Annotated in this window: 99 protein-coding genes, 1 pseudogene and 1 riboswitch (2 of these 101 running past the window's edge); of the genes and pseudogenes, 58 read left to right on the forward strand and 42 right to left on the reverse strand. The window is 61.2% G+C overall.

Translation table 11 applies throughout. The annotated features are described in order from the left end of the window. A protein-coding gene (locus tag RN346_RS12360) for a LysR family transcriptional regulator (protein ID WP_263586526.1) crosses the window boundary here: on the reverse strand, positions 1–279 show its 5' end (the start). It extends 567 nt beyond the left edge of the window; the window shows 279 of its 846 coding nt (coding positions 1–279); its start codon is at positions 277–279; its stop codon lies beyond the left edge, outside the window. 127 nt (positions 280–406) lie between these two features. On the opposite strand from RN346_RS12360, the gene RN346_RS12365 reads away from it, so the two are divergent. Continuing rightward, entirely contained in the window at positions 407–1,075 is a 669-nt protein-coding gene (locus RN346_RS12365; protein ID WP_263586525.1) for an FMN-dependent NADH-azoreductase, read from the forward strand. 171 nt (positions 1,076–1,246) lie between these two features. Here the strand turns inward: RN346_RS12365 and RN346_RS12370 are convergent, their stop codons facing one another. The 3 genes from RN346_RS12370 to RN346_RS12380 form a co-directional block, all read right to left on the reverse strand. After that, on the reverse strand, positions 1,247–1,930 hold the full coding sequence (locus RN346_RS12370) for a hypothetical protein (protein ID WP_311961267.1): 684 nt from the start codon (positions 1,928–1,930) through the stop codon (positions 1,247–1,249). Between the two features lie 254 nt (positions 1,931–2,184). Beyond that, positions 2,185–2,646 carry a DUF6985 domain-containing protein gene (locus RN346_RS12375; protein WP_311961268.1) on the reverse strand — a complete coding sequence of 154 codons (462 nt, stop codon included), beginning with the start codon at positions 2,644–2,646 and terminating at the stop codon, positions 2,185–2,187. Between the two features lie 20 nt (positions 2,647–2,666). Further along, positions 2,667–3,536 carry an acetyltransferase gene (locus RN346_RS12380; protein WP_311961269.1) on the reverse strand — a complete coding sequence of 290 codons (870 nt, stop codon included), beginning with the start codon at positions 3,534–3,536 and terminating at the stop codon, positions 2,667–2,669. Positions 3,537–3,905: 369 nt separating this feature from the next. Between RN346_RS12380 and RN346_RS12385 the strand changes: the two genes are divergently transcribed. Continuing rightward, positions 3,906–5,204, forward strand: a complete 1,299-nt coding sequence (locus RN346_RS12385) for an MFS transporter (protein WP_311958407.1) — start codon at positions 3,906–3,908, stop codon at positions 5,202–5,204. Positions 5,205–5,269: 65 nt separating this feature from the next. On the opposite strand, the gene RN346_RS12390 is transcribed toward RN346_RS12385, so the two are convergent. After that, positions 5,270–6,304, reverse strand: a complete 1,035-nt coding sequence (locus RN346_RS12390; protein ID WP_311961270.1) for an alpha/beta hydrolase — start codon at positions 6,302–6,304, stop codon at positions 5,270–5,272. 103 nt (positions 6,305–6,407) lie between these two features. Beyond that, the gene (locus tag RN346_RS12395; RefSeq protein WP_311961271.1) at positions 6,408–6,629 is read right to left on the reverse strand and encodes a VF530 family protein; all 222 of its coding nucleotides are present in this window, start codon (positions 6,627–6,629) and stop codon (positions 6,408–6,410) included. Positions 6,630–6,769: 140 nt separating this feature from the next. Here RN346_RS12395 and RN346_RS12400 point away from each other — a divergent pair, with 140 nt between their 5' ends. After that, complete coding sequence (locus tag RN346_RS12400; protein WP_311961272.1) at positions 6,770–7,258, forward strand: TspO/MBR family protein; 489 nt, start codon at positions 6,770–6,772, stop codon at positions 7,256–7,258. Positions 7,259–7,295: 37 nt separating this feature from the next. Here the strand turns inward: RN346_RS12400 and RN346_RS12405 are convergent, their stop codons facing one another. After that, positions 7,296–8,510: a GGDEF domain-containing protein gene (locus RN346_RS12405; protein ID WP_311961273.1), complete on the reverse strand. Its 1,215-nt coding sequence runs from the start codon at positions 8,508–8,510 to the stop codon at positions 7,296–7,298. Between the two features lie 441 nt (positions 8,511–8,951). On the opposite strand from RN346_RS12405, the gene RN346_RS12410 reads away from it, so the two are divergent. From RN346_RS12410 to RN346_RS12420, 3 genes are all read left to right on the forward strand, one after another. Next, entirely contained in the window at positions 8,952–10,487 is a 1,536-nt protein-coding gene (locus tag RN346_RS12410) for a Na+/H+ antiporter NhaC family protein (RefSeq protein WP_311961274.1), read from the forward strand. A 147-nt stretch (positions 10,488–10,634) separates the two neighbouring features. Further along, entirely contained in the window at positions 10,635–10,886 is a 252-nt protein-coding gene (locus RN346_RS12415) for a type II toxin-antitoxin system prevent-host-death family antitoxin (RefSeq protein WP_311958415.1), read from the forward strand. Further along, positions 10,883–11,137: a Txe/YoeB family addiction module toxin gene (locus tag RN346_RS12420; protein WP_311961275.1), complete on the forward strand. Its 255-nt coding sequence runs from the start codon at positions 10,883–10,885 to the stop codon at positions 11,135–11,137. Before RN346_RS12415 ends, RN346_RS12420 begins: the two co-directional genes overlap by 4 nt. Before the next feature lie 95 nt (positions 11,138–11,232). Here RN346_RS12420 and RN346_RS12425 read toward each other — a convergent pair whose 3' ends face one another. The 5 genes from RN346_RS12425 to RN346_RS12445 all read right to left on the reverse strand — a co-directional run bounded on the left by RN346_RS12425 (position 11,233) and on the right by RN346_RS12445 (position 17,517). Beyond that, a complete protein-coding gene (locus tag RN346_RS12425; protein WP_311961276.1) occupies positions 11,233–12,087 on the reverse strand; it encodes a hypothetical protein in 855 nt (284 codons plus the stop codon). A 169-nt stretch (positions 12,088–12,256) separates the two neighbouring features. After that, the gene (locus RN346_RS12430; protein ID WP_311961277.1) at positions 12,257–13,120 is read right to left on the reverse strand and encodes a restriction endonuclease; all 864 of its coding nucleotides are present in this window, start codon (positions 13,118–13,120) and stop codon (positions 12,257–12,259) included. A gap of 680 nt (positions 13,121–13,800) precedes the next feature. Further along, positions 13,801–14,259 (reverse strand): GNAT family N-acetyltransferase, encoded by a 459-nt coding sequence (locus RN346_RS12435; protein ID WP_311958419.1) that lies wholly within the window; start codon positions 14,257–14,259, stop codon positions 13,801–13,803. 347 nt (positions 14,260–14,606) lie between these two features. Next, positions 14,607–15,902 (reverse strand): FAD-dependent oxidoreductase, encoded by a 1,296-nt coding sequence (locus RN346_RS12440; RefSeq protein ID WP_311958420.1) that lies wholly within the window; start codon positions 15,900–15,902, stop codon positions 14,607–14,609. Positions 15,903–16,080: 178 nt separating this feature from the next. Continuing rightward, the gene (locus RN346_RS12445) at positions 16,081–17,517 is read right to left on the reverse strand and encodes a sodium:solute symporter family protein (protein WP_311958421.1); all 1,437 of its coding nucleotides are present in this window, start codon (positions 17,515–17,517) and stop codon (positions 16,081–16,083) included. A 111-nt stretch (positions 17,518–17,628) separates the two neighbouring features. On the opposite strand from RN346_RS12445, the gene RN346_RS12450 reads away from it, so the two are divergent. The 5 genes from RN346_RS12450 (at position 17,629) to RN346_RS12470 (ending at position 26,760) form a co-directional block, all read left to right on the forward strand. Then, positions 17,629–18,579: a LysR family transcriptional regulator gene (locus tag RN346_RS12450; protein ID WP_311958422.1), complete on the forward strand. Its 951-nt coding sequence runs from the start codon at positions 17,629–17,631 to the stop codon at positions 18,577–18,579. Between the two features lie 131 nt (positions 18,580–18,710). After that, positions 18,711–18,859, forward strand: a riboswitch (TPP riboswitch). Between the two features lie 86 nt (positions 18,860–18,945). Continuing rightward, positions 18,946–19,614 (forward strand): thiaminase II, encoded by a 669-nt coding sequence (gene tenA, locus RN346_RS12455; protein ID WP_311961278.1) that lies wholly within the window; start codon positions 18,946–18,948, stop codon positions 19,612–19,614. Between the two features lie 37 nt (positions 19,615–19,651). Next, positions 19,652–21,532 carry a phosphomethylpyrimidine synthase ThiC gene (gene thiC / locus RN346_RS12460; RefSeq protein ID WP_311961279.1) on the forward strand — a complete coding sequence of 627 codons (1,881 nt, stop codon included), beginning with the start codon at positions 19,652–19,654 and terminating at the stop codon, positions 21,530–21,532. Between the two features lie 259 nt (positions 21,533–21,791). Beyond that, complete coding sequence (locus tag RN346_RS12465) at positions 21,792–24,833, forward strand: glycoside hydrolase family 2 TIM barrel-domain containing protein (protein ID WP_311961280.1); 3,042 nt, start codon at positions 21,792–21,794, stop codon at positions 24,831–24,833. A 256-nt stretch (positions 24,834–25,089) separates the two neighbouring features. Further along, positions 25,090–26,760: a hypothetical protein gene (locus tag RN346_RS12470; RefSeq protein WP_311961281.1), complete on the forward strand. Its 1,671-nt coding sequence runs from the start codon at positions 25,090–25,092 to the stop codon at positions 26,758–26,760. Between the two features lie 90 nt (positions 26,761–26,850). On the opposite strand, the gene RN346_RS12475 is transcribed toward RN346_RS12470, so the two are convergent. The 11 genes from RN346_RS12475 to RN346_RS12525 form a co-directional block, all read right to left on the reverse strand. Further along, the gene (locus tag RN346_RS12475; protein ID WP_263586502.1) at positions 26,851–27,033 is read right to left on the reverse strand and encodes a CsbD family protein; all 183 of its coding nucleotides are present in this window, start codon (positions 27,031–27,033) and stop codon (positions 26,851–26,853) included. Positions 27,034–27,143: 110 nt separating this feature from the next. Then, positions 27,144–28,325 (reverse strand): DUF2955 domain-containing protein, encoded by a 1,182-nt coding sequence (locus tag RN346_RS12480; protein ID WP_263586501.1) that lies wholly within the window; start codon positions 28,323–28,325, stop codon positions 27,144–27,146. Then, positions 28,315–29,376, reverse strand: coding sequence for an HlyD family secretion protein (locus RN346_RS12485; protein ID WP_311961282.1), 1,062 nt, complete (start codon positions 29,374–29,376; stop codon positions 28,315–28,317). Before RN346_RS12485 ends, RN346_RS12480 begins: the two co-directional genes overlap by 11 nt. 168 nt (positions 29,377–29,544) lie before the next feature. Beyond that, the gene (locus RN346_RS12490) at positions 29,545–29,739 is read right to left on the reverse strand and encodes a hypothetical protein (RefSeq protein WP_311961283.1); all 195 of its coding nucleotides are present in this window, start codon (positions 29,737–29,739) and stop codon (positions 29,545–29,547) included. Beyond that, entirely contained in the window at positions 29,739–30,653 is a 915-nt protein-coding gene (locus RN346_RS12495; RefSeq protein ID WP_311961284.1) for a DMT family transporter, read from the reverse strand. The genes RN346_RS12490 and RN346_RS12495 overlap by 1 nt, the downstream gene beginning before the upstream one ends. A gap of 259 nt (positions 30,654–30,912) precedes the next feature. Then, complete coding sequence (gene cyoE / locus RN346_RS12500) at positions 30,913–31,833, reverse strand: heme o synthase (RefSeq protein WP_263586498.1); 921 nt, start codon at positions 31,831–31,833, stop codon at positions 30,913–30,915. Next, positions 31,791–32,120, reverse strand: a complete 330-nt coding sequence (cyoD, locus tag RN346_RS12505) for a cytochrome o ubiquinol oxidase subunit IV (protein ID WP_252106560.1) — start codon at positions 32,118–32,120, stop codon at positions 31,791–31,793. Before cyoD ends, cyoE begins: the two co-directional genes overlap by 43 nt. Before the next feature lies 1 nt (position 32,121). Next, complete coding sequence (gene cyoC / locus RN346_RS12510) at positions 32,122–32,742, reverse strand: cytochrome o ubiquinol oxidase subunit III (RefSeq protein ID WP_263586497.1); 621 nt, start codon at positions 32,740–32,742, stop codon at positions 32,122–32,124. Then, complete coding sequence (gene cyoB / locus RN346_RS12515) at positions 32,742–34,718, reverse strand: cytochrome o ubiquinol oxidase subunit I (RefSeq protein ID WP_263586496.1); 1,977 nt, start codon at positions 34,716–34,718, stop codon at positions 32,742–32,744. The genes cyoC and cyoB overlap by 1 nt, the downstream gene beginning before the upstream one ends. Positions 34,719–34,721: 3 nt before the next feature. Then, positions 34,722–35,711, reverse strand: coding sequence for a ubiquinol oxidase subunit II (cyoA, locus tag RN346_RS12520; RefSeq protein WP_263586495.1), 990 nt, complete (start codon positions 35,709–35,711; stop codon positions 34,722–34,724). Between the two features lie 280 nt (positions 35,712–35,991). Then, the gene (locus tag RN346_RS12525; protein ID WP_311961285.1) at positions 35,992–36,759 is read right to left on the reverse strand and encodes a DeoR/GlpR family DNA-binding transcription regulator; all 768 of its coding nucleotides are present in this window, start codon (positions 36,757–36,759) and stop codon (positions 35,992–35,994) included. Between the two features lie 279 nt (positions 36,760–37,038). Between RN346_RS12525 and RN346_RS12530 the strand changes: the two genes are divergently transcribed. The 8 genes from RN346_RS12530 to RN346_RS12565 all read left to right on the forward strand — a co-directional run bounded on the left by RN346_RS12530 (position 37,039) and on the right by RN346_RS12565 (position 45,125). After that, a complete protein-coding gene (locus RN346_RS12530; RefSeq protein ID WP_263586493.1) occupies positions 37,039–37,887 on the forward strand; it encodes an outer membrane protein OmpK in 849 nt (282 codons plus the stop codon). Between the two features lie 36 nt (positions 37,888–37,923). Beyond that, entirely contained in the window at positions 37,924–39,207 is a 1,284-nt protein-coding gene (locus RN346_RS12535) for a NupC/NupG family nucleoside CNT transporter (protein WP_252106554.1), read from the forward strand. A 155-nt stretch (positions 39,208–39,362) separates the two neighbouring features. After that, positions 39,363–40,151, forward strand: a complete 789-nt coding sequence (gene deoC, locus RN346_RS12540) for a deoxyribose-phosphate aldolase (RefSeq protein ID WP_311958432.1) — start codon at positions 39,363–39,365, stop codon at positions 40,149–40,151. 2 nt (positions 40,152–40,153) lie between these two features. After that, positions 40,154–41,488, forward strand: a complete 1,335-nt coding sequence (gene deoA, locus RN346_RS12545; protein WP_311961286.1) for a thymidine phosphorylase — start codon at positions 40,154–40,156, stop codon at positions 41,486–41,488. Beyond that, positions 41,488–42,726 (forward strand): phosphopentomutase, encoded by a 1,239-nt coding sequence (locus RN346_RS12550; protein WP_263586490.1) that lies wholly within the window; start codon positions 41,488–41,490, stop codon positions 42,724–42,726. Before deoA ends, RN346_RS12550 begins: the two co-directional genes overlap by 1 nt. Positions 42,727–42,754: 28 nt before the next feature. Continuing rightward, a complete protein-coding gene (gene deoD, locus RN346_RS12555; RefSeq protein WP_311961287.1) occupies positions 42,755–43,492 on the forward strand; it encodes a purine-nucleoside phosphorylase in 738 nt (245 codons plus the stop codon). Next, positions 43,489–43,893, forward strand: a complete 405-nt coding sequence (cdd, locus tag RN346_RS12560) for a cytidine deaminase (protein WP_311961288.1) — start codon at positions 43,489–43,491, stop codon at positions 43,891–43,893. Before deoD ends, cdd begins: the two co-directional genes overlap by 4 nt. A gap of 104 nt (positions 43,894–43,997) precedes the next feature. Beyond that, positions 43,998–45,125, forward strand: coding sequence for an aminotransferase class V-fold PLP-dependent enzyme (locus RN346_RS12565; protein ID WP_311961289.1), 1,128 nt, complete (start codon positions 43,998–44,000; stop codon positions 45,123–45,125). Positions 45,126–45,188: 63 nt separating this feature from the next. Here RN346_RS12565 and RN346_RS12570 read toward each other — a convergent pair whose 3' ends face one another. Continuing rightward, positions 45,189–46,619, reverse strand: a complete 1,431-nt coding sequence (locus tag RN346_RS12570) for a hypothetical protein (protein WP_263587289.1) — start codon at positions 46,617–46,619, stop codon at positions 45,189–45,191. A 157-nt stretch (positions 46,620–46,776) separates the two neighbouring features. On the opposite strand from RN346_RS12570, the gene RN346_RS12575 reads away from it, so the two are divergent. After that, positions 46,777–47,631 (forward strand): DnaJ domain-containing protein, encoded by an 855-nt coding sequence (locus RN346_RS12575; protein WP_263586486.1) that lies wholly within the window; start codon positions 46,777–46,779, stop codon positions 47,629–47,631. Between the two features lie 62 nt (positions 47,632–47,693). Next, complete coding sequence (locus RN346_RS12580; protein WP_311961290.1) at positions 47,694–48,125, forward strand: hypothetical protein; 432 nt, start codon at positions 47,694–47,696, stop codon at positions 48,123–48,125. Here the strand turns inward: RN346_RS12580 and RN346_RS12585 are convergent. After that, positions 48,042–50,483 carry a mechanosensitive ion channel family protein gene (locus RN346_RS12585; protein WP_311961291.1) on the reverse strand — a complete coding sequence of 814 codons (2,442 nt, stop codon included), beginning with the start codon at positions 50,481–50,483 and terminating at the stop codon, positions 48,042–48,044. The genes RN346_RS12580 and RN346_RS12585 overlap by 84 nt on opposite strands. A 147-nt stretch (positions 50,484–50,630) precedes the next feature. On the opposite strand from RN346_RS12585, the gene RN346_RS12590 reads away from it, so the two are divergent. Continuing rightward, entirely contained in the window at positions 50,631–51,638 is a 1,008-nt protein-coding gene (locus RN346_RS12590) for an amidoligase family protein (protein ID WP_311961292.1), read from the forward strand. Between the two features lie 25 nt (positions 51,639–51,663). Next, positions 51,664–52,353 (forward strand): gamma-glutamyl-gamma-aminobutyrate hydrolase family protein, encoded by a 690-nt coding sequence (locus tag RN346_RS12595; RefSeq protein ID WP_263586482.1) that lies wholly within the window; start codon positions 51,664–51,666, stop codon positions 52,351–52,353. A gap of 3 nt (positions 52,354–52,356) precedes the next feature. Here RN346_RS12595 and tpx read toward each other — a convergent pair whose 3' ends face one another. Then, positions 52,357–52,860 carry a thiol peroxidase gene (gene tpx / locus RN346_RS12600; protein ID WP_263586481.1) on the reverse strand — a complete coding sequence of 168 codons (504 nt, stop codon included), beginning with the start codon at positions 52,858–52,860 and terminating at the stop codon, positions 52,357–52,359. Positions 52,861–52,969: 109 nt separating this feature from the next. Here tpx and RN346_RS12605 point away from each other — a divergent pair, with 109 nt between their 5' ends. Then, positions 52,970–53,683 carry a glutamine amidotransferase gene (locus RN346_RS12605; RefSeq protein ID WP_311961293.1) on the forward strand — a complete coding sequence of 238 codons (714 nt, stop codon included), beginning with the start codon at positions 52,970–52,972 and terminating at the stop codon, positions 53,681–53,683. Positions 53,684–53,697: 14 nt separating this feature from the next. Here RN346_RS12605 and nfi read toward each other — a convergent pair whose 3' ends face one another. Further along, positions 53,698–54,393, reverse strand: coding sequence for a deoxyribonuclease V (gene nfi, locus RN346_RS12610; protein ID WP_311961294.1), 696 nt, complete (start codon positions 54,391–54,393; stop codon positions 53,698–53,700). A gap of 102 nt (positions 54,394–54,495) precedes the next feature. After that, positions 54,496–56,214 carry a DEAD/DEAH box helicase gene (locus RN346_RS12615; RefSeq protein WP_263586478.1) on the reverse strand — a complete coding sequence of 573 codons (1,719 nt, stop codon included), beginning with the start codon at positions 56,212–56,214 and terminating at the stop codon, positions 54,496–54,498. 475 nt (positions 56,215–56,689) lie between these two features. Here RN346_RS12615 and RN346_RS12620 point away from each other — a divergent pair, with 475 nt between their 5' ends. Together RN346_RS12620 and RN346_RS12625 are read left to right on the forward strand one after the other, a co-directional pair. Next, complete coding sequence (locus RN346_RS12620; RefSeq protein ID WP_252106537.1) at positions 56,690–56,887, forward strand: CsbD family protein; 198 nt, start codon at positions 56,690–56,692, stop codon at positions 56,885–56,887. Positions 56,888–57,057: 170 nt separating this feature from the next. Next, positions 57,058–57,558 (forward strand): PRC-barrel domain-containing protein, encoded by a 501-nt coding sequence (locus tag RN346_RS12625; protein WP_311958443.1) that lies wholly within the window; start codon positions 57,058–57,060, stop codon positions 57,556–57,558. A gap of 97 nt (positions 57,559–57,655) precedes the next feature. Here RN346_RS12625 and RN346_RS12630 read toward each other — a convergent pair whose 3' ends face one another. Both RN346_RS12630 and RN346_RS12635 read right to left on the reverse strand, forming a co-directional pair. Further along, positions 57,656–58,648 carry a glutathione S-transferase family protein gene (locus RN346_RS12630; protein WP_311961295.1) on the reverse strand — a complete coding sequence of 331 codons (993 nt, stop codon included), beginning with the start codon at positions 58,646–58,648 and terminating at the stop codon, positions 57,656–57,658. A gap of 73 nt (positions 58,649–58,721) precedes the next feature. Continuing rightward, complete coding sequence (locus RN346_RS12635; RefSeq protein ID WP_263586475.1) at positions 58,722–59,642, reverse strand: LysR family transcriptional regulator; 921 nt, start codon at positions 59,640–59,642, stop codon at positions 58,722–58,724. 738 nt (positions 59,643–60,380) lie between these two features. Between RN346_RS12635 and RN346_RS12640 the strand changes: the two genes are divergently transcribed. After that, positions 60,381–62,063: a peptidoglycan DD-metalloendopeptidase family protein gene (locus RN346_RS12640; RefSeq protein WP_311961296.1), complete on the forward strand. Its 1,683-nt coding sequence runs from the start codon at positions 60,381–60,383 to the stop codon at positions 62,061–62,063. 119 nt (positions 62,064–62,182) lie between these two features. Here the strand turns inward: RN346_RS12640 and RN346_RS12645 are convergent, their stop codons facing one another. After that, positions 62,183–63,820 (reverse strand): L,D-transpeptidase family protein, encoded by a 1,638-nt coding sequence (locus tag RN346_RS12645; RefSeq protein ID WP_311961297.1) that lies wholly within the window; start codon positions 63,818–63,820, stop codon positions 62,183–62,185. A 242-nt stretch (positions 63,821–64,062) separates the two neighbouring features. Between RN346_RS12645 and RN346_RS12650 the strand changes: the two genes are divergently transcribed. From RN346_RS12650 to RN346_RS12685, 8 genes are all read left to right on the forward strand, one after another. Then, positions 64,063–64,806, forward strand: coding sequence for a murein L,D-transpeptidase catalytic domain family protein (locus RN346_RS12650; protein ID WP_311958447.1), 744 nt, complete (start codon positions 64,063–64,065; stop codon positions 64,804–64,806). Between the two features lie 108 nt (positions 64,807–64,914). Next, on the forward strand, positions 64,915–65,934 hold the full coding sequence (locus RN346_RS12655; protein ID WP_311961298.1) for a patatin-like phospholipase family protein: 1,020 nt from the start codon (positions 64,915–64,917) through the stop codon (positions 65,932–65,934). Between the two features lie 267 nt (positions 65,935–66,201). Beyond that, positions 66,202–67,554, forward strand: a complete 1,353-nt coding sequence (locus RN346_RS12660; RefSeq protein ID WP_311961299.1) for an MFS transporter — start codon at positions 66,202–66,204, stop codon at positions 67,552–67,554. A 54-nt stretch (positions 67,555–67,608) separates the two neighbouring features. Next, positions 67,609–68,868, forward strand: coding sequence for a nitrate- and nitrite sensing domain-containing protein (locus RN346_RS12665; protein WP_311961300.1), 1,260 nt, complete (start codon positions 67,609–67,611; stop codon positions 68,866–68,868). Between the two features lie 95 nt (positions 68,869–68,963). Next, on the forward strand, positions 68,964–69,650 hold the full coding sequence (locus tag RN346_RS12670; protein WP_263586468.1) for an SDR family oxidoreductase: 687 nt from the start codon (positions 68,964–68,966) through the stop codon (positions 69,648–69,650). Between the two features lie 190 nt (positions 69,651–69,840). Continuing rightward, on the forward strand, positions 69,841–70,833 hold the full coding sequence (locus RN346_RS12675) for an LLM class flavin-dependent oxidoreductase (protein ID WP_311961301.1): 993 nt from the start codon (positions 69,841–69,843) through the stop codon (positions 70,831–70,833). Positions 70,834–70,905: 72 nt separating this feature from the next. Beyond that, entirely contained in the window at positions 70,906–71,400 is a 495-nt protein-coding gene (locus RN346_RS12680; RefSeq protein ID WP_263586466.1) for a GNAT family N-acetyltransferase, read from the forward strand. A 175-nt stretch (positions 71,401–71,575) separates the two neighbouring features. Continuing rightward, positions 71,576–73,240: a diguanylate cyclase domain-containing protein gene (locus tag RN346_RS12685; protein WP_263586465.1), complete on the forward strand. Its 1,665-nt coding sequence runs from the start codon at positions 71,576–71,578 to the stop codon at positions 73,238–73,240. On the opposite strand, the gene RN346_RS12690 is transcribed toward RN346_RS12685, so the two are convergent. Together RN346_RS12690 and RN346_RS12695 are read right to left on the reverse strand one after the other, a co-directional pair. Continuing rightward, a complete protein-coding gene (locus RN346_RS12690; RefSeq protein WP_263586464.1) occupies positions 73,218–73,787 on the reverse strand; it encodes a DUF1415 domain-containing protein in 570 nt (189 codons plus the stop codon). The two genes, RN346_RS12685 and RN346_RS12690, sit on opposite strands and share 23 nt — an antisense overlap. A gap of 54 nt (positions 73,788–73,841) precedes the next feature. After that, the gene (locus RN346_RS12695; protein ID WP_311961302.1) at positions 73,842–74,510 is read right to left on the reverse strand and encodes an FCD domain-containing protein; all 669 of its coding nucleotides are present in this window, start codon (positions 74,508–74,510) and stop codon (positions 73,842–73,844) included. A 177-nt stretch (positions 74,511–74,687) separates the two neighbouring features. Between RN346_RS12695 and RN346_RS12700 the strand changes: the two genes are divergently transcribed. The 9 genes from RN346_RS12700 to RN346_RS12740 all read left to right on the forward strand — a co-directional run bounded on the left by RN346_RS12700 (position 74,688) and on the right by RN346_RS12740 (position 85,670). Continuing rightward, a complete protein-coding gene (locus tag RN346_RS12700) occupies positions 74,688–75,263 on the forward strand; it encodes a chromate transporter (RefSeq protein ID WP_311961303.1) in 576 nt (191 codons plus the stop codon). Beyond that, the gene (locus RN346_RS12705) at positions 75,260–75,790 is read left to right on the forward strand and encodes a chromate transporter (RefSeq protein WP_311961304.1); all 531 of its coding nucleotides are present in this window, start codon (positions 75,260–75,262) and stop codon (positions 75,788–75,790) included. The genes RN346_RS12700 and RN346_RS12705 overlap by 4 nt, the downstream gene beginning before the upstream one ends. Positions 75,791–75,925: 135 nt before the next feature. Beyond that, the gene (locus RN346_RS12710) at positions 75,926–76,906 is read left to right on the forward strand and encodes a tripartite tricarboxylate transporter substrate binding protein (protein WP_311961305.1); all 981 of its coding nucleotides are present in this window, start codon (positions 75,926–75,928) and stop codon (positions 76,904–76,906) included. A gap of 62 nt (positions 76,907–76,968) precedes the next feature. Then, entirely contained in the window at positions 76,969–77,439 is a 471-nt protein-coding gene (locus RN346_RS12715; RefSeq protein ID WP_311961306.1) for a tripartite tricarboxylate transporter TctB family protein, read from the forward strand. Between the two features lie 16 nt (positions 77,440–77,455). Next, complete coding sequence (locus RN346_RS12720) at positions 77,456–78,970, forward strand: tripartite tricarboxylate transporter permease (RefSeq protein ID WP_311961307.1); 1,515 nt, start codon at positions 77,456–77,458, stop codon at positions 78,968–78,970. Between the two features lie 31 nt (positions 78,971–79,001). Beyond that, a complete protein-coding gene (locus tag RN346_RS12725) occupies positions 79,002–80,606 on the forward strand; it encodes a gamma-glutamyltransferase family protein (protein WP_311961308.1) in 1,605 nt (534 codons plus the stop codon). A gap of 85 nt (positions 80,607–80,691) precedes the next feature. Continuing rightward, complete coding sequence (locus RN346_RS12730) at positions 80,692–82,530, forward strand: ABC transporter ATP-binding protein (RefSeq protein ID WP_311961309.1); 1,839 nt, start codon at positions 80,692–80,694, stop codon at positions 82,528–82,530. A gap of 154 nt (positions 82,531–82,684) precedes the next feature. Beyond that, positions 82,685–84,352, forward strand: coding sequence for a methyl-accepting chemotaxis protein (locus tag RN346_RS12735; protein WP_311961310.1), 1,668 nt, complete (start codon positions 82,685–82,687; stop codon positions 84,350–84,352). Positions 84,353–84,476: 124 nt separating this feature from the next. Further along, positions 84,477–85,670: an EAL domain-containing response regulator gene (locus RN346_RS12740; RefSeq protein WP_311961311.1), complete on the forward strand. Its 1,194-nt coding sequence runs from the start codon at positions 84,477–84,479 to the stop codon at positions 85,668–85,670. On the opposite strand, the gene RN346_RS12745 is transcribed toward RN346_RS12740, so the two are convergent. Both RN346_RS12745 and RN346_RS12750 read right to left on the reverse strand, forming a co-directional pair. Next, positions 85,631–87,883: an ATP-binding protein gene (locus RN346_RS12745; RefSeq protein ID WP_311961312.1), complete on the reverse strand. Its 2,253-nt coding sequence runs from the start codon at positions 87,881–87,883 to the stop codon at positions 85,631–85,633. The genes RN346_RS12740 and RN346_RS12745 overlap by 40 nt on opposite strands. A gap of 23 nt (positions 87,884–87,906) precedes the next feature. Next, entirely contained in the window at positions 87,907–88,407 is a 501-nt protein-coding gene (locus tag RN346_RS12750; RefSeq protein WP_263586455.1) for a molybdopterin-dependent oxidoreductase, read from the reverse strand. A gap of 153 nt (positions 88,408–88,560) precedes the next feature. On the opposite strand from RN346_RS12750, the gene RN346_RS12755 reads away from it, so the two are divergent. Next, positions 88,561–89,256: a response regulator transcription factor gene (locus tag RN346_RS12755; RefSeq protein WP_311958458.1), complete on the forward strand. Its 696-nt coding sequence runs from the start codon at positions 88,561–88,563 to the stop codon at positions 89,254–89,256. A gap of 6 nt (positions 89,257–89,262) precedes the next feature. On the opposite strand, the gene dkgB is transcribed toward RN346_RS12755, so the two are convergent. Next, positions 89,263–90,075: a 2,5-didehydrogluconate reductase DkgB gene (gene dkgB / locus RN346_RS12760; RefSeq protein WP_311961313.1), complete on the reverse strand. Its 813-nt coding sequence runs from the start codon at positions 90,073–90,075 to the stop codon at positions 89,263–89,265. A 151-nt stretch (positions 90,076–90,226) separates the two neighbouring features. Here dkgB and RN346_RS12765 point away from each other — a divergent pair, with 151 nt between their 5' ends. Further along, complete coding sequence (locus tag RN346_RS12765) at positions 90,227–91,465, forward strand: MFS transporter (protein WP_311961314.1); 1,239 nt, start codon at positions 90,227–90,229, stop codon at positions 91,463–91,465. Here RN346_RS12765 and cobA read toward each other — a convergent pair. Together cobA and RN346_RS12775 are read right to left on the reverse strand one after the other, a co-directional pair. Beyond that, complete coding sequence (gene cobA / locus RN346_RS12770; protein WP_311958461.1) at positions 91,430–92,272, reverse strand: uroporphyrinogen-III C-methyltransferase; 843 nt, start codon at positions 92,270–92,272, stop codon at positions 91,430–91,432. The genes RN346_RS12765 and cobA overlap by 36 nt on opposite strands. A 13-nt stretch (positions 92,273–92,285) precedes the next feature. Next, entirely contained in the window at positions 92,286–95,018 is a 2,733-nt protein-coding gene (locus RN346_RS12775; RefSeq protein WP_311961315.1) for a molybdopterin-dependent oxidoreductase, read from the reverse strand. A 648-nt stretch (positions 95,019–95,666) separates the two neighbouring features. On the opposite strand from RN346_RS12775, the gene RN346_RS12780 reads away from it, so the two are divergent. Genes RN346_RS12780 through nirD form a run of 3 tightly spaced genes read left to right on the forward strand, consistent with a single transcriptional unit; the run spans position 95,667 to position 99,909 of the window. Further along, positions 95,667–96,989, forward strand: coding sequence for an FAD-dependent oxidoreductase (locus RN346_RS12780; protein ID WP_311961316.1), 1,323 nt, complete (start codon positions 95,667–95,669; stop codon positions 96,987–96,989). Positions 96,990–96,991: 2 nt separating this feature from the next. Continuing rightward, positions 96,992–99,496 carry a nitrite reductase large subunit NirB gene (gene nirB, locus RN346_RS12785; protein ID WP_311961317.1) on the forward strand — a complete coding sequence of 835 codons (2,505 nt, stop codon included), beginning with the start codon at positions 96,992–96,994 and terminating at the stop codon, positions 99,494–99,496. A 32-nt stretch (positions 99,497–99,528) separates the two neighbouring features. Then, positions 99,529–99,909 carry a nitrite reductase small subunit NirD gene (gene nirD / locus RN346_RS12790; protein WP_311961318.1) on the forward strand — a complete coding sequence of 127 codons (381 nt, stop codon included), beginning with the start codon at positions 99,529–99,531 and terminating at the stop codon, positions 99,907–99,909. A 60-nt stretch (positions 99,910–99,969) separates the two neighbouring features. On the opposite strand, the gene RN346_RS12795 is transcribed toward nirD, so the two are convergent. Beyond that, the gene (locus RN346_RS12795) at positions 99,970–101,745 is read right to left on the reverse strand and encodes a gamma-glutamyltransferase family protein (RefSeq protein ID WP_311961319.1); all 1,776 of its coding nucleotides are present in this window, start codon (positions 101,743–101,745) and stop codon (positions 99,970–99,972) included. A 155-nt stretch (positions 101,746–101,900) separates the two neighbouring features. On the opposite strand from RN346_RS12795, the gene RN346_RS12800 reads away from it, so the two are divergent. The 3 genes from RN346_RS12800 to RN346_RS12810 all read left to right on the forward strand — a co-directional run bounded on the left by RN346_RS12800 (position 101,901) and on the right by RN346_RS12810 (position 105,769). Then, positions 101,901–102,686, forward strand: coding sequence for a GntR family transcriptional regulator (locus RN346_RS12800; protein ID WP_311961320.1), 786 nt, complete (start codon positions 101,901–101,903; stop codon positions 102,684–102,686). A gap of 71 nt (positions 102,687–102,757) precedes the next feature. After that, on the forward strand, positions 102,758–103,786 hold the full coding sequence (locus RN346_RS12805; protein WP_311961321.1) for a TAXI family TRAP transporter solute-binding subunit: 1,029 nt from the start codon (positions 102,758–102,760) through the stop codon (positions 103,784–103,786). Positions 103,787–103,840: 54 nt separating this feature from the next. Beyond that, complete coding sequence (locus RN346_RS12810; protein ID WP_311961322.1) at positions 103,841–105,769, forward strand: TRAP transporter fused permease subunit; 1,929 nt, start codon at positions 103,841–103,843, stop codon at positions 105,767–105,769. A gap of 77 nt (positions 105,770–105,846) precedes the next feature. Here the strand turns inward: RN346_RS12810 and RN346_RS12815 are convergent, their stop codons facing one another. After that, on the reverse strand, positions 105,847–106,686 hold the full coding sequence (locus tag RN346_RS12815) for an alpha/beta hydrolase (RefSeq protein ID WP_311961323.1): 840 nt from the start codon (positions 106,684–106,686) through the stop codon (positions 105,847–105,849). Positions 106,687–106,866: 180 nt separating this feature from the next. On the opposite strand from RN346_RS12815, the gene RN346_RS12820 reads away from it, so the two are divergent. Then, positions 106,867–107,802, forward strand: a complete 936-nt coding sequence (locus tag RN346_RS12820) for a cation diffusion facilitator family transporter (RefSeq protein ID WP_311958467.1) — start codon at positions 106,867–106,869, stop codon at positions 107,800–107,802. A gap of 17 nt (positions 107,803–107,819) precedes the next feature. Here the strand turns inward: RN346_RS12820 and RN346_RS12825 are convergent, their stop codons facing one another. Continuing rightward, positions 107,820–108,890 (reverse strand): helix-turn-helix domain-containing protein, encoded by a 1,071-nt coding sequence (locus RN346_RS12825; protein WP_311961324.1) that lies wholly within the window; start codon positions 108,888–108,890, stop codon positions 107,820–107,822. A gap of 182 nt (positions 108,891–109,072) precedes the next feature. Between RN346_RS12825 and eat the strand changes: the two genes are divergently transcribed. The 3 genes from eat to RN346_RS12840 are packed head-to-tail and all read left to right on the forward strand — an operon-like array spanning position 109,073 to position 112,857. After that, positions 109,073–110,494 carry an ethanolamine permease gene (eat, locus tag RN346_RS12830; protein WP_311958469.1) on the forward strand — a complete coding sequence of 474 codons (1,422 nt, stop codon included), beginning with the start codon at positions 109,073–109,075 and terminating at the stop codon, positions 110,492–110,494. Positions 110,495–110,516: 22 nt separating this feature from the next. Next, positions 110,517–111,518, forward strand: coding sequence for a phosphotransferase (locus RN346_RS12835; protein ID WP_311961325.1), 1,002 nt, complete (start codon positions 110,517–110,519; stop codon positions 111,516–111,518). A 10-nt stretch (positions 111,519–111,528) separates the two neighbouring features. Then, positions 111,529–112,857 carry an aspartate aminotransferase family protein gene (locus tag RN346_RS12840; RefSeq protein WP_263586423.1) on the forward strand — a complete coding sequence of 443 codons (1,329 nt, stop codon included), beginning with the start codon at positions 111,529–111,531 and terminating at the stop codon, positions 112,855–112,857. A 9-nt stretch (positions 112,858–112,866) separates the two neighbouring features. Here the strand turns inward: RN346_RS12840 and RN346_RS12845 are convergent, their stop codons facing one another. Further along, positions 112,867–114,021 (reverse strand): MFS transporter, encoded by a 1,155-nt coding sequence (locus RN346_RS12845; protein WP_311961326.1) that lies wholly within the window; start codon positions 114,019–114,021, stop codon positions 112,867–112,869. A 132-nt stretch (positions 114,022–114,153) separates the two neighbouring features. On the opposite strand from RN346_RS12845, the pseudogene RN346_RS12850 reads away from it, so the two are divergent. Together RN346_RS12850 and RN346_RS12855 are read left to right on the forward strand one after the other, a co-directional pair. Beyond that, positions 114,154–114,321 (forward strand): annotated as a pseudogene (locus tag RN346_RS12850) (GntR family transcriptional regulator); the annotation flags it as partial. A gap of 173 nt (positions 114,322–114,494) precedes the next feature. Beyond that, a protein-coding gene (locus RN346_RS12855) for a PLP-dependent aminotransferase family protein (protein ID WP_311961327.1) crosses the window boundary here: on the forward strand, positions 114,495–115,343 show its 5' portion. It continues 174 nt past the right edge of the window; 849 of the gene's 1,023 nt are visible here — the first part of the coding sequence; its start codon is at positions 114,495–114,497; the stop codon falls past the right edge of the window.

A 115,343-nucleotide genomic window follows, 5' to 3' on the forward strand; every position in this document is an offset into this window, starting at 1 on the left:
TACGCGCAGGTGCGAGGCGCCTTGAGCGATATCTTCTAGCGCCGTCTCGATGGTACGAAACCCACTGGTCGTTGCCTCGGACAGCCGATGCCCCGAAGGAGTTAGGGTAATCTGACGATGATGGCGGTCGAAGAGCCGAACGCCGAGCCGCTTTTCCAAATTGGCCACGTGGTGGGACACGCCGGTAGGCGTGAGAGCCATCTCTTCCGCCGCCTTCTTGAAACTGCCCAAACGCGCTGCGGACTCGAACGCCTTGATGGCATGTAGTGACACTTTCACAGTGCTGGCATCCCGTTTTTAATTCTCGGGTGATTTTAACTCATCCATGCAACGTTGCTACTCGTTTGTCCCGTACCGCTTGAAAGCCCAGTATGGCGACTTCTTTTCAGCAACGGCAAACCTTATCATGCGCACCCTACTTCATCTGGACGCCAGCGTTCGCACAGTGTCCAACCCAGTACCCAGCCATGACTCAATTTCCAAAAAGATCGCCCGCGCGTTCATCGATGCGTGGCAAAGCGTAGCGCCCGGCGATGAGATCATTCACCGTGACGTCGGTGTCGCCCCGCCCGCCTTCATCGATCAAGCCTGGATAGGCGCCGTTTTCACGCCCGAGGCGAGTCGGAGCGAAGAGCAGCACCGGCACCTGGCACTTTCCGATCAAATGATCGACGAACTGACCCGATCAGACATCGTCGTGCTCTCGTCCCCCATGTACAACTACGGCATGCCCGCGCCGCTGAAAGCGTGGTTCGATCAGGTCATTCGTATCAACAAGACATTCAGTTTCGACCTGGCGCGCGGTGATGCGCCGCTGGCGCCGATTCTCTCGGGTAAGACGCTGGTACTACTGACCTCGAGCGGCGAGTTCGGCTTTGGCAAGGGTGGTGTGCGCGAGCACATGAACCATTTGGGCCCGCATATTAAAACGCTGAGTCACTACCTGGGCGTCGAGACCTTTCACGAGATCGGCGCGGAGTATCAGGAGTTCAACGACGAGCGCCACCGCCAATCGCTGGCTCGAGCGTTTGATGAAGCCAAAGCGTTGGCTACCAGGCTGAGCGTTGAGCGTTGAGCGTTGAGCGTTGAGCCAGAAGGATCGTCCATGGAGGAAGCGAGACCTGGTGCTGTCTAGCTAAGCCGCCGAGCAAAAGACCAAAACGATTACGGGGCGCCGAGGCGCCCCATAATCATGATCATCCGTTCGTGAGCTCAAACACAGAAGCCCGCGCTTGTTCGATAGGGATCAGAACGTGTACTCGATACCCACTACTGCCACCGGGTAGATGTTGTACTTGTCGAGTTCGTCTTTAAGGTCGTCTTCTTGCTCGCGCGCTTCGCGCTCGGCGATCGCTCGAACGAACGGAATATCGAGCGCATCGCCTCGCGGGGTAAGAGACACGCTGGGGTCGATCCAGAAGGCCCCCACTTCGGCATAGAAGCCCAGACCCTGTTTGGCGCTGTTGCGCCAGCCAATACCCAGGTAGGGCTCCACGCCGTCTGAAAGTTTGCCCACGCCATCCAAACGTGCGCTATTGGCATCGATGGGAATACCGCCAAATTCATCGAACGTTTCGCCGCCCGTGTAGCGACCCACCGCCTTGAGCTGAATATCGGGCCTGACGGCGCCGGCCGAAACGAAGAAGCCGTTTTCAGCCCATGGGTAGACGTCGAGTTTCAGGCTGTAAACGTTCATGTCGACTTCGCCGGTATAGGTAAAATCGCCGTTGGTATGATCCAGGTCGTCGTAGTTGAACCCGCTATAACCTGCGGTCAGCGCCATATGATCATGAAAGCGCCAGCTGGCGTTAGCGCCCAAACCGGTAGTGCCGGCGCTACCCGCGACCGACCAGCGACTATCGGCCATGGCGACAGTACTGGCCGCTAGCAAAAACGACCCGGTCAATAAAACGGTGGCAAATCGATACATGCAGCAGCCTCAACGTGAAAGTTTTAGAGCGGCGCCGATCGGCGCCAACTGTTTGGTTGAAGCGAGTTTACGTAAGAGCGCTTTAGTCTATTGAAAGAAAAGCGAAGTGTTAGGCCAGTATTTACCCAACGACACTTAACGTTACCAAACAGTCAGCGCTAACCACTAACAAGTAGTTCTCGTCGACTCATCACTTTTGGGTAATTCAAGTGGCTCAGGATTACCGGCTGTGTGTATGTCTGCGCGCTAAAATCCTAGGCAAAATTCCACACGGCTTTGGGGCTGAAGCTGCCCCAGGGGTCTTCGCCGTTGAAAGGCCCAACGTAGAGCACGTGCCGGTTGCGCACGACCCACTCCATGCCGTGTTCGGGCTCCCAGTCGCACTCGAGCTCCATATGCACCACGGGCGTCGCTTTTTCGAAATGGGGGACGATCAATAGGCTCGGGGTAATGTGTGTGAGCACCTCGCGAGGCGTTGCAAACTCTCTGGGCAGTTCCCCGCTCTCGCTTTGATAGGTCTGGCAGTAATGCTCGGTGGCTTGGCAAAGATGATCGATCACCGCGTCATCGAGCTCGTTGAGGTACGCCGCGCAGTGTTGCACGCCGTCGGGGTCGCGCTCCAGGCTCAGAAACGGAATGTAGCGCTCGAACAGGGCGCAGTACACCTCGCCTTCCAGACCATCCTCACCATCGGTGACTCCCCGAACCATTTTCATAGTGCCTCCTGCCAAGTTGTTTAGCGGGTGCGACCAACGAACGCCATGTGCAAAAGCGGATACGGCTTGCCAAGACCGTCCACCGGCGAACGGCTCTTCACCTCGAACCCCAGTCGCTGATAAAAGCCTAGCGCCTGAGTATTTTGTTCGTTCACATCGACGTTGCTCACGCCCTGGTTAAGCGCCTGATCGACAAGGGTTTTACCGATGCCCTGACCCCGCGCTTGCGGAGCGATGAAAAGCATTTCGAGCTTCCCATCCGCCACGCCGCTGAATCCGAGGACTTCGTCGCCATGCCCCTTGGCGATGCGCAGTTCCAGCACGTCGAAGAACTGCTCGAAGATCAGCGGCTTGAGCATCAATAGATCCTCTTCGGCCAGAAAATCGTGGGTGGCGCGCACCGAAGCTTCCCAAAGTGCGATCAATGCCGGGTAGTCGGACTGGGTGCTCGTGGTGATCTCGAAGTCCGCACGCGCAGACGGCGTCACGGCGATGAACCAGGCCGGATGCATGGCGTCGAAATCGGTACGCACGTTGGCGGGCAGATAGCTGGCGCTATCAAGCACCACCGATTTCCCCTTTTCGCGCTGAAACACCGCCCAGTGCCAGAAGTGCTTGCCGTCGCGCTGGTGGGGCTTGATCGCGATCAGCGCCAGATCCGGCAGCGCCTGCCAGCCCGTGAACGGAAGCTCTTTCGGTGAGGTTGCGACTTGTTTGTGCGCGAGCAGACGACGCACGTAATCCGTGCTCGACCAGAGCGACTCATCCTCGGCGTAGATGCCCATCGCGTTGGCGCGGGCTTTCATGTCCGCGTAAGTGAGGCCGAGAATCGTAGCGGCGGATGCGATGCCGCAGCCGGTGGGTTCGCGTTGTATGACAGGGGTAAGCAAGAGAGTGTCCCGTTGTGCGCGTAAGAGGCCAAAGCGGCGGCGACATTTATATTAGAAATGTATCACGCGAGCCGCCGAGATTTAACCGACGCGCTATTGGGTTGACCGCTCAATACCGGCCATCGTGAGAATCTCCTCGGTAGGAACGTGCACCAATGCCGCCGCCGTCCGTTGGAAGGCGCGAATGGCACGGTTAGCGATGTACATGCCGGTCCGCAAGGCTCGACTTCCGGGCGTTGATAAAGCCATTCGTCTAATCCCACTGCGTTTAACGCATGAATCATCTACATTCGCCATCATACGGCGATCTCTCACGCTGACTCGGTTCGCTCGTGTAACGCTTTTCGTCCTCTTATGAGAAGGAACATCATGCGCGCTATTTCGAGTACCTCCTTCGCGGTGTTTGGGGCCGGGTTGATCGCCATCGGCTATGGTATCGCGCGGTTCGCTTTCGGGCTTTTCGTGCCGCCCATTCGTGAAGAGCTTGCACTGAGCACATCAGTTATTGGGCTGATCGGCTCGCTGCCGCTGATCAGTTTCGTGCTGGCAACGCTGATAGCACCGGCCGCGGCCAACCGGCTAGGCGCGCGGCTGGCCGCCATTGTCTCGGGTCTATTCGGCATTCTGGGGCTGGCGCTCATCAGTCAGGCGTCCAACGCGCTCATGCTGGGAAGCGGCGTATTCGCCTGCGGTATCTGTACCGGGCTGATGATGCCAGCGCTCACCACCGGCATGCAGGCAATGGTCAAGCGTTCGCTGCACGCCCGGGTCAGCTCGGTCATGAACGCCGGTACCAGCGTGGGGATCATGGTGGCCGTGCCCACGGTGCTTTTCATGGCGGATGCCTGGCGGCTGGCCTACGTGTCGTTTACCGTGCTGGCCGCGCTTGGCGTGGTGGCAACCTGGTTCTTTTTACCCTCGATATCGCCGGTCACGCCCGCCAACGCCGCGCCGCCCCCGCCACTTAACGCGCTGCCCTGGTCGCGGCTTTTAAGGCTCACCCTCTTTGCGTCACTGATGGGGTTCGTCTCGTCTGCCTATTGGATATTCGCGCCGGACCTTGTGATTACGCTGGGCGGCCTTTCCGCCAGCACGACGGGGTGGCTCTGGTTCGCGGTGGGGCTTGCCGGGTTGGGCGGCGCCTTCGTGGCGGATCTGGCTGATCGCAACAACCCGCCCATTACCCAAGCGCTGATGCTGATGATGCTCTCGGCCAGCCTGTTGCTACTTGCCGCGAGCCCCTCTCAGCCTTTGCTTGCGATCTTTTCGGCGCTGATTTTCGGTTTGGCTTACATGAGTCTGACCGGGCTTTATCTGATGACCGGCATTCGCCTTCTACCCGGACGGCTCTCGGTGGGGCCGGTGCTGCCTTTTCTTGCCGTCTCGCTGGGTCAGGCAACGGGCTCGCCCGCTATCGGCGCGCTGATCAACGCCTTCGACTACGCTACTACGTTCTCGGTCATTGCGGTGCTGGGCATCGTCATCGCGCTGCTGTCGCCGCTGTTTCCTGGTCACATTTATCAGGAAAACGACGACGAACTGGACGAGCAGACCGGCCTGCAGGCCGCCTACGATCATCAGTTAAGAGACGAAGCCGGCGAGCCGTTGGAAGACCCGTTTCAGGATAGCGAAGAGGAAGGTGCGATCACGAAACCCAGCAGGCACTAAACGCTGCACGTTTGAGTCCCCCTGCCGCGCGCGCTCGGCAGGGGGACGCTTACTGCAAAGGTAGTTTACTGCACGGCTAGCCCCTCGAGCAGCGCTTCATGAAAACGGGCCGGCGCCTGAATCTGCGGCGAGTGGCCGAGTTCGGGAAATTCGACCAGCGTGGCCTCGGGAATGGCATCGCGGGCCTGCTCACCCAGCACGTCGTAATGGCCCAGGGTGGCCTGCACGTCTTGTGAGGCGCGACCCTTGCCAATCGCGGTGTTGTCCTGCTCGCCGATCAGCAGAAGCGTAGGCACTTCCAGCTCGCCAAATTCGTACACTACCGGCTGGGTGAAGACCATGTCCGAGGTCAGCGCCTGGTTCCAGGCCACGCGCTCGCCGTCCTCGCCTTCGTACATGCCTGCCAGCATTTCGACCCAGCGGTCGTACTCCGGCGCCCAGGTATCCGCGTAGTAGGTGCTTTGCTGATACTCGCGAATGCCTTGGGCGGTGGTTTCCAGCTCGCTCTGATAACCCTCATCGATGCTCTGGTACGGCACGCCGAGCGCCTTCCAGTCCTCGAGACCGATCGGGTTGACCATGACCAGCTGCTCGGTGTGCTCCGGGTACATCAGCGCGAAGCGCGTGGCGAGCATGCCGCCCATGGAGTGGCCCATGACGGTGGCGTTTTCAATGTCCAGCTCGTCGAGTAGTGCGTGGGTGTTGGCCGCCAGCTGGTGGAAGCTGAACTGGTAGTGCGCGGGCTTGGTGGATTTACAAAAGCCGATCTGATCCGGCGCGATAACGCGATAGCCCGTCTCGACCAGCGCCTCGATGGTGCCTTCCCAGGTACCCGCGCAGAAGTTCTTGCCGTGCATCAGCACCACGGTGCGACCGTTGGCACTGCCCTCGTCAGGCGCAACGTCCAGGTAGGCCATCTGCATGTCCTGCCCTTGAGAGCTGAACTCGAAGCGCTCGACCGGGTAGGCGTATTCGAAGCCGGAAAGCTCGCCGTCATAAGTGGGGGTATTGTCAGCAAAAGCGGTGCCGCTCGTGCCTACTGCGAGGGTGGCACCGATAGCGCTTGCCAGCAGCGCGCGGGAAAAGGTGGGGCTTGCCATTGGGAATATCCTCTCATCCATGAATGGGGTAGCACCGATGAGTATGGCAAGCCTGAAAGAAATGCGCTTAAAACGCCCCCATTTAGAAACCCGACACAATACATTACCCCCTGAACGTATCGATATACAGCGCTTCCACTTTATCGCGCGCCCACGGCGTTTTACGCAGGAACTTGAGCGATGATTTAACGGAGGGGTCGTTGTTGAAGCAGTTGACGCGAATTTCTTTATACAAGCCCTCCCAGCCGTAGTGCTCGACCAGGCGGGTGACTATCGTTTCAAGGGTCACGCCGTGAAGCGGGTTATTGGGCTGTGGCGGGTTCATCGAATTACTCTCCGTATCGGTTTCAAGCGCCCTGCCAGGCCGGGCAGCCGGTTTCATACTTTAACAGACCCGCCCGTGGCCGAGTTCGACAGGTTGCACTACGATTGAAACCGTTTTCCCTGATATCGGCAGATACACGAATGCGCACACTCTCCCGCAAGAAACAGATTCTGGGCCTTATCGGCTGGCTGGGGCTGGCCTATCTCGCCGCCGCCATCGGCGCCGTGGCGTCCATCAACGCGGCCGACTTTTACGCCTCGCTCGAACAGCCCAGCTGGGCGCCGCCGGCCTGGCTGTTCGGGCCGATGTGGACAACGCTTTATGGCCTGATGGGCATCGCCGCCTGGCTTGCCTGGCGCGAGCGCGGTGCGCGGCCTGCGTTAACCGTATTCGTGGGGCAACTGGCACTGAACGCGCTGTGGAGCTGGCTGTTCTTCGTCTGGAATCTGGGCGCTATTTCATTCATCGGCACAGTGGCACTGTGGGTATTGATACTGGTGACGCTGGTGATGTTCTGGCGGCTCAAGGCACTGGCCGGTGTGCTGCTGATACCCTACCTGGCTTGGGTAAGCCTGGCCTGCGCATTGACTTGGAGCGTGTGGCAGCTCAACCCGCAGGTGTTTGGATAACGCTGCACACAGCTAAAAAAGCCCTATCGACCTGGTATTACACCGCTTCATCAGCGTTTGGGCCGCCGCCATCGCGGCCCACCACGACCTGATTTCGGCCGGCGCGCTTGCCAATGTACAGCAGCTGATCGGCCTGCTTGATCAAGGCGTCGAGGTTCTCCCCTTCCGCGTTGGCGGCCGCGACGCCGATGGTCACGCTGGGGCTTTGCGTTCCCATTTCATCCGGCAGTGACAGGTTGGACACCTCCCTTTTCAGCCGCTCGGCCACTTTTTGCGCGTCATCGAGGTTGGTATTGGGCAGCGCCACGATAAACTCCTCGCCCCCAAAGCGCCCAATCACATCCGTTGGACGCAGGGACTCTTCGCAGACCTCGGCAATTTCCGCTAATACCTTATCGCCATGGCAATGTCCGCAGGTATCGTTAATGCGTTTGAAGTGATCCACGTCAATCATGAACAAACTGAAGGGTGCCTGGCCGGACTGGGAGCGTTGCAGCATTTTGCCGGCCAGCTTCATGAAATGACCGCGATTGTTGAGATTCGTCAGCGCATCGCGCTCGGCACTCGTGCGCAGCTGCTCTTCGAGCAACTTGCGGCTTATAATTTCCTCATTTAGCGCCTGGTTTCGACCGCGCTCGTTATTGAGCAGCGCAAACTGCACGCGCTGCAGACTCTCCATACGCAGCAGGGTGGAAAACCCGATAATGTTGGCAGTCAACAATAAAATTGCGGTGCGGGTAACATCGACCAGATTAGCGTCCGTGAACGCCACCAACGCCACCAAAAAGCCGCTAGTCAGGTACAGGCTGACCAGCGTGACCACGGTAAGCCGATTGGGAATAAAGAGATAGAACCCCAGGACCGCAACGACGGCCGCGATGATTTGAGTAGAAAAGCTTTCGGGACGCAGGGGCACGATCAAAATAATGCCCGTCGCAAGCAGCCATAGCGGTAGCGTGTACCATCCATCCACACCAATTTTACCGCGCCGAATCTTGAAAGCGATCAGTAAGCACGTGCTCACGACTGCAAGGCGCAAGGCCAACAGCAGAAAAAACTCGAGCGCTAACCCCAGCAGAAAATAATCCGACAGCACGTAGATGCCAAAGATAAACGCCCCAATGCCCAGCGCCAGGCTGTACTCGTTACTCAGGCGCTGCTGAATGGAGTGGCGATACGCCGTCTCCAGGTCAGAATCGCAAAGCTGCCCCGTCAGCCGATGGATGCGATATCGATCTTCTTCTATTACCAAACCCCCTCCCCGTAACGCTGCCATCTTTTATCGCCGTTCGCGGCGCATGGCGCTTTAAAAAAAGCGTCTGAACCCGGCGCGTGGCATGGCGTTACATTGTGCGATTTTTTAACCGCTCTACACGTAAAGCCAAATTGAGCTGAGCTCTAACGGCTCATTGAACCCTTGATTGATGACAGGTGCATGTCCTCACGATACCTGGCCTGCCACTATATTCAGTCAAATCTTATCCGGAAACACGGCGCTGGAATACGTTTCTCACGCTGTTATTTTCTACGCCCTTTCCCGAATCAAAAAAGCGTTTTAAAAGATGCCGTAAACGCCGTTATAACCTGTATCAAAACAATGCCTTTCGATTGTTTTTTTAATCCCTCTCTTTGCACCAGAAAGCTTTAGCATGCTAACAATACCAATACTTCAATAATGACAGGGAACCATCGCATGGAAGCTTTTATCTCCTTACTGCCGCCCATCGTGGCGGTCGTGCTGGCCCTTGCCACCCGGCGGGTCAACGTTTCGCTGTTCGTCAGTATCTGGATCGGCGGCTGGCTGGTGGCGGGCAATCCCATCGCCGCGGTGGGGCAAACCTTCGACTGGTTCGCCGAGGTGATGACCGACGAGTGGAACGCCCGTTTTCTGGTTTTAGTGGCGCTGCTGGGCGCGGGTGCGGCCTTCATGCACCGCACCGGCGGCTCCCAGGCACTGGCCCGGGCGCTGGCCAAGCGCATTCACTCGGGCCGGACCTCACTCCTGCTCACCTGGGCGCTGGGCATGGTGATCTTCTTCAATGATTACGTGAACTCGGTCATCGTGGGCAACGCCACCCGCGATTTGACCGCGCGCCAGCGCCAGTCCCGCGAGAAGTTGGCTTGGGTGATGGATGCGACCTCCGCGCCCATGGCTACCCTAGGGCCGGTGTCGGACTGGATCGGCTATCAGGTTTCGCTGATTGCCGGGGCACTCGTGGGGCTAAGCTTCGCCTCGGCGGAGCCCTACCGGCTCTTTCTGCTGTCGATTCCCTGGAACTTCTACGCCCTGCTCTGCCTGGCCTCAATACCCATGATTCTGCTGGCCGGGGACTTCGGCCCCATGGCAAAAGCCCAGCGCCGCGCCGAGGAGACCGGTGAGCTAGTCGCCCCCGGCGATACCCCGCTTTCCAACGTGGATGCGGACCTGGGCGAAGTGCCCGAAGGCCGCGGGCGGCTGTGGCACTTTCTGCTGCCGCTGGTGGTGCTGATTAGCGTGGCCTGCTGGGGGCTCTGGTACACCGGCGGCGGCGCCGAAGGGGCAAGCGTGATGGACGCCCTGGAGAATACCGACGTGAGCGTGGCGCTTTCCTGGGCGGCCTTCGCCATGGTAATGACCGGCATGATCATGGCACTTTTCCAACGCCAGACGCTCAAGGACTGCGAAGAGACGCTGCTGGCCGGGTTTCGCACCATGCTGCCGGCGCTCGTGATCATGGTGCTGGCCTGGAGCATCGGCACCGTCACCGGAGCGCTGGGGACCGGCGAGCACGTGATCGATGCGACCCGCGACTGGCTCTCGCCCGCCCTTCTGCCGCTGCTGATCTTTTTGATCGCCATGGTGATCTCGTTCGCCACCGGCAGTTCCTGGGGTGCGATGGCGATTCTCACGCCGATTGCCGTGCCGCTGGCGTTCGAGCTTTCCGGCGGCGACGTGGCGCTGGTCAGCATGGCCATCGGCGCGATCTTCTCCGGCTCGATCTTCGGCGACCACTGCTCGCCGATTTCCGACACCACGGTGATGGCCTCGATTTTCGCGGGCTCGGATCATATCGCCCACGTGCGCACGCAAATTCCCTACGCGCTGGTGCCTGCGAGCATCAGCGGGCTGCTGTATATCGCCTCGATGGTGGTGGAGTCGGTGTGGGTGCTTCTGGTGGCGGGGCTGATGGTGCAGTTTGGGGTGTTGATGGCGCTGGGGCGGTTGGGGCAGCGCCAGTACAGAGGATAACCCCTACTCCGGGCGTTTGTTGATCAAGCGCCCGGCGCAAAACTTCTGGCGGGCGTTGAAGCAGCTGCGTGAGTAAAAAGTCATTGCCTGTCGCTCATAAACGTACAATAATTCGTACAGTACAACATTATGTACAGGAAAATCACTATGGATGCTATTAGTTATACCGCCGCCCGAAGCCACTTGGCCAAAACCATGGAGCAGGTCTGCGAAGACCATTCGCCTGTCATCATCACCCGCAGTAAAGCGCCTTCAGTGGTCATGCTGTCGCTGGAAGATTTCGAAGCGTTACAGGAAACCGCCTATCTACTACGTTCACCTAATAACGCGCGACGCTTGATGGACGCAATGGACGAATTGGAAAAAGGCGGCGGCCAGGAAAAGGAGCTACTTGAGTGAAGCTCGTCTTTGCCGAGAATGCTTGGGAAGATTACTTGTACTGGCAAAAAACCGACAAGAAAATTCTTGGTCGGATCAACAAGCTGATCAAGGAGATTCAGCGGCAGCCGTTTGAGGGCGTTGGAAAACCCGAACCGCTCAAGCATGGCTTTGCGGGCTACTGGTCCCGGCGAATCAACGATGAGCATCGGATCGTTTATAAGGTAGCGGACGATGCACTGCTAATTGCGCAGCTTCGGTATCATTATTGATTAATAATTAGTAGTCGACCTTCTATTCATTTGGTTTCGGGCTGTGTATAACGGCTGCTTAAGGGGCGCCGTAGGCGTCCCATTTGAAGCACTTGTTAGAGGTTTTCTGGTACAACAGGGAATACGTTGATGGCTTCCCAGTCCCTTTTGGCCGATGAGATAGATATTCTATTCTCTGAATTAAGGGCTTCTTGAGGTATGAGCAACCTGACTCCATCTATCTCAATGGAGAAATCTGCACCTGCCCACTCTGGAAAGTCAATTTTATATTCTGAGAATGATATTGTTGAATCCTCAATTTCGAATAAAGGATTGATTATTATTTCTCTGCGCGCAGACCTGATTTTAAGTTTCCCATCCGGTAAAGGTAATAAACCTGGTAGGTCATCCGAGAAGCCTTGTAAGTTAGACACGATTCTCTCATATATCTCTCTTGCTAGAGCTAAAAAATACTCACCCTTGCCAAGGTCACCTTTCACATACATAACTATTAATGTGTAAAAGTCATCCAATACTCGTTTGGATAATGTCATGGAATACATTGTACTTTTGAATACATATTTAACACAAAGCTTATTATGATCAAAATCTATCCCATTAGGGTTGTGGACCATAGCATTTCGAATGACTTTGGCTATTCGATATAGACCAGAGAATATTATCTCGTAGTCATTCGTTTTTGGAAGACTCTGATATTTCTGCCTGAACGATTTTCCTTCGCTTTCTGGATTAACCGTATCTGCAAAAACATCGAGCATTGAAAATGTGATTATAAATTTTAAGTTTTCATTTTTATTTAAATGGTTGTTCTGAGAAAAGTTACAGGCAAAAGCCATATGTATCTCTCGGTCTTTTTCTTCCTTCAGAATGACGTGATTAATGTCCGGATAATTGATTTTAAAATCCGTTTTATCAAGAAAATTTAAGGTTTCTTGGATGTATGGAACCATTTTGATAAGAACTCCTAACGCCCGCAGCATGCGCGGCTTTGTAATGAAGGCGCAGCCGCAATGAAAAAGCCGTCGCTGTGCCTGCGATTGTTAGGGCGGTGTATGTATCTTAAGACCACGGATCAAGTTTTTCTGTTTTTCTGGTATCTGAAAACGGTGAATTCCGACTTCACGCCCCTTGGCTGGAAAAAATCATGGCTAACATACGCCCATCATCAACACCATAGTCAGCTACTGCCGCACCCGCGAAAATCGCCTGGTCACTGACACGTTCAAAGATATGGAACTGTGGTTCGATAACTCGTTTACGCCACTGCAAGTGACCTGAAATAGTTACGGAATCCAAGCGGAACGGGGCATGTCCTTCCAATCTCAGATAAACCTCGTCATTTGACAGGTCAAGCGTATGAGTATGCGGCCAAGCGGGCCCAGTCATATAACCCTCCGCTTCATTGTACATATTGTACGGAAAGGTCTTAAGCACATTACTGGCGGGACTTTGCGTACATAAGAGCCCTGTAGATCGCATCAATACTTCATTCAAGTAATCAAGCATCGTCGAATACTGCTGATGCTTCTTTCCCTCAGGCGAGAACAGCGGCGTTTCGTCTCCGAACGAGAAAGACTCTGGCCCGGTAGTAGAAATAAAATAGCTCTGCCACTCAGCCCAATATAACAAGCTACTTTGAAAGTGAGCCAAAAATTCGCCGGGTGTTCCAACTCCAGGAAAGTCTGGGAAATTTTCTGCTATTGGACGATCCCAAGGCAGCATGCTGTATAGATCTACTTCGTGTCTCTTTGCCTTGGCCTGAGCCCCATCGGTGTATCCAGAAGTTGAAAAAATAGCTTTGTGAGTAACTCTAGGCATGTCAGCCAACTTCAGAATGAGCTGCTCTACCGCAACTACGTCCAGGGGCTTACCCTCGTGTTTTACCTCAGAGGCTTTAAAAGCAGACACTTCACCGTTTGAGTCAGTGACGGTGACCGTCACATCGACATCACGCTCTTTGCCGGCAGCTTCATCCAAGACCATGTTCCCGATCGTGACATCGACAGCTTTTGGGTCGTGCCTTAAGCAGCAAAGGCCAACCAAGTACTGAACCATCATTGGTGTGAGCATGTGCATAAGCCCTAACAGTGATTACATAGTCGGCCGCATAACCCTAATGAACGTGCCGGCGCGTTCATTGAGGTTATCTAGCCTCTCTAATCAAATCTACCTTATTGATTCTATTACTAGCAAAGCAAATTTTGGCTAATTATCCAAAATTCGCGTGCTGGCAAGATTTGCCATTCTCAATAATACTGTATATAAATACAAATAAAATATTCATGCAAAAGGATGCCTCCATGAAGTTAATGGATAGGGTCCTGGCTACCTTGCGGATAAAACGTTATAGCGCTCGCACTGAGAACAAAGCTCGCCTTAACAGCGGTGAGGCGGCTCCCGTTTGATTGGCGCGATAGAAGGTTTCCCAGCACGTTGTGTTATCGCTGTTCAATGTCAATGCTCCCAAGTCGCAACATGCCTTGATAATGAGTATTGATGTCCCATTAGTTAAATTAACTCGTAGCAACGCTAACCACTCTTTTGTACTTCCCTCCACCGTCCTAAACTCGTCTAGTAAATTGCTTATCGAAGGGCCAATGGTATCCACCAGAGATGGCGCAGAGCGTGTCTTTTGGATGTTCGTTATTCCCACTGAACCTGATTCAGGCGATATGTTTGGTCATAAATACGCTATTCGGGTCTTCTACATAATCTTCGAGAGGTGGGCATGGTTTGAAGTCAAACGAGGCGTATAGCTTCCTTGCTGGCTCGAAATAATCCATCGAACCGGTTTCCAGACTCAGTTGAACATATCCGTTCTTTTTTGCCTCATCGACGATGTGTGAAAGCAACCGGGACGCAACGCCCTGCCCCAGGTAGCTTTTTGCCGTGCGCATGGATTTGATCTCTCCATGCTCTCGAGACAGGCGTTTTAGCGCGCCGATGCCTGCCAGCTGCGAGCCGTCCCATACCGCCCAGAAGGTAATGTTGGAGCCGCGCAACCCTTCAAGGTCGAGCGCATGGCGACTCTCGGCGGGTGCCGTGGGGGCCATTGATGCAAGGTGCTCGCTTATCAAGCTGATCACTTCGGGACTATTTAAATCATCAATGCGTATATCCAAAGCGACTCCTTGGTTTAATGGGGCCATATAATGATTGATACGACGAGCTTGTCGATTGGAGTGAACCGCCTGGCAAGTTCATTGACGTGATACTCTCCTCAAATAAATCTACCCCATCGATTATCAAAGAGACAAAGCAAATTTGACGGCAGTTTCATGGCATCTACAGCGTCGCTTCAATACATCAAGGCGTTCAAGGCTAAACGAGCCATTTTATAGATGCGTGCCAAATGAACGCGCCGTTGAACACTCAATGCTCAACGGCGCGTTTGATAATGGACAGACGCAACGTCCTCTCATTAATAATGGCATGCTTTAAGACGGGAGGCTGCGCAGCTGGATGCGTGTCAGCGTTTGCTGCCGGTAAAGCGATCAGGCGACAGATTCGCCGCGTATTGCGGAAGCTCATTGCCATCGACCATATCGGCAATCAGTTGCCCGGTATGAGCCGACAGCGTCAAGCCCAGGTGACCGTGTCCGTAGGCCAGGTAGAGGCCTTGATGCTCGGCTAATTCACCGATGGCGGGCAAACCATCCGGCGTCGAGTGACGCACTCCAAACCAGCTCTCCCCCAGGGTAACCGGCTGGCCGAAGAGCTCGCCTCCCCACTGGCGCAATTGCTCCCAGCGTCGCTCGTCGGGCAACGCGTTAGCGGTCTTGAACTCGGTGGTGCCGGCCATTCGCACGCCTCCCTCCATGGGCGTAGCGTAGAAGTGGTGCGCCAGCCAGCCCACCGGACGTGTCAGGGCGACCGGTGTTTCCAGACGAATGTGGTAACCACGCTCGCTGACCACGGGCAGTTTTATATTCAGCGCTTTTAACAGCCGATTATTGACCATCCCCGCGCACAGCACGACCTGATCGACTTGGACCTGCTCGACATGAGCCTTACCGCTGCCGGCATCAGCGCTGTCGATATCAGGGTAGTTGACCGATAGCTGCCACCCACCATCACGCTGGGCGCTTAGCTGAGTCACCTCTGCGCGATGAAAGTGAAGCCCTTGGCTCACCAAACACTGATAGAGAGTCCGGGTCACCGCCAATGGGTTTTTAAGGTGGCGGGTAGCGGGAAAATAAAGCGCGCCTTCCAGCCCCTTGGCGGCCAATTCAGGCTCCAGCTCGCGGACTTCCTCGGCGGTTAATGCCCGGCAGTCAAGACCATCGCGGCGCTTATTGGCAGCGGCTTGCTCGATCCCCTGCGCCGCACTGGCATCGTTGCGTACAATTTGTAGACACCCGCTGTCGGCAAACAGCGTCGGCGCATCCAGCGTATCGAGAAGTGCATGCTGGGCAGTCACGCTATTTTTGATCAGCGACAGCAAATCTGCCTTGTTGCGAGCAAAGCGTGTTGGGGTCGCCGCGCTTAAAAAGCGCCGCCCAAAGCCCATCAGTGGCAATGCATAGCGCGGGTCGATCGAGAGCGAAGCGTCCGCACGCGTCAGCTCACGAGGAAGGCTACGCAGGGTCGCCATGCTGGCCAATGGATCCGTGACGTAGTTGGCAATCATGCCGGCATTGCCAAAAGAGGCTCCTTCTCCGGGCGCTCTCGGGTCATACAGGTGCACCTGGTGGCCGCGCTCAATCAGAGAAGCGCATACAGATAGTCCCACGCTGCCCGCTCCAATTACAGCGATGTTTGTCATTTCAAAATTCCTTATACGCTCCTGAGCGTTGATCGTTCAGGGGCGTGAGTCAGCGTGACGCGCGATTAGTTATCGCGGTAAAAGCGCCAAGCGGAAATCCCGACACCGATGGCAGCGATTACGCAAATCAGGCTTGCGGCATACAAGGCGAAGGCATAAAAGGTCATGGCAATATTCCTTATTGGGTGGGTGTCGAGGCATCAGGCCGGATCTGGCTAGCCGCCGAGTCGATAGGCGGTTGGCGGAAAAAGCGATACACCAGTGTGAACACGACCACGTTGCTAATGACCCCAGCGATGAGCGCAGTCAAGCCCGTCATGCCCTGCATATCCAGCGGCCCCCACTTCCATAAGGTGGTGATCAAGGCGCCCCCCAACATGGCGGCAATTGCCGAGCGTGCGCAGCGCAAATTGAGCAGCACTGCGAAAACGAAAGGCAACAGGATCGTCGGCGCCCACAGGGAGTAACTCAGTAGCAGCGCATCGACGATGGACGTTGCGTAAAGCGCAAAGATCACCGCCCCGACACCGATCACCAGGTTCACGAGCCGCTCAATCCATAGGCGACGTTTTTCGCTTACCTCAGGCTCAATAAATGGCTTGTAGATGTCGCTGACGAAAATGACCGCCGCAGAGTTCAGGTAGGAGTCGGCCGTGGACATGACCACTGCAAGAAGCGACGCCAACACTAGGCCGGTCAGCCCCACAGGCAGAGCATCACGTATCAGTGCGGGCATAGCCTGATCCGGTGATATGTTCGGGTAAAGCACCAGTGCAACCAAGCCGATCGTGGCGCTCACAAAGTAGAACAAAAAGCCAAAGCCGCCCGCCAAGGAGTAACCAATTTTGGCATGACGCGAGTCCGGTGCTGACAGGGCGCGCTGGGTATATGGGGGGACCAGCGTTTCACCCAACAGGAAGGCGACAAAAATGCTGATGAACATGCCGATCGAATAGTCCCCCATGAGACTAAAGTGTGCCTCGGGGAGACGCTCTACCAATGCCGCCGGCCCCCCCAGGTCGTGAACTCCGATCAACATGGTGAGAGGTAAAAAAATCGCCAGCATCAAAAACTGCACCACATCGGTCTGGATGACGGCCCACATTCCTCCCAGGGTGGAGTATATAAGCACTACCGCCATGCCGATGAGAATACCCGTGGACACTTCGATGCCAAGGATCATGTGAAACACGGTCCCCACCGCCAGCGCTTGTGCGCCCAAAATGCCGACACAAAAGATCAGTGAAAAAATGCCGGTAAACAAGCGAGCGCTAGCACCAAAGTGATAGGCCATGATGTCCCCGACCGTTTGAGCGCCTATATAGCGCTTCAAACGTGGCGCGATGAAGAGCCCAGCGAGCACGGTTGCAATCGGGAAGGCTGAGGCCGCAAACATGAAGACATAGCCTTCTTCGAAGGTTTTGCCCGCTCGCCCCATGGAGGCGCCCCCGCCCAGAAAGGAAGCGGCAAGGGTAGCGAATAATATCGGCCAGATAATCTTGTTGCCCGCGACCGCGAAATCAGAACTGTTGGAGACTTTTTTCGCACTGCGGTAGCCAATCACGATAAGAATAGCGAAATACAGGAGTAGACCGAGCAGATCGACCAGGTTCATGAGATCACCTTCGTTGTTTCTTTTATGATGAGTCTTTCAGCATCCTTTCACTGTGATATAAATACAATTAAAAGATGACTATGAACTCATAAACAAAATCTTGAGCCAACGATGATGAAACTGCGCTATAGCTTTCGCCAGTTGCAGATCTTTCAGGAAGTAGCCCGCACCGCCAGTCTCTCCAAAGCCGCACGCCGCCTAGATTTGACTCAGCCTGCTGTGAGCACGGCTATCGCTAACCTTGAGCAGGAGGCAGGATTTTTACTTTTTCGACGCAACCACTACGGAACCGAGCTGACCCCTGAGGCCAAACATCTGGCCGAGGGCGTGGATAAGGTGCTGTCCTCGGTCAGGCATTTAGAAGAGCTTTCGGATCTCATTGGCCAAGGGCACTCCGGCAAACTCACCATCGGCTGCATGCCCGGCCTCTCGCCAACCGTGATACCCCGGACAACCTCGGCTTATCTGGCAGAACACGAAGCTAGCCGGCTGTCGCTGCAAACCTTCAGTACACCCAAAATTGCCGAGTGGGTATCCGAAGGACAGTTTGATCTTGGGGTCATTGAGGCAGAGAGTGATCTTCCGGAATTGAGCATGACCCGGTACCAACTCAGAATGCATTTAGCGGTGCCTACCTCGAGCGAACTCGCCTCTTTTGCCGAGCTTTCTCCCGAGCAACTTTACGGTCAAAACCTGATTACGCTCGATGAGAATCATCAAAGTACCGCCAAGCTTAAACACGTACTCCTTCAAGCCAACGTCCCCTTTCGCCGTGGCCTTGAGGTCCATCTCTTCTCTTCCGCGATTGCGTTAGTCAATGAAGAGCTGGGCGTCGCGCTGGTGGATCCCGTTACCGCTCACGGGTTTCTTAAACGCCGGGATTGCCAAGTCACCATGGTGCCATTTGCGCCCCATATCGACTTGGATATTGCGGTCGTAACGTCACGCTTTCACGCCTTGTCACGTCAGTGCCAAGGGTTTTTGCCTTACTTACACGCGAACCTCACCGCTTGGCAAACGCTTGCACAGTCAGCCTCTCCCTGGAACACAGTGACTCCCTGAACCGCTGAGGCACAGGACCGTAAGGTAAATGGTAGATGCGCTTCAACGTTAGCCAGCCCCCGGCTTATTGATTGTTTGCCTCGTTCACGCCCCTTGCATCCTCCCTGATCGCCCCCTAGACTCCCCCAGACAACTGCTTGACGGGGTGCCGGTGAATCCGGCTGAGATGGCGCAGGGCGAGCTTCAAGCTTCCAAGCGCTGGTCCCGCTGAACCTGATCCGGCTAATGCGCTTATTTGAAAAGCGCGGGTACCGGCGTAGGGATCAAGCGATGGCGCCGGCAATCTCTGTGCATTTCACGCCACACTTCCGCGCCATTTTCTCGATCTTCTCGCCTACCCTTCGGATCTCTACCACCGGAGGATGTATGGGCTACTGCTTCACCGACCTTACCACCGCGTGCCAAAACGACTGGCGCGCTTATATCGAGCACGATTTCGTCCGCCAATTGGGCAACGCCACGCTCCCTGAAGAATCCTTTCGCCACTACCTGAAGCAGGACTACCTGTTTCTGATTCACTTTGCCCGTGCCTACGCGCTGGCGGCCTACAAGAGTCCAACCCTTGCCGACCTGCGCCAGGCTCATGAGGGCATGAAAGCGATCGTGGAGGTGGAGCTTGGGCTGCATATCGGCTTTTGCCGCGAATGGGGCATCTCGGAGGAGGAACTGGCGAAGCTTCCCGAGGCGCGGGCAACGATGGCCTACACCCGCTACGTACTGGATACCGGCAGCCGCGGCGACCTTCTGGACCTTCACGTGGCGCTGGCCCCGTGCCTGGTGGGTTACGGCGAAATTGCCAACTGGCTGAACGCCCAGAGCACTACCGTGCGCGGCGGCGATAACGCGTATGACGCCTGGATCGCCATGTACGAAGGCGAGGAGTTTCAGGCGGCGATGCGCGCGGAGCTTGAGTGGCTGAATACGCGCTTGGCCGATGTCACCCCGGCGCGCTTTGAAGCGCTTACGAAGATATTTCGCGACGCCACGCGCCTGGAAATTGATTTCTGGCAGATGGGTCTGGATTTGGCCGATTGATACGCCTTTATAAAAACCATAACGAGAGAGTCTGATCATGAGCCGCACTCAACACTTCCTGGCTGAAACCGCCCAGGTCGACGCCGCCGCTATCGCCCCGCTGCCCGCTTCGAACAAGGTGTACATCGAAGGCTCGCGCCCGGATATCCGCGTGCCGTTTCGCGAAATCACCCTGTCGCCGACCACCACCAGCGGCGCGGATGAGCAAAACCCGCCGCTGCTGGTCTACGACACCTCCGGCCCCTACACCGACCCCGCTGCGCAGATCGATCTGCGCCAGGGGATTCCTGAGCTGCGCCGGGCGTGGATCGAGGAGCGCGGCGATACCGAATTTCTCGAGGGTTTAACCTCAGAGTACGGCAAGCGCCGCGCCAACGACCCCATGCTTGCCCAGCTGCGGTTTGATCTCAAGCGCACGCCACGCCGGGCGGAAGCAGGCAAGAACGTGACCCAGCTCCACTATGCCCGCCAAGGGATCGTCACCCCGGAGATGGAGTTTATCGCCATTCGTGAGAATCAGCGCCGCCAGGCGCTTGGAACGGCGGAAGTTGAGCGCATTCTAGGCCACCAGCACCGTGGCCAGAACTTTGGCGCCAGCATACCCGAGGAGATCACCCCCGAATTCGTGCGCGACGAAGTGGCCCGCGGCCGGGCGATCATCCCCAACAATATCAACCACCCGGAAAGCGAGCCGATGATCATCGGGCGCAACTTCCTGGTGAAGATCAACGGCAACCTGGGCAACTCGGCGGTAACCTCTTCTATTGAGGAGGAAGTCGACAAGATGACCTGGGGCATCCGCTGGGGCGCGGATACCATCATGGATCTCTCCACCGGGCAGAACATTCACGAAACCCGCGAGTGGATACTGCGCAACTCGCCGGTGCCCATCGGCACGGTGCCGATCTATCAGGCGCTGGAGAAGGTCAACGGCGTGGCGGAAAACCTCACCTGGGAGGTATTTCGCGACACGCTGATCGAGCAGGCGGAACAGGGCGTGGATTACTTCACCATTCACGCCGGTGTGCTTTTACGCTACGTGCCGCTGACTGCGAATCGGGTTACCGGCATCGTCAGCCGCGGCGGCTCCATCATGGCGAAGTGGTGCCTGTACCACCATCAGGAGAGCTTCCTGTATACCCACTTCGAGGAGATCTGCGAGATCTGCAAGCAGTACGATGTGGCGTTTTCCCTCGGCGACGGCCTGCGCCCGGGCTCGATTGCCGATGCCAACGACGAAGCCCAGATGGCCGAACTAAAAACCCTGGGGGAGCTAACCCATATCGCCTGGAAGCACGATGTGCAGGTGATGATCGAAGGTCCGGGCCACGTGCCCATGCACCTGGTGAAGGAGAACATGGACAAGCAGCTCGAGTACTGCGATGAGGCGCCCTTCTACACCCTCGGGCCGCTGGTCACGGACATCGCGCCGGGCTATGACCATATTACCTCCGGTATAGGCGCTGCCATGATCGGCTGGTTCGGCTGCGCGATGCTCTGCTACGTCACTCCCAAGGAGCACCTGGGCCTGCCCAACAAGGAGGATGTGAAGACGGGCATCATCACCTACAAGATTGCCGCCCACGCGGCGGATCTTGCCAAGGGGCACCCGGCGTCGCAGCGCCGCGACAACGCGCTCTCGAAAGCGCGCTTCGAGTTCCGCTGGGAAGACCAGTTCAACCTGGGATTGGACCCGGACACGGCGCGGGAGTACCACGACGAAACGCTGCCGAAGGATTCAGCGAAGGTGGCGCACTTCTGCTCCATGTGCGGGCCGAAGTTCTGCTCGATGAAGATCAGCCAGGAGGTGCGCGATACCTATAAGGATCGCGATTCGCTTCTTGATGCTCAGCAAGGCATGGAAGAGCAGGCGGAGAAGTTTCGCCAGACAGGCAGCGAGCTTTACCAAGAGGTATAGAGCGTGACGGCGATTTTGCTAATGGACGGGCTCACTCTCCTTTTATGAACAATGGAGTAGTTTCGTCCAAATTATTTGACCAATTTGTGACCGCATGCAACGTTACCAGCGGGTGACGTATCTTTTGCAGAATCAAATCGTTGTAACGATGTGCCCAGGCAAAGAATACGTCGCAGCACGCTAGCAGCCGAACTGCTGAAAAGCATGGCCTTATAACGCTAACAAGAGCTTTCAGCCTTACGTGAACAGGAAAAAAACAATGAGTACCCCACAAATCGGTCGTCTCACGACCTCGCCTCAGCAGGCGGCCTCACGGCCGGTGCTGAGGCAATTGCTTATGACGACCACCCTGGCGCTTGGCGTATCGAGCACCGGTGCGATGGCGCAGACGATCGGCAATCCGGACGCTGCCCGCCACCTGGAGCCGCTGCCGGACTGGCAGTTCACGACCGATGACGTCGATCCCGCCGACGATACAGCGACGGCGACAGGCGATGGCTGGACGCAGGTCAACCTACCCCATACGTGGAACGCGCAGGATGGCAGCGAGGGCGGCGATAATTATTATCGCGGCGACGGCTTCTACCAGACCACGTTCGAGGTCACCGATGATCTGGGCGACCGGCGCGTGTTCGTGCAGGTCGGCGCGGCGAATGAGATCGCCGAGGTCTTCGTCAACGGCACGAGTGTGGGAACCCATGCCGGCGGCTACAGCGCATTCCGGTTCGATGTGACCGATGATCTGGTGCCGGGCGAAAACCGTATCGTGATCCAGGTGAACAACGCCCCACACCGGCTCGCCCCGATCGATGCGGATTTCACGTTTTTCGGTGGGCTCTACCGCGACGTGGCCCTGGTCGAGGTCGCACCGGTCCATGTCGATCTAACCGATTCCGGCGGCCCGGGCGTCTATCTGACGACCCAGGACATCAGCCCGGAGGAGGCTACTGTCGAGGCTCGGATCAAACTGGCCAACGACGGTGCGGATGACGCCACCGTTACCCTGCGTACCCAGGCGCGCGACGATACGGGCACGGTTGTCGCAGAGAGTGAGACCTCCGTCACGCTGGCCGCGGCGCAAAAGCAGGAGCAGGTGCTTGATCTCAAGATCGATCAGCCGCGGCTGTGGCAGGGACGGGCGGATCCTTATCTCTACAGCGTCGTCACCACGGTGACCGACGCCGAAGGAAACGTACTGGACGAGGTGACGGAACCGCTCGGCATCCGAGAGATCAGGATTGACCCGCAGGAAGGCTTCCTGCTGAACGGTGAATCGGTGCCCTTGCGCGGCGTCAGCTATCATCAGGACGTCGAAGACGGCGGATTTGCCGCAACCGAGGAGCAGAAGCGCCGCGATTTCGACATCATGGACGAACTCGGTGCCAATGCCGTCCGCCTGGCGCATTACCAGCACAGCCGCAGCGTCTATGATTTGGCTGACGAATTCGGGATGGTGACCTGGGCGGAGGTTCCGGTGATCAGCGAGGTCGACCTGACCGACGCCTATGCCGAGAACGCCCGGCAGCAGATGCAGGAGCTTGTGCGCCAGAACTACAACCATCCCTCGATCGCGGTCTGGGGTATCTGGAACGAGGTCTCGCTGCAAAGCGACAGTGACGTCTCCTCCTTGCTGACCGAGCTAAACGCGCTGGCCAAGTCCGAAGACCCGTCGCGGCCGACGACCGCCGCCGTTCTGGGGCGTCTTGGCCCCGATGAGGCGGTAATGAACGTCACGGATACCGTCGGCCAAAATCTCTATTTCGGCTGGTATTACGGCAATCCGACCGGCGATCTGGGTGCCTGGCTGGATGAGCTGCATGCGGCTGCGCCCGATCTCCCCATCGGGGTCAGCGAGTACGGCGCGGGTGCCGGCCCTTCGATCCAGTCCGAGACGCCGTTCCAGCAGGACCACACCGAAACCTATCAGGCCAACTACCACGAAGAAGCCTACCTCCAGATGAAGGAGCGGCCCTGGCTCTGGTCCACGTTCGTCTGGGCGATGTTCGATTTCGCCTCCGACGGCCGCGACGAAGGCGAAGCTCCCGGCATCAACGATAAGGGCCTCGTGACGCGCGACCGCGAGACACGCAAGGATGCCTTCTACTGGTATCAGGCCAACTGGAGCGAGGATCCGGTCCTTCATCTCACCGGCAAGCGACTCATCGAACGTCAGCGCGGCAATACCACGGTCAAGGTCTATTCGAATCTGCCGCAGGCCGAGCTTTTCCTGAACGGTGAGTCGATGGGTGTCGTCGAAACCCCTGACAGCCGCCGTCTGACCTGGGACCTCGAGCTGGCCTCTGGCACCAACAGCGTCGAGGTGGTCGCCGAGGTCGATGGTGACACCATGACGGATACGGCAGAGTGGGAACTGGTCACCAACGACGACACGCTGCTGACATCGGGCGTCATCGCCGTCGATGGTATTCAGGACCGCGTACTGAACCTGCCTTACGACACTGTCGTCGACGACATGCAGACCCTGTTCGATCTACCTTTCGGGGCGCACTTCGATTTCGGCGATCGCGCGGGTGACGCGCCGCTGTCCGTCGACGATACCTTTGACGTGGTGGCACAGAATGGGGACCGGCGCACCTACACCATCGACGAAGGCGCGCTCTCCGTCGCGCGACGCGTTCAGGCCAACCGCGAAGGCGTTGGTCGCGGCCTGCCGGACGGCCCGGCGACCTTTGCCGTGGATGGTAAAGCGGACTTCGTGACTGACATGTCGGAAGGCGGTTACTGGCACACCCGCGACGTCCTGCCAATACCCGCCTGGATCAAGGTCGACCTTGGGTCCGAGTACTATGTGGATACCGTCGAGACGAGCTGGTTTGATCCGTCCTCCTCGGTTGAAGGCACGGGGTTGCTGACGTACAAAATCGATACTGCCCCGCAGGAAGAGCGCAGCTTCGCGGTCTTTAACGAAACCTACGAGCCGGTCATCGATACACGCGACACAACGGAAACCGGAAAGACGGAGGACGACATTGACCGGGTTGCGCGCTACGTCCGTGTCACTATCCAAAGCTCCGATTACTACATGATGCGCGGTGGAGAACCGTTCCAGAACAAGGGGCTGACAGAACTGTCCGTTCTTGGCGGGCTGATCCACTCCGACGAGGTGGAGATCGACTATCGCGCCAAAACGATTCAAGCGGGGTCCCGGTCCGTCGAGGAAGTCGCGGCGCAGCTTGAGACCGTGAGTGACGACGACCAGGTCACCGTCGAGGACGGTGCCATCGTGGTCACCGCGGCGGATGGCCTGCGGCGTGAAAGATACGACGTGATCTCGAACTAAGGCCTGAGGCGCCGGATAGGTGCGGCCCTTGCCCTGCCGGGCAAGGGCCGTTTTCGTCAGGTACGGTTTGCCTGTGCCATCAGGCGATGAAAAAGAGAGTCGCTGTGTAGCGCCAGGCGCTACACCAAACGCCCCCGATCGTTAGCGCGGTCGGGGGCGTTTTTTTAATGGCGCATGCCCCTCCCGTACGTTAGGCGGGTTATGCTTTTAAACCGCTACTCCCATGAGCCAATGTGTACACGCCAGTGGATTCGATATGATTAAAAAAACATCGCTGCTTGCCTCTCTCGCGCTGCTGGCTGGCGGCGCCAGCCTCGATGCTCAGGCCGCCGAGACCGATTTGCTCGGCTATATTCCGGCCAACGCCCCCTACTTCATGGCCACGCGGGAAACGCTGGACCAGCAGGAGGTGTTCGCGTTTTATCAGCGCACGATGCTGCTGGGCGACGGGCTCGAGCGGGATCTGGAGGCGCTTCGCGAGCAGAGGCGAAATGAACCCAACGAGCAGGCGCAGGCCTTTTTGTCGCTTGTGATCGCACTCGGCGAAGAGTTCGAGGACATTGACACGCTGGAGGACGTTCACGCCCGCGGTATCAACGTGTCGCCGAACGTCGCGCTTTACGGGCTGGGCATTCTGCCGGTGATGCGCTTCGAGCTGGAAGACGACGCGGCGTTTCGCGACACCTTCGAGCGAGTGGTCGAGCGGGCGGGGCTTACGCCGCGCATCGGCCGCGTCGAGGGCACCGACTACTGGCGGATCACACCGGAAGACGACGTCGAACTCATCCTCGCCATCGTCGACGGCCAGGCGCTGGTTTCCTTGATACCAGGTGATGCCAGCGACGAGCTGCTCGCTCAGATACTCGGCAAGCGCCTGCCGGATGAAAGCATGGAGGAGTCCGGCGAGATTGCCGAGATCGAACGCCGCTACGGCTTCACGCCGCTGGGTACGGGGCAAATCCGTACCGCGCGGGTGTTGAGTGAACTCGGCTCGCCCCGCCATCCCGCGACGCGCGCACTACTCGACGCCCTCGGTGAAGAGCCGCTGGACCTTACCGCCTGCCAGACCGATATCGACCGCTTGACCGGGCGCTTTCCCGGCCTGACGGTGGGCTCGCGCGCGTACGATTTACGAGGCCGCTCGGAGGTCAACCTGATCGTGCAAACCGATGAGGAGGTCGTGCGTGACCTTCGCCGGTTGGTGACGCCGGTGCCAGGGCTCGGCCAGCGGGATGGATTGGCAAGCTTTGGGCTGGGGCTCGACCTATCGGTGCTTTTGGAGCTCGTGGACACCTACGCGCGCCAAATTCGCGAGGCGCCGTTTAGCTGTGACGACCTCCAGCAGCTCAACACCCTGTGGGACGAGACCAGCGCGCTGACCAGTGACCCGATGGCGATGATGATTGCCCCGGCGCTTTCCGGGCTCAATGCGCGTATCGACCGGCTCTACCTTGCCAAGGGCGGCCCCATGGCCACGGGGCTTTTGACCCTGGCGTCATCGAATCCCATGACGCTATTGGAAAACGCCGCCGCCTTTTTGCCCGAACTCAGCGAGCTATCGCTCATGCCTGACGGCGAACCCCGGCGACTCAAGAGCCGCCAATTGCCTGCGCAGGTATCGACCCTTTACGCGGCGATGTCGGAATCGGCGCTGGCCCTGGGCGTTGGCCTCGATGACCCGTCAACGCTGACAAACGGACTACAGGCGCCGGTCGCCGATGACGACCTGCTGCTGAATATCTTCGCGACCGGTGATCTTTACACGGCTTTGGCGGATCTGCTGATCAAATCGCCGCAGGAGGACGTCTCGGAAGAGGACATCGCTCAGCTCAAACACTACGGGGAGATATACGACAGCCTGGAAGTGCGGGTATCGGTCGGTGATGAAGGGCTTGAAACGAGCTTTGCCATGGATATGGCCGATTGAGTGGGTTTGAAACGCCCGGTTCGTGAACGCTTGGTGTAGAAAGCAAAACAGGGGCCCGAGGGCCCCTGTTTAATATCCTGACGAATGTCGTTACTTCTTCTTGGCGGCGTCTTTCAGCTCACCTTTACCTTTTTGCGCTTCGCCCTTGGCCTGCTGAGCGTGACCCTTGGCTTCGGTCTTGTCGCTGCCGGTGACTTTACCCACGGCTTCCTTCACTTTGCCAGCGGCCTTGTTAGCGGCACCTTTCGCTTTGTCTTCGTTTGAATTTGACATGATGATTACCTCTAATCCGTTAGTAGGAAATACGCTGCATGCGAGGAAGACGTCGTTGTCTATCAGCAGTGCAGGTATTTCTTAGAGTAGACGGTGCGAAAAAAGTTGCCTCAATTTCTTTTTGGCAGCGCCGTGGCCGTCCATGCATTGAGCAATGAGTGAAGGCAGGCCATGACCATCAGCGTCACCGCGAGGGCTACGAACATGGAGGAGAACCGATAAAGGGCACTGTAAACAAGGTCCTGGCTTGGCCCGAGCGACTGACCGAACAAAATGCCCAGCGTCGTCATCCCGCCAAACCCGACGCCAGAGCCACCGGCCTCGCGCACGTGTTCGCGGGCGAACAGCATCAACCCCAACCAGTAGATCACGATCACCAGCAAAAAGTGGTGGCTCTGGGAGTAAAGCAAAAGCTGGATCAACAGCGCCATGTTGCAGCCCAAGAGCGTACCGATGATCCGTCTGATCGAGGAGACCTGGGCCCCGGCGTAGCCCATGGCAAACAGCACCAACACCGTCGCCATCTGCGCGGAGAGCGAATCGCGCAGATCGAAGGTTTGAAATACGACGAACGATAGCGTCGCGGTAATGCCGCCCAGCAGGGTTTCGTGGCGAATCTGCGCGGCGGTTTTCTCCACGCGTGGCGGCGGCTGGCGCGGCGAGACGTCGGGAAAGAGCGTGTGCATGAGCATGGCGATGATCACCGCCAGCACGCTCGCTAAAAGGTTCGCCCCCAAAAGCTCGCTCAAATCCACGCCTGGATAGCTTGCAAAGTGCAGCAGAACGCTGAGCGTGACCACGCCGTTGGCCCCGTACAGAAACAGCGGCCCCTTCGCCATCAGGTTGAAGCGAAACAAGAAGATACCCAGCACCACCAGCGTCATCACCACCGGCATGTGCTGCAAAAGGCCGATGATCAGGCTGACCTCGACCACGTTGAAAGCGGCGTTGCCTAGAAACTGGCGAATGATCCCGGCATTGAGCAGCGGCACCATGCCGAGTAGAAACATCGGAAACACGGTAAAGAAGACGCCATAGTTCCAGCCCATCAGCTTGCTGATCACAAAGCCAATCGTGGCCCCACCGGCGACGCGAAGGCACTGACGCAGGCCGTTTTCATCGAGGATCGCCGCTCGGGCGCCTTTCGCCGGCGGGCTTTCACCGCGTTTTCTACGCCAGGGCGTGATCGACCAGACGCGCCAGCGGCTCGTGCGGCTCTGGCCGGTCGATGCGCCTTCCGGAGAGGTCTCCAGATCGCTCGTGCCGGTGGGCTCGGTCGGCTCAGTAGACATAGTGCAGCCAGCTGATCAGGTGTACCTGCAGCCAGGCGAACGGGTGCGCCAGCGTATGCTCGCCGGGCAGAAGCTGAACGCTTGCACGAGCACCGCTCGGCGGCATCTCTTCCAGCGGCGCGTCGAGTGCCACGTGCAGGCGCAGGCGCTGGGCATCGCGCACCCAGCGATCAGATGTGGGAATATCCGCAAGCTGACCGTTGGCGCTGACCTGGCCCTCACGCACGCCGGCATCCAGCGCCGTGACGTGGCCTGCGAAAATATGGCCGGGCAGCGCGTCCAGTACGACCTTCGCTTCGTCACCCACGCGCACGTGGCGCAGGCTCTTTTCGCGAAAGTCCGCCACGATGTCCACGCCGCCTCCGACCAGTGCCAGCACCGGCTGGCCCGCCTGAACGTAGTCGCCGGCCTGAAGCTGCAGATTGGTAACTTGCCCCGCCTCCAGAGCGCGCACCTCGGTGCGCTCCAGGTTCAACTGAGCGTTGGCCAGCGCGTTGCGGGCCTGGCGCAGCCGCAGGTTGGCATCCCCCTCCTCGCCGAGCTGCGCTTCCAGGCTCGTAATCTTCGCCTGGGCGGCGCGCACGTCGGCATTGGCGGTGTTCGCCGCCGAGACCCGCTGCTCGTACTGCTGGCGCGAAATGCTCTGGCGCCCCACCAGCGACTGCGCACGCTCGCGTTCGCTGTTGAGCTCGCTGGCGTTTGCCTGGGCTGCGCTTAGCGAGGCCCGCGCCGCGGCCAGGTCGGCCTGCAGCCGGTCGTTCTCCTGGGCAGCCTGCTCGACGTTGAGCTGCGCTTTCTCCACCGCGATCTCGTAGGGCGCGGCGTCGAGGCGAAACAGTACGTCGCCCTTGTCGACGTGCTGATGATCGCGCACGACGACCTCGACCACCGGCGCGCTCAGCTCCGGGGCAATACGCGTGACCGGGCGCATGATGCGCGCCTGCGGGGTCAGCGGCATGAAGCTGTCGGCCACCAGAAAATAGACGAACAAAAGGGCAAAGGCAGCCAGGGCTACCCTTACCCATCGGGTAAAGCGCTGATCGGGAGACATCGGGATTCACTCGTCAAAAAACCCCGGCGTGGACGGGGTCTGTTCAAATAATACCTTAGCCTACACCATAATTAGCGTGCTAACAATGTGCTCGACTGTTCGTTCGCCCATTAAAAAGCCCCACGCGAAGGTGGGACTTGCCGCTTTGGCGCTTTTTCATCGCACCGATTAAAAACGGTAGCGAAGCCCCAGGCTCAGGGCGTCAAAATCGTACTCCGACGGGCTCAAGTACCGCATCAGGTCGGCGCTCAGCGCGAAGGTATCGTTGATGTCGACCTCGGCCCCGCCCCCAAACGAGATACCGTCTTCGCGGCCGCTGCCAAAGCCGTCCGCCATTGGCGGGGCCTGAGCATTGCCCCCCATCAACGAACTTTCGAAAGGCCGAGAATCACGATTCCGCCGACCACGACGGCGCCACCCAATAGCTGCACCGGCCCGAGCGTTTGCCCCAGTACGAAATAGCCAAATACCAGTGACGCCACGGGCTCGATGTTCATGACCGGGGCGTTGCGCGCCATATCCAAGCGAGGTACGCAGATCAAGAGCGTCGAGAACCCCGCGCCGTACAAAAGCGCCAGCAGCGAAAGCCCGACCCAGCCCTGGCTGTTTTCCGGCAAGCTCATGCCGCCGGGCACCACCCCAAGCGCCGCGCCAATGATCATTGCCACAAACACCGTCTGCATGGTCAGCAGGCTTCGAAGCGTACTGCCCACACCCGCCAAGCGATGCTCGGTGATCCAAAGCGCGCTCGAAAACACGAAGGCCGAAAGAAGCCCCAGGGCGATGCCCAGCGCCCACTCGCTGCCGAGCGTTTCGGCCTGGATCAGCCAGGCAGGGATATCCAGTACGACCAGAAGCCCGAGCAAAATGGTGCCCATGATCACGCACTGCCTGAGCGAGGGGCGCGCCCCGCCCAGCGCCCAGGTGAGCAGCGCCAGCTGAATGGGGAAGGTGTTGGCGAGCAGCAGCGCGATCACCACGGGAAGCCTGGCGACCGCGGAGTAGAGCGCGAGACTTTGAATGGTGATCAAGCACCCCACCGCAAGCTGCCAGGGCCAGGCGGCCCTGGGTAGCCACAGCCGTTTTCGCTTGACTGCCACCAGCGTCAGCAAAATGGTGCAGGCCACGCCCGAGCGCGTGAGGATTGCCAGTAACAGCCCGGTGCCGTTATCGAAGGCGAGCCGCGCAGAGACGTGATTGGCCGCGAACGCGCAGGCCACCGTAACCAGCAGCGCCAGGGCCAGCTTGCGCGGCAACGGGGAAGAGAGCGAAGACATAGCGAAGAGTCGCCTCAGGGTCAGTAATCGGGAGATGAAACTCGCCATGTTACAGGGTTAGCCGCGGCGCAACAGCGCAGAATCACAGCGAACCGGCATGATCGAGTAAGCGGGCCTGCAGATCGCGCTCGGGTGATGTCATCCAGTGGCGCAGGTGCGGCACTGGTCAGCGAGACTCGAGTAGGCCTGTGTACCCAAAGAAAAACGCCCAAAGGTGAAACCCCTGGGCGTTTTTTAGTGCAGGTGATGATCGCGTGACCTAGGCCAGCGGTACCACTGCCTCGAGTACCATTACCAGGCTCATGGCGGTGATCGTCAGAATCGAGACCCCGAAGACCTGCTTGGCCCAGCGAACGTCATCGGTCAGGCGATAGCCGCGAAGCGCGAGGTAGAGCCAGTAGCAGCCCATCACCAGCGCCACGCAGAGATAGCCAAGGCCCGCTTGACTTGCCAATCCCAGTGCCAACGAGGCGGGAATGAACGCCACGATGTAGCCCAGGATGTGGTGCTTGGCGGTTTTGATGCCGCGCACCACCGGCAATACCGGAATCGATGCCCGCTGATAGTCCGCGTAGCGAAAGATCGCGATGGCGTAGGAGTGCGGCATCTGCCACAGGCAGAAAATCACCAAAAGCGCGATCGCGCCGCTGTCGAACGTGCCGGTCACCGCGCAGTACCCCACGACCGGCGGCATCGCGCCGGAAAGGCTGCCTACCAGCGTGCCGTACTCGGAGTGGCGCTTCATGTAGAGGCTATAAATGCCCACATAAACGCCCCAGCCGATCACGGCCAGCGCCACGGTCAACCCGTTGGTGCCCAGCGCCAAACACACCACACCGCAAACGCCCAGAAGCGCCGAGAGCCCCAGCGCCTGGGTGATCGACACGCTGCCGCGAACCAGCGGGCGATGGCGCGTGCGCGCCATCAAAGCGTCGATATCCCGGTCGATTACATTGTTGCAAGCACAGGCCGACCCAATGATCAGCGCGATGCCAAGCAGCACGGCGGCGAAGGTCACCAGATCGAACTGCCCCTGAGCGGCCAGGAAGTAGCCCCCGATGGCGGCAATCAGATTGCCGCCGATGATACCGGGTTTGGTCAGTTCCAGCAGATCCTGCCGCCGGCTAGGCATCGTGGTTAGCCGATCATCATGTTGATGTGCAGATGATGCATGATCCACAGGGAGCCTCCTACCACGAGGGCGAGAATAGAGACAGTGAACACGAAGGACATCATGCCCCACCCTTCGTCCGACTTGGTGTTCAGGTGCATGAACATGACCAGCTGAACGAGCATCTGCATCACGGCCGTGATCACGATGATCCAGACCGTCACCGGCGTGCTGAACAGCCCCATCATGACCGCCCCGAAGGGAATGATCGTCAGTACCAGCGACAGGATCAGACCCAGTACGTAGGACTTGGTAGAGCCGTGATCGGCCGACGGTTGGCTAGAAGAAGAACTCATCTCAAAGCACTCCCATCAGGTAGACGAAGGAGAAGACGCAGATCCAGACGATGTCCAAAAAGTGCCAGAACAGGCTCAAGCACAGAATGCGCGGACGCGTCGCAGGATTGATGCCCTTGGTCTGAAGCTGAACCAGCATCACCAGAATCCAGATCATGCCGAAAGTCACGTGCAGGCCGTGAGTGCCGACCAGCGTGAAGAACGCCGACAAGAACGCGCTGCGATCCGGACCGTAGCCTTCATGAATCAGGTGATGGAATTCGTAGAGCTCCATGCCCAAAAACATCAGGCCCAGTACGAACGTGACGATCAGCCACATCTTCACCTGGCCGACACGGTTGGCGTTCATTGCCAGAACGCCCATGCCGAAGGTGAAACTACTGATCAAAAGCGCAAAGGTGCCGAACAGGATCAGCGGCAGCTCGAAGATATCGGCGCCGCTCGGCCCGCCCGCCGTGCCCTTCATGAGCACGGCGTAGGTGGCGAACAACGTGCCGAAGATCACCAGGTCACTCATCAGGTAGACCCAGAAGCCGAATACTTTCGTACCCGCTACGTCATGATGATCATGATCGTGGTGTTCATCGGCATGGGCGCCATGGTGCATTGTATCTGTCGCCATTACGAATGTGCCTCCAAACGCTTGAGGTGCGCCTGCTCGATCCGTTCGACTTCGGCGGCCGGCACGTAGTAGTCAATGTCGTCGTTGAAAACGCGCGCGAGGAAGCTCACCAGCGTACCCACGGCGCCGACGATCGCCAGCCACCAGATGTGCCAGATCATCGCAAAACCAAAGATCATGGCGAAGACACTGATGATCGGGCCAGCCCAGGTGTTCTTCGGCATGTGGATGTCCTGGTAGTCCTTCTCTTCAGCCTGCTCGATGCCACGCTGCTTTTGCGTCCAGAAGCTGTCGATATCACCGACCACTGGCTCGTGCGCGAAGTTGTAGAACGGGGGCGGTGAAGAGGTGGACCACTCGAGCGTACGACCATCCCACGGGTCGCCGGTCACATCCTGGTTCTGCTTGCGGTCACGAATACTGACGTAGAACTGAATGATGGTACACGCGATACCACAGGCGATCAGCACCGAACCGACCCAAGCCACGATCATCCAGGGCTGCCATTCGGCGTTCGGGTAGGACTGCATGCGGCGCGCCGCACCGTAGAAGCTCAGCACGTAAAGCGGCATGAACGCGGTGTAGAAACCGGTGATCCAGAACCAGAAGGAGCGTTTGCCCCACTTCTCGCTCAGCGTGAAGCCGAAGGCTTTCGGGAACCAGTAGGTCAGACCCGCCAGCATGCCGAATACAACGCCGCCGATGATCACGTTATGGAAGTGCGCGATAACGAACAGGCTGTTGTGCAGCACGAAGTTCGCCGCCGGCAGCGCCAGCATGACACCGGTCATACCACCCAGAGTAAAGGTGATGATGAAGCCCAGCGTCCACAGCACCGGCGAAGTCAGCTCCAGACGACCGCGGAAGATGGTGAAGATCCAGTTGAAGACCTTAACCCCGGTCGGAATGGCGATGATCATCGTCATGATGCCGAAGAAGGCGTTAACGTTGGCCCCTGCCCCCATGGTGAAGAAGTGGTGCAACCAAACGATGAACGACAGCACGGTGATCGCAACCGTTGCCCAAACCATGGTGTGATAGCCAAACAGACGCTTACGCGCAAAGGTCGCGATGACTTCAGAAAAGACACCGAACGCCGGCAGAATCAGGATGTAAACTTCCGGGTGACCCCATGCCCAAATCAAGTTGACGTACATCATCACGTTGCCGCCAAGCTCGTTGGTAAAGAAGTTCATACCAAAGTAGCGGTCGAGCGTCAGTAGCGCGATGGTCGCGGTCAGAATCGGGAACGAAGCGATGATCAACACGTTGGCGCACAGGGCAGTCCAGGTGAAGATCGGCATGCGGAACAGCGTCATGCCTTTGGTACGCATCTTCAGGATGGTGACGAAGAAGTTGATACCGGTCAGCGTCGTACCGATACCGGATATCTGTAGTGCCCATATCCAGTAATCCACGCCGACCCCGGGACTGTACTCTATTCCCGATAGTGGCGCGTAGGCCAACCAACCGGTCTTGGCGAACTCGCCCAGTACCAGTGAAACGTTGATCAAAACCGCCGACACGGCGAACAGCCAGAAGCTCAGGTTGTTCAAGAACGGGAAGGCAACGTCGCGCGCGCCAATCTGTAGCGGTACGACCAGGTTGATCAAACCGATGACCATCGGCATCGCCACGAAGAAGATCATGATCACGCCGTGGGCGGTGAAGATCTGGTCGTAGTGATCCGGCGGCAAAAAGCCCATCGAGCCGCCAGCGGCCAGCGCCTGCTGACTACGCATCATGATGGCGTCGGCGAAGCCGCGCAGCAGCATGACCAGGGCCACGATGAAGTACATGATACCGAGTTTTTTGTGGTCTACCGAAGTGAACCACTCATTCCAGAGCCAGCCCCACTTACGAAAGTAAGTCAGTGCGCCTAACAGCGCGATGGCTCCCACAATCATTCCCAAACCCACGACCACAATAATAGGATCGTGTAAGGGGATTGCTTCTAAGCTTAATTTACCGAACACGGCTTACCCTCCCGCCTCGTTGCTGATGAGCTCATCGTCATCTGATCGCTCACCCTCTTGGTTGTCGGTCGATTGATAGGCTTCATTGGTATCAACGGCCGGTGCACGGTCTGCGTCCTGCGTGTCCGTCTCAGGGTCGGTTCCCGTATGGAAACTGCTTACTAGCCGCTCGTAGAACTCCGGCGTCACATCCGAGAAGTACCGGACATCGACGAACGAGGAGCGTTCGGCAAGCTCGGAGTAGCCTTCGGGATACGTCAACGGCTCACCCTCGGCGCGCACCTGGTCTACCCACGTCTCGAAGTCTTCATCGGAGGTCACCAGCGCATCGAAGACCATCCCAGCGAAACCTGCGCCGCTGTAATTGGTCGAACGACCCCAGTAGGTGCCGATTTCGTTACCAACGAGGTGAACGTCGTTATCCATACCCGCCATCGCGTAGATCTGAGTTCCCAGGCGCGGAATGAACAGCGAGTTCATCACCGAGCCGGAGCTCACACGAAAGCGTACCGGGCGATTGACCGGCAGAGCGACTTCGTTGACCGTGGCGATGCCCTGCTCGGGGTAGATGAACAGCCATTTCCAATCCAGCGAGATCGCCTGGATTTCGAGGGTCGGCTCATCACTTTCCAGCGGACGGTGCGGGTCGAGCTCGTGAGAAGAGCGCCAGGTAATCACCGCCAGAATGGCAACGATGACCACGGGCACCAGCCACACGATGGCCTCGATCAAGTTGGAGTGCGCCCAATCCGGCAGGTACTGTGCCACGGTGTTGCTACGGCGGTAGTGCCAGCCGAAAGCGACCGTCAGCACGATGACCGGAATGACCACGATCATCATCAAGCCAAAGGAGCTCAAGATCAGCGAACGCTGCGCTTCACCAATATCGCCCTTGGGGTCCATCAGGGCCGAGCTACAGCCTGCAAGGAGCAAGCACAGCGCGAGGAGCACGAAGAAAGTGCCACGCCTGCGCCATTGGGAGGGTTGTTGCATGGTGCGATCTCGTCAGAGTTGCGTTTCAAAACTAGTCGCCAGACAGCAAGCCAAACGATATGCCATATAGCAGACCAACTAGCACCCCATATTTTTCCCAGGGCACTAGAGCAACGCCTGATAACACCGGGAAAAATATGCGCTACCGCATGGGGTTGGTAGCGAACCTGGCGTGCGTTTCACGCACAAACACAAGCACGAACATTTTCTACCGATTACGTGCGCGCAGAAAGCGACGCATTGCCGCACCCTGCTCGTTTAAAACCGTTAGTGATCGCGCTTAAGGCCAGGTGATTGCGATGTCCGGCATAGAGGCCAAGCCGGCCTCAAATCGCTTTGAAACCTGCTCATCATCTGTCACCAATACATCGAAGTCGCCAAGGGTAGCAAAATAGGCCGGTCGAACAACACCCATTTTGCGCGTATCGGCGAGTAAAATTCGCTTTTCAGCGGTCGCGATGGCCGCCTTTTTGGGCGCGACTTCGTGAAAATGAAAGCAGCTTACGCCCTGGTCATCGTCGATGCCGGCCGCCGTTATCAGCGCCTTGTTGATGCCAAGACCACGGATTTGCTCCGCCAGTCGCTCTCCCCCAAAGGACTGAGACGCGGGGTAGTAGAGCCCTCCCAAAACGATGAGCCGCACGTTGGGAAGTTTGGCCACGCTCGTGGCCACGTTGAGCGCGTAGGTGACGACGGTGAGCGCCTTGAAACGCGCCAGAAAACCCAGCAGCGGTAAAAGCGTCGAGCCGCAATCGATGAATAGCGTATCGCCCTCGTCGATGAACGAAAGCGCACGCTGGCAAAGCCGGTACTTGGCCGGATACCCCAGCGCCTGCTGTTCGATGAGATCATAGGCGCTCGCCTGGGGAGACACTTTGATCAGCCGCCCGCCAATCAGACTGATCGACTGCGAGCAGGTATGCAGGTCGCGCCGGATGGTCATTTCGCTCACGCCACAGAGCGTCGCCGCATCGCGCAGATGCAGCGTCCCCTCGTTGACCAGCGCTTCTCTTAAAAGAGTGAGTCGCTCCTCACGACGATCGCTCATGCTGTTTCTGACCTCGCTCGAACCATGATCGCAAACACGGTTTGTACATACTTTTTATCAATACTGTTTGTAGATACGGCGTTCAAAAGATGCCTGCAATCGTGCCTAACAAGCAATGCCTGCAAACGCCGGTTGCAAATCGGTGTTAAAGGAATAACACTGAATGTTATAATTATAACATCCGCCAGCCCGCACCGATGATCACACTCTCAGCGCATATCGATTTCGTACTCTATAAAAACAGAGCGCGGCGGCGCTATTTCGACCATTTGAGGCCTTATGACTGCTCAACGCTTTACCCTTGATTCACAGCGCACGGTAACCCGTGGTGCCCTGACGCTACTCGCCGGCGCCCTGATCGCCTCTCCCACACTGGCCGATGAGCCCGAGCCGCAAACCCTCGACCGGCTCTGGTCGTTTGGCAACGTCTCGGTCAACTACCTGGACTGGTCCAACGGCACCGAGCGTCGCACGGCGAGCAACGCCGCCAAAAGCGATTTCACCTATGTAGAGCTCGAAGGCGGTGTGGGCTTTAGCTGGGGTGAATTCTACGGCTTTTTCGATTTCGAGAACCCGACCAACGATCAGTTCGACGAATCGAGCAACGGTCAGGATAACTTTCGCACCGCGGGCAAGGTCACCTCGCACATCTACCTGGGTGACACGCCCTTCTCGGTCTACGCCCACATCTACGATTTCCGCGACTACGGTTTCAATAGCCGCGAGCAGGATCAGATCCTCGGCTTCGGCTATCGCGCCACTTTCGATAACGGCTTCTGGTTCAAGCCCTTCATCGGCCCGGCGCGGGTGCAAAGCGACGGCTACACGGGCATGAACGGCTACATGGCCGGCTGGGTCGCGGGTTACGACTTCACCGCGTTCGGTCAGGGCTTTGGCATCACCAACTGGCACGAGCAAACCTTCGATCGTGACAGCGACTACCTCGAGCAGAACTACGTGAACGGCACCGCGGGCAGCACCGGCACCAACGGCGCGGTAGGTCTTTGGTGGCATCCGGCGGATCTGATCACCACCGGCATTCAGTACCGCTATTCGGACAACAAGTTGGGCGCGCCGAACGTGTATCAAAATGCGATGATCTATACGGTCAAGCTCAACTTCCTGTAACCCGAGGCGTGCCTCGCGAATTTAAGGGATCTCCTTATGACACTCCTCATGAGCCTGGTCGGTATGGCCACCCTGGTGATCATCGCCCTGATTTTCTCCTATGACCGCAAATCCATACGCCTGCGCACGGTGCTCGGCGCCTTTGCCATTCAGGCGGGGATCGGGGCGTTCGTGCTTTACATTCCCTTCGGCCAGGTCTTTCTGGAGACGATCTCCGCCGGGGTGAGCCAGGTGCTGGTCTTCGCCAACGACGGTATCGACTTTCTGTTCGGGGGTCTGGCGGACGTCGAAAGCATCGGTTTCGTCTTTGCCGTGCGCGTTCTGCCGGTCATCATCTTCTTCTCCTCATTAATTGCCGTGCTCTACTACTTGGGGATCATGCAGTGGATCATCCGGATTCTGGGCGGTGCACTGCAGAAAGCACTCGGCACCTCACGCACCGAGTCGCTCTCGGCCACGGCCAACATCTTCGTCGGCCAGACCGAGGCGCCGCTGGTGGTGCGCCCGTTCATCGCGCGCATGACGCCGTCGCAGCTCTTTGCCGTGATGTGCGGCGGGCTTGCCTCGGTCGCCGGATCGGTGCTCGCCGGCTACGCCCAGCTCGGCATTCCCATGGAGTACCTGGTCGCCGCCTCGTTCATGGCCGCCCCTGGCGGGCTGTTGTTCGCCAAGCTGATCATGCCGGAAACCCGGGACAACCAGGATGCCGATAGCATCACCAAAGTGGACGAGGAGCTCAAGGAGCAGGAGGACAAGCCGGTCAACGTGCTCGACGCCGCAGCCTCCGGGGCAAGCTCCGGGCTGATGCTGGCCGCCAACGTGGGCGCGATGCTGCTGGCATTCATCGGCCTGATCGCGCTGGTCAACGGCATTCTGGGCGGAGTCGGTGGCTGGTTCGGTTTCGAGTCGCTGAGTCTGGAGCTGATTCTTGGCTGGCTCTTCGCCCCGCTGGCGTTTTTGCTCGGCGTTCCCTGGTCCGAGGCCACGCTTGCCGGCTCCTTCATCGGCCAGAAAATCGTGGTCAACGAGTTCGTCGCGTTCATTAACCTGGCGCCCTACATCGATGGGGAACAGGTGGTGGCCGCGACAGGTCAGATGATGACGCCACATACGCAGGCCGTTTTGTCCTTTGCGCTGTGCGGCTTCGCCAACCTGTCCTCGATCGCCATTTTGCTGGGCGGGCTTGGCAGTATCGCGCCGACAAGGCGCAACGAGATTGCCCGTTACGGTGTCAAAGCCGTACTCGCGGGGACGCTTTCGAATCTCATGTCGGCGTCGATCGCGGGCTTTTTCATCGCCCTGGGTAATGTCGCGGCATAAGCCCTGTCTCAGGCGCTAAACTGAACGGGCACGGCCAAGCGCAGTGCCCGTTCGTTTTTTACCGGCCTGCTTTTCGTGCGCATGCTTTTACACTGTTTCTCTTGACACCAATTTTCTTAATACCCCATTTTTTTCAACACCAACGTGAGAACGCCATGACTGCCTCTTCCGACCTGATTCAAGCCGCTAAACAAGCGCTCGCCCTGATGGACGTCACCAGCCTCAACGACGACGACACCGATGCGCGCATCGAGTCGCTTTGCCAGATGGTCAAAACCCCGGTCGGGACCCCAGCCGCCATTTGCGTCTACCCACAGTTCATCGTAACCGCGGCCCGCGCGCTCACCGCGCACAACCTGAAAGATCAGGTGAAGATCGCCTCGGTCACCAACTTCCCCGCCGGCGGCGATGACATCATGGGCGCGGCGCGGGAAACCCGCGAAGCCGTGGCCTCCGGCGCCGACGAAGTCGATGTGGTCTTCCCCTACCGCGCGCTGATGGCCGGCGACGAAGAGACCGGCCGCGAGCTGGTCGAAATGTGCAAGGCAGCCTGCGGCGGTCAGGCGCTTTTAAAGGTCATTCTGGAGACCGGCGAGCTGAAAACGCCCGAACTGATCAAGCGCGCCAGCGAACTCGCCATCGAAGGCGGCGCCGACTTCATCAAGACCTCCACCGGCAAGGTCGCTACTAACGCAACGCTTGAAGCCACCGAGATCATGCTCGGCGCGATCAAGGAGAGCGGCCAGGATGTCGGCTTCAAGGCCGCCGGCGGTGTGCGCACCGTCGAAGAGGCCGCTGAATACCTGAAACTCGCCGCCGACATCATGGGTCCGCACTGGATCACCCCGCAGCACTTTCGCTTCGGTGCCTCGAGCCTGTTGGGTGACGTGCTGATGACCTTGAACCCTGACGCCGATGCCGCGACACAAGAAGGAGGCTACTAATCATGGCACACCTGCTCCCCCAGGAATTCATCCGCCTCAAGCGCGACGCCCAGGCGTTGCCTTTTGATGAGATCAAGCACTTCGTTCAGGGCGTGGCGGACGATCGCATCAGCGATGCCCAGATCGGCGCCTTCACCATGGCGGTCTTCCTCAACGGCATGAGCCGTGAGGAAGTGGTCGCGCTGACCACCGCCACCCGTGACTCCGGCCACGTCATGCAGTGGGATTCACTGAACCTGTCAGGACCGGTGGTCGACAAGCACTCCACCGGCGGCGTCGGTGATCTGGTGTCCCTGGTGCTCGGCCCCTGGGTCGCTGCCTGCGGCGCGTTCGTGCCGATGATTTCCGGGCGCGGGCTCGGCCACACCGGCGGCACACTCGACAAGCTCGAATCGATTCCCGGCTACGACCCCTACCCTGCTCCCGAGCGCTTCGGCCAGGTAGTGAAATCCACCGGGGTCGCCATCATCGGCCAGACCGGCAACCTGGCGCCGGCGGACAAGCGCATTTACGGCGTACGCGATGTGACCGGCACGGTGGAGTCGATTCCCTTAATCACCGCCTCGATCCTCGGCAAGAAGCTCGCCTCGGGCCTCGACGCGCTGGTGATGGATGTGAAAGTCGGCAGCGGCGCCTTCATGCCGACGCCGGAAAAATCCCGCGAGCTTGCCGAGAGCATCGCCAACGTGGCCACCCAGGCCGGCACGCCGACCACCGCGCTTCTGACCGACATGAGCCAGCCGCTGGCGCCGTGTGCCGGCAACGCGGTGGAAATCGTCGAGACACTGGCGCTTCTGCGCGGCGAGCGCGCCAATAGCCGCGTGATGGAGGTCACCCGCGAACTCGCCGTCGAGATGCTGATGGCCGGCAAGCTCGCCGCCAGCCGCGATGAAGCCCTCTCGATGCTCGAAAAAGCGCTGAACTCCGGCGCCGCTGCCGAAATTTTTGCGCGCATGGTGTCCGAGCTCGGCGGCCCGAACGACTTCATGGAGCGCTCGGAGCACTACCTGCCCAAAGCGAACGTAGTGAAGCCGGTCTACGCCGATGAGGCCGGCATCGTGAACCGCATCGACACCCGCGCGGTGGGCATGAGCGTGGTCGAGCTCGGCGGCGGGCGCCTGCGTAACGACGCCAGGGTGGATCACAGCGTTGGCTTTAGCGCGATTGCAGAAATCGGTGCTCGCGTCGATGCTGATCGGCCGCTGGCAATGGTGCACGCGGCGAGCGAAGAGGCCGCCAACCGCGCCGCCGAGCAGCTCAAGGCCGCGATCATTTTGGGCCAGAGCGCTGTCGACGCCGACACGCTGATTCAGGACACCTTTAGAGGAGAAGCCTAATGCGACGCGCGATTGTAGTGGTACTCGACTCCTTCGGCATCGGCTCGGCGCCAGACGCCGCGGCGTTCGGCGATGAAGGCGCCGACACCCTGGGTCACATCGCCGCCGCCTGCGCGCGTGGCGAGGCGGATACCGATGACCGATGCGGCCCCCTGAAGCTGCCCAACATGGGCAAGCTCGGGCTTTTCCACGCCCACCGTGACGCCACCGGCGCCGTGGCCGAAGGCGTCGAGCTTCCCGAGGAGCTGACCGGCGCTTACGCCCACGCCCAGGAGATCTCCAGCGGCAAGGACACGCCTTCCGGGCACTGGGAGATCGCCGGCGTCCCGGTGCGCTTCGACTGGGGCTACTTCCTCGATAAAGAGCAGAGCTTCCCGCCGGAGCTTCTGGAAAAAATCAAGGACCAAGCCGAGCTTCCCGGCACGCTCGGTAACTGCCACGCCTCGGGCACCGAGATCATCGCGCGCCTGGGCGAAGAGCACGTCCAGTCCGGCAAGCCGATCGTCTACACCTCGGCGGACTCGGTGTTTCAAATCGCCGCCCACGAGGAGCACTTTGGTCTCGAGCGCCTTTACGCGCTGTGCGAAACCGTGCGCGAGCTGCTCGAGCCCTACAACATCGGTCGGGTCATCGCCCGCCCGTTCGTGGGTGAGAGCGCCGATAGCTTCGAGCGCACCGGTAATCGCCGCGACTACAGCATCGAGCCGCCGACGCCAACGGTGCTGCAAAAGCTCCAGGAGTCCGGCGGCGAGGTGGTGTCGATCGGCAAGATCGCCGATATCTACGCCCACTGCGGCATCACCCACAAGGTGAAGGCGAGCGGCCACGACGCGCTGATGGAGGCAACGCTTGGCGAGATCGCACGTACCGATAGCCGCGACAAGCCAACCTTCATCATGGCCAACTTCGTCGATTTCGACTCGCTCTACGGCCACCGCCGCGATATCAAAGGCTACGCGAGCGCACTCGAGCACTTCGACGCCCGCCTGCCGGAGCTTCTGGACGCGCTCGACGAGGACGATCTGCTGGTGCTGACCGCGGATCACGGCTGCGACCCGAGCTGGAAAGGCACCGAGCACACCCGCGAATACGTGCCGATTCTGGTGCATGGCGCCACCTTTACGCCGGGCCCGCTTGGCAAGCGCGATACCTTCGCCGATATCGGCCAGACCCTGGCTGACTACTTCGTACTGCGCGCCCTCGACGACGGCGAGAGCTTTTTGCCCCGCGTCGCGTGATCTTCAACCGGTGACTCAAGGAGTTTTCATGGCAACGCCGCACATCAACGCAGAACCCGGCGATTTCGCCGATACCGTGCTCATGCCCGGCGACCCGCTGCGGGCGAAGTACATCGCCGAGACTTATCTGGAGAACGTGCGTCAGGTGAACGACGTGCGCGGCATGCTCGGCTTCACCGGCACCTACCAGGGCGTGGACGTCTCGGTGATGGGCCACGGCATGGGCATTCCGTCGGTGTCGATCTACGCCAAGGAGCTGATCACCGATTACGCGGTAAAATCGATCATTCGCGTAGGCTCGTGTGGAGCGGTACGCGACGACGTCAACGTGCGCGACGTGGTGATCGGCCTTGGCGCCAGCACCGACTCCAAGGTCAACCGTATGCGTTTCAACGACCACGACTTCGCCGCCCTTGGCGATTTCGAGTGGGCGAGCCACGCCGTCGCCGCCGCCAAGGCGCAAAACGTGCCGGTCAAGGTGGGCAACATCTTCTCCGCGGATCTGTTCTACAACCCGCAGGAGCACATGGCCGAGCTGATGAAGCGCTTCAACATCGTCGGCGTGGAGATGGAAGCCGCGGGGCTTTACGGCGTCGCCGCCGAGTTTGGTGCCCGGGCGCTGACGATCTGTACCGTTTCGGATCACATCCTCAAGGGCGACTCGCTCTCGAGTGCCGATCGCCAGAACACCTTCAACGACATGATGACCGTCGCGCTCGAGGCCGTACTGCGCGACAAGGGCATGCACGCCACGGAGAAAGCATGAAGGTAGAAACCACTCTGCTCGAGTCGCTCACCCAGGCGCTCGGGCGCGCCTACGTACCCTACTCCGACCACCCGGTGGCCGCCGTAATGGAGACGCCGGACGGCGAGCGTTTCGTCGGCTGTAACGTCGAGGTAGCGCACTATAAAGGCATCTGTGCCGAAGGGTCGGCGCTTTCCGCCATGGTGACCGGCGGAAAGCGAACGCTTGCCCGCGTTTTTGTGATGGGCCCGGGCGAGCACCTGTGTACGCCCTGCGGCGACTGCCGTCAGCGCATCCGCGAGTTCGCCACGCCCGAGACCGAAATCCACGTCGTCTCCCGCGACGGAGAGGTGCTCAAGACCTACACCATGGAGACGCTGCTGCCGGATGCCTTCGGCCCCGAGCAGTTGCCGCCGCGCTAACGCGTGCTCGTCTCAGGCGCCGGCCGACCCCGGCTGGCGCCGATTTTCGAATCCTCGTATGCTGAGAGGCCCCTTTCCTTCTCGCCTGTCTCAGGAGAAACGCCATGGCGGCTCTGTTGCCCAACGTCGACCCCAACGGTCTGCTCGAATACTCCGTGGTCTACACCGACCGCTCGCTGAACCACATGTCCCAGCGCTTTCAGGACGTGATGCGTGATATCTCCGCCACGCTCAAGGAGGTGTACAACGCCGATTCAAGTGTCATCGTGCCCGGTAGCGGCACCTTCGGCATGGAAGCGGTGGCCCGCCAGTTTGCCCAGAACGAAAAAGTGCTGATCGTGCGCAACGGCTGGTTCAGCTACCGCTGGACCCAGATCATCGAGATGGGCCGGCTGACCGATGACCACACCGCGCTCAAGGCGCGCCGCCTCGACCCGGCAAACGCCCGCTCGCCCTTCGCGCCGGTGCCGGCCGCCGAGGTCGCCGAGCGCATTCGCGCGGAGAAACCCGCGGTGGTGTTCGCCCCTCAGGTTGAAACCTCGGCGGGCGTGCTGCTGCCGGATGACTATATCCGCGAGGTAGCCAGTGCCGCCCGTGAAGTGGGCGCCTTGTTCGTGCTCGACGCCATCGCCGCCGGGACGCTCTGGGTCGACATGCAGGATCTGAACGTCGACGTGGTGGTCAGCGCCCCACAGAAAGGCTGGAGCGGCCAGCCCTGCTGCGCCATGGTCATGCTGGGAAGCCGCGCCGTCGAGCGCCTGGAGAACACCCAAAGCAACAGTTTTGCCTGCGATCTGGGCAAGTGGCACGCCATCATGCAGGCGTACGAGAACGGCGGCCACGCCTACCACGCCACCATGCCCACCGACGCGCTCACGACACTGCGCGACATCATGCAGGAGACCCGCGAGTACGGTCTCGACAAGGTGAAGCAGGAGCAGATCGACCTGGGGCTGGAGGTACGCGCCATGCTGGCCCGCCAGGGCTTTGATAGCGTGGCCGCCGAGGGCTTTCAGGCGCCGGGCGTGGTGGTCAGCTACACAGACGATGCCGGCATCGTCGGCAAGCTTGCCGGGGCCGGCGTGCAGGTCGCCGGCGGCGTGCCGCTGATGTGCGACGAAGGCGACGACTTCCAGACCTTCCGCATCGGGCTTTTCGGCCTGGACAAGCTGCACCACACCGAGCGCAGCGTCGACAAGCTCGAGCGCGCGATCGAACAGGTAAAGACCTGAGCGGAAAGTCGTGAACGGTAAGTATCGAACGGTAAGTAGTGAAGCGTAAGTCGAGAAGCGCCCTCAGGGGCGCTTTTCGTTGGCAGGGGCGATGGCCTCATCGACCCGCTCGACGTCGACGATTCCCGAGCGGCTGACCACTACTTTCCAGCGCGCCAGGTGCGGGGCATCTTCGCTGCCGGTTTCGCGAATCACCAGGTTGAACAAATGGCGACGCTCGACGCTTTCCCGCACCGCCTGGCCCTCCTTCAACCGGTAGATATGGTGCTTGCCCTTGCTCATCAGCCGGGTGAGCAGCGAAATGTCCAGCGTCAGGGTTTCGCGGGTGTGTTCGTAGCCACTCAAAAAGCGCGTGGGCGACATACGTGACTGCGACCGATAGTGCAGCACCTGCTCCTCGCGCTGAGTGACGCTCCGGTGGCGCAGGTTCTTGATCTCCTCGTCGAGTGATTTGAAGCGCTTGTAATTGAACCACTCGAGCTGGCGGCCGACGACCACGTCGCGCGTGGCGTCCTTGTACTGACGGCGCCACTTGGGCCGGCCCTTGCGCAGAAGTCGCCATAGGGTGTTGCGCAGATCGTCCTTGAACACCTCACGCATGGCGTACAAAAGCGCCATGGCGAGCACGAACAGCGCGGTGATATCGCCCACCACGTCGCGTACGCGCAGGATTCCCAGCGTCACGAACGCCATGACGACCGCCGTTGCCAGCGCCTTGACCACGCGCTGCTCGTTCTGCCCAAGCTCTAAAGACTCCTGTTTCAGGGTGATCGGGTACTCGATCAGCCGGCGCAGCAGGCGCATCTTGTTGGATATGCGGGTAGGGTCGGCCATGACCCGCTCGGCGTTGTACTGACGCTCGCGCCGGTGGGCGTTTTCGACTTCGCAAAGCGCGATCAGCTGGGCGCGCACCGGGTTGAAAACCCCACCCCGCGGCAGGTGCGCCACCAGAGCCAAACGCTGCTGCTCGGTGAACCAGGAGAGGTAGTTATCGATGTTGGCGAAGTACTTGTAGAGCGTTTCGTCGCTGGGCTCGTTGCGCCGGAGCCGCTTGAGAATGCCTTCGCTGAGCTCGTTGACCTCGTCGACCTTGTCCATCAGCGCCTGACGCTCTTCGCGCTCGGAATCCGTCAGCGGCTCCTTCTTGTCGAGGCGCAGTGAGCGGGTATCCGCCAGCACCTTCTGTACTGCCTGCTCCAGGGCGAGCACGTACTGGTAGGCGTACAGGCTCAAACTCAGTCGATAGGATTCGCTACCCAGCCGGTTGCGGCTCGCCAAACGGCTGTGCACCAGCGGCAGGTGATACTGGTCGCTGTAATAGGTGCGCGAGACATGAAGGGCGCTGTGGAAAAAGGCGTCTTCGCTCACCAGCTGGGTGCTCAGTCCAAGCTCGCCGGGAACGAACAGATAAACATCCAGCGTATGCGACGTCTCCTCTTTCAGCCGCCGGGTCAGGCTAAGCTGAAAGCTGTTTTTACGCTCGACGTTGATCACCTGGGCGCGGACTCCCTCGCGGCAAGAGCGCATCAGCGGCTCTTTAAGGCATTGACCTGGTTAATGATCTCTTAGCATAGACCAGAATGGGGCTTGCCATCGATCAAGGGGCAAGCGAGTATTGCTCGTTGACTCTTCACCACCGCAGGGAGCCCGAATGCCCGCCGCCCGCTTCTCTCGTTTCGAGCGTGTGCTGATCGAAAGCCGTAGCCGGGTGGAGTCGGCGGCGCTGCTATTGCTGGCCTGGGTGCTGTGCAAGCGCCCGGAGCTCTCGCCGACCCAGCGACTTCAGCGTTTGGCCCGAGCCGGCGCGCAGTTTCGCTACGCTACCGGGCTCAAACAGCTGCTCGAAATCGCCGGCGAGCAGGACGTGAGCGCGCTGCAGCTGGCCGCCGAGGTCGTACAGAGCGAGTCGACCCCGGCGCGGCGACTCACCATCCTGCAGCAAGCCATCGGGCTTGCCACCGACGACGGCACGCTATCGCCTTCCAACCACTACGTGCTGCGCTTTTTAGCCGACGTGTTGGCCTTCGAGCCCGCCGCGCTCGCCACGCTTTTTGGCGAGCTGACCGGTCACGCGCTCACACCGGCCGAAGACATCAGCCGAAGCGACTATTGGCTGCGCGAGGACGCCGCCTTTCGGCAGGCCCAGGCCGAGCGCGCCCGGGCCGAACAGCAGGCCGAGCAGCAGCGCGCCCGCGAAAGGGAAAAGGCGCGGGAAAGAGCCGAGCAGGCCAACGAGCAGGCGCGCCGCGAGCGCGACCGCTCCGAGCGCGCCTCCAACAGTGCCCATGACCCTTCCGGCGCCTACAAAAGCCGCCGGGCGCTGGCGGTGCTGGGCCTTTCCCCCGGCGCTACGCGTGAGGAGATCCGTCGCGCTTATCGACGCCTGGCGCAGCTCCATCACCCGGACCGTGCCTATGCCAAAAGCGAGCACCACGTGGCGCTCGCCTCGCAGCGTTTTCAACGGATCAAAAACGCCTATGATTATCTGATCAAGGCGAGCACCTGACGACACCGCACGATACGACTGAGCAAGACACGCCACCAAACCCAACAACCGAGAGTCCTGCCATGCGCGACCTTTATCAACGCCTCGCCGTTTCGCCGGTGGCCGACCAGCCTACGCTCGATTCGGCACTGAGCCGCTGTCCCAACAGCGCCCTTCGCCGCGACGCCGAAGCGGCGTTGGGCATTGCCAGCCACCGCGCGCGCTACGACGAGGTGCACCGCACGCTTGGCGACATTGGCCGGCTACGCGCCGGGCTCGGGCTCACCCACGCCCCGCACTGGCAAATTGACGCGGCCAACGACTTCTCGATGCCGGCGGACACCGCCCCGCCGCGCGTCGAGACGCTGGATCGTCGCGTCGCCGCCGCGGTGTCGTTTTTCGATCGCTGGTGCAGCGCTCAAGGGGTTTGGCTACTCGTCACCGTGTTCGCCATGGGGGCTGGCGTAGGCCTCGCTTTGGGGCTGCCCCTGCTCGCGTGGCTTGGTTTTTTGTGACTTGGTCTGCTGCGATGTAGCCTGCTGTGCTGTGCGCTCATCCTTGCGCTTTTCCGCCTGGGTGGGGCGCGGGGCTGGCTTGGGCGGCGCGGGGCGCTGGCGCGGGCCTTGCGGCTCTTCCCCGCTGGCATCCATGAAGAAATCGGTGCCGGCACTCTCCTCGATCTCTTCCTGCGAGCGAGGCTCCATGCTGAGACTGAGCCGCGGCACGCCAAGATCGATGTTCTGCGCTTCCATCCGCTGCTTGAGCATCAGGTTGAACGCCCGCGAGACGTCCCACTGCATCTCCGGGGCGGTGCGAAAGCGCATGCGCAGAATCGGGCAGCCATCCTCGAAGCCCTGCACGCCCTGCATCTCCAGCGGCGACCAGATGTAATGGCGCATCATCGGGTCCTTTCGAAGCTCCTGGGCGGTCTCCTGCATCAGCGTGATGGCGTCGTCGATGCGCATGTCATACGGGATACGAATGCGCATCAGGGCGATACCGAACTGGCGCGACATGTTGTGGATCGACTCGATCCGGCTGAACGTGATGATATGCACCACGCCGTCGAGATCGCGCAGCTTCACGGTTCTTAACGTCAGGCCTTCGACGGTGCCCATGTGGCTGTTGATCTGGACGAAGTCATCCACCGCCAGCGAATCCTCGATCAAAATGAAGATGCCGGTGATCAAATCCTGCACCAGGGTCTGAGCGCCAAAACCGATCGCCAGACCGATGACACCGGCACCGGCGAGTAGCGGCGTGACGTTGACGCCGATATTGGCCAGCCCCACGATCACCGCAATGATCAAAATGGTGACGAAGATGACGTTACGAATCATCGGCGTGATCGTCTGGGCGCGGGCCTGATTGACCCGCCGACCCCGCGAGCGTGCCGACGAGGTCAGCGCCCGCGAAATGGCGGTATCGGCGAAAATCCAGACAAGCCAGGCGATCAACACGGTCGCGCCCAGACTCACCAGTGCCTGGCCAATGCGAGCGCTGGCCACCGCCTGCTGACCGAGGCCGAACAGCGAGCCGCCCCACACTTGCATCGAGAGCTCAGCGAACACCATCCACGCGCACAGGTGCGCCAGCACGAAACCAAAGCGTTCCAGGCGCTTGCGGTACTGGCTATGGCGGCGGCGATGGCGGCGCTTGGTCAGCCGCTCGGCTTGGCGGCGTAAAAGCCCGGTCACGACCAGCGTGACGACCAGAAGGCTCGCCGAGACGATCGAGCGGGCCAGGGCCGTGGCCACGTCGCCTACGGTGATGAAGATCGCCAATAGCGAGCCGCCTACCATCAAAAGCGCCGGAATGTGCCAAAGCCCGCCCAGGGTGCGGACCATTTCAACCGCGGCGCTGGCGTCGCGGCGCTGCTTGTAGGGGCGGTTGCAGATTAAGTGGCGAATCGGGCGCTTGAACTTGATGATGAAGCGAGCCGCTAAAAGCGCCGCCAGCATGTTGGTGAGCACGGACACCAGGCCTGCGAGCTCGACGCCAAGCAGGTCGACCAGGCGAACCGAGTTGACCGCGTCACCCAGCGCAATCAACGCGCCGATCAAAAAGAGTCCGCGAAGCGCCTGGTTTTGCAGCTGCTGTACCGCGGTAAAGCGGTGGCCACGACTGAAAAACGCGATCACCGTTTCGAACACCACCGACAGCGCCCGCCCGCACAGGCATATATAGGCCACGACCAGCACCAGCGTACGCCCGGAGCTCGCGGATAGTAGCTGGCCAATGCCGAGCACGATCGCAAAGGAGAGCGCCCAGGGCAGCATGCGGCGGAAAAAGTGCGCGACCAACAGCCGCGCCTTCGGATCGCGCGGCAGATCCAGCGGCCAGTCGCGGCGGGTCGCAATCAGCCGCCCAAAGGCGATCATGGCGATCAAAAGCGATACCCAGATGGCGGCCAGAATGGCCGCGTCGACGATCTCACGAATCGCCTCACCCTGGTTGGTACCGTCGTTGAGAGCGCGCAAATCCTGCGCGCCCTGCAAAAGCTGGCGCGACCACTCGTCTACCGGGGAGTGGCCAGACTGCGCCTGGTCACCGATATCGCTCAGCGTGTCCGCCAGCGCCCCCAAAAGGCCCTGGCGGTCGGAGCTCTGCTGCTCGGTGGCCTCGGAGGTGGTTTGCAGCTCGCGAAGTGATTGCAAAAGCGCCTGGCGCTGGTCCTCGTTCTCCAAAAGCCTGATGACATCGGACAGCGAGTCCTGAAACTCGTCGCTGCTGACCGAGGCCGGCTCTTCGCTGCTGCTTTCGCTGCCGGTAAGGCCGGGCAGGCTCACGCCTTGCGCCTGCGCCGAGCCCAACCCCAAAAGCGCCCACAGCGCGATACCTAAAACGAACGTGATCAACCAGGGCTTTCGCACATGCTCCTCCGGGCGTAATGGCTGCGAGCCGGTATGGGTAGTCGGCGTTGGGGCGCGCTGTATTCACCGGCCAGGACGAATACCGCTTAGTCTGTCGCCTGACTATGATAGGCTGACGGAACAAACGTTCACCTCAAGGATATAGAGATGACGCTCCAGGCGCCCCCCCACCGCTCGACCCGCCGCGGCCAAACGCGCCAGGTCGGCGTGGAAATCGAATTTGCGGGGCTGCCTCCGCAAGAGACCGCTCAGCTCGTCCAGACGCTGTTCGGGGGCGAGCTTAACGTGGTCAGCCCGCACAGGCTACTGGTGCGCGACACGCGTTGGGGTACCTTCGGCATCGAACTCGACACCCAGTACGCCCATCCCGACCAGGCGCTGGTCGAAGACGCGCACGCCGACGATAGCGAATGGGCGCGCCAACAACATCTTAGACGCGTCGAGTTTCATCGCAAAACCCGCGAGCTGATTGGCGATATGGTCACGGGGCTCGTGCCCACCGAAATCGTCTGCCCGCCGGTGCCCTGGGACGAGCTCGAAGCGCTCGATACGCTGTTCAAGGCGCTGCGCGAAAAAGGCGCCAAGGGGACCGACGCCAGCCTGCTTTACGGCTTCGGCCTGCATTTGAACCCGGAAGCCGCCGCGCTCGATGTCGACTACCTGCTCTCGATGCTGCGCGCCTATCTGCTGCTGGCCCAGTGGCTGCGCGACGAGATAAAGGTGGACATCACCCGTGAAGTGCTGCCCCACGCCAACCCGTTCCCGAAGGAGTATGCGCTCAAGGTACTCGATCGCAACTACGCGCCAGACCTTGACGGCTTCATCGATGACTACCTGCACTTCAATCCGACACGTAATCGCGAGCTGGATCTTTTGCCGCTGTTTGCCCACCTGCGCCCGGAGCATTCTCACGCGCTGTTACACAATCAACTGACCAAACCGCGCCCGACCTTTCACTACCGGCTGCCCAACGCCGAGCTTTCAAAGCCTGGCTGGGGCTCGGCAGTGGAGTGGAACCGGTGGGCCGAGGTCGAAAAGCTCGCCGCCGACCGGCAAGCGCTCGACGCTCGCTGCGACGAGTATATCGCGCGCAATGCTCAGTCCTTGACCACGCGCCTGAAAAACACTCTGCGGCGCTTGTTCAAGCGCCGCTGATATCAGTAGACGAGATACGGTTTTTATGACGCGCCCGCTTATTGGCATCACGACTTCCGATCAAAAAAGCCACCTGGCCTGGTGGTTCGACTGGTTCGCCGTTTGGCGCCATGGCGGAAAGCCTGTACGGCTTTCACCGTCGCGCCCGCGGCCAGAGGCGCTGGATGGCCTGATCATCGGCGGCGGCGACGATATCCAGGCGCACCTCTACGGCGGCGAAGTGCAGCTCAACGTCCGCCTGGACCCGGCCCGCGACGAGCTCGAGCTTGCGCTGCTGGCGCGCTTCATTCCAAGCCACACCCCGGTGCTGGGAATCTGCCGTGGCGCACAGCTGATCAACGTCCACCAGGGCGGCACTCTGGACCCGGACATCTACACCACTCACGAGGGACTCAAGCGACGGCGCACGGTACTGCCCAGAAAAACGGTGGATATCGTCACCGGCAGCAAACTACACGGGCTTTTGAACGTGAGCTGGTGCCGGGTCAATAGCCTTCACCACCAGGCGGTGAACGCGGCTGGGCGCGGCATCAATATCGTTGCCCGCGACCGCGACGGGCTGGTGCAGGGCATCGAATCCGACAACCACGACTTTTTGATCGGCGTACAGTGGCACCCGGAGTGGTTGATTTTCAACCGCCCTCAGCAGCGGCTGATCAGCGCGCTGGTGAAGGCGGCGAAAAAGCGCCGCCAGGTCTTGAATAGTAATTCCTGAGCCTTAAGCCTTGAGCGCGGCAATGGCAGCGTCGTAGTCCGGCTCATGCTTGAGTTCGCTGACCAGCTCGCTGTGCAGTACGGTATCGTGCTGGTCGAGTACCACGACGGCCCGGGCGCAGAGTCCCTGCATCGGGCTGTTGGTCAGCGCCACGCCCCAGCGCTCGAGAAACGCCGGATGACGAAAGGTCGACAGCGTCTCGACGTTGTCCAGCCCCTCGGCCCCGCAAAAGCGCACCGCGGCAAAGGGCAGGTCGGCGGAGACCACCAGCACGACCGTGTCCGGCAGGCTCGAGGCCAGCTCGTTGAAGTGGCGCGTCGAGGTCGCACAGGTGGGCGTGTCGATGCTCGGAATGATGTTGAGCACCTTGCGCTTGCCAGCGAAGCTTTCAAGCGTCACGTCCTCGAGATCGCGGTTGGTCAACGTCATTGAGGGCGCTTTGGCGCCGGCTGGGGGGAGTTCGCCGGCCACGTCCATCGGCGCGCCGCCTCGTGTGATTTGCTGCATGGTTGAGTCGTCCCGTGTTATAGGTGTTCATTGATGAAGGTCGTGCAAAACATCACGGCCAGTATGGTCCGCCCTCTCTTGCCATTCGACCGCGCACCGCGAGTATGCCATGCCCTTAGTATTGATCGTAAAAACCGGCGACGCTTTTCCCGAAGTCGTCGAACAGCACGGTGATTTCGGTCCGCTCTTTGAGCGGCCGCTCACGCGCGGCAACCCCGCCCTCACCGTCAAGGTGTGGGACCCACGCGCCGAGCCCGACGCGCCGGAACTCGACGGCCTCGACGCCATCGTGATTACCGGCTCCAACAGCATGATCAGTGACGCCGAGCCCTGGAGCGAAGCGCTCAAACCCTGGCTGCGAGCGGCGCGAGCGCGCGATATCGCCATGCTCGGCGTCTGCTATGGCCACCAGCTCATGGCCGAGGCGTTCGGCGGCGTGGGCGGCGATCATCCGAATGGTCGCGAAGCGGGCACCTTCGAGATCGAGCGTAACGAAGCCTCCAACGCCGATCCGCTCTTTAGTCAGCTCCCTACCCGCTTCATGGCGCACCTGACCCATGGCCAAACGGTGCTTAAAGCACCGGAAGACGGCGTCGTGCTGGCCTATAACGACCACGACCATCACCAGGCGATTCGCTATGGTACCCGCCAGTGGAGCGTTCAGTTTCATCCGGAATTCAACGCCGACATCCTGCGCGCCTACCTCGAGCGCGTGAAAGACGCGCTGATCGACCAGGGCAACGACGTCAGCGAGCTGATCAACCGCATCCGCGAAACGCCCGAGGCGTCCAGCCTGCTCGAACGCTTCAGCCGGCTGCTGTAGCCGCACCAGAACACTCAGCGCGCGCGGCGCTTCTCGTCGCGTCTGGAAGCGAGCCGATCGGCAAGCCGGGTAGGCTCAGGCAGCTTGGTGCGACCCAAACAGCACAGTACCCAGCCAAGGGCGGTGTCGACCGACACGCGGTGGCCAGGGGATACGAAGATCGGCTTGACGTTTTGTCGCGAGCGCAGCACGACCCCCAGAGTTTCGCCTTTGGCCGTCAGCGGGCTGTAGTCGCCGCGCTCGCTGCCCACTTCATCAAAGCGCCCGTAAAGACGCGACTTGGCAACGCCGATGGTGGGCAGGTCGAGCCAGAGCCCCAGGTGCGCGGCCACGCCCAGCCTTCTGGGGTGCGCGATGCCCTGCCCGTCGACCATGACCAGCTGCGGGAATTGCGAAAGCCTGGCAAAGGCACCCAGGGCGGCGGGAATTTCACGAAACGACAAAAGCCCGGGCACGTAGGGCATGCGGGTCGGCTCGCGATGAACGACCTGCTCGACCACCTCCAGCGCCGGCGCCTTGCCGGCGTCCCACTTCAGCAGCACCACCGCGGCTCGGGTGGTAGCGCCCTGGTCCTCGAAGCCGATATCGACGCCAGCGATGAGGTCGACGTCGTCGATCCGATCCCTTGATTCCAGCCGTTTGGCAAGCTCGCCTTGCAGCGCGACGGCGGCCCGGGGCTCAAGATTCCAGTCGTGTAGCGGTGCCTGCATGGCTCTTTACTCCTGTAGCGACGTTGATCAAGCAGTCTAGCGGGCAATAAAAAACCCCGCTCGAAAGCGGGGTTTTGGATCGTGCGAAAAAGCGCTATTTGATCAGGCGCGTTCGCGGCGACGAACCGGCGCATCGCCGCCTTCGTCACGACGACGGCGCGGTGCGCGTTCCGGCGCGCTGTCTTCGCTGATTTCCAGCGGACGACCGGCGACGCGAGCGCGGGCCATCTTGGCCAGAATCGTGGAGGGCAGGTTGCTCGGAAGCTCGACCACCGAGAAGGCGTTGCGAATATCGATACGACCGATACGCGCACCTTCGATACCGCCTTCGTTCGCCAACGCACCGACCAGTTGACCCGGCTTGACACCGTCCTTGTGGCCGACGGAGACACGGTAGCGGGTCATGCCTTCACTCGGCGTGCTGGAGCGCTCGCGGCGCGGCTTGGCACCGTCACGGCCGCCTTCACGAGCCGGACGCTCGCGCTCCTTGCGCGGTGCCTGCAGGCGACCGATCGGCGCTTCGTCGGCGCGGGCCATGGCGGCAAAGGCGCAGGCAAGCTCGATCGGGTCGTGACCTTCGCTGACCAGACGCTCGACCAGCGTGCGCTGCTCTTCGGCGCCGGCGGTCAGGGCAGCGACGACGCGCTGATGGAACACTTCGTCGCGGTGCGCGCGAATGGCGCTTTCGTCGGGCAGCGGCATCTCGGTCATTTTCTGACCGGTGGCCTGCTCCATCCAGCCGACCTTACGGCCTTCGCGGAAACCGGCGAACGTGATCGCGATACCGCTACGACCGGCACGGCCGGTACGACCGATACGGTGGGTGTAGGCTTCCGCGTCCTGGGGCAGATCGTAGTTGACCACGTGGGTGATGCGCGGAACGTCGAGGCCGCGCGCCGCAACGTCGGTGGCGATCAGCACGTCGACCTTGCCACGCTTCAAGCGCGTGATGGTACGCTCGCGCAGGCTCTGGTCCAGATCACCGGAGAGGCCAGCGGCGTTGATGCCGCGCGCGGTGAGCTGCTCGACCAGCGTGGTACACGCCGCACGGGTACGTACGAACACGATCGCCGCATCGACGGGCTCAACCTCGAGAATACGCGACAGCGCCTCGAGCTTGGCGCCGCCATCGACGCGCACGATGCGCTGCTCGATGTTTTCGCCGGTGGTGGTCCTGGACTCGATGGCGACCTTGACCGGATCGACCAGGTAGCGGTTAACGATGCGCTCGATTTCTGTCGGCAGGGTCGCGGAGAAGAACACGCGCTGCGCGTTTTGCGGGGTATCGGCGACCACGCGTTTGACGTCGTCGATAAAGCCCATGCGCAGCATTTCGTCGGCTTCGTCGAGCACCAGTGCCGACAGGCCGTCAAGCTTCAGGCTGGCACGGTCCAGGTGGTCGATGATACGACCCGGTGTGCCGACCACGACCTGAGCGCCGCGCTTGAGCGCGCCCAGCTGCTCGCGGTACTCCTGACCGCCGCACAGCGTGGCGACTTCCAGGCCCTTGAGGTTTTGACCATACTTGGTGAACGAGACCGCGACCTGCTGAGCGAGCTCGCGGGTCGGCGCCATGACCAGCACCTGAGGCGCGCGGCGGTCAAGATCGATACGTGACAAAAGCGGTAGTGCAAACGCCGCGGTTTTACCGGTACCGGTTTGGGCCTGGCCCAACATGTCACGGCCTTCCAGCAGCGCAGGAATGGTTTGCGCCTGGATCGGCGAGGGGGTTTGGTAACCCTGTGCTTCAACAGCAGAGAGAACGGCAGGCAACAAGGCCAGATCGCCGAAGCTCGGCGAGGCGACAGAAGTCGAGGTCATTAATCACACCTTGGTAGGCCGGCATGGCCGGCAAAAAACATCTAAAGCGTCTTCGACACGTTGAAAAGCGCAGTCGCGCTGTAGGCAAACGCCGCCGGGCGGCTGAATGGCTAAAGGAGTCAAAGACGCCGGTCGCACCTGGCATTCGGTTGGCAAAACAATGAAACGCGCCAACCGCTGTGGCGACCTTCTGCGTCGATTTCACCCGGTTGGTGAAATACTGAAAACGCGCCATCTTCACAGCATCGAACATCGCGTCGGGATGTTCCTGCAAGCGCACTGCGTCGTGGCAGTCAAACGCTTAGCGTCATGATGGAGGGGTCAACACATGCGAGGAGCGCGAATACTAACACCCATGAATGCCTCTGACCAGTCTTTTTACTTTACCCAACCTGGACAGGCGCGCTTGCGCTTGTCGACATATGGTCTAGAGTTTTAGTGGCAATACCGCGTTATATGATCAAGGAGAGAGACCATGAACTGGGATCAGATCGAAGGTAAATGGACCGAAGTCAAAGGTAAGGCGCGCTCCAGCTGGGGCGAACTCACTGATGATGAGCTGGATCAGGTCGCCGGCAAGAAGGATCAGCTGGTAGGTAAACTGCAACAAAAGTACGGCCTGGAGCGTGAAGAGGCCGAAAGACGTGCCGACGATTGGGCCGATTCGCTTTAAGCGCCCCCTATCGAACGTTCGTCAATCAGTCGCAGTAACGAGCGACACCCGCTTTTCAGTACCCGCCTCCGTCACTTTATTCAGGCGGGCTCGGTCAACGAAAAGCCAGTTTGAGTTAAACCCCTTCGGGTTAAATGAGTTAAACCCCCTCGGGTTAAAGGAGTAACGCGATGAAGAAATCACTGCTATTGACTGCCATGAGTGCAGCCTTACTGGCTGGCACCACGCTGAGCGTTCAGGCGTCTCAAGAGCCTCAGGGCGTTTACTCCGCAGACGACATTCTGGACGCAGACGTCTACTTCGCTAACGGTTCCGGTGAAGAGATTGGCGATGTTGACGATATTCTGTTCGACGATGATATGCGCATCACTGCATTGGTAATAGAGAGTGGCGCGGTACTCGGCCTTGGCGGTCGCGAAATCGTGGTCGACACCGACTATTTCACGCTCGAAACCAGCACCGAAGGCGATGGTGAAACCGAGCATCGCATCATGCTGAATGCGACGCCGGAAGAAGTCGAAGAATTCCCGGCGTATGACCGCGACTGGTGGGAACAAACCCAGGCCAACGCGCGCGATGCGTGGCAGACCACTCGCGACGGCGCCCAAAGCGCGTGGCAGTCCACGCGTGAAGCGTTCGACAACGATGACGAGCCGCAACCCCAGCAGTAAACCATTGACGATGTCCTTTCAAGACATCTCACTCAAAGGCCGCCCTTCTGGGCGGCCTTTTTAGTACGGGAACAATTGTGGCGGGGGAACAAGACCATCAGCGGCGACGAATGCCCTGTCCGCTCAGGCGCTCGCGGTCGTGGGCGCGCTCAAGATCGAGCGCGGGCCCCACGGGCACGATACGCGTGGGATTGATCGATTCGTGGCTGTAGTAGTAGTGGCGCTTGATATGATCCAGATTGACCGTTTCAGCCACGCCCGGCCACTGGTACAACTCGCGCAGGTAGTTCGAGAGGTTCGGGTAATCCTCGATGCGTCGAACGTTGCACTTGAAGTGGCCGTGGTAAACCGCGTCGAAGCGTATCAGCGTCGTAAAAAGGCGAATATCCGCTTCCGTCAGCCACTCCCCGGCCAGGTAACGCTGACGCTCGAGGCGTGCTTCGAGTCGGTCGAGCGAATCGAACAGCGCCTTGACGTGCTTTTCGTACACCGACTGCTCGGTCGCGAATCCGGCCTTGTAGACGCCGTTGTTGACGTTGTCGTAGACGTCCTCGTTGACCTCGTCGATGACGTCACGCAGATCGCTCGGGTAGAAATCCAGATCATTGCCGGTCAGCGTATCGAAGGCACCGTTGAACATGCGTACAAGCTCCGCCGACTCGTTATTGACGATGGCGCTGCGCTTTTTGTCCCACAGCACCGGCACCGTCACGCGCCCGGTGTAGTCGGCCTCGGTCATGGTGTAGAGCTCATAATGATAGGCTACGCCGTTGACTCGATCGCCGCTCGAGCCTTCGGCCTCGTTGTAGGTCCAGCCGTGATCGAGCATCAAGGGGCTCGTATAGGAGACGCCAACCAGCCCCTCCAGTCCCTTGAGCTTGCGCATGATCAGTGCGCGATGCGCCCAGGGGCAGGCCAGCGACACATACAGGTGGTAACGATCCTGCTCAGCGGGGAAGCTCGCGCGATCCGCGTCGTCGGTTTTGCCGACCCAGTCGCGCAGCTTGGCCGATTCCCGGACGAACTCGCCGCCGTGTTTTTTAGTGTCGTACCACTGATCGACCCACTCACCTTCCACCAATAGTCCCATTGCGCGGCTCCTTGCTGCATTGCGTTGATGCTCTAGAGCATAGCGCGCCATCAAAACGGCTCAAGCGGATGTTTTACCCTTTACCGTTCGAGAAAATAGAATCTCGCGGGCAACGCTCGCCGACCGCCTCTTTCAGCACCTGAGCCATGGCGTGGGTCGCGGGGCCCGCCCGGTCCCGATCCTTGAAGATCAGCTGAAACGGGGCTTCACGCGTGCCGCCGGCGGAAAGCGGCAAGGCCTTGAGCTCGCCGCGCTCGAGCTCGGCGGCGATGCGGGTGATCGGCATCCACGCGAAACCGAGCCCACGCTTGATCATGTCGAGCGACGTATTGAGATGGCTCACTGTCCAGCGCTGCTCGGCCTTGAGCCAGCCGGCATCGACAGACTCTCGTGTCGCCGAGTCGCGCACCACCAGCTGGCGGTACTGTGCCAAATCACGCAGGTCGAGCGAGCGCTCCAGTCCGTGAAGCGGGTGCGACGGGTGCGCCACTGCGATAAAGCGCACGTTGACCAGCGGCTCGCCCAGAAAGCCTGGCACTTCCATCCCGGAAATCACTAAATCGGCACTGCCGTCGAACAGCATCTCGACACCGCCATTGAGCACGCTCTCAAAAAGCTGAACCCGCACCTGCGGATAAGCTTCGGAAAAGCGCTCCAGCGCCTTGGCCTGGGCGTCTGCCGGAAATACCTGATCGATGGCGACGGCCACTTCGGTCTCGAGCCCTTCGGCCAGGCGCAGGGCTATGTCCTCGATGGAGGCGGCGCTTTCGATCAGCTGGCGCGCCCGGCGCAGCAGAAGCTCGCCGGCCTCGGTCAGCCGCACCTGCCGCCCGACCGGTTCCAGCACCTGTACGCCCAGCTGCTCTTCAAGTTTATGCACCGCGTGATTGAGCGTGGAAGGACTTTTATGTATGGCTTCAGCGGCGCGTGCAAAACCGCCATGATCCACAACCGCAGCGAGCATGTGCCACTGTGCAAGGGTTACCCGAGACATTTCGATTTCCTCGACGCTTAAAGCGTATTTGTGCGCTTGGTCTTCGAAAAAACCATACCAGAATGGCAGTGACGGCGAATAGACACGGTACCCTTCCTTTACGGGTTAAAAAATCAAAAAAACAAGGGAACTTTTCTTAAAACATGTATAACATCGCCCGATATCGCAGACTCGGCCGTTTCTCGGTCAATATGGCTTGAACGTTACAAAAAAAAACAAAATACCGGGAGTCACGCATTTAATCGTTAGTGCGCATTTAATTAGCGGCCTAACAAGCAAACCGTACCGCCAATTGACGGTGTTCAATAGCGAACATCCCGCGGGCACTCTTGTACAAAAAAGCGCGACACAACTCGTACTCTCTGCAGGCCAAATGCGTGATGATTCTTTGTCTTCACCCGAGCCAAAGGGGCAGCCCGTCAGCGTTTGCTTGACGAATCTTGTACATTGCGCTTTACACCCCGACACTCCTGTCTATATTTTAAACGAGAAACGATACAAGTCGTCACCCCTGTACAAGCTGTTTTCAGGGGTACCGGCAACGGGCAAACTATTGAAGCAGAATTAGCAAACACTGTTTCCTTTGAACGCCCCGTCTCACGGGCTTTCGCGCTAACGCGAAAGTTCGCTTTCTGTATGCAAATACAGTCTATTCACCCCCTACCCCATGGGGTATTGTTCCCGAGCTTGTTCATTTTTACGTTCATTTTAACTTCGAACTCGGCGGTCAATTTACCCATGTTGCGAATCCTCCATTCGCTGCCTCGCACGCATAAGTTATTACTTTTACCCGTGGCCACGATGGTCACAGTGCTGGGCACACAGAAGCTGCTAACAACGTATCAAGACCTGAATTCCCCACGTACTTCGCTTGAAAGCGTGCTGGTTCCGCTTTCAAGCGACGCCGTTGCAACGGTCCCCTCCCTGCACCAGGAGCGGCGCCCGGTTGCCGAAGCGATCGACCGCGCCTCTCGCGCCATCGACGCGACTCGCGAACAAATTCCGCTCAAGGACCTCGCGCCTCGTGAAATCGTGGATCTCGACGTCATTGCGACCGCGGAAGCCTCCATGGCCAGCGAAATCGACGCCCGACCCCAGCTTGACGATGGCGCCATTCACATGGCGGTCGTGTTCGGCACGCTGACCAGTGGCATGCTCAATATCGACGACCCGAGCGCCTACGGCCCGGTCGAGATTGCCGATGCCTCTTCTGCCGACATCGTCGATGATGCTACCTCTTACGAGGACTACGGCATCGAGCTGTTCGACGACATCTCGTTTCTCGACCTCGAACTCGCCGCCGAAGAGCCTTACGTTCCCGAGTGGCAAACCCACATCGTCGAGTCAGGGGAAACCTTTGCGCTGGTCGCGCAAAACGAGCTGGGGCTGGGTTACAGCGAAGTCGCCGCGCTACTGGACGACATGCCGGACCCGCGGATTTTGACCAACTGGCGTGCGGGTAACAGTTTCGACTACAAGGTCGACGAAGATGGCCGCCTACTCTCGCTTCGCATGATGAAGGATATCCGCGATGGCGTGCTGCTCGAGCGTGACGACAACGCCTTCGCTTCGACCGTGATCGAACGCCAGGGCGAGCCGGTGCAGCGCCTGTTCGCCGGCAGCGTCAGCGGAAGCTTCGCGCGCTCCGCTCAGGCCACCGGCCTTTCGAGCGGCTCGGTGACCGAACTGACTCACCTGCTCGAGCAGAAGCTCGATTTTCGTCGCGACAGCCGCCGGGGTGACCGCTTCAGCGTGTTGGTCGAGTCCGACATGATCGACGGCGAAACGCTGGACTCACGCGTGCTGGCGGTTCAGTACGACGGCGAGCGCATGGATCTGACCATGGTTCGCAACGCCGGCGATGACAAATTCTACACGCCGGACGGGAGCGGATTGGAGCCGGGCTTCGCGCGCTACCCCTTCGAAGGCAGTTACCGGCTCTCCTCCAACTTCAACCCGCAGCGTCGTCACCCGGTGACCGGTCGAATCAGCCCCCACAACGGAACCGACTTCGCCATGCCCATCGGCACGTCGGTCGTCGCGCCGGCGGACGGTCGCGTCGAGCGGGTCGCCAACCACGCCGCCGCGGGCCGCTACGTGGTCATTCGCCACGACAACGGCTACCGCACGCGCTACCTGCACCTCTCCAAGCCCCTGGTCAGCGTCGGCGAGCGCGTCACCATGGGCGAGCGCATCGCGCTTTCCGGCAACACCGGCCGCAGTACCGGTCCGCACCTTCATTACGAAGTCATCGTGAACAACTCGCCGGTCAACGCCATGAACGTGGAGCTACCGGAATCGTCAGGCCTGTCCGGCGATACGCTGATCGCTTTCCAGAATCAGGCCGAGCCCATGCTGGCCGCGCTTGAAAGCGGCGAAACCGGCACCGTTAGCGTCGCCAACTACCAGCGCGGCGAATAACTCAATCACCGCGCACGAAAAAGCCGCCTGTCGAGGCGGCTTTTTTCGTTTCACGCGGGTTGACGTTCCACGTTAATTTACGTTCTACACCGATTTATCTTCGACGCTCGCGGCGGGCGTCATACCGGGCGGCTGAGTGCCGCCAGGAGTGCATCGTCGTGGCGGTAGATATCGTCGCGAAACTCGATTTCCCCTTCGGCGTTGGGCCAGGCCGTCAGGTAGTGAAGCTGTACCGGAATGCGCTGGGGCAGACTCACGTTCTGATCGCTGCGCCCACGCTGGATCAGTGAATTGACCTGGTGCTGACTGCCGCTATCGCGAAGCAGCAGCTGCGCCAGCTCACTGATGCCTTCGACCCGGATACAGCCGGAACTCAGCGCGCGATCGGCGCGCCCAAACGCCGCTTTCGAAGGCGTATCGTGCAGATAGATCATGTCGTCGTTGGGAAAGCGCACGACCAGGCGCCCCAGTGGATTGCTGCTGCCCGCCACCTGGCGCAGCATGACCCCGCCCGGGTTTTGCCAGTTGACCGATGACGGGTTTAGGCGCTCACCGTCGGGGCTCAACACCTGAATGTTACGCGCAGAAAGATAGTCCGTATTGCTACGGACTCGTGGCAGCACGTCCTCGCGCATGATGGTCGGCGGAATCGTCCAGGTCGGATTGATGGTGAGGTGACTGATCGAGGAGTGGATCATGGGAGTCGCGCGCTGGGGCGAGCCCACCACGACTCGAGCATTCCACTGCTGGCCGTTGGGCCGCTGATAGTGGAGCTGGTAACCGGCCACATCGACCCATACGCGTGCGTCGCCATCGAAATGCGCCAGCCAGCGCGCCCGCTCGAGATTGATGCGCAGCTGATCGATACGCGCCGATAACGGCGTATTGAGCGCGTGTCGCGTGCGCTCGCCGACCACCCCGTCCGCCTCGAGCAGGTGCCGGCGCTGAAAGCGCTTGACCGCGCTTTCCACCGTGGCGTCGAAACGGCGCTGGTTGTCGTCGCGCACTCGGGCATCGATCATCGGGTAAGCGTCGTCATCGGCGGCAACCAGACCATTTTCACCCCAGAGGGCGAGCCGCTCGCGCAGCGTCACCACGTCATCGTCGGTGTCGCCAAGTCTGAGCGCGGCTTCGCGGCCGCCTAGATAAGGCGCGCTCGCCTCGCCGCGGCGCTCGAGCGCGCGATACTCACTCAGGGTCTGGCGAAGCTTACGGTAGGCACTCGACTGCGGTCGCGCCGCTTCGAACGCCGCCTCCACATCGCCCTGGGCCAGCGCCATGCGCACCTGGCCCATGCTGTAAGTACGCACCGGACGCTCGCCGCTCCACTGCGATCCCAGCGTCTGCGGGTCCACCTTGCCGCGCGAAAGATGATCGAGCGCCAGCAGCAACGCTTGTGTGGCCTTGATATCGAAGCGCGCCTGAGCGGCGGCCCCCATTTGCTGGCTCAGCTTGAAATCGTCGACGAGCTCCGCACCGCGGTAGTCGCTGGGGGTCAGGCCGTCTTCGTCGAGTCGTGCTATCGCCGCCGCGAGAGACTCCACCCGCGCGGCATCCTGCCACACCCGCTGATTCTCCCGGCCCTGATAGAACTGCTGGAGCGGCTGATCGTTGGCGTAAGCGTTTAACTGCTGGGCAAGCGCCGGTTGAGCCGATGTGTCGGCGTAGGCATGATGGATGGCGTGCGGCAGCGGCAACAGCGCGGCGACCATGACGGCGCGCATCGCCCAGTGGTGGATCGATGCATTCTCGTTCATAACCCCTCCATGGGTTACTATGCAGCGTCGCATGCCAACCCAATAAAGATACGACATGCGCAACTGACGTTTGGTTTTGCCAACACCGGTTTCAACCTCGAACCCGGCGCTATTGCCCTGCCACGGGCCTGTAAACGCAGGCTAGTGAAAAAAGCCTTTTGCAAACGGGCTGGACGGGCACTGGCGCGACCAACAATGGCTTTATCGCTCGGCGTACCCCTAATGATAGTAGGTCTGACACTATGCGGCTCGGATTAGGCATTTTTTCACGTTTACTCATTCTTTCCATTCCGCTTGCAAGCACCGCGGCTCACGCGGACTCCTCCCCTTTCTACGCTCAAATGGACGCGGTAAAACCCGCCGGCGTCTCTTCGCTCAACCATCAGCTTCAGCTGCTCGCCCCGGAGGCCACCCCCAGAGCGCTCGAGCTCGCCGCCCAAGCGCTCTCCTGTGCCGACCCCGGCGCCGAGCGCTTGGCCGTCATCGACTATTCGCTGCCCTCGACCGAAAAACGCCTGTGGGTCTTCGATCTGGCGCACAATCGGCTGCTGTTCAAGGAGCTGGTTTCCCACGGGCGCGGCTCGGGTGACGCTAATGCCGAGGTGTTCTCCAACGTCCCGGAGAGCCACCAGTCCAGCATCGGGCTCTTTCGCACCATGAACAGCTACTACGGGCGCAACGGCTACTCGCTGCGCCTGGACGGGCTCGAGGCCGACGTCAACGACCAGGCCTTTGATCGCGCCATCGTCATTCACGGTGCAAGCTATGTCAGCGACGACTTCATCACCCAGACCGGGCGGCTGGGCCGAAGTCACGGCTGCCCCGCGGTGCGCGAAGAGGTCACCTACCCGCTGATCGATAGCCTGAAGGAGAATCAGTACGTCTTCGCCTACTACCCGGACGCGCAGTGGATAGAGAATTCCGCGTTTCTGCGCTGCCCCAACGGCGGGGCCGGCATTTACCAGCTCGCCGCCTCGACGCACTAGCCTGGCCAATCAAGACCGCCGCCGCGCGGCGCCGTTGAAGCGCCCGCTTTCGCGGTGGTTTTTTTCTGCCAGGCTTAGACTTTCGAAGCAACCAGGCGAGGAGGCGGCATGGCGAACGCGAAAACGCTGGATCTGGCGCTACAGGGCGGCGGTGCTCACGGCGGCTACACCTGGGGGGTGATCGACCGCCTGCTGGAAGACGACCGCATCGAGATCGAAGGCATTAGCGGTACCAGCGCCGGCGCCATGAACGGGGTGGTCATGGCCGATGCGCTGACGAGAGGCAACAAGGAGACCGCCCGCCAGGCGCTGCGCGATTTTTGGCAGGCGGTCAGCCGCGCCGGCATGGCAAGCCCAATCCGCCGCTCGCCGCTGGATATCCTCACCGGCAACTGGAGTCTCGATCAGTCGCCAGGCTATGTCGCCATGGATTTGATGAGCCGGCTCGTCTCGCCCTACCAGCTCAACCCGCTGAACCTCAATCCGCTGCGCACGATCGTTGACGAGCATATCGATTTCGATCGGGTGCGACGCTGCGACCAGCTCAAGCTGTTTGTGGCCGCTACCAACGTGCGTACCGGCAAGCAGCGCGTCTTTCGCCGCGAGGAGATGACGCTGGACGCGGTCATGGCCTCGGCCTGTTTGCCCTTTGTGTTCCAGGCCGTGGAAATCGACGGCGAGGCTTACTGGGACGGCGGCTACATGGGAAACCCCGCGCTGTTTCCGCTGATGGAAGAGTGCGGCGCTCGCGACATCATGCTGGTGCAGATCAACCCGATCAGCCGTGACACTCTGCCGACCACCGCCTCGGCGATCATGAACCGCCTGAACGAGATCACCTTCAATGCCGCGCTGATCAAGGAGATCCGCATGATCGCCCTGCTCAAGCACGCTCTCAACGAGCAAGGCATCGAAAACTGCTACCAGCAGGCGCTGTTTCACCGCATCAGCGGCGAGCAGGCGCTCGAGGATCTGTCGGTGTCGAGCAAGATGAACGCCGAGTGGCCATTCTTGTGCCACCTGTTCGAGCTGGGCCGCGCCGCTGCCGACCGCTGGCTCGATGAGAACTTCGATGCCCTCGGCGAGCGCTCCACGCTCGATATCGATACCGTCTACATGAACGAATAGCCGCCCCGGGCGCCCCATTTTGATGCAGCGACCCCGCATCACGGCGCGCCCGCTCTCCCCTCCCAAACGCTAATACGCTGTCATTTCGATAAAAATCGCCGTCTGGCGACATAATTGCTTTGTATTTATCGATAACGACAGGCGTGGACCAGGCCCAACGGGTACGAGTGCGTCGAGTAGGCCTTCAAGGGCGAAGGCGTCTTCTCGTACGCCGCCGGCGCGAAAGCGCGGCGGTCTCAAAACTCGTTCGCGCTTGGTGAGGTTCCCATGGATATTCGCAACAAGGCTAATCGGATTCGCCTGTTCAGCTTTTCGACGCCGCAGATGCGCGCTTTTCACTTCTCCTGGTTTGCCTTTCACATCTGTTTTTTCGGCTGGTTCGGCATCGCCCCGCTCATGGCGGTGGTGCGCGACGATCTGTCGCTCACGCAAACCCAAATCGGCAACACCATCATCGCCTCGGTGGCGATCACCGTTATCGTACGGCTCTTGATCGGTGTGCTGTGCGACCGGCTGGGGCCGCGCAAGACCTACACCGGGCTGCTGCTGGTGGGCTCGCTGCCGGTCATGGGTATTGGCCTGGCCGACAGTTTCGAAACCTTTTTGCTGGCCCGGCTGGCGATCGGCGCGATCGGTGCCTCGTTCGTCATTACCCAGTACCACACCACCATGATGTTCGCCCCCAACGTGGTCGGCACGGCCAACGCCACCAGCGCTGGCTGGGGTAACCTGGGCGGCGGCACGACGCAGATTCTGATGCCGCTGATCTTCTCGGGGCTTTTGATGCTGGGTGTCAGCGAGACGCTCGGCTGGCGCCTGGCCATGGTGGTGCCCGGCGTGGTGCTCTTCTTTACCGGTATCGGCTACTGGTTCTTCACTCAGGATGCGCCGAACGGCAGCTTCGCCGAGCTGAGAGCCCGGGGCGAACTACCAAAAGCCTCCGGCGAGTACGGCGCAATGAGCAGCTTTTTGTCCGCGGCGAAGGATATCCGCGTGTGGGCGCTGTTCGTGGTGTACGGGCTCTGCTTTGGGGTCGAGCTCACCATCAACAACATCGCCGCGATCTACTTTTTCGACCACTTCGAGCTGACGCTGGCCACCGCCGGCCTGATCGCGGGGCTGTTTGGCCTGATGAACATTTTCGCGCGCACCCTGGGTGGCGTGTTTTCGGATCTGTTCGCCAAACACGGCGGGCTGAAAGGCCGGGTGCGCTGGCTGTTTATTGCGCTGGTGTGCGAGGGCATCGCGCTGATCGCCTTCTCCCAGATGCACGTATTGAGTCTGGCGATCGGCATCATGCTGGTCTTTAGCCTGTTCGTGCAGATGGCCGAAGGCGCCACGTTCGGCGTGGTGCCGTTCATCAATAAAAAGGCGCTGGGCGCGGTGGCGGGTATCGTCGGCGCCGGCGGCAACGTCGGCGCGGTACTGGCGGCGTTTCTGTTTCGAAGCGAAAGCCTGACCTATCAGCAGGGGCTTTTCTATCTGGGCCTGTGCGTGCTGATGCTGGCGGGTAGCGTGCTGGTGGTGCGCTTTAGCGATGCCACGGAAGCCGAGGAGGCCAGGGCCTATCAGGACGCGCTCGGCGAGCAAACCGGCGCAGGGGCGCTGTCGCTGCGCTAGACACTCACTCCCGGCCTTGCGACATCAAAGGGCCGGGCACACAAGGAGCGCTTCATGGCTTCTGGTCGCACACTGTTACTTACGGCACTGCGCTTTGATATCGACAACCTGCGCCACCTGGCGGCAGCGTGCGACATGGTGGGCGATATCAGCCGTTTCATTCACGTGCTTCAGCGTGAGCGCGGCGCTTCTACCATTTATCTTGCCTCGAAGGGCAAGCAGTTCGCGACCCGGCGCACCGAGTTCATGGCATGCAGCCAGCAGGCCGAAGCGCTGATGCGCACGCGGTTGGAAGCGCTTTGCGAAAAGCCGCGCCCCGAGGCCGGGGCACGGCTTTTGCGCCGAATCGCCACCGTCTGGATGGCGCTCGACGACCTGCCCCGGCTGCGCGAGGCGATCGACGCGCGCGAGCTAACGCCGGATGGCGCCACCCGGGCCTTCAACGACATAATCGGCGGGCTTTTGGCGATCGTGTTCGAAGCCGCGGACACCGCCGCCGACCCGGACATCACCCGAGCGCTGGTCGCCATCTTTCATCTGATGCAGGGTAAGGAGCTTGCCGGCCAGGAGCGCGCCTGCGGCGCCTTCGGCTTTACCTACGGACGCTTTGACGAGCCGCACCGGACGCTGTTCGAACGGCTGACCCAGGATCAAAACCGTTGCTTCGACATCTTTCTGGAATTCGCTGGCGCCAACACCCGGGAGAGCTGGCACCAATCGCTTTGTAAGCAAACGCTTACTTACATCGAGACGCTGCGCGAAAGCGCCCACCGCGGCGAACGTGCCCGCTCTGATAGCGACGCGCGCATGAGCGAAACCTGGTACGCGCTCGCCACGCAGCGCATCGATGGCCTGAAGCAAGTGGAGGACACCGCGATTCTTGAACTGGCCGCGCTATGCCACGTAAAAATCGAAGCGGCGCAGCGGGCTTTTGATGAGGCGTACACGCCCCGCGTGCGGACACAGCCTGCGCCGTGCGAGCAGCTTCTGGCGCTGGGCGAGGATCGCGCGCTCGGTGATCTCACGATCAGCGCGCTCGCCTCGCCGCTTAGCCGCTCGCTGATCGAGCTCACCCACGCCCAGTCCAGCCGCCTTCAAGGGCTTAGCGACGAGCTGGAAAACACCCGTAAGGCGCTTCGCGAGCGCAAGCTGATCGAGCGGGCCAAGGGGTTGATCATGGCGCACCAATCGATGAGCGAAGAGCAGGCGTACCGCTTTTTACGCAAGACCTCGATGGATCAGAGCAAAAGCATGGCGAGCATGGCACAGTCGATTCTGGATCTTTCGAGCATGCTATCGCGCCCAACGCCTTGACGGCGGGCCTTGACCGGGCGCGGCGGGTTTGCAACATCCAGACCCATTGACCATGCTAAAAGGCCCCGTTGAAACATTGGCAAGGAGCGCTACCCATGCAGGATCGTGTCATTCTCATCACCGGCGCCTCGAGCGGTATCGGCGCCGCGACGGCGCGCGCGGCCGCGCGTGAAGGCTACAAGCTGATACTCGCCGCGCGCTCGACGGACAAGCTCGAAGCCCTTGCTCAGGAACTGGGACGGGAAAATCTATTGACCGTCGAGCTCGACGTTACCGATATGGAGCAGCAGCGCGCCATGGTCGAACTAGCGCTGGAAACCTTTGGGCGCATTGACGCGGTGTTCGCCAACGCCGGACAAGGCGGCTCGACCGGCGGCTTCAGCGAAGCCGACCACGCGCAGTGGAAGGAGATGATTCTCACCAATGTCTACGGCGTGGGATTAACGCTTCAGGCCTGCCTGCCGGCGCTCAAGCGCTCCGCGGGCCACGTACTGCTCACCGGCTCCGCCGCCGGGCGCACCACCATTCCCGGCTCGATGTACAGCGCCACCAAGTGGGCGGTCACGGGCATTGGCTATAATCTTCGCGAAGAGCTTCGCGGCACCGGCATTCGCGTCACGCTGATCGAACCCGGCATGGTCGATACCCCGTTTTTCGACGAGCCCCCGGAGCAGGCACTCGAGGACAAGGATATCGCCAACGCCGTCATCTACGCGCTGAACCAGCCGGCCCACGTGGACGTCAACGAAATTCTCATCCGCCCCACGCCGCTGCGCGAATAGTCATCCCCCGCCTTTGCGTTCGGCGGTATCGACAGCGTCAACAGCGCGCTGTCGATACCGCTCCCTTGTTTTAGGCTTGGCTCGCCCGCATAACAGGGTATTAACAAGCGGGCTAATGAGTTTTCTGAAAACATGAATTTCATGAAAACGACCATCGTCAGCCGCTTTTCACTCAACGTGCAGGTGAATCATGAGCCAACTCGCCGAGACCGCCCTATCGGTACTGGATCTGGCACCCATTCGCGAAGGCGGTAGCGCCGCCGAGACCTTTGCCAACAGCGTCGAGCTTGCAAAGCGCGCCGAGGGACTGGGCTACACGCGCTACTGGCTGGCGGAGCATCACAACATCGCCGGCATCGCCAGCGCCGCCACCTCGGTACTGATCGGCCACGTCGCGGGCCAGACCTCGACGATTCGCGTCGGAAGCGGCGGTATCATGCTGCCCAATCACGCGCCGCTGGTCATCGCCGAGCAGTTCGGCACGCTGGAAACGCTCTACCCCGGGCGCATCGACCTGGGCCTTGGCCGGGCGCCGGGCTCGGACGGTGCCACCATGCGCGCCATGCGCCGAAGCGCCCAAGCCGGTGTGGACGACTTCCCCGCCCAGCTCGACGAACTGACGCGCTACCTGGGCGACGCCGCCCCGCATCAGCAGGTCAAAGCGGTGCCCGGCCAAAGTACCCATGTGCCCATCTGGCTGCTGGGCTCGAGCGGCTACAGCGCCCAACTCGCCGCGCGTTTGGGGCTACCGTTCGCCTTTGCCGCCCAGTTCGCGCCGGGCTACCTGTTCGAGGCGCTGCGCCTTTATCGGGACAACTTCCGCCCTTCTGACGTGCTCGACAAACCCCACGCCATGGTCGGCATGCCGGTGATCGCCGCCGACACCGACCAGATGGCGCACTACCTGGCCACCACCGCCCAGCAGAAGTTTCTCAACCTGATTCGCGGACGGCCTACCACCTCACAGCCGCCGGTCGAGCAGCTCGATTGGACGCCGATGGAGCAGGCCCAGGTCAGCCAGTTCTTGGGCGCAGCCATCATCGGCGGCCCGGATACCGTCAAGACGGAACTCGAAGCGTTTCAGGCGCGCACTGGCGCCGATGAACTGATGATCAACAGCGACTTCTTCGACCAGCAGGACCGGCTAAGAAGCTACGAAATCGTCATGGAGGTCGCGCGCTAGCCTCATCTTTCCTTTAGCGGCAGCGGTGCCAGGCATCGCTGCCTGAATACTTTAACGTCAGCGGATAGCGCCATGTCTGATCACACCATCGCCCCCATGACCCGGGAGGACTTCATCGCTTTCTGGCCGGTTTTCCACGACATCGTCAGGGCGGAGCAAACCTACGCCATCGACCCGGCAATCGACTTCGAGGCGGCCTATGCGCTCTGGTGTGAAGCGCCGCTGGCCAGCCGGGTCATCAAGGACGCTGAAGGCACGCTGCTGGGCGCCTACTACCTGAAGGCCAATGCGGCGGGGCCGGGCAACCATGTGTGCAACTGCGGCTACATGGTCTCCCCCGCCGCTCGCGGCCAAGGCGTTGCCCGCACGCTGTGCGAGCATTCTCAAACGCTGGGTAAGGAGCTTGGGTTCAGTGCCATGCAGTTCAACGCCGTGGTGGCCAGTAACGAAATAGCGGTGGCGCTGTGGCAGCGGCTCGGCTTTGCGATCGTGGGGACGGTGCCGGGTGCCTTTCGCCACCCAACGCTTGGGCCGGTCGATACCTACGTGATGCACAAGTTTTTGTAGCCTCGACTGCTCGTCTTACGCCTTTGGGGGTGAAAGCCTGGCGCGACGCTCCAATAATTTTACCCATGGTTGCAATCGGTTACATGCAAACGGCGCGCTTTTAGGGTAGCTTCACAGGCATATCCGGCGGCCAAATGTGGCCTGCTCTTATCAACCGGCTGGCCAACGTTCTCCCATGGGGCATTTTTTCGCAGAGTGGTCCTCGCGCTTTTCACTGCGCACGCGCTTTATCGCCCTGATCGCCGCGCTGGTGTTCGCGACGACGCTCATGCTGGGCTGGGTCGCCTCAAGGGAGTCGGCTCAGCAACTCGAAGCGCATATCGGCTCGGCCTCTTCCCGCGCCGCCTACCAGATGGTGAACATGCTCGATCGCAGCATGGACGCGCGCATCAAACAGGTGAACCTGCTGTTAGCCATACAAACGCTTGGCCGCGATACGCAGCCACACGTGCTCAGACGCCAGCTCGAACGCCTGCAGGATAGCTTCAATATCGTTTCGTGGATCGGGCTGACCGACACCCAGGGCACGGTGCGCGTGGCCACCGACGGCATTCTCGAGGGCCTCTCCATCGCCCACCGCCCGGTGTTCGTCGAAGGTCAGCACCGGCCCTGGGTGGGCGATGTGCACGAAGCGGTCATGCTGGCAAGCCTGCTTCCCAGCCCCACCGGCGAAGCGCTCAAGTTCGTCGATATCGCCACCCCCGTGCACGACCGAAGAGGAGAGTTCAGCGGCGTGCTCGCCGTTCATTTGAGCTGGGAGTGGGCGGAGTACATCGAGCGCACCCTACTCGCGCCCGCCGAAAAGCAGCAGGACGCCGACCTGCTGCTGCTCTCGAGCGACGCCACGGTGCTTTTGGGCCCACACGAGCTGCTGGGCCGCTCGCTGAATTCGCTCAAATACGTTCCTCGACCGGGTAACACCACGCCTAGCTGGGCGGTCGAAACCTGGCCCGACGGCCAGCGCTACGTGACCGGTTACGCCAGAAGCGGCGGCTTCGAGGATTTCGAAGGGCTTGGCTGGGTGGCGATCAGTCGCCAGCCCGTGAGCGACGCCTTCGCCCCTGCCAAGCGGCTTCAAGCGGCGATCATGAGCATCGGGCTATTGCTGGCGGTCGTGTTCGCGGCGGTCGGATGGTGCGGGGCCTCCTTCATCGTGGCGCCGATCAAGCGCCTGGCTCAAGCCGCCGACCGTATCGGAGAGGGGGATCAGGCGGGCATCATCCCGCTGGAGCGCGGCGCCAGCGAATTCAAGCGCCTTTCCGTTTCGTTGCGCGAGATGGTGGGGCGGCTGTCGGATCAGCGCCAGACCATCAGCCGGCTGGAGGATTTGGCCAATAGTGACCCGCTGACCGGCCTACCCAACCGCGCCTTCTTGATGCAGTACCTGCAGCACGCCGTGCCCGAAGCGCAGCGCCATTTACAGAACATGGTGGTGATGTACATCGACCTGGATGGCTTCAAGCGGGTCAACGATGAGCTTGGCCACCACGCTGGCGACCTGCTGCTCATCGAGATCACCAACCGGCTGAAAAACGCGCTGCGAAGCGGCGATGTGGTAGCACGCCTGGGCGGCGATGAGTTCGTCATGGTGCTCAAGACGCAGCCGGAGTATCTCGAACCGCTCACCCATGAAGTGGGAAGGCGGCTGCTCAATGCCATCGAGCGCCCCATTCAGCTCGCCGAGGGGCAAACGGCCACCGTCGGCTGTAGCCTCGGCGCGGCCTGGTGGCCGCACCACGGCGAGCACATCGAGACGGTGCTAAAGCTTGCCGATAACGCGCTCTACGCGGCGAAAAGCCAGGGCAAGCACCGGCTGGTCATTCATCGCCCCGGCCGCTAGCGCCACGACACCGCTCGAGCGCACTCTGGGCGGCATCGCTGCCCATGGCCGAGAGCTTCTCGATGTTGCGCTCGGGGATCGCGTCGGTATCGCCATAGAACGCGATCGCTTTCTCGACGCTCGCCTCGCGCAGGATGTGCACCATGGCGTAGGGCGAGCGGTTGGTGTAGTTGGCGGCGTCTTCCGGGTCGGCATCGGCGAAGCAGTAATCCGGGTGAAAGCTCGCCAGCTGAAAGATACCTTCGAAGCCGAGCTCCTCGACCAGATGTTCGGCGAGCTCGAGAAAATCCAGGTAGTGATCGAAGCTCTTGAACAGCGTCGGCAGTACCAGAAGCGTGGTTTCGACCTCGTCGTGATGGGTGAGCCAGTCGAGCTCCGCAGCCAGCTCCTCGAGCGCCACTTCGATCTTTTTGGAGCGTACCACCTGCACCCGCACGCGATCCGCGTCGAGCTCGCGCTTGGCGAAGGGGCAAATATCGTGCGCGACGATAAACGTTCGTACCCAACAAAGCGTTTGCTCGATTACTACCTCATCCGTTACCGCCATGGCGCCCTCTTCCATTATCACTTTCTGTCGTCACTGCCCGTTATAGCCGCCAGCCTACGTGTGCTGGCGGTAGTGCGCCAGCGCAACCTCAAAAGATTGGCGAATATGATCGTCCATCAACTCCCGGCCGGCCTGGACGTCGCGGGCAAGCGCCAGTTCCACCAGTTTTTGGTGCTGATCGTCCAGCGGCTGACGGATCACCGGTGGGTTGGCGCCCAGCCGGCGGTAGCGGTCGAACTGGTCGTGGAGCTGCTCGATGAAGCGAATCAGCCATGCCGAGCCACAGGGGGCGACCAGCGTGCGATGAAACCGGGTGTGCAGCGCCTCCCAGGCCTCACCCATGTCCTGGGTTTTATCCGCGCGCTTGAGCCGGTGAGCCGCGCCCAGCAGGTCCGCCTCCCACTGGGCGTCGCCCTGGGCGATGGCGCGCTCGAACGCCATGCCCTCGAGCTCGAGGCGAAGCCGCGTGATGTCCTCGAGCTCGGCTTCGCTAAGCCCGGGCACCCGAAAACCACGCTGGTTCTCCTGCACCAGCAGCCCAAACGCGGCGAGCTTGTTCAGCGCCTCGCGCAGCGGGCTAAGCCCCACCTGATAGCGCTCTCTCAGCGCATTGATCGCCAGTTTCTCTCCTGCGGCGAAGCGCCCGCGCACCAGATCCTGACGCAGCGTCTCAAAAATGCGGCTCGAAGCCGTGCCGCCAGGCGGCAGCGCATCGTTGTTCATGGTGGCGTCTCCAAACAGTGATACGAAATACGCGGTGATAAAAATCGTCGAGATGATATGCTTTAAAAAAATAATCGATTTTTTTATAAAACATATGATAAAACGCCTTTAACGATGGCGCACCGCTTTTCTCAAAAGCCTTCGACAAAACGACGACGTACAAGAGCGATCACTTCGATGACACTACCGGCACTATTTTGGGCCTTTTTTCGCGTGGGCATTTTCGGCTTCGGCGGCGGGCCGTCGATGATTCCGCTGGTTCATGCCGAGGTAGTCAAGCGTCACGCGTGGCTCACCGACGAAGAGTTTGCCGACGTTCTGGCGATCGGCAACACCCTGCCCGGCCCGATTGCGACCAAGATACCGGGCTATATAGGCTACCGGGTAGGCGGCACGGCAGGATGTCTCATGTCGGTGCTGGCCGTGATCGGCCCGATGATCGTCGCCATGATCGTGATGCTCGGCGTGTTCAGCCGCTACCGCGATGTCGGCTGGATTCGCGGCATGGGTCAGGCGGTGATTCCGGTGGTCATGATCATGATGGGTCAGTTGACCTGGGACTTTTGGGAAAAATCCAAAGCCTCGCTTGGCTGGCTTATAAGCATTGCCATCGCCCTGGTGGCCGGCGGGCTGATCTATGGGCTCGGGGTCCACCCGGGACTCATCATCGGCGCCCTGCTCGCCTCGGCGCTCCTTTCGCCCAAGCGCAAGCCAAACGCCGCTCGACAAAAGCCTCCGGAGGAGTCCGCATGATTTACTGGGAGCTTTTTCTGGCGTTTTTCATTCCCAACATCATTGGCTATGGCGGCGGCCCGGCCATCATCCCGCTGATCGAGGCCGAGGTGGTGGGTCGCTACGGCTGGATGACCTCCCAGGGCTTCGCCGAAACCCTGGCACTGGGCAACGCGCTGCCAAGCCCTATCGCCACCAAGATGGCCGGCTACATCGGTTATGAGGTCGCCGGTGCCCTGGGGGCGCTGGTGGCGGTGCTGGCCACCGTGGTGCCGTCGCTTCTGCTCATGCTCGGGGCGCTCGGCCTTCTTTACCGCCACCGCGAATCGCCGCGCGTCAAACGCATGAGCCAGTGGGTGCGCCCGGTCATCGCCGTCATGATGGCCTGGCTCACGCTGGGCTTCTTTCTGGAAGGCGTTGAAAGCGCCGGTATCATTCATACGCTTTTGATCGGCATCGCAGCCGCCGCAGCACTGGTCTGGCTGAAAGTTCATCCGGCATTCGTCGTGATCGGCGCGCTGGTCTATGGAGCCCTTTTGCTCGGGTGACGACTTGCCCCGTTGTGGATGCCTTACTGCGTTAGAGAAGTACCCAATTAAAACAACAACTGGATGCACGCGCTCGCTACTCGGCTGTTTCGGCAGCCACCCAACACACCACCTCAATCATAAAGGTGTATAAAAATGACGCGTTTCACACTCTTCCCAAGCACTACCCTGACCGCCATCGGCCTGAGCTGTGGCCTTGCGTTGAGTTCGCTGGCCCAAGCGGATTACCCCGAACAGGATATACGCCTGATCATTCCCTACGGCCCCGGCGGGGCTACCGACATCATCTTCCGTTTGGTGTCGCAGAAAGCCGAAGAGACTCTGGGCGAGTCGATCGTACCGGTCAACATGGCCGGCGCCGGCGCAACGCTTGGTTCGCGCAACGTTAAGGATGCAACCCCCGACGGCTATACGCTGCTGGGCAGCCACGACACCATCGCGCTATCCAACCTCGCGGGTATGGTCGATTACTCCTATGACGCCTTCGAGCCGGTCGCGCTTCTTACCCAGACAATCAATATCCCGACCACCTATTCCGGTCACGAGGTGCAAAGCGCCGACGAGATCGCCGACTACGTAAGCGAGCATCCGGGCCAAGCTCGCTTCAGCATGATCCCAAGCTCGACCGACCATTTCTTCTGGGCGCAGTTCTTCCAGAAGGCGGGTATCGACATGGCCGACATTCGCCTGGTGGGCTACCCCGACACCGGTGAACAGGTGTCGGCGCTGATGGCCCAGGAAGTCGACTTCGCCATGTTCAACTTGCCCTCCGGTGGCGCCTTCTATGAAGACGGCTCGTTCCGCGCGCTGGGGATCGCGCACCCGGAACGCCTCAAGAGCATGCCGGATGTACCTACCCTTCGCGAACAGGGCATCGAGATGGATCACTCCACGAGCCGGGGTATTTTCGCGCCCAAGGGTACTCCGCAAGAGATCATCGATACCATCGCCCAAGCCTATGGCGAGGCGCTCGAGGACGAGCAGCTCCAGTCGCGTATCGAAAACGAGTTCGGCTCGATCGTGCGCTTTCTCGCCGGTGACGAGTATCAGACGTTCTTGACCGAAAATCAGCAGTCACTTTCCCAAGCGGCCGAGAACATCGATTTTCAGAACTGATCCGACCGTCACGTCACACGCAAGCCTCCAGGTACTGCCTGGAGGCGCTGGAGGCCTAGAACATGCTTACCCTAACGAAAGACCGGGCGCTTTCGCTCGCGCTTTTGGTGATAGTGGCTGCCATGTGGGTGGAGTCCGGCTCGATTCGCCCGCCCACCTCCTGGCAGCCCTATGGCTCGGCGCTGTTTCCCCGCATATTGCTGGTCACCATCGCGGTGCTATCACTTCTGGTGCTGGTGCGCTCCTTCATGGTTTCTCAACGCGTGGCATCGCCCTTCATGAGCCGCGCCAAATGCTGGCTTAACGAACGCAAGATCATTCTGGCGCTGTTCGCGCTGTTCGGCTTCTATGCGGCGCTGCTGCCAGTAGTCGGCTATATCATGGCGACCGCAGGCTTTTTGATCGTCTCCCAAGCGCTACTGCTGGGTATCGACACCCGGCGAAAGTGGGTCATCAACCTGAGTATCAGCGTTGTCCTGGTGGCGCTTTTGTACGTCATCTTCCGCTACGGGCTCAACGTCTGGCTGCCCTAACGTCGAGGTACAACTCATGACCAATTTCTTTCTTCAGGCGCTGGCCGAAGTGGGCAGTCCCTCGGTACTGGGTCTGATCGTCATCGGCGTGCTATTTGGCATCATCGGCGGCAGCATTCCCGGTTTTACCGTCACCATGGCGATTCTGGTGGTGTTTCCGTTTACCTTCGCCATGGATCCGGTCAGCGGGGTGTCGCTGATGGTGGGGGTCTTCGTCGGCGGCTATTCCGGCGGTATCGTCTCGGGGGTGATGCTGGGCATACCGGGCACGCCCTCTTCCATTACCACGGTGTACGACGGCTACCCTATGGCCCAGCGCGGCGAACCCGGGCGGGCACTGGGCATCGGCATCGTGGCATCGTTTCTGGGCACGATCATCAGCGTGGCGGTGCTGGTCTTCTTCGGTCCGTTGATCGCCGGGTTCAGCATGAACTTTCGCCCTTGGGAGATCACCGCGCTGATCGTATTTGCGCTGACGCTGGTGGCGGGGCTTTCCAACGGTGCGCTGTTGAAAGGGCTTTTGGCCGCGGCCATCGGCCTGTTGATCACGACCGTCGGGTATGATCGCAACAGCAACCTGCGTTTCGACTTCGGCCTGCCGGCGTTGGGCTCGGGCTTTGAAATTCTGCCCGTCATGATCGGGGTGTTCGCCTTCTCACAGCTGCTGGGCAATATCGAAAAGCTGCGCGATACCCAAGGCGATCAGCAGAAAATCAACACCAACGTCACCATTCCCTACCGGCTTATCCTTAAGGATATGGGCGCGCAAAAGCTCAATACCCTGCGCTCTTCGCTCATCGGCAGTCTGATCGGCGCACTGCCCGGCACCGGGGGCACCGTGGCCAACTTCGTAAGCTACGATCAGGCCAAGAAGTTTTCTCGTCATCCGGAGGAGTTCGGCAAGGGCACGCCCAGCGGTATCGTCGCCTCAGAAGCCTCCAACAGCGCCGTGGCCGGCGGCGCCTTCGTGCCGACGCTGGCGCTGGGCATTCCGGGCGATCTTCCCATGGCGATTATGATGGGGGTCCTGATCCTTCACGGCATCACGCCAGGTCCTTTGATGTTCGAGCAAAACCCGGTGCTGGTCGGCGCGATCTACGTGAGTCTGCTGATGGGGGCGGTCATCATGGTGCTTTGCAACCTGCTGCTGATGCGCTGGTTCGCCAAAATATCGTTGATTCCCCAGCAGGTGCTGGTACCGGTCGTCCTGATGCTCTGCGCCATCGGCGCCTACGCGCTGAACAACAACCTGTTCGATATCTGGGTGCTGTTCATCTTCGGCGTGGTGGGGTACCTGCTCTGGAAAGCCGAGGTGCCGCTGACGCCTCTGATACTCGGTGTGGTGCTGGGCAACAACCTGGAGCGTCAGCTGTTTCGCGCGCTCGAGCTCGACGCCAACTGGCTCACCTTCCTGACCCGGCCGCTGTCGGCGCTGTTTCTGGCCTTGGCGGCGGCGTCCATCGTGTTCTCGCTTTATCAGGACCGCAAGGTCAGGCGCGCCAGACAGGCAGCAACAGGCAATACACCCTAAGCGCCCTAGAGCGCACCATGAGGAACTTGACATGCAACACGACGCTCTTTACTACCCCAGCGCCTCGCGGCGAATGACCACCTTTGGCAAGCGCGGCATGGTGGCCACCTCCCAGCCGCTGGCCGCCCAGGTGGGCATCACCATTTTGCAGCAAGGCGGCAACGCCGTGGATGCGGCGATCGCCACCGCCGCTGCGCTGACCGTGGTGGAACCTACCTCCAACGGCATCGGCAGCGACGCCTTCGCGATCGTCTGGGTGAACGGGAAGCTGCACGGATTGAACGCCAGCGGCCAGGCGCCGAAGGCCGCCACCATCGAGGCGATGAAAGCGCTGGGCCATGACCGGATACCGAGTCACGGCATGCTGCCGGTCACCATTCCCGGCGCCCCGGCCGCCTGGGCGGCGCTGTCCGAGCGCTTTGGCAGGCTCCCCTTTGCCGAGCTGTTGGCACCGGCCATCGCGCTTGCTGAAGAGGGTTTTGCAGTCACCCCGGTGATTCATCAGATGTGGGCCGAGGCGGTTCATACCTACGGCGCTTATGATGACCCCGCTTTTACGGCCTGGTTCGACACCTTCGCGCCCAACGGCCGCGCGCCGCAGCCCGGCCAGACATGGGCCTCCCCCGGCCACGCCGAAAGCCTCAGGGCGATTGCCGAGACCCGCGCCCAGACGTTTTACACCGGCGAGCTCGCCGAGCGTATCGATGCGTTTTCTCGCGAACACGGTGGCTTGCTGCGTAAGGAAGACCTGGCCGGTTACGCGCCGGAGTGGGTCGACCCGATCGGCGTGCGCTACCAGGGCCATGATATCTGGGAGATTCCGCCCAACGGCAGCGGGCTGATCGTACTGCAGGCGCTGGGTATGCTCGACCAACTCGAAGAGAGCAGCGATACGGTCGAGACCCTGCACCGGCGCATCGAGGCGACCAAGCTCGCCTACATGGACGGCTTCAAGCACTTGACCGAGCGCGGCGCCATGGCGCACACCACCGAGCAGCTCTTGAGCGACGAGTACCTGAAATCGCGCGCCGCGCTGATTGGTGAGCAGGCTGTCGACCCGACCCACGGCAACCCGTTTCAGGGCGGCACGGTGTATCTCGCCACCGCCGATGAGGAAGGCAACATGGTGTCGTTCATTCAGAGCAATTTTCACGGCTTTGGCTCGGGCATGGTCGTCCCGAAAACCGGCATCAGCCTGCAAAACCGCGGTAGCTCCTTCTCGCTCGACCCGGACCACGCCAACGCGCTCGCCCCCCACAAGCGCACCTACCACACCATCATCCCAGGCTTTATTACCAAAGGCGATCAGGCGGTGGGCCCCTTCGGCGTCATGGGCGGCTACATGCAGCCCCAGGGCCACGTGCAGGTCGTCACCGGGCTTTTGAACGATGGGCTCAACGCCCAGGCGGCGCTGGACATGCCGCGCTGGAAGTGGGTCGAAGGTAAAACCATCGAGGTCGAAGCCGACTTCCCCAATCACCTGGCGCTGGCGCTTGCCCGGCGGGGGCATAAAATCGTCAAGGTCGCCGATTCGATCAGCTTCGGCCGTGGCCAGATCATTTTGCGCAATGCCGAGTCCGGCGTGCTCCAGGGCGGGACCGAGCCGCGCACCGACGGCGCGGTGCTGCCACTTTGAGCCCATAAGCGCAGGATCACCTGGAGGTCCGGGGCAAAGCGTTGCATCATGGCGCTTTTCCCCGCGTTAAGGGTGGTCGCCTCGCATGGCCCTGTTGAGCTCTACATCGTCGATTGCCGGCTTTTTCAGCGTGTTTCGCTACAGCCGGCGGGCGCTTTCGCTGGTGTGGGACACCTCGCGCTGGATGACGCTAGGGCTTGCGCTGTGCACGCTGGTGGCCGGGGTGCTGCCGGCGGTGGCGGCCTGGGTGGGCCAGCTGATCGTCGACGGCGTGGTCGGCGCCATGCAGACGTTTGAAGCCGCCGAGGACCCGGTGCTTTGGATCATTCTGGCGCCGGTGCTGTGGCTGGTGGCCCTCGAGGCGCTGATCATCGCGCTGATGGCGCTGGCTCAGCGCGGGCTCGCCGCTCAGCAGTCGCTTTTGCGCGCGCTGCTGGGCCAGAAGGTGAACGTGCTGATTCTGGAAAAAGCGGGCACGCTATCGCTTTCCCAGTTCGAGGACTCCGAGCTCTACGACAAGCTGACCCGCGCCCGGCGCGAGGCCTCGACGCGGCCGCTGGCGCTGGTGACCAAAACCTTCGGCTTTCTGCAAAACGCGATATCGCTTTGTAGCTTCAGCGTGCTGCTGGTGCAGTTTTCGCCCTGGGCGCTGTTGATTCTGGCCGCCGGCGCCGTGCCGGTGTTCGTTTCTGAAGCGAAGTTCTCCGGCGATGCCTTTCGCCTTTTTCGCCGGCGCTCGCCGGAAACGCGCATGCAGAGCTACCTGGAAACCGTGCTGGCGCGCGAGGACAGTATCAAGGAGGTCAAGCTCTTCGGCCTGGAGCCGCTGTTTCTGAGTCGCTACCGGGCCATCTTCGATCGACTGTTCGCCGAGGATCGGCTTTTGACCCTCAAGCGCGAAGGCTGGGGATTTCTGCTGGGGCTTTTGGGCACCGCCACGTTTTATATCGCCTACGGCTGGGTGGTGCTCGAAACCGTGGTCGGCGCGATCACGCTTGGACAGATGACGATGTACCTGATGGTATTCAAGCAGGGCCAGTCGGCGCTGTCGGCCATTCTCACCGCGATCAGCGGCATGTACGAGGATAACCTCTACCTGTCCAACCTTTACGACTACCTGGAACACCCCACCGAGGCAGAAGGCGGCACGCTGACCCAAGGCAAGGTGCCCGGTGACGGGCTGCGCTTCGAGAGCGTCACGTTCGCCTACCCAAATGGGCGCGTCGTACTTCGCGATATTTCGCTGCACCTGGCACCGGGCCAGAGCCTGGCGCTGGTGGGCGAAAATGGCTCGGGGAAGACGACGCTGATCAAGCTGTTGACGCGGCTCTACTCGCCCGTTGAAGGTCGCATTCTGCTCGATGGCAGCGACCTGCGCGATTGGGAGGCGCAGACGTTAAGAAAACGCGTCGGCGTGATCTTCCAGGACTTCGTGCGTTATCAGCTACCGGTGGGCGAAAACCTGGGCGTGGGCGACATCGACGCCTTCGATGACCAGAGCCGTTGGCAGCAGGCGGCGCACTTTGGGCTGGCCGATGGTTTCATCGAACAGATGCCCGCCGGCTACCAGACCCAGCTTGGCCGCTGGTTCAAAAATGGTCAGGAGCTTTCCGGCGGCCAGTGGCAGAAAGTAGCGCTTTCGCGCGCCTACATGCGTAAGGAGGCGGATATTTTAGTACTCGACGAGCCCACCGCCGCCATGGACGCCGCCGCCGAGGCCGACGTCTTCGCCCGCTTTCGCGCCCACAGCCGCGACAAGATGACGATTTTGATCTCGCACCGCTTCTCCACCGTGCGAAGCGCGGATCTGATCCTGGTCATGGACCAGGGTCATATCATCGAGCGCGGCACCCACAACACACTGCTGGCAGAAAATGGCCGCTACGCGCAGCTTTTCCGTTTGCAGGCAAAGGGTTATCAATAGAATCAAGAGGGGGAAAGAGGGGTGTCATATCGCACCTGTCAACTCAATCTCGCAAAAAGGTAAACAAGTGTGAACAGTGATGTATAACACTCGCCATAACTCACACTTTAAGACTACCTTCTACTCATTATATCCTACTTAATGAGTATTTCTCATGAACCGTTTCCGTCTTATAAAAGTGAAGTATGCGCTGGTGTTCATCGCCGTCGCCCTGTCGCTTCTTCTGGTCGTGCTGGCTGACACGCAGCTGGTCAACACGGTCAAACATCGTCTGGATACATTTATCGACCACTACATTCCTGCCTCGACGGCCACGCTCAACGGCGACCGTGACCTCTACCAGGCACGTCTTGCCGAGGTAACGACGCTGCTTACGCCGGCCGGCTCGACACGCGCCGCCGAGCTTTTCGACGAGTTTCGCGACAACGCGCAGCAGGCCCAGGAGCGCATGGCGCTCTATCTCGAACGGATGCAGGACTATCCAGCGCTGACATCGCAAACCGACGGTTTCGAGGCGCTTTACAGTGCCTGGCTTTCGAGCGCGTCGCAGGTATTCGATCTGCACCAACGCGGCCAGTTGACCGAGGCACTGGCGCTGATGAACGGTGAATCGCTCGAGCGCTTCAACGAGCTGCGCGCCGTTTATGACATCGCAGGTGAAAGCATCGAAACCGCCATTTACGAAGCCGAAACGGCGGTCGTCGAGCGTATCCAGTCGCAGCAGATGGCGACGTTTCTCTTTGCCCTGGCGGTGTTCGTCATCGCGTCACTGATTGCCGTGATGGGTCCTCGGATGATGTCCAGGGCGCTTCGTCAGATCAGCCGGCGCATCGATGACATCAGTAACGGCGATGGCGATTTGACCGCGCGTATCGATAGCCAGCGCCGCGACGAGATCGGCGAGCTGGCGCACGCTTTTGATGGTTTCATTCGCCACATCGACAAGACGCTGCAGAGCGTCAGCGCCAGTACCGCAAGCCTCACTCACGCCTCGACAGAGATCGCGACCGGCAGTCAGGAACTCTCCGCGCGTACCGAGCAGGCCGCCGCCAACCTGCAGCAAACCTCGGCCTCGATGGAGGAGATCGCCGCGGTCGTCAAGGCCGCCTCGGATTCGGCGCAACAGGCCGATCAGTTGGCGCTTTCCACGCGCGAGCTCGCGCAGCAAGGCCAGCACTCCATGGCGAGCGTCGAGCAGACCATGGACGACATCAGCACGTCGTCGTCGGAAATCAGCAGCATCGTGACGCTGATCGAGGGCATCGCGTTTCAAACCAACATTCTGGCGCTCAACGCGTCGGTGGAAGCGGCGCGGGCCGGTGAGCACGGTCGCGGCTTTGCAGTGGTCGCTCAGGAGGTGCGCATGCTTGCCAGCCGCTCGAGCGAAGCGTCCAGCAACATCGCCGCGCTGATCGCTAGCTCCATGAGCCGAACCGAGGTGGGCGTTGGCCAGGTCAAGCATACCGGGCGGCTGATGGCAGAGATGGTGAAAAGCATCGAGCGCGTCTCTGACGTTATCGCAGAAATCAGCGCCGGTGCCCGAGAGCAGAGCGTGGGCATCGGTCAGGTCAACGATGCGGTGAGCGAGCTCGACGGCATGACGCAGCACAACGCCTCGATGGTCGAAGAGTCGAGCGCGGCGGCGGCAGAGCTTAGCGCTCAGGCGGCACGACTTGGTGAGTTGGTGGGCGCATTCAAACTCAGCGAGACACCGTCACAAGCTTCCACACCACGCGCGCTTGCCAGCGCCCCGCCTGTTTCCAGGCCTTTGGAGCGCCGCCTCTCGCCGGCGCCGGCTCAACCCGAGTGGACCGCCTTTTGATGCCCGCCTCGCTGGAGCAGGGAGTGACGTTTGCCTTTTCAAACGCTCATTTATCTCGGGCACTGAATTTATTCAAACATCAGCCGATTGGATTCAATAACGAACAACGTTCAAAGGACAGGGTATGGCCGCTACGGCGCTTGTAATCGATGACGACAGGGACGTCCAGCTACTGAGCAAACTGCTGCTGGAGCAGCATGGTTTCGCGGTCGAAACGGTGGGCAGTTTAGGTGAACTGGTTCGTCAACCCTCGCTGCTCGAGGCAACGCTTATTCTCCTCGATCTGGAGCTTGGCGAGTTTACCGGTCTCGATATTCTCGATTACCTCTACGACCTGCGCCTGAACGCGGCGATTTTGCTGATTAGCGCCAACGCCTCCGAGAACGTGACCCGCGCCATCGACGCCGGCCGAGCGAAGGGGCTGCAAATGCTGGGCTTTTTGCCCAAGTCCGGCTTCCTGACCGGCCTGCCGGCGTTTCTTTCACCGCTCGAGGCGAAGGCCGGGATGCCAACGGCCGAGGACCTCACCCAGGCCCTCGAGGGCGGCGAGCTGTTTTTGGTCTATCAGCCCCAGCAGGATTTGCAGCGGGGCGCTATTAAAGGCGTCGAAGCGTTGGTGCGGTGGCAACATCCGACGCTTGGGCTGCTGTTTCCGGATAGCTTCATCCCGATGGCAGAAAAGCATGGTCTGATAGGCGCGCTGACCTGGCAGGTGCTCGAACTTGCGCTGGCCCAGCAGGTCCGCTGGCAGGCCAAGGGCTGGGCTTTGAACGTCGCCGTCAACGTCCCGGCGGATTTCGTCAAGGAGGAAGGCGTCATCGAGTCGTTCAAGCGACTCAAAAGCCATTACGTCACGGGGCCGGCGCGCCTGACGCTGGAACTAACGGAGTCGGTGGGAATAGAGTGTTTGAACTATGCGCGCCACGTACTGGAGGCGCTGCGCGATCTGGGCTGTCGTTTGTCACTCGATGATTTCGGCACCGGCTACTCCTCGCTAAGACAGCTCTACCGACTTCCCTTTGACGAGCTCAAGGTGGATCGCAGCTTCGTCTCATTGATGGAGCAGGACGACGCCGCGCGCGCGATTTCGCTTTCCGTGATCGATCTGGGCAAACGCATGGGGCTCGAAGTCGTCGCCGAGGGCATCGAGACCCAGGTGCAGCTCGATCTGCTAACCGAGGCGGGGTGCAGTATGGGGCAAGGGTATTACCTCGCCCGACCGCAAAGCGCGGCGGCTTTTGAGCAGTGGCTGGGGGAGCGTCGCTCACACGAGTCGGCTCAACCCGCCAGTACCCCCTCCTTCTCGAGCACCTGCTGAGTCAACGTTTTCAAGGCGGGCAGACGCGCCACCCCGTCGTTCAACTCCTTCAGGGGCGCCTCGAGCGCCCGGCGCTCCATCTGGCTTGCCCACTCGGCGATGGCCGAACAGCCAAGCGATGACGCCGCCCCCTTGAGCGAGTGTGCCTCCTGTTGAAACGCCTCGCGTCGCTTGCCGGCCAACTGGCTCGAAAGTTTTTCCCGGCGCTCGTCCAATCGATTTAGAAAGGTTGTCAAAAGCGTGTTCAGCGCTGCGGCATCGAACGTCTCCTTGAGTTCCGTGCAGGTATCCGGGTCGAGCACACGGGTATCCGGCTGGGCAACGCAGCTCACGGCAGAAGCCCTCTCTTTCGCCCTTGCCGCCTCTTCGGTTCGCGCGTTCGACGCTTCACACAAAGGCGATGGCGATAGGTGGCGACAGAGCATCTGGTACAGCTCGTCGCGGGTAAAGGGCTTATGAATCATGTCGTCCATACCACTTTGCATACAGCGTGCGCGGTGCTCCGGCATGACGTTGGCGGTCATGGCGACGATCGGCAGAGGTGAAAGCCCGTGTTCGCGTTCCCGAGCGCGCCACTGCTCGGTGGTTTGCAGCCCATCCAGCACTGGCATCTGCATATCCATGAGCACCAGATCGATGTCGTCGCGCCGTTTGGCCAGCAGGGCAAGCGCCGACTCACCGTTTTCAGCAATGCTTGCGCGCTGGCCCAGCCGCTCGAGCATTTGGCACGCGACGGTCTGGTTGAGCGGATTATCCTCGACCACCAGAATGTGTCGGTTTTGAATAGTGCAGGATTGCTCGCTTTGCGGAGCGTAAACCTCCGGCGCCTCACAGGTAGGCAGCGCCAACGTGAACCAGAAGCGACTGCCTACGTTTTCCACGCTGATGACACCGATCTCGCCTCCCATCGACTCGACCAGCCGCTTGCAGATTGCAAGCCCCAGCCCCGTGCCTTCGTGGCGGCGAGACATCGACGTATCGACCTGGGAAAACGCTGAAAACAGCAGGGCCTGATTCTGCTCGCTGATGCCGCAGCCGGTATCGCGAATCTCGAAGCAGACCATGCCCGGCGCCGAGGCGGTCACCGCGCACTTGACGAACCCTTCCTCGGTGAATTTCAGAGCGTTGTTGATCAGGTTCATCAAAATTTGGCGGATGCGTGCGCGGTCGCCTATAACAAAGCGCGGCAGATCGTCGGCTTGGGTAGCATCGAACGCCACGGCGCGGGCCTGCGCCTGCAGCGCGTAACCGGAGCAGAGCTCGTCGATGCACTGATGCAGATCGAAGGGCTGGGCGTTGAGATCCAGATAGCCCGACTCGATCTTGGTGTAGTCCAGAATATCGTTGATCGCGCAGCGAAGGCTCTCGGCGCTTCGCTTGATGGCCAACAGATAGTCGTTGGCCGCCGGCGTTTTTACCTCATCCGTGAGCAAATCGGCCATGCCGACGATGCCGTTGAGCGGCGTGCGTATTTCATGGCTGACGATCGCCATGAACTCCGACTTGGCGCGGCTGGCGGTTTCCGCCTTTTGCGCGGTCGCGTTGAGCTCCAGACTCTGCTTTTCCAGCGCCCGCGCCTTGGCCAGATTCGATCGCCCCTCGAGCACCAGCGCCCGCACCAGCAGGGCACCGGAAAGCATCAACAGCGTAATCAGTATCAGCGCAAGCCCATAGAGCCGGTTCAAGCTCTCCCGCTCCTGGGTGCGGGCCTGCACGACGCTTGCGTTGGTTTCGACCAGTACTTCCGCGGTCAGCGCTTGCAGGCTCGTTGCCCGAGCACGCAGCGATTCAAGCAGCGCCGGCGAGAGGCCTTCCGGGTTATCCCACAGATCTTCCAGCAGCGTATCCAGCGCCGTGATCTCGACTAGGGAATTCTCTACCCGCGTGCGCAGGCTATCGACCTGGTCGATCTCCTTGCCCATGTCTCCACGTTGAAGCAGCATCTGCCGGCTATAGAGAATTTCGAAGCGGGTCAAAAGCGCCTCGGCCGAGGCGCTCTCGGGGGCCGCCTGTAAAAGCTCCAGCCGAAACTCCCGCGCCTCGCGGTCGAACTGGTAGGCGGACCAGAGCAGATTTTCGAGCAGGCGATTTTCCAACGCGTACTGGCGGTAATAGATCATGCCACCGGTGGCCAGCGCCGAGAAAAAGAAAAGAATCGCCGAAAACGTGGCGATTCTGGCCCCATTGGAAAAGTAGCGCTGGAGTATCTTCATCGGGGCAGTCTTCCCGTATGGGCTTACTCGATGTCGAGTCGGTTGACCTGCCACACCGAGCGGGTGAGCGTGAGTTCGTTCAAAAGATTCGGGTCATCGTCGAAGGGATAGATCACGAACAGCGGCCCCTGGTCGCGTACGCGAAGCGGCTCGCCGTCGGCGCGCATCGCAAAGATCACATCGTACTGATAGAAATCGCTGACCGGTATCGTCGCCGCGTAGTCATTGAGCGCCGTGACCCGCACCTGGTCGCTGTCGCTGCCAACGGCTTCGAGTAGCGCGCGGCCCAAAGGGCCGGAAAAATTGACCGCGCCGTCGTGCCAGGGCGTATGCGTGAGGGTGTCGTGCTGCTCGAGCGCCTCCAGCATCGCGCGATCAAAATGCGCCTCGTCACCGACGTTGGTGTTGTCGAGATTGCCCGACACGACGAGCAGCACGGGCCCCTTGGGCGGCTCAAGATTTTCGCCAGCGGCCGATAAAGAGAGTAACAGTAACGCGGGGGCAAGGGCGACCGGGTAGCGCATGGTGTCAAGACTCCTGGTAAGACGCGGATCTCCAAGCCTTGATTATAGATCGGCCGCTCAACGCCTAACTGTGAACCTTTGTGTCGATATGCTCGGCGCGATGACAGATACGTCTTTTGGCCGAGAGCGAAGCCAGACAGCGAGGACTCACCCATGCATATTGGTGTATTGGAAGACGACCCGGATCAGCAGGCGTACATCGAGCAGTGCCTGGCGGTCGAACAGCATCGGGTGTCGCTGTTTGGTCGTGCAAGCGAGCTTCGTCGGCACATGGATCAGCAGCTTTTCGATTTTCTGATCATCGACTGGCGGCTGCCCGACGGCTGCGGTATGGATGTGGTGGGGCATCTACGCCGCCACGATGGCTGGAAGGGGCCGATTCTCTTCATTACGGCAAGCCAGCAGGAGGAGGACGTGGTGCAGGCGCTGGAACAAGGCGCCGATGACTTTCTCGCCAAACCGCTACGCCCCAGAGAGCTGTTGGCGCGAATCAACGCGCTCGGCCGGCGCACCTGGCAGTCGCCGGCGCCGGCCGCCGCAAGTATTGGCGATGCCTACTCGATGGATAGCGACCAGCGCCAGATTTATCTTAACGCCGAACCTGCGGACCTGACGGAGCGCGAGTACCGTTTGGCCGCGCTACTGTTCAGCAAGCTCGGCGCCACGCTCACACGGCCGCACCTGTTGGAGCTGGTGTGGGGGTTGAAGGGGGACCTGCCGACTCGCACCGTCGACACCCACGTCAGCCGCCTGCGGCGCAAACTGGAGCTCGACGGCCGCCACGGGCTGCGCCTGCGAAGCGTCTATCAGTCCGGCTATCGGCTGGAAAGCTGCGTGCCAACGGCCTAACCCGCGCTACTCATCCCAATCGGGCGCCATATCCGGGTTGGCGATGCGCTCACCGCGGTCGAGGGTGGCGATGTCGGCCATTTCCGCCTCGCTTAGCTCGATGTCGAACGCCTTGATGTTGCTTTCGATATTGCGCGCCTTGGTGGAGGATGGAATGGTCACGAGCCCGCGCGCCTTGATCCAGGCCATGGTGATCTCCGCGGGCGTGACGCCGTGAACGCCGGCGATCTGCTTGAGCACCGGATCCTCCATTACCTTGCCCACCGCCAAGGGCATGAACGCGGTGACTTCGATATCGTTCGCCTTGCAGTGATCCACCAATTTGCGGTTTTGCAGGAAGGGATGCACTTCGATCTGGTTGGTGAGAATCTCGCCCTCGCCAAGAATGTCGATGGCCTCGTCGATCTGGGCGATGGTGAAGTTGGAAACGCCGATATGGCGCGCCTTGCCTTCCGCCTTCACTTCCTTGAGCGCGGTGAGGTAGTCGCGCATCGGCACCTCGTCGTTGGGTGACGGCCAGTGAATCAGCAGAAGGTCCACGTACTCGGTCTTGAGTTTGGAAAGCGACTCGTCAACGCTCGCCTTCAGCGCCGCCGGTTCGAGCTGGTCGAACCACACCTTGGTGGTCAGAAAGATGTCGCTACGCGGGACGCTCGAGTCGCGAATCGCCTCGCCAACGGTCGATTCGTTGCCATAAAACTGGGCGGTGTCGATATGCCGGTAGCCGGCTTCCAGCGCGGTATGAATGCCCTGCTTGAGCGTGTCGCCTCCCAGGCGATAGGTACCGAAACCGGGATTGGGTAGCGTGCTTGCGGTCATGATCAGTCATCCTTTTCCAGTGAGACACATGCGTGTGTCATCGACGCAGTGAAGATATGGGGCGTCTTGTGTCGACTTCAACCCATGACCCAGGCGCGCCGTGCGCGGTTGAGGTAGACTGCTCGCTTCGCCTGCTAACGAAAAGCCCGCCATGCCCGCATCTGACGACGCCGCCCTGCCTCTTCACCGCCAGCCCGGTTTTCTGAGCTTTCTGCTGTCGCGACTGGCGGCGGTCTTCGCCATGCAGATCCAGGCGGTGGTGGTGGCTTGGCAAGTGTACGATATTACCCGCGATGCCATGTCGCTGGCCTACGTCGGGCTTGCCCAGTTCATTCCCATGGTGCTTCTGCTGCTGCCCGCCGGCGACGTGGTGGACCGCTTCGCGCGCAAGCGCATTTTGCAGCTCAGCTGGGCCGTGCAGGGGCTTTGCAGCGCGCTGCTGTTACTCATCGCGCAGACCGACCCGCAGAACGTGGTGCCGATCTATCTGGTACTGGCGCTGTTCGGCTGCGGGCGGGCGTTCACCGGCCCGACGCTTCAGAGCATGCTGCCCAATCTGGTGCCGCGCGCGCAGTTGCCCCAGGCCATCGCGCTGAACAGCTCGATCATGAAGATCGCCGTGATCACCGGGCCGCTGCTCGGTGGGGGGCTCTACGCACTCGGCGGCGGGCGGCTGGCCTACGCGGTATGCCTGGGCTGCTTCATCGTCGCGCTCGCCTTTTTGCTGTGGGTGCCGGTGCGTTTTGTTGAGAAAGCGAAAGCGCTCGAAAGCACCGCCTGGCAGCGCTTCTCGGCGGGCATCGCCTACATTCGCCATCAGCCGATCATTCTCGGCGCCATCTCGCTGGATCTGTTCGCGGTGCTGCTTGGCGGCGTGGTGGCGCTTTTGCCCATCTACGCCCAGGAAGTGCTGCAGGTCGGCGCCCAGGGGCTTGGCGCGCTACGAAGCGCCATCGCCGTTGGGGCGCTGCTGATGGGGCTCTATCTCGGCGTGAAGGGGATCACCCGCCGGGCGGGGCACGTGATGTTCGCTTCTGTTGCCGTGTTTGGTCTGGCGAATCTGGTGTTCGCGCTGTCGCATCTGTTCTGGGTATCGATGCTCGCCATGCTGGTCGCCGGGGCCGCGGACATGGTCAGCGTCTACGTGCGCACCACGCTGATTCAGCTGGCAACGCCGGACGCCATGCGGGGGCGAGTGAACGCGGTGAATATGCTGTTCATCGGCTCGAGCAACGAGCTTGGGGAGTTTCGTGCGGGCAGCATGGCGGCGGCGATGGGCGCGGTGCCCGCCGCGCTGATTGGCGGGGTGGGCACGCTCGCCGTGGTGGGCACCTGGATGAAGCTCTTCCCGACGCTACGCCGGGTCGACCGTTTCGACGATGCCCGCTGAGTGCGCCGCGGGGCTCGTCGCCACCATGCTGACCACGCTGCCCACCACGATCAAACACGGCGACGGCAGCGGGTGTGCGGCGAGTTTTGCAGGCATGTTTTCGAGCGTGCCGATAAGCGAGCGCTGCTCGGGCTGGCTGGCGTTGGCCACCAGCATGACCGGCCAGTCGTCCGGCAGCCCCGCTTGGCGCAGGCTTTGGCAGATCGCCTCGACTTTCGAAAGCCCCATGTAGAACACCAGGGTTTCGTCCTTGCGCGCCAGTGCGGCCCAGTCCGGCGCGCCGCCTTCACGGCAAAGCTGAGCGGTGACGAAGCGAAGCTGCTGAGCGTGGCCGCGGTCGGTCAGCGGAATGCCCATACTGGCCGCCGCCGCGGAGGCCGCCGTGATGCCGGGCACGATGCACGCCTTGATGTTCGCTTGGGCCAGGCTCGCAAGCTCCTCACCCATGCGCCCGAACACGCCCGGGTCGCCGCCTTTCAGGCGCACCACCGATTTGCCCGCCTGGGCCAGGGTGACCAGCCGTGCGCCGATGTCGGCCTGGGGCACGCTGTGGTGGCCGCGGCTCTTGCCCACGTAGTAGCGCTCGGCGCCGGGGTGGATTAGCGCGAGTACGTCGTCTTCCACCAGCCGGTCATAAACCACGGCGTCGGCCTGCATCAAAAGCCGCGCGGCCTTGAGCGTGAGAAGCTCCACGTCGCCGCTACCCGCGCCGACCAGGTACACCGTGCCCTTCTCGCACTCGCCGCGTATCGGCAGGCACTGCCGCTCTTTCGCAGGCGCCACCGAGGACCATACGTGCCTGCCCACGCGCGCGAGCGCCTCAGGCCATTTGTGTCGCAGGTGCTTGTTCAAAACGCGCACGGCCCCGCTCCTCTTCCAGTAGTGATTTGAGTTCAGGCAAGCAGCTTCCGCACTGCGTGCCGCAGGCAAGCCGCGCGCCCAGCGCCTCGACGCTGTCATCGCCGGATCGTATCGCCTTTTTGATCACGCGCTCGCCCACCTGATGGCAGCTACACACGACCGGGCCGGTATCCTCTGCGCCGCTGTCGCAGCCCGCCAGCACGCGGCGGCGATGTTCAAACGTAAGCGAATGGTCGTTGAACCGCGCCGACAGCCAGTCGGTGCCGGGAAGCTCCCGGGGCGGGCCCACCATGAGCCACCAGGCCAGGCGGCCATTATACACACCTGCACCACGAAACCTGTTCGCCGCCGCGTCTTCGCTGAAAAGCGTAGCGGGCGTGTCCAGCCACGCCTCTATTTGGGCGGGCCAGTCGTGAACCGGGGTGGTGCTCGCCAGCTGAAAACGCACGCAGCCGGCCATGGGGATACGCGCCCAGTAATCGAGCGCTTGCCAGGGCATCTCTTCCGGCAAGGCGTCATCGCGCAGGATCAGTGTCGCCTGCCAAGCCGGTTCGAGCGAGACAACGTTGACCGCGCCGTGCTTGGTTTCCGGCTGGCCGGAGACCGGATCGGTGCGTCCGACCAGCAGCGCCCCGCTGCGCCCGGCGCCGGTGAACTGATCACTCCAGTGCATGGGCACGAACACCTCGCCCGGGCGCTGGGCGCTTGAAATCCGCACGCGCCCGCGATACTCACCCTCTTTCGCGTTGATAATCGCCAGCGCCTGATCACTAAGCCCTGCCCGCTCAGCATCCGCCGGGTGTAGCTCGATGAACGGCTCGGCGCGGTGGTTCATCAGCCGGGGCGCGCGGGCGGTGCGCGTCATGGTATGCCACTGATCGCGAATGCGCCCGGTATTGAGGCGCAGCGGATAGCGCGGGCAGAGCGTCTGCTGCGGCGGCGTCGGCGTAATGGGTATGAATCTCGCGCGCCCGTTTGGCGTGGCGAAAACGCCCTGTTCGAAAAGCCGCGCCGTGCCGCGGGGCGCGCTTGCCGTGACCGGCCACTGAATCGGCGACAGCGCATCATAAGCGGCCCGGTCGCGCCCGGCCAGCGCCGAGATATCGAAAAGCCGCCGGGTGGCGCCTTCGTTTTCAAAGCCCGAGAGCCTGGCGTGCTCGTCGAAGATCTCCCAGGGGTGGGCGTAGGAAAACGCCTCACCAAAGCCCAGTCGCCCGGCCACGTCGCAGAGGATCTGCCAGTCGTGGCGCGCCTGTCCCGGCGCGGGGAGCAGACCACGCTGGCGCGAAAGCCGCCGCTCTGAGTTGGTCACGGTACCGTCCTTTTCCGACCAGCCGCTCGCCGGCAACACGATGTCCGCAAACGCCAGCATATCGGTGTTCGCCACACACTCGGAGACGATCACCAGCGGGCACTTTTCAAGCGCCCGGCGCACCCGCGCGGCGTCCGGCAGGCTCACCGCCGGATTGGTCGCCATTACCCACAGCACGGTGATTTCGCCGCGCTCGATCGCCTCGAACAGCTCGATCGCTTTATAACCGGGGCCTTCGGGAAGCTGGGGTGTGAGCGACTCGGTCGCCCAGAACCGGGTCACGCAGTCGCGCGCGCCTGGCGTGTGATAATCCATATGGGCGGCGAGCTGATTGGCGAGCCCGCCCACCTCGCGCCCGCCCATGGCGTTGGGCTGGCCGGTGATCGAAAAAGGCCCGGCACCGGGCAGGCCGAGCTTGCCGCCGGCCAGGTGGGCGTTGATGATCGCGTTGCACTTGTCGGTGCCGCTGGTGGACTGATTCACCCCCTGGGAGTACAGCGTCACCACGTGCAGATGGCGGGCGAACCAGTAGTAGAACGTTTCGAGGCGCTCGGCATCGATATCGCAGGCTGCGGCTACTTCCGCGACGCTGGGGGCGCTCTTTTGCGCCGCTTTGAGCGCCTCCTCGAAGCCGTCGGTATGGCGCTCTAGATAGATACGATCGATATGGCCGCGCTCGACCATGAAGGCGAGCAAGCCATTGAACAGCGTGGCGTCGCTGCCGGGTTTGAGCCCGAGGTAGAGATCGGCGATATCGCAGGTATCGGTCACCCGCGGGTCGATCACCACCACGCGCATCAGCGGGTTGCGCTCTTTGGCGAGCTTCACTCGCTGGTAGAGCACCGGGTGGTTCCAGGCCAGATTCGAGCCGACCAGCACTAAAAGCTCCGCCTCTTCCAGGTCCTCATAATTGCACGGCACCGCGTCGGCGCCGAAGGCACGCTTGTAGCCCGCCACCGCCGAGGCCATGCAGAGCCGCGAGTTGGTATCCAGATGCGGCGTGCCGAGAAAGCCCTTGAAGAGTTTATTGGCCACATAATAATCCTCGGTCAACAGCTGACCGGAGAGATAGGCCGCCACGGTGTCACGTCCGTGGGCCGCCTGCAGCGCGGTGAGACGCTCGACCAGTGCCGAAAGCGCCTGGTCCCAGCTGGCGGGAACGCCGTCGAGGCGCGGCTGCAAAAGCCGCCCCTGCTCGCCCAGGGTGTCAGCCAGGGCGCTGCCCTTGACGCAGAGCCGCCCGTAGTTGGCCGGGTGCGCTGGGTCCCCCTCGACGGAGCAGACGCGCCCGCCTTCCACGGTCGCGTTGATGCCGCACCCCACGCCGCAGTAGGGGCAGGTGGTGGATACGGTGTACGAACTGCCTGGCGCTTTGTGCATCGAATCTCCCGCGTTTTATTTGGCCCAAACGCAAAAAGCGCCCAGGAAGCCTCGTTGGAAGCTTGCCTGGACGCCGTTGTCTCAGGGACACCGAGCAGGTGCCGTCGTTAACGATGTTCTTTCGGCGCTTGGAATTGTTGGTCGCCGCTCTTTGTTGTTGTCGGGCCGCGCTTGTTATTGGAGTGCGCTAAATCGCCCGTAACATTTGTATGTTTGTTTCCCCCTCTTCTCTGCAAACCATGGGCCGTCTCGCTGAAAAAGGAAAATAACGCTTTTAAAACAATTACATTATAAATCGATGAAAAAAATGCTTTTGAGCGTCCGACTTATCCTGGACGCAGGCATGGAGCCATTGACGTGCAGCCTGAACGCCCCGCGCACCACAAGAGCGCACCAGGCGTTGAGCGATCACCGGTCACGGATACTCAGAAAACACTTAAGCCACTGAAAAACGGCTTGAAAAAGCGCTATTGGTGCGCCTGGCGAGTTTCTTGCCTTGAGTATGGGAGCGCGCCGCCAACGAAGGCATGTCGCGCCTGATTCGCCATTTGGGCAACGACGCCCCTAACTCCCGCTTTCACCGGCGGCGTTAGGGGCGTTTTTCGTTTTTGGCGCCCGCGCCGGCGTCGCCCCGAACAAGGAGGCCCCATGCGCTCTTTTACATATCCAGACGCTTGCCGTGATGAAAAGCGGCTCGACCGCGAATCGCCTCACCTGGTCATCATAGGTAACGGCATGGCCTGCCACCGCCTGCTCGAAGCCCTGGTCAAGGCGCCCGACCGGCCAGCACGCATCACCGTGATCGGCGAAGAGCCGGTGCCCGCCTATAACCGCATTCTGCTCTCGCCGCTTTTGAGCGGTGAAACGAGCCGCGATGGAATCACGCTTCGTGACGCGCGGTGGTATGCGGATAACGCCATTACGCTTCGCCTGAATGAGCGGGTGCTGGCCATCGACACCGCCGCGCGCCACATCGATACCGACCGGGGCCGGCTCGCCTTCGACACGCTGGTGCTCGCCACCGGATCACGGCCGACGCTGCCCGACATTCCCGGCATCGAGCTTGACGGCGTTCACACCTTTCGCAACCTGGGTGATGCCGGCGCGCTCGACGCCATCGCTCGGCGCGGCGGTAAAAGCGTCGTCATCGGCGGTGGCCTGTTAGGGCTGGAAGCCGCGGAAGGACTGCGCAAACGTGGCGGCGACGTCCTGAAGGTCAGCGTGCTGCACCGCAGCACCTGGCTGATGAACCGCCAGCTCGACGCCGAGGCCGGCGGGCTTTTACACGCCGTGCTGGCGCGTCGCGGGCTCGACGTTCACACCGGTGCCTCGATCGTCGCGATCGAAAGCGACGGCCAAAGGCGCGTGGCCGGCGTCACGCTCGAAGATGGCCGCACGCTCGAGGCCACTAGCGTCATCGTCGCCGCCGGCGTGACGCCCAACAGGGAGCTTGGCCTGCACGCCGGGCTTGACTGCGAGCGCGCGATTTTGGTGGATCACCACCTTTGCACTTCCCACCCGGCGATTTTTGCGCTCGGCGAGTGCTGCCAGTTTCAGTCGCATACGTTTGGTCTGGTCGAGCCGATCTGGCGCCAGGTCGAGACACTCGCCCAGGTGCTCAGTGGCGCCCCCATCACGCCTTACCTTGAGGCGCCCACTGCTACCCGACTCAAGATCAGCGGCATCGACCTTTACGCCTTCGGCCCCGTCGAGCCCGAAGACGCCCACGACACCCTTTATTACTGCGACCCCGAGGCCAACGAGTACCGCCGCCTGCTGCTCAAAAACGGGCGCATCGAAGGCGCGGTGCTGTTTGGCGATACCGCTCAGGGCCCGTGGTATTTCGACCAGGCCCTCAAAGCAGCGGATCTCAGCACAGCGCGCCCGGCGCTCATGTTCGGTCAGGCGGACGTCGAAACGCTTTTAGCGGCGGACACCGCCCACCCCTCCCCCACCCAAGAGGCGGCTTAACCATGACAACCAAACAGAATCTGCTGATCATCGGTAACGGCATGGTCGGCCATCACCTGGTCGAACGGCTGGTCGAGGCTGGCGCGTGCGAGCACCTCACCATCACCGTATTTGGCGAGGAGCGCCACCGCGCCTACGACCGTGTTCATCTCTCCGAGTACTTCACCGGCCGCGACGCCGAGTCGCTGGCGCTGTGTGACACCGACTATTACGACGTTCAGGGTGTCACGCTCAAAAGCGGTGAAAAGGTGCTAGAAATCGACCGCGAGGCGAAGCACGTGATCACCCCTCAGGGGCGCTACGCCTACGACCATCTGGTGCTCGCCACCGGCTCCTACCCGTTCGTGCCGCCGATCGAGGGGCGCGATGAGCCGGGATGCCTGGTCTATCGCACGCTGGAGGATCTCGACGCCATCCGCGCCGCCGCCGAGCACGCCACCAACGGCGTGGTCGTCGGCGGCGGGCTTCTGGGCCTCGAGGCCGCCAACGCGCTGCGCGGGTTGAACCTCGACACCGCGGTGGTGGAGTTCGCCCCACGCCTGATGCCGATGCAGGTGGACACCGATGGCGGCGCGCTGTTGAAGGAAAAGATCGAGTCGCTCGGTGTGCAGGTGCTGACCGAGCGCGCCACCCAGCGCATCGAAAAAGGCGAGCAGAGCCGGCTGCGCCTGGTGTTTCAGGACGACAAGATACTCGAGACCGACCTGATCGTGTTCTCCGCCGGGATCCGCCCTCAGGACGACTTGGCCCGCGCCTGCGGGCTCACGCTTGGCGAGCGTGGCGGCGTGGTGATCGACGATCACTGCCGCACCAGCGACCCGGCCATTTTCGCCGTCGGCGAAGTGGCGCTCTGGAATCAGAGTATCTTTGGGCTGGTGGCGCCGGGCTATCAGATGGCCAAGGTGGCCGCCACCACGCTCACCGGCGGCGAGGCCCACTTTGGCGGCGCCGACATGAGCACCAAACTGAAGCTTATGGGCGTGGACGTCGGCGCCATTGGCGACGCCCACGGCGATCGCACCCCCGGCGCCCGCATGTTCCGTTACCTCGACCCGCTGACGCAGGTGTATCGCAAACTGGTGGTCTCGAGCGACGGCAAGAAGCTTCTGGGCGCCATGCTGGTGGGTGATAATAGCGCCTACGATACCCTGCTTCAGTACTACGCCAACGCCCTCGAGCTTCCCAAGGAGCCCGCTTCGCTGATTCTGCCGCAAGGCGGCGTGGCCCCCACACTTGGCCCGGACGCGCTGCCGGCCACCGCCATGATCTGCTCGTGCCATAACGTTACCAAGGCCAGTATCTGCAGCGCCATTGATGCGGGCGCCAGCGACGTGGGCGCGGTAAAAAGCGATACCCGCGCCAGCACCGGCTGCGGCGGCTGCGCCTCGCTTTTGAAAAGCGTGGTGGACCATGAGCTGACCACCCGCGGCGTCGAGGTGGACACGTCACTGTGCGAGCACTTCGCCCATACCCGCCAGGCGCTTTACGACATCGTGCGCGTGGAGGGCATCAAGACCTTCAGCGAGCTGATGAAAAGGCACGGCAATCCGCACACCCAGGGTCTTGGCTGCGAGATCTGCAAGCCTGCCGTCGGCTCGATTCTTGCCTCCTGCTTCAACGAGCCGATTACCGACGCCGCGCATATTCCGCTGCAGGATACCAATGACACCTTCATGGCCAATATGCAGAAAAACGGTACCTATTCGGTGGTACCGCGCATTGCCGGGGGTGAAATCACGCCAGACAAGCTCGTGGTGCTGGGGCAGGTAGCGCAGAAGTACGGCCTGTACACCAAGATCACCGGCGGCCAGCGGATCGATCTGTTCGGCGCCCGGCTCGAGGACCTGCCGGATATCTGGGCAGAGTTGATTGACGCCGGCTTCGAAACCGGCCACGCCTACGGCAAGTCGCTGCGCACGGTGAAGTCCTGCGTGGGCAGCACCTGGTGCCGCTACGGCGTGCAGGACAGCGTGGGCATGGCGATCCGACTCGAGAACCGCTACAAGGGGCTGCGCGCGCCGCACAAGATCAAGTTCGGCGTTTCCGGCTGCACTCGCGAATGCGCCGAAGCGCAGAGCAAGGATATCGGCATCATCGCCACGGAAAATGGCTGGAACCTCTACGTGTGCGGCAACGGCGGCATGCGCCCGCGCCACGCCGAGCTCTTCGCCACGGACCTTGACGACGAAGGCCTCTACCGCACCATCGACCGCTTTCTGATGTTCTACGTGCGTACCGCCGACCGGCTACAGCGCACCTCGGTCTGGCGGGAAAACCTCGAAGGCGGGCTGGAGTATCTGAAAGAAGTGATTCTCGACGACAGCCTGGGCATGAGCGAGGAACTCGAGCGCCAGATGCAAACCGTGGTGGATAACTATCAGTGCGAGTGGGCGGGCGCCATCAGTGACCCGGACAAGCTCAAGCGCTTTCGAAGCTTCGTCAACGACACCCGCCCGGACCCGTCCATCATCATGACCTCCGAGCGCGGTCAACTGCGCCCGGCCTGATCATCGACCGATTGTCTTTCAAGGAGACCGTTATGACCCCAGCCGCTCTCACGCTCAATGATGTATCCGCGACCGCCTGGCAGCCCCTTTGCCAACGAGCCGATCTGGTGGCGTTTTCCGGCGTGGTCGCCTGGATTGATGCGCCCCAGGGCGAGCCCTGTCAAATCGCGCTTTTCTACCTGCCGGGCCAAATGCCGGAGCTCTACGCGCTGGATCATTTTGACCCCTTCTCCAACGCGTTCGTGATCGGCCGGGGGATCGTGGGCGATATCGACGCTGAGCCGGTGATCGCCTCGCCGCTTTACAAGCAGCACTTTCGCTTGAGCGACGGCCAGTGTCTCGAGGACGAAAGCGTGCGACTTCGCACCTGGCCGGTACGCCTTGAAGGTGAGCAGGTCTGGATCGAGGCATAGAACCAAAACCCAGAACCGAAACACAAAACTGAGACGCAGACGCGCGCTGGATATTAGCGCCTAGCGCCCTACCGCGTAGCCCTGCATGTGTCGGGCCGAGGCGCCGGCGTGAACCATGTCGTCATAATGCGCGACCGCGCACACCCGGCCCAGCGCCCAGTCGTCCTGAAGCGCCACGTCGTGACCGCGCTCGCGCAGCGCCTCGAGGGTCGGCTGCGAAAAGCGCCCTTCGATCAACAGCCGACCCAGCACGCTTTCACGGGGATGGAACGACGCCGGAAAGTGGCGAATCTGGAACTGCGGAGCGTCGATGGCGCGCTGCAGGTCGAAGCCGTAGTGCAGGATGCGCAGCAACGTGGTGAGGCTCCACTGATCCTGCTGGTCGCCGCCGGGCGAACCCAGAGCGAGATACGGCCTGCCATCCCGGGTCACCAGCGTCGGTGTGAGCGTGGTGCGCGGGCGCCGGCCGGGCATCAGGCTGCTGGCAAGCCCCGGCGTCAGCCAAGTCATCTGCGCGCGAGTGGAGATCGAAAAGCCCAAGCCTGGAACGCTGGGCGAGCTTTGCAGCCAGCCGCCGCTGGGGGTGGCAGAGACCATGTTGCCGAACCGGTCGACGATATCCAGGTGCACCGTATCGCCTTCCACGCTTGGCAGCGGTGCGAAGGTGGGCTCGCCGCCGCCGGGACCGATGGTCGGTTCGCTGCCAGCAAGCGCCATGATGGAAGCGATATGCGCCTCGCCCTCGAGCCCCGGGCGAATCTCCATGGAGGCGCGTTCGCCGATCAATTGACGGCGCGCCCGGTTGTAGTCATCGCTCAAGAGCGTTTCGATCGCCACCGTTTGGCCGCCATCACCGTACCAGGCCTCGCGGTCGGCAAAGGCGAGCTTCGCGGCCTCGGCCACACGATGGACGAACTCCGGGCTCTGCGGGCCAAAGGCGCTGAAATCGGTGTCCTTCAAGAGCGCCAGCTGCTGCAGAAACACCGGCCCCTGGGTCCAAGGCCCGGCCTTGTGCACCTCCACACCGTGGTAGCGATAGCTGACAGTGGGCTCGACGGTTGCCGACCAGCGGGCGAGATCGTCGCCGGTGAGAAAGCCTGCGTGCTTCTCGCCGGTACTGTCCATTACCGGCTGGCGGTAGAAGGTGTCGATCGCCTCGGCCACAAACCCCTTGTAGAACACCTCCCGCGCCCGCTCTATCTGCGCCTGACGATCAGTGCCGGCCATCTGCGCTTCGCTGAGAATGCGCCGGTAGGTGGCCCCAATCCGAGGCGAGCGAAAAAGCGCCTCTGCCCTGGGGGCCTCGCCGTTGACAAGCCACTGCTCAGCGGAGCTTGGCCATTCTTGCTTGAAAAAGTCGATCACCGGAATGATCGAGGAGACCGCTCGCGAAAGCAGCGGAAATCCAAACTCTGCGTAGCCGATCGCGGGGGTGAGCACCTCCTCCAGGGAAAGCGTGCCGTAATCCCGCAGCAGCAGCATCCAGGCATCGAAGGCTCCTGGCACCACCGCAGGCAGCAGACCCGTGCCCGGCACCATCCTGAGCCCCAGCGTTTCGAACGCACCGAGCGTGGCTTTTGCGGGCGTCACGCCTTGGCCGCAAATTACCCGGGGAGCGTCATCATCATGGCGCATGGCGATGATGGGTACTTCCCCGCCCGGACCGTTCAGATGCGGCTCGACGACCTGCAGCACGAATCCCGCGGCCACCGCCGCATCGAAGGCGTTGCCGCCTTTTTCCAGAATCGCCATGCCGACACTTGAGGCAAGCCAGTGGGTCGAGGTAACGGCACCAAAGGTGCCCTTGATCTCCGGGCGGGTCGTGAATGGCGGCATGAGGGGGAATCCTTACTCTAAAAATGATGGGTCTAGCGCTTGAAACTACCACGTTTTGCAGGCAGGATCATTAAAGCTATATAGCTATTTATAGCGCGACATCCTCATTCTAAAATTGACACGCCGCCCACAGGCTTTCGGCTCGAGATGTGCCCATGACACTAGAAAAGATCGTTGAAGCCTCGCTCCCCCATTTCGCCGATGCAAGTCATATCGGGGTACCCAAGTACGCACGGTTCTACAACGCGATCAAGGAAGCCGTGCAGACAGGCATTCTCATTCCCGGTGACAAGCTTCCTTCCGAACAACAGCTTTCGGCGAAACTGCCGGCAAGCCTTGGCACTCTGCAAAAGGCACTGAGGGCGCTGTCCGATGACGGAATCGTGGTGCGCGAACACGGCCGAGGCACCTTCATTCGCGACCCGGAAGTGAAGTTCGAGGACATTCGCGTATTCCGTTTCATGGATCAGGGTCGCCCGCTCGATTTGACCCTGCAGGGCCTGGGCATTTTTGAGGTCACGCCCGAGGCGGACGTTGCGGATTTCCTGGGAGGCGCCAAACGCTGCGCGGTCATCAAGCGTCGGGTTCAGGTTCAGGGCGAGCCTTGGACCTACAACGAATTCTATATGCCCTTGGCCTATGCCGACACGCTCATGAACAAGCCTGCCGGCGAGTTCGACGGCCTGTCGCTGCACGAACACCTGTTCCAGACCAAGCGCATCCTGACCTCGCGTTTCGAGCATCAGCTGGGCATCCACGCATTTTCGAGCGAAGCGCGAACCGCGCTTGCGCTAGGCGACACCGTGCGCCAGGGCATGCTCTGGCGCGTGCGCGGCTACACCAGCCAAGGCCGTCCGACCACGTTCCAGCGCTTCGAGATCCAGCCCGGCCATCGTGACATAGAGCTCAGCAATCAGGCCGTTCAGGATCACCGCGTGTAATCATTCAATTGATCCGTCACTTCCCCAGACCTCTTGAAGAGGCACCTCTTCCCTATAAAAAAGGTGATGACATGACAGAGAAACAACTTCCCTCACTGATCGATCTCCGCCGCCGACAGCTGCTCAAGGCAGGCGCCCTGGGGGTCGGTATCGCCCTTTTCCCGGGCATCCTGCAGGCCGCGCCCCGCCGTGAACTTCGCTGGGGCTCGGCGAGTCTGGGCTCTACGGGCTATATCATCATCGAGGCCCTCGCCCAAACGGTTCAACGCGAAAGCGAGCTGCGCTCGACCACGCTTGCGACCTCCGGCGGCGCTGAAAACCTGGTGATGGCAAGCCGTCAGGAGATCGATTTCGGTCAGACCACCTCTACCGACTGGCCGCCGGCCACCAAGGGCGAACGCCCCTTTCGCGAGCCGATCGACGCCCGCCAGGTGTTCGCCTACACCGTGTGGAACATTCCGCTGATCGTGCGCGCCGATTCCGACATCCACTCGCTGGCCGACTTGGCGGGCAAGCGGGTGATGCCGTCCACTGCCGGCGGGGCGACGGCCATCATGCACCAGACGATTCTGGACGCGGCCGGCGTCGCCGACGAGGTGGACTGGACCTACGGTTCCTGGAACGACACCTTCAGCGCTTTCCAGTCAGGCGCGGTGGACGCCATTCCCTCTACGTTGACCAACGGGCGTCCTTCGCCGGCACTGGCCGAGATCGACAGCACCGTCGCGTTTCGCGTGCTGCCCATCGATCCCGAAGTGCTCGCGCGCGCGCAGCAGATCAACCCCGGTCTTCTCTCCACCACGGTATCAAGCGATCAGTGGGACAAGGTGGACGGTGACATGCTGATGCCGGCGATCTCGGGACTGCTGGCCACCCACCCTAGCGTCTCGGACGATGACGTCTACGCGGTATGCAAGGCAGTGTTCGACAACGCCGAGCAGGTGCGCCGTATCGGCTCGCAGCTTCAGGATGTCAGTATCGAATTCGCTGTGGAGTACCTTCTGAACGGCTACCCGGTGAACGCCGGTGCAGCGCGCTACTTCCAAGAGCAGGGCGTATGGCGTGATGAGCTGACCATCGCCGACCCGGTCTCCGCCTAAGCCGACGCGTGCCGCCCGAGGGCGGCACTCTCTTACCTTGCGAAGTTCGTCACCATGACTCCTAAGCTGCTCGATACAAAGCGCGGATATCTCAATACCGCCAATCTGGTCCTTGTGCTGACGCTGGTAATGGTCGTCACCCACCTCACTCAAGTATTCAAGTACTACCTGCCTTCGGGCCAGTTCAAAGCGCTGCACCTGGGGCTTGCACTGTTGATCATCTTTGCCACCGCCCTGGGCGAGACCCGCCGCGTCTGGATGCGCGCGCTCTACGGTGTCTGCTTCGCGGTGGCCGGTTACGCGATGGGATATATCCTGATCGAATACCAGGGGCTGATCACCGATCGAGTGTTCGGGCCCGAACGCGCGGATGTGGTGGTGGGCTGTCTGCTGATTGCGGTCAGCCTCGCCGCCGCCTGGCAACAGTGGGGCGCAACGATTCCGATCATCGGCATTCTGGGCCTGCTGTACGGCTATTTCGGCAATCTCATTCCCGTGGAGCTGCTCTACCATGGGGGAATGGGCTTCGAACGGCTGGTTTCCTACGCGTCGATCCCCAACTTCCAGGGGGTGCTGGGCTCGCTGACCGAACTCTCTGCCGGTACCATCTTCATCTTCATGGTGTTTGCCGGACTCTTGAAATCCACCGGCGGCATCGACTTCATCATGGGATTCGCCACCAAGCTCGCTGGCAACTCCCGAGGCGGCCAAGCGAAGATCGCCGTGCTCGCCAGCGCCTTCATGGGCATGATTTCGGGCAGCACCGTGGCCAACATAGCCAGTACCGGCACGATGACCATCCCTACCATGAAGCGTACCGGCTTCAAAGGCTCGTTCGCCGGGGCAGTGGAAGCCGTGGCGTCCACCGGCGGGCAGATGACCCCCCCCGTGATGGGCCTGACCGCCTTTCTGATGGTGGGCGTCACCGGGCTTGCCTACGACGCGGTCATCCTGGCTGCCACGATCCCCGCCGCGCTCTACTACTTCTATCTGTTGCTCGCCGTTCATCTGCAGGCGGCGCGAGACGGCATTCGACCTACCCGCGACGACACCGATACCCAAGCGCCTCCAGCCAAGGTACTGCTGGCGCGCTTCGGGCACCTTCTCATCGCCATCGCCCTGTTGGTCTATCTGCTGGTCAGCCGTATGCCGCCCGCCTATGCCGCGGGCTACGGGTGCCTAGCGATTGTCGTGCTGGAACTGATCAGCAGCGCAGTGCGCCATTACCGCACACCGCTTGCAGGCGTGGGCGCGGCGGCGGCGCGTATCGTGGACGGGCTTCGCGACGGCGGCTTCAGCGGGGCGACCATCGCGGTAATCGTCGCGGTCATCGGCATTTTCGTTGAAGTGCTCACCGCTACCGGCTTCGCTCAGAAGCTTTCGTATCTGATGCTGAGCATTGCCGACGGCCATCTGGGCGTTCTACTCTTGATCGCGGCGGTGGCCTGTTTGATCTTCGGGCTGGGCCTTCCGACCTCGGCGGCCTATATTCTCGTGGCCCTGCTCACCGCCCCGGCGCTGATCGACATGGGCGTAAGCATGATGGCCGCCCACATGTTCGTGCTGTATTTCGCGGTGTTCTCGGCGCTCACTCCGCCGGTGGCGGTGGCATCCCTGATCGCCGCGCGCATCGCAGAGGCGCCCTACTTCATCACTGCCATGCAGGCGGTCAAGATCGGGCTACCGGGCTTCTTCCTGCCGTTTCTTTTCGTCGCTCGACCGGAGCTGCTGATGCTGGAAGGTAATTGGCTCGATCAGTTGCTGGTCACATTCATCAGCGCCCTGGCGCTGGCGGCGCTCAATGTGGCAATGGTTGGCCAAGGGTTCACCCGTACGTCCTGGCCCGTTCGCCTGCTGCTTCTTGTGGCTGCTACGCTGACGCTGATACCGGGGGCACTGGGCACCATGATCGGCTGTAGCGTCATCGTGATCATCCTGGTGGCGCAGCGGACCATAAAAGCCAGACGCCTACAGCCTGGCTGAGCCGTGCACGTTTCATGACTTGCCATCAAAAAAGCACCGCCCGATGGGCGGCGCCTGGTTGTCTTGACCGGTTATTCTTATTCGTCGTCGAGAAACGCGATCAGCGCCTCGTTGAACTCGTCGGGATGGGTGGCGTTGATCCCGTGGGGGCCGCCCTTGATCACTTCGAGCCTGGCATCGGGAAGCATGTCGCTTGAACGCTTTCCGCTGACCTCAAGCGGTACGATGCCATCGGCATCGCCGTGGATGATCAGTGTGGGCAGCTTCATCTTTGGCAAGTCCTCGCGAAAGTCGGTGTAGCTGAAGGCCTTGACGCAATCGAACGTCGCTTTCGGCGAGGCAAACGCCGCGATGTCGCGGTGATACTGACGATTCGGTTCGCTGACCAGGTCGCTTTTGTCGCCGGCGGTGAAAAAGTTTTTGGTGAAGTCTTCCAAAAACGCCAGTCGGTCACCGCGAACGCCGTCGAGAAACTCGTTGATGGTTGCGTCATCGAGGCCGCCTTCCGGGTTATCATCGGTCTTGTACAGGTACGGCGGCACGGCGGCGGCCAGCACCGCTTTGCTGACGCGCTCGGTGCCGTAGTGGGCGATGTAGCGCGCCACTTCGCCGCCGCCCATGGAGAAGCCGACCAACGTGGCGTCGTGAACGTCGAGCGCATCCAGCAGCTTCTTGAGATCCGCCGCCAGAGTGTCGTAGTCGTAGCCACCGTCGGCCTGGGTGGATTTGCCGAAACCGCGGCGGTCATAGGTGATCACCTTGTAGCCCGCCTCGACCAGCGCCGGCACCTGCGGCTCCCAGGAGCGGGAGCTGAGCGGCCAGCCGTGGATCAGGACGACGGGCTTACCCGCCCCGTGGACTTCGTAATAGAGCTCGACCGGCGTTCCTTGTTCGGTTCCAGCGTTCAAAAGCGGCATCGAGTCACCCTCCAGATTGGTTGAACAGTCGTCTGAACACGTGGTTGAACGTGCTAACGGCTTGTCTTGAAAGGCTAGTACAACTCCCAAAAGCTTTCCAAAACGTCGCCGGGCGGGAAAATTGCTATGCTGAGGCGGAGTCGAATTGTCGCCAACGTTGCCACAGGAGAGCCAGCATCGGTGAAGACAGAAGCGAGTACTCTGGGATTTTCCGCCTTGATGGCGCTGTTGATCGGCGTGGTCGGTATTGTTGCAACGCTTGCCACCAACTCGCAGGCGATCCTGCTGGACGGGCTTTTCAACCTGATCTACTTCGTGGTGGCGCTGGTCACCATCAAGGTGAGCCGGCTGGCGAGCCAGCCGGACAGCGACGCCTATCCGTTCGGCTACAGCTATTTCGAGTCGCTGGTCAATTTGTGCAAGGGGCTTTTGATTTTTGGAGTCTCGATCTTTGCGCTGGTGGACGCCATAGCGGCGCTGTTGACCGGCGGGCGGGAGATCGCGGCGGGCATCGCCGTGCTCTACGCCGTCTTTGCCACGCTCGTCTGCTCGCTGACCGCTTGGGTGATGCATAAAAGCGAGCGCCATGTCGCAAGCCCGCTGGTCGCTGCGGACAAACTCAACTGGGTGGTGAACAGTATCATCTCTGCGGCGGTGCTCTCGGCCTTTTGTCTGGTGATGCTGTTTCAGTACCTGGAATTCGAGCGCGTTCTGCCCTACGTCGATTCGATTCTGGTCATCGCCGTGGTGCTGCTGTGCCTGGGCGTGCCGGTGCGCATGGCGGGCCAGGCACTCGGTGAGCTGGTCAACAAGGCCCCTACGGAGGAGGTCGCGGCGCCGGTTCGCGCGGCCGTGGCCCAAGGGCTCGAAGGCGTCGAGGCGCTGGAGGTGCGCGTGCGCATCGTGCGCCCGGGGCGGCTCTTGTACGTGATGGTCCACGTGGTGCTGCCCAGGGAAGAGGATTCGATGTCGCTCACCACCCAGGACCAGCTACGCGACCGGGTCGATGAGCAGGTGCGCCGCCACTATTCGCCCGCGGTGTGCGACGTCGTCTTTACCGTCGATACCCGCTGGGCCGCGCCCACCAGCGGGCTGTTGGTTCGCCAAATTCATTAGGCGAAATTGCCCCAACGCTAATGCAGCCGACGCTTGAGCGTATCCGAAGGGCGCTCGTTGAAGAGGCTTTTATAGTCGGTGGCAAACTGGCTGAAGTGGGAAAAGCCGTGGTTGGCGGCGACATCCGAAATGGTGGCGCCGCTTTGAGACAGCAGCTCGCGACGCACGTCGTTGAGGCGCGTGGCGCGTAGAAACTGAACCGGGCTGATGCCCAGAATGCTCTCGAAGCTGTACTGCAGCGTGCGCCGGCTCACACAGGCGACGCTGCAAAGCGTACCAATACTCACCGGCGCCTGCTCAACGCTTTTAAGATACGCCTGCACGCGGTCGACCACCGCGCGCCGCCGTGCGTAGCTGGGCGCGGCGCGGGTATCCAGCTGCGCGTGCCCCAGCAGCGTGATCACGCCGTGAAGCAGCGTTTCTTGCTCCGGCAGGCCGTTCGAGCCTGCGCTGTCCTCGCGCAAAATGCGCGTGACCTGGTCGGTGAACCAGCGGATATCGCGATCATCGATCGCAAGGCGCGGCGTCGAGGCCCGGTTCAAGTGCGCCAGATCCACCCCTTCGCGCTCGGCAAGCGTGGCAAGCGCCTCGAGCGGCACCACCATGCTCATGAGATCACAGTGTTCCGGCGTCATCAGCTCGACCGCGCGGCTGCCCATGCGCCATATGACCTCGTTGCGTTCGACGCACTGCCCATCGACGCGCACACCTTCGTGACGCACCGGCAGCGCTATCCACAGCGAATCGTGCCAGGGCGCGCAGTGCTGGTGAAGCGCCAGGCGGGTATATTCGTTGATGACCTGCACGCCGTCGAAGCAGCACTCGTCCACCCGCCCGGTAAAATGGCCGGCGCTACACTGGTTGTACTCCTGCTCCCAGCGCGTCAGGTTGAGCGCCTGCTCGTTGACCTCAAGGCTGACGATGCTGCGCCGCTTGGGTGCAGACGCAGGGATAGCTGGCCCATTATGGGGCACCGGGGCGAAGCTGGTGGGTTGGCTCCCAAATGCCCGCGCCCCCAAGGTACTTACCTCGGGGCGATTGACAGGATTGCGCGCGGTGGCGCTATTGGTTGCTGCTCTGGTTATCATTACGCTGTCCGGACTACTTTTGCCGAATTTCGATACCGCTCTCGGATGAGGCTCTCTACTCTCGAATAACAAGCAAGATTCATTCCTTTTACATCGCTTGTAGGCGAGACGATGCAAAGGGCACTAATAAAAGGGCAAAGGCGGGGCCTTGGCCGCGTCGTCGGACAACGGGGAGAATATCCATGGGGAACGCAGTCGATCAGGAGTACCTGGCCAAGCGCCAGCTCAAAAAAGGCACCGCCGGCTGGATATTGCTGGCCGGGCTTGGGGTTTCCTACGTCATTTCCGGTAATTTCGCCGGATGGAACTTCGGCCTGGCCGAGGCCGGCTGGGGCGGTTTTTTGATCGCCGCCGTGCTGATGGCGATCATGTATTTCACGCTGGTGCTTTCGCTTGCCGAAATGTCGGCGGCGATTCCCGCCGCCGGCGGCGGCTACAGCTTCGCCCGCCAAATCATGGGCCCGGCCGGCGGATATCTCACGGGGCTTGCCGTGTTGATCGAGTACGCGCTCGCGCCGGCGGCCATCGTGATCTTCATTGGCTCTGCCGTCGAGGAGCTTGTGGGTATCAACGGGCCGTTGGTCTATGCACTCTTTTACGCCGTATTCATCGGGGTCCACCTGGCCGGCGTCGGCGAGGCGCTGAAGGTCATGGTGGCCATCAGTGCGCTGGCGGTCATCGCGATTCTTGCCACCGCCGTGGCGCTGGTGGGCGATTTCGATAGCGCCAATCTGTTTACCATCACCGCCACCGATGGCGAAGGCGGCTGGCTGCCCTTTGGCTGGTACGGCGTGTGGGCGGCGCTGCCGTTCGCCATGTGGCTCTTCCTGGCGGTCGAAGGCGTACCGCTGGCCGCCGAAGAGGCGCGCGAGCCTGCCCGCGACATGCCGCGCGGCATCATCGCCGCCATGGCGTTTCTGCTCTTCACCGCCGCTCTGGTCACCTTTCTGCTCGCCGGCGCGGCGGGTGCCGATGTGATCGCCGACAGCGGCGTGCCGCTGGTCGATGCGCTGAACGTGACCGGACGCCCAGGGCTGGCCACCGCGATCAACGTGCTGGGCCTTGCCGGCTTGATCGCCTCGTTCTTCTCGATCATCTATGGCTACAGCCGCCTGGTATTCGCGCTTTCACGGGCGGGGTATCTGCCCAAGGCGCTGTCGCTGACCAGCAAGCGCAAGGCGCCGGTGTGGGCGCTGGTTGTGCCCGGTGCGCTCGGGTTTCTGGTCTCGCTGACCGGTGAAGGCGATCTCATTCTGGCCATGGCGGTGGTCGGCGCGACCCTCTCCTACGCGCTGATGGCGCTGAGCCATATCCTTTTGCGCCTGCGCCGCCCGGAGCTGGTCCGCCCCTACAAGACGCCCGGCGGCGTGGTGACCTCCGGTATCGCGCTGATCCTCTCGCTCGTCGCGCTGACCGGGGTGTACGCGTTCGACCCGCGCGCGTTCAACTACACCATCGTGCTGTTTTTGTTGGGCGCGGCCTACTACTTCGCCTACGCCAGACACCACCTGGTGGCGAAAACCGCCGACGAGGAGCTGGCGCTGATTCTCGACGCCGAGCAGGCCGCCGAGAAGCTCGACGACACCGCCGCCTCGCGCACCTGAGCCAGCGCCCCAAGGAGAGACGATGTATACCTCGACCCTGCTGGCTCGACTCGAAGAGCGGCTGAGCGCCTCGCTTGGCGAGTGGCACCTGCCCACCGATACCCATATCGAGCTTCTGACCACCTCGGAAAATGCGACGTTTCTGGCGCGCTGTCCGTGGACCGAGCGCCGGCACGTGCTGCGGGTTCACCGCCCGGATTACCACAGCCGGGAAGAGATCGAATCGGAGCTTGCCTGGACGGCGGCGCTGCGCGCTGACGGGCGCATCACGACACCTGCGCCGCTGCTGACCACCGGCCAAAGCCCGGTCGTCGCGTTCGACCTCGACGGGCAGCGCTTTCATGCGGTGGCTTTCGAGCACCTGCCCGGCGACGCCCCGACCATGAACGAGACGCTGCCCGACTGGTTCGAGAAGCTCGGCGCCCTCACCGCCACGCTGCATGACCACAGCCGGCGCTGGGCACCGCCGGCGGGCTTCGTGCGCAAGCGCTGGCACCTGGCGTCGATGATCGGCCCCGAGGCGCTGTGGGGCGACTGGCGCCGCGCGCCGGGGCTTTCACCGGCAGACGAGCGCGCCATCGAGCAGGCGGTCGAGCAGATTCACCGCGCGATCGACACGTATGAGGCGCGCGTCGGGCGCTACGGGCTCATCCACGCCGATTTGCGCTTGGCCAACCTGCTGGTCGAGGGTCGCGAGCTTGCGGTGATCGACTTCGACGACTGCGGCTTTTGCTGGTACGCGTTCGACTTCGCCGCCGCCATCAGCTTTTTCGAGCTCGACCCGCTGATTCCAACGCTTCGCGAGGCGTGGATTCGCGGCTATCGACGCGTTGGCGACTTCGACGCCGAGGACGTCGCCGCGCTCGACACGTTCATCATGATTCGCCGCATCATGCTGAGCGCCTGGCTTGCCACCCACGCCGATAGCCAAGCAGCCCAGGCACTCGAGGAGGACTTCATTGCGGGCACCGCCACGCTCGCGCGCGCCTACCTGAGCACCGCGCGCGACGCCGCTCGAGCTTGAGGAGACCAGCATGAGCGATACCCGCGGCATTCTCGACCAAAACGCGTTCCGTTTTGAGCAGCTCGACCCCAACGACACGGCGCTGGGCGCGCTGGTGCAAAAGCGCCTGACCACCGTCGGCCCGACCTCGATGCTTTTTTACGAGCAGCCCCTGCACCTGGTGCGCGGCGAAGGCGTGTGGCTCTTCGACGACCAGGGCCGGCGCTATCTCGACATGTACAACAACGTGCCTTCGATCGGCCACAGCCACCCGCACGTCACCCAGGCCGTGACCGCGCAGATGGGCACGCTCAACACCCATACCCGCTATCTGCATGATGGCATTCACCGCTACGCCGAGCGCCTGCTGGCTACCCTCCCCGATTCGCTTTCACGGCTGGTACTCACCTGCACCGGCAGCGAAAGCAACGACCTGGCGCTGCGCCTGGCGCGGCACTGGACGGGCAAGCGCGGCGTCATCGTGTCCGAGGCGGCCTATCACGGCAACACCGCGGCGGTGACCGAGGTTTCGCCCGCCTCCTACAAAAAAGGCGCCCCGCCGGACAGCGTCTACGTGATCCCCATTGCTGACATGCCCGGCACCGATGACCCCGCCGCCTGGTTCCAGGCACAGGTAAAGCGTGGGGTAGAAACGCTGAATGCCCGCGGCCACGGCTGCGCCGCGCTGCTGGTGGACTCGATCTTCTCGAGCGACGGCGTTATCGCCGACCCGCCCGGTTTCATGGCGCCCGGCGTTGCCTGGCTGCAGGCCCAGGGGGGGCTTTTGATCGCCGATGAAGTGCAGCCTGGCTTCGGGCGTACCGGGGCTGGGATGTGGGGCTTTGCTCGCCACAATGTAACGCCGGATATCGTGACGATGGGCAAACCCATGGGCAACGGCTTCCCCATGGCCGGGCTTGCGGCCGGCGAAGCGCTTCTGGCTTCGCTCAACGCCGAGGTGGGCTACTTCAATACCTTCGGCGGCTCGACGGTGGCCGTGGCCGCGGGCATGGCGGTACTCGACGTGCTGGAAAACGAGGCGCTGATCGACAATGCCAAACGCCAGGGCGACACCCTCAAGGCGGCGCTGACAGCGCTTGAGCCCCGCTTCGAGGCGATTGCTGCGGTGCGCGGCGCGGGGCTGTTCGTCGGGCTCGATATCGCCACGCCCGAAGGCGCCCCCGACGCAGCGCTGACCGCTCGGGTGATCAATGTGCTCAAGGAGAACGGCGTGCTGATCGGCGCGGCGGGCCTTTACGGACATACCCTGAAAATTCGCCCGCCGCTTTGCATCAACAATGAAGAGATCGCGCTGTTCGTCGATACGCTGACCCGCACGTTTGAGACGCTCGAGCGCTAAGGCGCATGCTCACTCGACCGAGGGGATCGTCGGGCGTGCGACCCGGTAAGCGGTCAGCGCGCAGGCCATGAACAGAAGCGCGCCGTAAAGGCCAAACGCCCAGCGATAACCCAGCGCGTCGACCAGCAGACCTACGATCATCACCGGCAACGCGAAGCCCACGTAGGCCAGCAGAAAGTAGCCGGCACTCGCCCGACTCGTTTGTCCCTCGGCGCGCGCCATGACCGCACTCAGCCCGCCCAGGTAAATGAAGCCGTAGCAGGCGCTGCTGGCTGCCAGCGCGCCGAGCAGCACCGCCCATAGGGTGCCACTGAGCACACCCCACCCAAGGAGCACGTAAGAGAGCGGCAGAATCACAAGCCCGCCCTTGACCGCCCTTTGCGGCGCCAGCCGGCGCGCCCAGGGCTGAAACAGCACCCCGGCGCTGCACACGCCCAGCACGACGAAGCCGCTATACACATCGAGCCCGTGGGTGCCAAGTGCCGAGGGCAACACGGCGATCACCAGCCCAACCGTGCTCCAGGCCAGCAGGATAGCGACCCCGAACGGCAGTGACCCGGGTGGGTAGGCCGGCAGGCGAAACAGCGACGCCGGTTGCGTATCGAGATCGCGCGACATATCCGGCAGCGTGGCGACCCCGAGCAGCGACACCGTACCCGCCCCCAGAAAAAGCCCCGAGCTCCAGAGAAGCGCCTGGGGCGAGTAGAGCAGAAACGCACTGGTGAGCGCAGCTCCCAGCCCGAACCCCAAAGCACTGCTCAGCGTCACGTAGGCAAGCGCTTTTGACAGCGATGGCCCGCGCCACAGCCACTGCACGTAGACCGGCGCGATACTGGTGACGAGCCCCATGGCGACCCCGAGCATCCAGCGCGCCGCGCCCAGGGTAAATAGAGACGGGGCAAGCATCATGCTCAGCGTGGCGGCCAGGCTCAAAAGCAGCGCAACCACCAGCGGCGCCCGATAACCCAGCCGCTGCGCCAAACCGTTGAGCCAGAGTAGCACCGGCAGCACCCCGGCGACATAACAGGCAAAGGCGATCGTCGTGGCTCCTACCCCGGCCCCGGAGGAAGCGGCAATCCGCTCGTACAAGGGCGCATGAAGGTTGACGGCGCAGGCCACCAGGCAAATGGCTAGCGTCAGGCGTAACGCGCAGTGCTCTCTCATCATAGGTCCTTCTCGATAAGTGAAAGAGGCCACGTTCTCACCCACCAGGCAAGCGCGTAAGGTACACTCGTCTCTGTTTTTAAAGCACTGTTCACGGATTTTAGGGGGAACAGTGATGTCGACGAGCGCCCCATGAAACTCTCACTCAATCGCAGGGCCAGTACGCCGCTGGCGCGCCAGCTCGAAGCCGGCCTTCAGGAGTGGATCGATCACCGCCGCCTGACCAGCGGCGACCGGCTTCCCTCCATCCGCCACTTGGCCACCACCCACGGAGTTAGCCGCAACGCGGTGATAGAGGCCTACGAGCGGCTGGTCGCCAGCGGGCGTGTACGGGCCAAACCCGGCGTTGGGTTTTTCGTTGCCACGCCGAGCAATGAGCCGAGCCCGCTTGGAGCAATCACCAACGGCCTGTGGGGGCTGTTCGATCAGAAGGACAATGCGCTCAACCTGGGCTGCGGCTGGCTACCCTGTCATTGGCTGGAAAGCGAGGAGCTTGCCTACGCGGTTCGCCAGGTTACGCGCACGAACCGCGCAGCGCTTCTGGATTACGGCACCCCCACGGCTCGCCGACGCTTCGGGCGCTGCTGCAGGAGCGGCTGCGCGGGCTTTCCATCCACGCCGATGCCCAGCAGATCGTCACCACGGCCAGCGCCAGCCATGCGCTGGATCTGGTGCTCAGATGCCTGGTCAAACCCGGCAATACGGTCTTCGTGGAATCCCCCGGCTACTACAATTTGTTCGGGCTTTTACACCTGCACGGCGTGCGCGTGATTGGCGTTCCCCGCCTGGCCGACGGGCCGGATCTGGACGCACTTCAGGCGCTTTTGAAGACGCACCGCCCCACGCTTTTTTATATTAATAGCGTGTTTCAAAATCCAACGGGCAGCACGCTCTCCGCCACCGTGGCTCACCGCCTGCTGCAGCTGGCCCAACAGCACGACTTCATGCTGATCGAAGACGACATCTACGCCGACCTCCAGTCGGTGCCAAGCACACGCCTGGCGGCGCTGGATGGCCTCGAACGCGTGCTCTATATTGGCAGCTTTTCGAAAACGCTTTCCGCATCGCTACGCGTCGGTTTCATCGCCGCGCCGAGCGCGCGGGTGCAGCCGCTGGTAACCACCAAGATGCTCACCAGCATCGTCGGCGCCCCCTTCGCCGAGGCGGTCATCGCCACGCTGATCGAAAACGGCAGCTACCGGCGCCTCACCGAGCGCTTGGCGACGCGGCTTACGCGCCATATGGGCAGCGCGCTGGTTGCACTCGACGATGGAGGTTGGAGCGTATTCACACCGCCAACGGGTGGAATGTTCGTGTGGGCG

Source organism: Halomonas sp. PAMB 3232 (assembly GCF_031954225.1).
Lineage (GTDB): Bacteria > Pseudomonadota > Gammaproteobacteria > Pseudomonadales > Halomonadaceae > Vreelandella.

Bases quoted from the DNA above. Each gene is read 5' to 3' on its own strand.
- RN346_RS12365 (WP_263586525.1), top strand. From the start codon at position 407: ATGCGCACCCTACTTCATCTGGACGCCAGCGTTCGCACAGTGTCCAAC.
- RN346_RS12370 (WP_311961267.1), bottom strand. From the start codon at position 1,930: ATGTATCGATTTGCCACCGTTTTATTGACCGGGTCGTTTTTGCTAGCG.
- RN346_RS12375 (WP_311961268.1), bottom strand. From the start codon at position 2,646: ATGAAAATGGTTCGGGGAGTCACCGATGGTGAGGATGGTCTGGAAGGC.
- RN346_RS12385 (WP_311958407.1), top strand. From the start codon at position 3,906: ATGCGCGCTATTTCGAGTACCTCCTTCGCGGTGTTTGGGGCCGGGTTG.
- RN346_RS12390 (WP_311961270.1), bottom strand. From the start codon at position 6,304: ATGGCAAGCCCCACCTTTTCCCGCGCGCTGCTGGCAAGCGCTATCGGT.
- RN346_RS12395 (WP_311961271.1), bottom strand. From the start codon at position 6,629: ATGAACCCGCCACAGCCCAATAACCCGCTTCACGGCGTGACCCTTGAA.
- RN346_RS12400 (WP_311961272.1), top strand. From the start codon at position 6,770: ATGCGCACACTCTCCCGCAAGAAACAGATTCTGGGCCTTATCGGCTGG.
- RN346_RS12410 (WP_311961274.1), top strand. From the start codon at position 8,952: ATGGAAGCTTTTATCTCCTTACTGCCGCCCATCGTGGCGGTCGTGCTG.
- RN346_RS12415 (WP_311958415.1), top strand. From the start codon at position 10,635: ATGGATGCTATTAGTTATACCGCCGCCCGAAGCCACTTGGCCAAAACC.
- RN346_RS12425 (WP_311961276.1), bottom strand. From the start codon at position 12,087: ATGGTTCCATACATCCAAGAAACCTTAAATTTTCTTGATAAAACGGAT.
- RN346_RS12430 (WP_311961277.1), bottom strand. From the start codon at position 13,120: ATGGTCTTGGATGAAGCTGCCGGCAAAGAGCGTGATGTCGATGTGACG.
- RN346_RS12440 (WP_311958420.1), bottom strand. From the start codon at position 15,902: ATGACAAACATCGCTGTAATTGGAGCGGGCAGCGTGGGACTATCTGTA.
- RN346_RS12445 (WP_311958421.1), bottom strand. From the start codon at position 17,517: ATGAACCTGGTCGATCTGCTCGGTCTACTCCTGTATTTCGCTATTCTT.
- RN346_RS12450 (WP_311958422.1), top strand. From the start codon at position 17,629: ATGATGAAACTGCGCTATAGCTTTCGCCAGTTGCAGATCTTTCAGGAA.
- tenA (WP_311961278.1), top strand. From the start codon at position 18,946: ATGGGCTACTGCTTCACCGACCTTACCACCGCGTGCCAAAACGACTGG.
- thiC (WP_311961279.1), top strand. From the start codon at position 19,652: ATGAGCCGCACTCAACACTTCCTGGCTGAAACCGCCCAGGTCGACGCC.
- RN346_RS12465 (WP_311961280.1), top strand. From the start codon at position 21,792: ATGAGTACCCCACAAATCGGTCGTCTCACGACCTCGCCTCAGCAGGCG.
- RN346_RS12470 (WP_311961281.1), top strand. From the start codon at position 25,090: ATGATTAAAAAAACATCGCTGCTTGCCTCTCTCGCGCTGCTGGCTGGC.
- RN346_RS12475 (WP_263586502.1), bottom strand. From the start codon at position 27,033: ATGTCAAATTCAAACGAAGACAAAGCGAAAGGTGCCGCTAACAAGGCC.
- RN346_RS12480 (WP_263586501.1), bottom strand. From the start codon at position 28,325: ATGTCTACTGAGCCGACCGAGCCCACCGGCACGAGCGATCTGGAGACC.
- RN346_RS12485 (WP_311961282.1), bottom strand. From the start codon at position 29,376: ATGTCTCCCGATCAGCGCTTTACCCGATGGGTAAGGGTAGCCCTGGCT.
- RN346_RS12490 (WP_311961283.1), bottom strand. From the start codon at position 29,739: ATGGGGGGCAATGCTCAGGCCCCGCCAATGGCGGACGGCTTTGGCAGC.
- RN346_RS12495 (WP_311961284.1), bottom strand. From the start codon at position 30,653: ATGTCTTCGCTCTCTTCCCCGTTGCCGCGCAAGCTGGCCCTGGCGCTG.
- cyoD (WP_252106560.1), bottom strand. From the start codon at position 32,120: ATGAGTTCTTCTTCTAGCCAACCGTCGGCCGATCACGGCTCTACCAAG.
- cyoC (WP_263586497.1), bottom strand. From the start codon at position 32,742: ATGGCGACAGATACAATGCACCATGGCGCCCATGCCGATGAACACCAC.
- cyoA (WP_263586495.1), bottom strand. From the start codon at position 35,711: ATGCAACAACCCTCCCAATGGCGCAGGCGTGGCACTTTCTTCGTGCTC.
- RN346_RS12525 (WP_311961285.1), bottom strand. From the start codon at position 36,759: ATGAGCGATCGTCGTGAGGAGCGACTCACTCTTTTAAGAGAAGCGCTG.
- RN346_RS12530 (WP_263586493.1), top strand. From the start codon at position 37,039: ATGACTGCTCAACGCTTTACCCTTGATTCACAGCGCACGGTAACCCGT.
- RN346_RS12535 (WP_252106554.1), top strand. From the start codon at position 37,924: ATGACACTCCTCATGAGCCTGGTCGGTATGGCCACCCTGGTGATCATC.
- deoC (WP_311958432.1), top strand. From the start codon at position 39,363: ATGACTGCCTCTTCCGACCTGATTCAAGCCGCTAAACAAGCGCTCGCC.
- deoA (WP_311961286.1), top strand. From the start codon at position 40,154: ATGGCACACCTGCTCCCCCAGGAATTCATCCGCCTCAAGCGCGACGCC.
- RN346_RS12550 (WP_263586490.1), top strand. From the start codon at position 41,488: ATGCGACGCGCGATTGTAGTGGTACTCGACTCCTTCGGCATCGGCTCG.
- deoD (WP_311961287.1), top strand. From the start codon at position 42,755: ATGGCAACGCCGCACATCAACGCAGAACCCGGCGATTTCGCCGATACC.
- cdd (WP_311961288.1), top strand. From the start codon at position 43,489: ATGAAGGTAGAAACCACTCTGCTCGAGTCGCTCACCCAGGCGCTCGGG.
- RN346_RS12565 (WP_311961289.1), top strand. From the start codon at position 43,998: ATGGCGGCTCTGTTGCCCAACGTCGACCCCAACGGTCTGCTCGAATAC.
- RN346_RS12575 (WP_263586486.1), top strand. From the start codon at position 46,777: ATGCCCGCCGCCCGCTTCTCTCGTTTCGAGCGTGTGCTGATCGAAAGC.
- RN346_RS12580 (WP_311961290.1), top strand. From the start codon at position 47,694: ATGCGCGACCTTTATCAACGCCTCGCCGTTTCGCCGGTGGCCGACCAG.
- RN346_RS12590 (WP_311961292.1), top strand. From the start codon at position 50,631: ATGACGCTCCAGGCGCCCCCCCACCGCTCGACCCGCCGCGGCCAAACG.
- RN346_RS12595 (WP_263586482.1), top strand. From the start codon at position 51,664: ATGACGCGCCCGCTTATTGGCATCACGACTTCCGATCAAAAAAGCCAC.
- tpx (WP_263586481.1), bottom strand. From the start codon at position 52,860: ATGCAGCAAATCACACGAGGCGGCGCGCCGATGGACGTGGCCGGCGAA.
- RN346_RS12605 (WP_311961293.1), top strand. From the start codon at position 52,970: ATGCCCTTAGTATTGATCGTAAAAACCGGCGACGCTTTTCCCGAAGTC.
- nfi (WP_311961294.1), bottom strand. From the start codon at position 54,393: ATGCAGGCACCGCTACACGACTGGAATCTTGAGCCCCGGGCCGCCGTC.
- RN346_RS12615 (WP_263586478.1), bottom strand. From the start codon at position 56,214: ATGACCTCGACTTCTGTCGCCTCGCCGAGCTTCGGCGATCTGGCCTTG.
- RN346_RS12620 (WP_252106537.1), top strand. From the start codon at position 56,690: ATGAACTGGGATCAGATCGAAGGTAAATGGACCGAAGTCAAAGGTAAG.
- RN346_RS12625 (WP_311958443.1), top strand. From the start codon at position 57,058: ATGAAGAAATCACTGCTATTGACTGCCATGAGTGCAGCCTTACTGGCT.
- RN346_RS12630 (WP_311961295.1), bottom strand. From the start codon at position 58,648: ATGGGACTATTGGTGGAAGGTGAGTGGGTCGATCAGTGGTACGACACT.
- RN346_RS12635 (WP_263586475.1), bottom strand. From the start codon at position 59,642: ATGTCTCGGGTAACCCTTGCACAGTGGCACATGCTCGCTGCGGTTGTG.
- RN346_RS12640 (WP_311961296.1), top strand. From the start codon at position 60,381: ATGTTGCGAATCCTCCATTCGCTGCCTCGCACGCATAAGTTATTACTT.
- RN346_RS12645 (WP_311961297.1), bottom strand. From the start codon at position 63,820: ATGAACGAGAATGCATCGATCCACCACTGGGCGATGCGCGCCGTCATG.
- RN346_RS12650 (WP_311958447.1), top strand. From the start codon at position 64,063: ATGCGGCTCGGATTAGGCATTTTTTCACGTTTACTCATTCTTTCCATT.
- RN346_RS12655 (WP_311961298.1), top strand. From the start codon at position 64,915: ATGGCGAACGCGAAAACGCTGGATCTGGCGCTACAGGGCGGCGGTGCT.
- RN346_RS12660 (WP_311961299.1), top strand. From the start codon at position 66,202: ATGGATATTCGCAACAAGGCTAATCGGATTCGCCTGTTCAGCTTTTCG.
- RN346_RS12665 (WP_311961300.1), top strand. From the start codon at position 67,609: ATGGCTTCTGGTCGCACACTGTTACTTACGGCACTGCGCTTTGATATC.
- RN346_RS12670 (WP_263586468.1), top strand. From the start codon at position 68,964: ATGCAGGATCGTGTCATTCTCATCACCGGCGCCTCGAGCGGTATCGGC.
- RN346_RS12675 (WP_311961301.1), top strand. From the start codon at position 69,841: ATGAGCCAACTCGCCGAGACCGCCCTATCGGTACTGGATCTGGCACCC.
- RN346_RS12680 (WP_263586466.1), top strand. From the start codon at position 70,906: ATGTCTGATCACACCATCGCCCCCATGACCCGGGAGGACTTCATCGCT.
- RN346_RS12685 (WP_263586465.1), top strand. From the start codon at position 71,576: ATGGGGCATTTTTTCGCAGAGTGGTCCTCGCGCTTTTCACTGCGCACG.
- RN346_RS12690 (WP_263586464.1), bottom strand. From the start codon at position 73,787: ATGGCGGTAACGGATGAGGTAGTAATCGAGCAAACGCTTTGTTGGGTA.
- RN346_RS12695 (WP_311961302.1), bottom strand. From the start codon at position 74,510: ATGAACAACGATGCGCTGCCGCCTGGCGGCACGGCTTCGAGCCGCATT.
- RN346_RS12700 (WP_311961303.1), top strand. From the start codon at position 74,688: ATGACACTACCGGCACTATTTTGGGCCTTTTTTCGCGTGGGCATTTTC.
- RN346_RS12705 (WP_311961304.1), top strand. From the start codon at position 75,260: ATGATTTACTGGGAGCTTTTTCTGGCGTTTTTCATTCCCAACATCATT.
- RN346_RS12710 (WP_311961305.1), top strand. From the start codon at position 75,926: ATGACGCGTTTCACACTCTTCCCAAGCACTACCCTGACCGCCATCGGC.
- RN346_RS12715 (WP_311961306.1), top strand. From the start codon at position 76,969: ATGCTTACCCTAACGAAAGACCGGGCGCTTTCGCTCGCGCTTTTGGTG.
- RN346_RS12720 (WP_311961307.1), top strand. From the start codon at position 77,456: ATGACCAATTTCTTTCTTCAGGCGCTGGCCGAAGTGGGCAGTCCCTCG.
- RN346_RS12725 (WP_311961308.1), top strand. From the start codon at position 79,002: ATGCAACACGACGCTCTTTACTACCCCAGCGCCTCGCGGCGAATGACC.
- RN346_RS12730 (WP_311961309.1), top strand. From the start codon at position 80,692: ATGGCCCTGTTGAGCTCTACATCGTCGATTGCCGGCTTTTTCAGCGTG.
- RN346_RS12735 (WP_311961310.1), top strand. From the start codon at position 82,685: ATGAACCGTTTCCGTCTTATAAAAGTGAAGTATGCGCTGGTGTTCATC.
- RN346_RS12740 (WP_311961311.1), top strand. From the start codon at position 84,477: ATGGCCGCTACGGCGCTTGTAATCGATGACGACAGGGACGTCCAGCTA.
- RN346_RS12745 (WP_311961312.1), bottom strand. From the start codon at position 87,883: ATGAAGATACTCCAGCGCTACTTTTCCAATGGGGCCAGAATCGCCACG.
- RN346_RS12750 (WP_263586455.1), bottom strand. From the start codon at position 88,407: ATGCGCTACCCGGTCGCCCTTGCCCCCGCGTTACTGTTACTCTCTTTA.
- RN346_RS12755 (WP_311958458.1), top strand. From the start codon at position 88,561: ATGCATATTGGTGTATTGGAAGACGACCCGGATCAGCAGGCGTACATC.
- dkgB (WP_311961313.1), bottom strand. From the start codon at position 90,075: ATGACCGCAAGCACGCTACCCAATCCCGGTTTCGGTACCTATCGCCTG.
- RN346_RS12765 (WP_311961314.1), top strand. From the start codon at position 90,227: ATGCCCGCATCTGACGACGCCGCCCTGCCTCTTCACCGCCAGCCCGGT.
- RN346_RS12775 (WP_311961315.1), bottom strand. From the start codon at position 95,018: ATGCACAAAGCGCCAGGCAGTTCGTACACCGTATCCACCACCTGCCCC.
- RN346_RS12780 (WP_311961316.1), top strand. From the start codon at position 95,667: ATGCGCTCTTTTACATATCCAGACGCTTGCCGTGATGAAAAGCGGCTC.
- nirB (WP_311961317.1), top strand. From the start codon at position 96,992: ATGACAACCAAACAGAATCTGCTGATCATCGGTAACGGCATGGTCGGC.
- nirD (WP_311961318.1), top strand. From the start codon at position 99,529: ATGACCCCAGCCGCTCTCACGCTCAATGATGTATCCGCGACCGCCTGG.
- RN346_RS12795 (WP_311961319.1), bottom strand. From the start codon at position 101,745: ATGCCGCCATTCACGACCCGCCCGGAGATCAAGGGCACCTTTGGTGCC.
- RN346_RS12800 (WP_311961320.1), top strand. From the start codon at position 101,901: ATGACACTAGAAAAGATCGTTGAAGCCTCGCTCCCCCATTTCGCCGAT.
- RN346_RS12805 (WP_311961321.1), top strand. From the start codon at position 102,758: ATGACAGAGAAACAACTTCCCTCACTGATCGATCTCCGCCGCCGACAG.
- RN346_RS12810 (WP_311961322.1), top strand. From the start codon at position 103,841: ATGACTCCTAAGCTGCTCGATACAAAGCGCGGATATCTCAATACCGCC.
- RN346_RS12815 (WP_311961323.1), bottom strand. From the start codon at position 106,686: ATGCCGCTTTTGAACGCTGGAACCGAACAAGGAACGCCGGTCGAGCTC.
- RN346_RS12825 (WP_311961324.1), bottom strand. From the start codon at position 108,890: ATGATAACCAGAGCAGCAACCAATAGCGCCACCGCGCGCAATCCTGTC.
- eat (WP_311958469.1), top strand. From the start codon at position 109,073: ATGGGGAACGCAGTCGATCAGGAGTACCTGGCCAAGCGCCAGCTCAAA.
- RN346_RS12835 (WP_311961325.1), top strand. From the start codon at position 110,517: ATGTATACCTCGACCCTGCTGGCTCGACTCGAAGAGCGGCTGAGCGCC.
- RN346_RS12840 (WP_263586423.1), top strand. From the start codon at position 111,529: ATGAGCGATACCCGCGGCATTCTCGACCAAAACGCGTTCCGTTTTGAG.
- RN346_RS12845 (WP_311961326.1), bottom strand. From the start codon at position 114,021: ATGAGAGAGCACTGCGCGTTACGCCTGACGCTAGCCATTTGCCTGGTG.